General features: G+C 70.5%; 114 protein-coding genes, 2 tRNA genes and 2 pseudogenes (1 of these 118 only partly in view). 64 read left to right on the forward strand and 54 right to left on the reverse strand.

The genetic code is table 11. The annotated features are described in order from the left end of the window. Window positions 1-43: 43 nt before the first annotated feature. The 10 genes from dnaA (at window position 44) to LCN96_RS00050 (ending at window position 13,154) form a co-directional block, all read left to right on the forward strand. A complete protein-coding gene (dnaA, locus tag LCN96_RS00005; RefSeq protein ID WP_225270520.1) occupies window positions 44-1,627 on the forward strand; it encodes a chromosomal replication initiator protein DnaA in 1,584 nt (527 codons plus the stop codon). Window positions 1,628-2,169: 542 nt separating this feature from the next. Further along, complete coding sequence (gene dnaN / locus LCN96_RS00010) at window positions 2,170-3,309, forward strand: DNA polymerase III subunit beta (protein WP_225276277.1); 1,140 nt, start codon at window positions 2,170-2,172, stop codon at window positions 3,307-3,309. A 43-nt stretch (window positions 3,310-3,352) separates the two neighbouring features. Then, entirely contained in the window at window positions 3,353-4,297 is a 945-nt protein-coding gene (gene gnd / locus LCN96_RS00015; RefSeq protein WP_225270521.1) for a phosphogluconate dehydrogenase (NAD(+)-dependent, decarboxylating), read from the forward strand. A gap of 102 nt (window positions 4,298-4,399) precedes the next feature. Beyond that, the gene (gene recF / locus LCN96_RS00020) at window positions 4,400-5,644 is read left to right on the forward strand and encodes a DNA replication/repair protein RecF (protein WP_225270522.1); all 1,245 of its coding nucleotides are present in this window, start codon (window positions 4,400-4,402) and stop codon (window positions 5,642-5,644) included. Between the two features lie 211 nt (window positions 5,645-5,855). Then, window positions 5,856-6,320 carry a DUF721 domain-containing protein gene (locus tag LCN96_RS00025; RefSeq protein ID WP_225270523.1) on the forward strand — a complete coding sequence of 155 codons (465 nt, stop codon included), beginning with the start codon at window positions 5,856-5,858 and terminating at the stop codon, window positions 6,318-6,320. 363 nt (window positions 6,321-6,683) lie between these two features. Continuing rightward, complete coding sequence (gene gyrB / locus LCN96_RS00030; RefSeq protein ID WP_397351942.1) at window positions 6,684-8,606, forward strand: DNA topoisomerase (ATP-hydrolyzing) subunit B; 1,923 nt, start codon at window positions 6,684-6,686, stop codon at window positions 8,604-8,606. 15 nt (window positions 8,607-8,621) lie between these two features. Further along, on the forward strand, window positions 8,622-11,120 hold the full coding sequence (gyrA, locus tag LCN96_RS00035) for a DNA gyrase subunit A (RefSeq protein ID WP_225270525.1): 2,499 nt from the start codon (window positions 8,622-8,624) through the stop codon (window positions 11,118-11,120). 3 nt (window positions 11,121-11,123) lie between these two features. Next, window positions 11,124-11,864 carry a DUF3566 domain-containing protein gene (locus tag LCN96_RS00040; protein WP_225270526.1) on the forward strand — a complete coding sequence of 247 codons (741 nt, stop codon included), beginning with the start codon at window positions 11,124-11,126 and terminating at the stop codon, window positions 11,862-11,864. Between the two features lie 130 nt (window positions 11,865-11,994). Further along, a tRNA-Ile gene (locus LCN96_RS00045) sits at window positions 11,995-12,068 on the forward strand. Between the two features lie 138 nt (window positions 12,069-12,206). Continuing rightward, on the forward strand, window positions 12,207-13,154 hold the full coding sequence (locus LCN96_RS00050) for a hypothetical protein (protein ID WP_225270527.1): 948 nt from the start codon (window positions 12,207-12,209) through the stop codon (window positions 13,152-13,154). Window positions 13,155-13,200: 46 nt separating this feature from the next. On the opposite strand, the gene LCN96_RS00055 is transcribed toward LCN96_RS00050, so the two are convergent. The 11 genes and pseudogenes from LCN96_RS00055 to LCN96_RS00105 all read right to left on the reverse strand — a co-directional run bounded on the left by LCN96_RS00055 (window position 13,201) and on the right by LCN96_RS00105 (window position 21,506). After that, window positions 13,201-14,343: a tyrosine-type recombinase/integrase gene (locus LCN96_RS00055; protein WP_225270528.1), complete on the reverse strand. Its 1,143-nt coding sequence runs from the start codon at window positions 14,341-14,343 to the stop codon at window positions 13,201-13,203. Then, window positions 14,343-14,564, reverse strand: coding sequence for a helix-turn-helix domain-containing protein (locus LCN96_RS00060; RefSeq protein WP_225270529.1), 222 nt, complete (start codon window positions 14,562-14,564; stop codon window positions 14,343-14,345). Before LCN96_RS00060 ends, LCN96_RS00055 begins: the two co-directional genes overlap by 1 nt. Next, window positions 14,561-15,693: pseudogene (locus tag LCN96_RS56400) on the reverse strand (AAA family ATPase). Before LCN96_RS56400 ends, LCN96_RS00060 begins: the two are co-directional and overlap by 4 nt. Beyond that, window positions 15,690-16,586: a bifunctional DNA primase/polymerase gene (locus tag LCN96_RS00070; protein WP_225270530.1), complete on the reverse strand. Its 897-nt coding sequence runs from the start codon at window positions 16,584-16,586 to the stop codon at window positions 15,690-15,692. Before LCN96_RS00070 ends, LCN96_RS56400 begins: the two are co-directional and overlap by 4 nt. Before the next feature lie 11 nt (window positions 16,587-16,597). Further along, window positions 16,598-16,849: a hypothetical protein gene (locus LCN96_RS00075; protein ID WP_225270531.1), complete on the reverse strand. Its 252-nt coding sequence runs from the start codon at window positions 16,847-16,849 to the stop codon at window positions 16,598-16,600. Window positions 16,850-16,991: 142 nt separating this feature from the next. After that, complete coding sequence (locus LCN96_RS00080) at window positions 16,992-19,181, reverse strand: cell division protein FtsK (protein ID WP_225270532.1); 2,190 nt, start codon at window positions 19,179-19,181, stop codon at window positions 16,992-16,994. Window positions 19,182-19,398: 217 nt separating this feature from the next. Then, a complete protein-coding gene (locus LCN96_RS00085) occupies window positions 19,399-20,397 on the reverse strand; it encodes a DUF2637 domain-containing protein (protein WP_225270533.1) in 999 nt (332 codons plus the stop codon). Between the two features lie 35 nt (window positions 20,398-20,432). After that, window positions 20,433-20,657 carry a hypothetical protein gene (locus LCN96_RS00090; protein ID WP_225270534.1) on the reverse strand — a complete coding sequence of 75 codons (225 nt, stop codon included), beginning with the start codon at window positions 20,655-20,657 and terminating at the stop codon, window positions 20,433-20,435. 2 nt (window positions 20,658-20,659) lie between these two features. Continuing rightward, window positions 20,660-20,824, reverse strand: coding sequence for a hypothetical protein (locus LCN96_RS00095; protein WP_225270535.1), 165 nt, complete (start codon window positions 20,822-20,824; stop codon window positions 20,660-20,662). A 176-nt stretch (window positions 20,825-21,000) separates the two neighbouring features. Continuing rightward, window positions 21,001-21,318, reverse strand: coding sequence for a WhiB family transcriptional regulator (locus tag LCN96_RS00100; protein ID WP_225270536.1), 318 nt, complete (start codon window positions 21,316-21,318; stop codon window positions 21,001-21,003). Then, complete coding sequence (locus LCN96_RS00105; RefSeq protein WP_225270537.1) at window positions 21,315-21,506, reverse strand: hypothetical protein; 192 nt, start codon at window positions 21,504-21,506, stop codon at window positions 21,315-21,317. Before LCN96_RS00105 ends, LCN96_RS00100 begins: the two co-directional genes overlap by 4 nt. 200 nt (window positions 21,507-21,706) lie before the next feature. On the opposite strand from LCN96_RS00105, the gene LCN96_RS00110 reads away from it, so the two are divergent. Both LCN96_RS00110 and LCN96_RS00115 read left to right on the forward strand, forming a co-directional pair. Then, window positions 21,707-22,519, forward strand: a complete 813-nt coding sequence (locus LCN96_RS00110) for a GntR family transcriptional regulator (RefSeq protein WP_225270538.1) — start codon at window positions 21,707-21,709, stop codon at window positions 22,517-22,519. After that, window positions 22,512-23,075, forward strand: a complete 564-nt coding sequence (locus LCN96_RS00115) for a GNAT family N-acetyltransferase (protein ID WP_225270539.1) — start codon at window positions 22,512-22,514, stop codon at window positions 23,073-23,075. Before LCN96_RS00110 ends, LCN96_RS00115 begins: the two co-directional genes overlap by 8 nt. 16 nt (window positions 23,076-23,091) lie before the next feature. Here LCN96_RS00115 and LCN96_RS00120 read toward each other — a convergent pair whose 3' ends face one another. Then, window positions 23,092-23,319, reverse strand: a complete 228-nt coding sequence (locus LCN96_RS00120) for a hypothetical protein (protein WP_225270540.1) — start codon at window positions 23,317-23,319, stop codon at window positions 23,092-23,094. A 91-nt stretch (window positions 23,320-23,410) separates the two neighbouring features. After that, window positions 23,411-23,662, reverse strand: a complete 252-nt coding sequence (locus LCN96_RS00125; RefSeq protein WP_225270541.1) for a hypothetical protein — start codon at window positions 23,660-23,662, stop codon at window positions 23,411-23,413. 101 nt (window positions 23,663-23,763) lie between these two features. On the opposite strand from LCN96_RS00125, the gene LCN96_RS00130 reads away from it, so the two are divergent. Together LCN96_RS00130 and LCN96_RS00140 are read left to right on the forward strand one after the other, a co-directional pair. Continuing rightward, window positions 23,764-24,993, forward strand: coding sequence for a helix-turn-helix domain-containing protein (locus LCN96_RS00130; protein ID WP_225270542.1), 1,230 nt, complete (start codon window positions 23,764-23,766; stop codon window positions 24,991-24,993). A gap of 1,271 nt (window positions 24,994-26,264) precedes the next feature. Beyond that, a complete protein-coding gene (locus LCN96_RS00140; protein WP_225270544.1) occupies window positions 26,265-27,119 on the forward strand; it encodes a hypothetical protein in 855 nt (284 codons plus the stop codon). A 434-nt stretch (window positions 27,120-27,553) separates the two neighbouring features. Here the strand turns inward: LCN96_RS00140 and LCN96_RS00145 are convergent, their stop codons facing one another. Continuing rightward, on the reverse strand, window positions 27,554-28,105 hold the full coding sequence (locus tag LCN96_RS00145) for an RICIN domain-containing protein (protein ID WP_225270545.1): 552 nt from the start codon (window positions 28,103-28,105) through the stop codon (window positions 27,554-27,556). 285 nt (window positions 28,106-28,390) lie between these two features. On the opposite strand from LCN96_RS00145, the gene LCN96_RS00150 reads away from it, so the two are divergent. The 3 genes from LCN96_RS00150 (at window position 28,391) to LCN96_RS00160 (ending at window position 29,712) form a co-directional block, all read left to right on the forward strand. Beyond that, window positions 28,391-28,570 carry a hypothetical protein gene (locus LCN96_RS00150; protein ID WP_225270546.1) on the forward strand — a complete coding sequence of 60 codons (180 nt, stop codon included), beginning with the start codon at window positions 28,391-28,393 and terminating at the stop codon, window positions 28,568-28,570. A gap of 61 nt (window positions 28,571-28,631) precedes the next feature. Then, a complete protein-coding gene (locus LCN96_RS00155; RefSeq protein WP_225270547.1) occupies window positions 28,632-28,997 on the forward strand; it encodes a DUF2809 domain-containing protein in 366 nt (121 codons plus the stop codon). A gap of 553 nt (window positions 28,998-29,550) precedes the next feature. Continuing rightward, window positions 29,551-29,712 (forward strand): hypothetical protein, encoded by a 162-nt coding sequence (locus LCN96_RS00160; protein WP_225270548.1) that lies wholly within the window; start codon window positions 29,551-29,553, stop codon window positions 29,710-29,712. A 39-nt stretch (window positions 29,713-29,751) separates the two neighbouring features. On the opposite strand, the gene LCN96_RS00165 is transcribed toward LCN96_RS00160, so the two are convergent. The 4 genes from LCN96_RS00165 to LCN96_RS00180 form a co-directional block, all read right to left on the reverse strand. Then, complete coding sequence (locus LCN96_RS00165) at window positions 29,752-30,741, reverse strand: pyridoxal-phosphate dependent enzyme (RefSeq protein ID WP_225270549.1); 990 nt, start codon at window positions 30,739-30,741, stop codon at window positions 29,752-29,754. Beyond that, entirely contained in the window at window positions 30,738-31,448 is a 711-nt protein-coding gene (locus LCN96_RS00170) for a helix-turn-helix transcriptional regulator (RefSeq protein ID WP_225270550.1), read from the reverse strand. The genes LCN96_RS00165 and LCN96_RS00170 overlap by 4 nt, the downstream gene beginning before the upstream one ends. Before the next feature lie 319 nt (window positions 31,449-31,767). Beyond that, window positions 31,768-32,616 carry a hypothetical protein gene (locus tag LCN96_RS00175; RefSeq protein WP_225270551.1) on the reverse strand — a complete coding sequence of 283 codons (849 nt, stop codon included), beginning with the start codon at window positions 32,614-32,616 and terminating at the stop codon, window positions 31,768-31,770. Next, a complete protein-coding gene (locus tag LCN96_RS00180; RefSeq protein ID WP_225270552.1) occupies window positions 32,613-33,125 on the reverse strand; it encodes an RNA polymerase sigma factor in 513 nt (170 codons plus the stop codon). Before LCN96_RS00180 ends, LCN96_RS00175 begins: the two co-directional genes overlap by 4 nt. A gap of 111 nt (window positions 33,126-33,236) precedes the next feature. On the opposite strand from LCN96_RS00180, the gene LCN96_RS00185 reads away from it, so the two are divergent. After that, on the forward strand, window positions 33,237-33,452 hold the full coding sequence (locus tag LCN96_RS00185; RefSeq protein ID WP_225270553.1) for a hypothetical protein: 216 nt from the start codon (window positions 33,237-33,239) through the stop codon (window positions 33,450-33,452). 100 nt (window positions 33,453-33,552) lie between these two features. Here LCN96_RS00185 and LCN96_RS00190 read toward each other — a convergent pair whose 3' ends face one another. Further along, a complete protein-coding gene (locus LCN96_RS00190) occupies window positions 33,553-34,509 on the reverse strand; it encodes an alpha/beta fold hydrolase (protein ID WP_225270554.1) in 957 nt (318 codons plus the stop codon). A gap of 210 nt (window positions 34,510-34,719) precedes the next feature. Here LCN96_RS00190 and LCN96_RS00195 point away from each other — a divergent pair, with 210 nt between their 5' ends. Continuing rightward, window positions 34,720-35,184 carry an SAM-dependent methyltransferase gene (locus tag LCN96_RS00195; protein ID WP_225270555.1) on the forward strand — a complete coding sequence of 155 codons (465 nt, stop codon included), beginning with the start codon at window positions 34,720-34,722 and terminating at the stop codon, window positions 35,182-35,184. Between the two features lie 37 nt (window positions 35,185-35,221). Here LCN96_RS00195 and LCN96_RS00200 read toward each other — a convergent pair whose 3' ends face one another. Further along, complete coding sequence (locus LCN96_RS00200) at window positions 35,222-35,974, reverse strand: SDR family NAD(P)-dependent oxidoreductase (RefSeq protein WP_225270556.1); 753 nt, start codon at window positions 35,972-35,974, stop codon at window positions 35,222-35,224. A 54-nt stretch (window positions 35,975-36,028) separates the two neighbouring features. On the opposite strand from LCN96_RS00200, the gene LCN96_RS00205 reads away from it, so the two are divergent. Continuing rightward, on the forward strand, window positions 36,029-36,385 hold the full coding sequence (locus LCN96_RS00205; RefSeq protein WP_225270557.1) for an ArsR/SmtB family transcription factor: 357 nt from the start codon (window positions 36,029-36,031) through the stop codon (window positions 36,383-36,385). Window positions 36,386-36,405: 20 nt separating this feature from the next. Here LCN96_RS00205 and LCN96_RS00210 read toward each other — a convergent pair whose 3' ends face one another. Continuing rightward, entirely contained in the window at window positions 36,406-37,161 is a 756-nt protein-coding gene (locus LCN96_RS00210) for a class I SAM-dependent methyltransferase (RefSeq protein WP_225270558.1), read from the reverse strand. A gap of 8 nt (window positions 37,162-37,169) precedes the next feature. Further along, window positions 37,170-37,772, reverse strand: coding sequence for a TetR/AcrR family transcriptional regulator (locus LCN96_RS00215; protein WP_225270559.1), 603 nt, complete (start codon window positions 37,770-37,772; stop codon window positions 37,170-37,172). An 82-nt stretch (window positions 37,773-37,854) separates the two neighbouring features. Between LCN96_RS00215 and LCN96_RS00220 the strand changes: the two genes are divergently transcribed. Next, entirely contained in the window at window positions 37,855-39,012 is a 1,158-nt protein-coding gene (locus LCN96_RS00220; protein ID WP_225270560.1) for a DUF418 domain-containing protein, read from the forward strand. A gap of 264 nt (window positions 39,013-39,276) precedes the next feature. Here LCN96_RS00220 and LCN96_RS00225 read toward each other — a convergent pair whose 3' ends face one another. Further along, window positions 39,277-39,726 carry a GbsR/MarR family transcriptional regulator gene (locus tag LCN96_RS00225; RefSeq protein ID WP_225270561.1) on the reverse strand — a complete coding sequence of 150 codons (450 nt, stop codon included), beginning with the start codon at window positions 39,724-39,726 and terminating at the stop codon, window positions 39,277-39,279. A gap of 16 nt (window positions 39,727-39,742) precedes the next feature. Then, complete coding sequence (locus tag LCN96_RS00230) at window positions 39,743-40,372, reverse strand: FMN-binding negative transcriptional regulator (protein ID WP_225270562.1); 630 nt, start codon at window positions 40,370-40,372, stop codon at window positions 39,743-39,745. 26 nt (window positions 40,373-40,398) lie between these two features. Here LCN96_RS00230 and LCN96_RS00235 point away from each other — a divergent pair, with 26 nt between their 5' ends. Next, a complete protein-coding gene (locus LCN96_RS00235) occupies window positions 40,399-41,736 on the forward strand; it encodes an aminotransferase class I/II-fold pyridoxal phosphate-dependent enzyme (protein WP_225270563.1) in 1,338 nt (445 codons plus the stop codon). Window positions 41,737-41,763: 27 nt separating this feature from the next. Here LCN96_RS00235 and LCN96_RS00240 read toward each other — a convergent pair whose 3' ends face one another. The 4 genes from LCN96_RS00240 to LCN96_RS00255 all read right to left on the reverse strand — a co-directional run bounded on the left by LCN96_RS00240 (window position 41,764) and on the right by LCN96_RS00255 (window position 45,702). Then, complete coding sequence (locus tag LCN96_RS00240) at window positions 41,764-42,903, reverse strand: Dyp-type peroxidase (RefSeq protein WP_225270564.1); 1,140 nt, start codon at window positions 42,901-42,903, stop codon at window positions 41,764-41,766. Beyond that, window positions 42,900-43,445, reverse strand: coding sequence for a copper chaperone PCu(A)C (locus tag LCN96_RS00245; RefSeq protein ID WP_225270565.1), 546 nt, complete (start codon window positions 43,443-43,445; stop codon window positions 42,900-42,902). The genes LCN96_RS00240 and LCN96_RS00245 overlap by 4 nt, the downstream gene beginning before the upstream one ends. A gap of 96 nt (window positions 43,446-43,541) precedes the next feature. After that, complete coding sequence (locus LCN96_RS00250) at window positions 43,542-44,078, reverse strand: MFS transporter (protein WP_225270566.1); 537 nt, start codon at window positions 44,076-44,078, stop codon at window positions 43,542-43,544. A gap of 139 nt (window positions 44,079-44,217) precedes the next feature. Next, window positions 44,218-45,702, reverse strand: a complete 1,485-nt coding sequence (locus tag LCN96_RS00255; RefSeq protein WP_225270567.1) for an MFS transporter — start codon at window positions 45,700-45,702, stop codon at window positions 44,218-44,220. A 131-nt stretch (window positions 45,703-45,833) separates the two neighbouring features. On the opposite strand from LCN96_RS00255, the gene LCN96_RS00260 reads away from it, so the two are divergent. Then, the gene (locus LCN96_RS00260) at window positions 45,834-46,565 is read left to right on the forward strand and encodes a hypothetical protein (protein ID WP_225270568.1); all 732 of its coding nucleotides are present in this window, start codon (window positions 45,834-45,836) and stop codon (window positions 46,563-46,565) included. On the opposite strand, the gene LCN96_RS00265 is transcribed toward LCN96_RS00260, so the two are convergent. Genes LCN96_RS00265 through LCN96_RS00275 form a run of 3 tightly spaced genes read right to left on the reverse strand, consistent with a single transcriptional unit; the run spans window position 46,562 to window position 52,587 of the window. After that, window positions 46,562-49,141 (reverse strand): LuxR C-terminal-related transcriptional regulator, encoded by a 2,580-nt coding sequence (locus LCN96_RS00265; RefSeq protein ID WP_225270569.1) that lies wholly within the window; start codon window positions 49,139-49,141, stop codon window positions 46,562-46,564. The two genes, LCN96_RS00260 and LCN96_RS00265, sit on opposite strands and share 4 nt — an antisense overlap. A 51-nt stretch (window positions 49,142-49,192) precedes the next feature. Then, on the reverse strand, window positions 49,193-49,354 hold the full coding sequence (locus LCN96_RS00270) for a hypothetical protein (RefSeq protein WP_225270570.1): 162 nt from the start codon (window positions 49,352-49,354) through the stop codon (window positions 49,193-49,195). A 35-nt stretch (window positions 49,355-49,389) separates the two neighbouring features. Then, window positions 49,390-52,587: a BTAD domain-containing putative transcriptional regulator gene (locus tag LCN96_RS00275; RefSeq protein ID WP_225270571.1), complete on the reverse strand. Its 3,198-nt coding sequence runs from the start codon at window positions 52,585-52,587 to the stop codon at window positions 49,390-49,392. A gap of 109 nt (window positions 52,588-52,696) precedes the next feature. Between LCN96_RS00275 and LCN96_RS00280 the strand changes: the two genes are divergently transcribed. Further along, window positions 52,697-53,218 (forward strand): universal stress protein, encoded by a 522-nt coding sequence (locus LCN96_RS00280; RefSeq protein WP_225270572.1) that lies wholly within the window; start codon window positions 52,697-52,699, stop codon window positions 53,216-53,218. Here the strand turns inward: LCN96_RS00280 and pdxR are convergent. Further along, window positions 53,171-54,562 (reverse strand): MocR-like pyridoxine biosynthesis transcription factor PdxR, encoded by a 1,392-nt coding sequence (gene pdxR / locus LCN96_RS00285; protein WP_225270573.1) that lies wholly within the window; start codon window positions 54,560-54,562, stop codon window positions 53,171-53,173. The genes LCN96_RS00280 and pdxR overlap by 48 nt on opposite strands. A gap of 67 nt (window positions 54,563-54,629) precedes the next feature. Between pdxR and LCN96_RS00290 the strand changes: the two genes are divergently transcribed. Continuing rightward, on the forward strand, window positions 54,630-55,079 hold the full coding sequence (locus LCN96_RS00290; protein WP_225270574.1) for a carboxymuconolactone decarboxylase family protein: 450 nt from the start codon (window positions 54,630-54,632) through the stop codon (window positions 55,077-55,079). A gap of 26 nt (window positions 55,080-55,105) precedes the next feature. Then, a pseudogene (locus tag LCN96_RS00295) lies at window positions 55,106-56,125 on the forward strand (MFS transporter); the annotation flags it as partial. 126 nt (window positions 56,126-56,251) lie between these two features. Here LCN96_RS00295 and LCN96_RS00300 read toward each other — a convergent pair. Then, complete coding sequence (locus LCN96_RS00300; RefSeq protein WP_225270575.1) at window positions 56,252-58,447, reverse strand: heavy metal translocating P-type ATPase; 2,196 nt, start codon at window positions 58,445-58,447, stop codon at window positions 56,252-56,254. A 55-nt stretch (window positions 58,448-58,502) separates the two neighbouring features. After that, a complete protein-coding gene (locus LCN96_RS00305) occupies window positions 58,503-59,426 on the reverse strand; it encodes a hypothetical protein (RefSeq protein ID WP_225270576.1) in 924 nt (307 codons plus the stop codon). A gap of 582 nt (window positions 59,427-60,008) precedes the next feature. Here LCN96_RS00305 and LCN96_RS00310 point away from each other — a divergent pair. From LCN96_RS00310 to LCN96_RS00320, 3 genes are all read left to right on the forward strand, one after another. Then, complete coding sequence (locus LCN96_RS00310; protein ID WP_020542320.1) at window positions 60,009-60,128, forward strand: DLW-39 family protein; 120 nt, start codon at window positions 60,009-60,011, stop codon at window positions 60,126-60,128. A gap of 15 nt (window positions 60,129-60,143) precedes the next feature. After that, window positions 60,144-60,872, forward strand: a complete 729-nt coding sequence (locus tag LCN96_RS00315) for an HAD-IA family hydrolase (protein ID WP_225270577.1) — start codon at window positions 60,144-60,146, stop codon at window positions 60,870-60,872. A gap of 15 nt (window positions 60,873-60,887) precedes the next feature. Then, window positions 60,888-60,960: transfer RNA gene (locus LCN96_RS00320), tRNA-Ala, on the forward strand. Window positions 60,961-61,046: 86 nt separating this feature from the next. Here the strand turns inward: LCN96_RS00320 and LCN96_RS00325 are convergent. Both LCN96_RS00325 and LCN96_RS00330 read right to left on the reverse strand, forming a co-directional pair. Continuing rightward, window positions 61,047-61,457, reverse strand: coding sequence for an Imm10 family immunity protein (locus LCN96_RS00325; protein WP_225270578.1), 411 nt, complete (start codon window positions 61,455-61,457; stop codon window positions 61,047-61,049). A gap of 184 nt (window positions 61,458-61,641) precedes the next feature. After that, window positions 61,642-63,006 (reverse strand): site-specific integrase, encoded by a 1,365-nt coding sequence (locus LCN96_RS00330; protein WP_225270579.1) that lies wholly within the window; start codon window positions 63,004-63,006, stop codon window positions 61,642-61,644. A 306-nt stretch (window positions 63,007-63,312) separates the two neighbouring features. Here LCN96_RS00330 and LCN96_RS00335 point away from each other — a divergent pair, with 306 nt between their 5' ends. Next, on the forward strand, window positions 63,313-64,818 hold the full coding sequence (locus LCN96_RS00335) for an ATP-binding protein (protein ID WP_225270580.1): 1,506 nt from the start codon (window positions 63,313-63,315) through the stop codon (window positions 64,816-64,818). Window positions 64,819-65,218: 400 nt separating this feature from the next. On the opposite strand, the gene LCN96_RS00340 is transcribed toward LCN96_RS00335, so the two are convergent. The 3 genes from LCN96_RS00340 to LCN96_RS00350 form a co-directional block, all read right to left on the reverse strand. Continuing rightward, window positions 65,219-65,533: an immunity 53 family protein gene (locus LCN96_RS00340; RefSeq protein WP_225270581.1), complete on the reverse strand. Its 315-nt coding sequence runs from the start codon at window positions 65,531-65,533 to the stop codon at window positions 65,219-65,221. A 184-nt stretch (window positions 65,534-65,717) separates the two neighbouring features. Then, the gene (locus LCN96_RS00345) at window positions 65,718-66,071 is read right to left on the reverse strand and encodes a hypothetical protein (protein ID WP_225270582.1); all 354 of its coding nucleotides are present in this window, start codon (window positions 66,069-66,071) and stop codon (window positions 65,718-65,720) included. 295 nt (window positions 66,072-66,366) lie between these two features. After that, window positions 66,367-67,245 carry an aminoglycoside phosphotransferase family protein gene (locus LCN96_RS00350; RefSeq protein ID WP_225276278.1) on the reverse strand — a complete coding sequence of 293 codons (879 nt, stop codon included), beginning with the start codon at window positions 67,243-67,245 and terminating at the stop codon, window positions 66,367-66,369. A 222-nt stretch (window positions 67,246-67,467) separates the two neighbouring features. On the opposite strand from LCN96_RS00350, the gene LCN96_RS00355 reads away from it, so the two are divergent. The 4 genes from LCN96_RS00355 to LCN96_RS00370 all read left to right on the forward strand — a co-directional run bounded on the left by LCN96_RS00355 (window position 67,468) and on the right by LCN96_RS00370 (window position 71,399). Further along, window positions 67,468-68,886 (forward strand): M20/M25/M40 family metallo-hydrolase, encoded by a 1,419-nt coding sequence (locus LCN96_RS00355; protein WP_225270583.1) that lies wholly within the window; start codon window positions 67,468-67,470, stop codon window positions 68,884-68,886. A gap of 372 nt (window positions 68,887-69,258) precedes the next feature. Beyond that, a complete protein-coding gene (locus tag LCN96_RS00360; RefSeq protein ID WP_225270584.1) occupies window positions 69,259-69,750 on the forward strand; it encodes an inositol polyphosphate kinase family protein in 492 nt (163 codons plus the stop codon). 281 nt (window positions 69,751-70,031) lie between these two features. Beyond that, window positions 70,032-70,610: a dihydrofolate reductase family protein gene (locus LCN96_RS00365; RefSeq protein ID WP_225270585.1), complete on the forward strand. Its 579-nt coding sequence runs from the start codon at window positions 70,032-70,034 to the stop codon at window positions 70,608-70,610. 252 nt (window positions 70,611-70,862) lie between these two features. Further along, window positions 70,863-71,399: a DUF1062 domain-containing protein gene (locus LCN96_RS00370; RefSeq protein ID WP_225270586.1), complete on the forward strand. Its 537-nt coding sequence runs from the start codon at window positions 70,863-70,865 to the stop codon at window positions 71,397-71,399. Window positions 71,400-72,108: 709 nt separating this feature from the next. Here LCN96_RS00370 and LCN96_RS00375 read toward each other — a convergent pair. Together LCN96_RS00375 and LCN96_RS00380 are read right to left on the reverse strand one after the other, a co-directional pair. Further along, window positions 72,109-72,849 (reverse strand): isocitrate lyase/PEP mutase family protein, encoded by a 741-nt coding sequence (locus LCN96_RS00375; protein ID WP_225270587.1) that lies wholly within the window; start codon window positions 72,847-72,849, stop codon window positions 72,109-72,111. A 96-nt stretch (window positions 72,850-72,945) separates the two neighbouring features. Continuing rightward, the gene (locus LCN96_RS00380; RefSeq protein ID WP_225270588.1) at window positions 72,946-73,299 is read right to left on the reverse strand and encodes a hypothetical protein; all 354 of its coding nucleotides are present in this window, start codon (window positions 73,297-73,299) and stop codon (window positions 72,946-72,948) included. A gap of 343 nt (window positions 73,300-73,642) precedes the next feature. On the opposite strand from LCN96_RS00380, the gene LCN96_RS00385 reads away from it, so the two are divergent. From LCN96_RS00385 to LCN96_RS00415, 7 genes are all read left to right on the forward strand, one after another. Then, complete coding sequence (locus tag LCN96_RS00385) at window positions 73,643-74,062, forward strand: hypothetical protein (RefSeq protein WP_225270589.1); 420 nt, start codon at window positions 73,643-73,645, stop codon at window positions 74,060-74,062. A gap of 78 nt (window positions 74,063-74,140) precedes the next feature. Then, window positions 74,141-74,980: a hypothetical protein gene (locus tag LCN96_RS00390; protein ID WP_225270590.1), complete on the forward strand. Its 840-nt coding sequence runs from the start codon at window positions 74,141-74,143 to the stop codon at window positions 74,978-74,980. 23 nt (window positions 74,981-75,003) lie between these two features. Beyond that, window positions 75,004-75,516 (forward strand): hypothetical protein, encoded by a 513-nt coding sequence (locus LCN96_RS00395; protein WP_225270591.1) that lies wholly within the window; start codon window positions 75,004-75,006, stop codon window positions 75,514-75,516. A gap of 7 nt (window positions 75,517-75,523) precedes the next feature. Next, complete coding sequence (locus LCN96_RS00400; RefSeq protein ID WP_225270592.1) at window positions 75,524-76,225, forward strand: vWA domain-containing protein; 702 nt, start codon at window positions 75,524-75,526, stop codon at window positions 76,223-76,225. Next, entirely contained in the window at window positions 76,222-77,397 is a 1,176-nt protein-coding gene (locus LCN96_RS00405) for a protein phosphatase 2C domain-containing protein (RefSeq protein ID WP_225270593.1), read from the forward strand. The genes LCN96_RS00400 and LCN96_RS00405 overlap by 4 nt, the downstream gene beginning before the upstream one ends. Before the next feature lie 18 nt (window positions 77,398-77,415). Further along, entirely contained in the window at window positions 77,416-78,453 is a 1,038-nt protein-coding gene (locus LCN96_RS00410) for a protein kinase family protein (RefSeq protein ID WP_225270594.1), read from the forward strand. Continuing rightward, window positions 78,454-79,644, forward strand: a complete 1,191-nt coding sequence (locus LCN96_RS00415) for an FHA domain-containing serine/threonine-protein kinase (protein WP_225270595.1) — start codon at window positions 78,454-78,456, stop codon at window positions 79,642-79,644. On the opposite strand, the gene LCN96_RS00420 is transcribed toward LCN96_RS00415, so the two are convergent. Beyond that, the gene (locus LCN96_RS00420; RefSeq protein ID WP_225270596.1) at window positions 79,634-81,115 is read right to left on the reverse strand and encodes a type 1 periplasmic-binding domain-containing protein; all 1,482 of its coding nucleotides are present in this window, start codon (window positions 81,113-81,115) and stop codon (window positions 79,634-79,636) included. The two genes, LCN96_RS00415 and LCN96_RS00420, sit on opposite strands and share 11 nt — an antisense overlap. Window positions 81,116-81,394: 279 nt before the next feature. On the opposite strand from LCN96_RS00420, the gene LCN96_RS00425 reads away from it, so the two are divergent. After that, window positions 81,395-82,048, forward strand: a complete 654-nt coding sequence (locus tag LCN96_RS00425) for a hypothetical protein (protein ID WP_225270597.1) — start codon at window positions 81,395-81,397, stop codon at window positions 82,046-82,048. A gap of 39 nt (window positions 82,049-82,087) precedes the next feature. Continuing rightward, window positions 82,088-82,567: a GNAT family N-acetyltransferase gene (locus LCN96_RS00430; RefSeq protein ID WP_225270598.1), complete on the forward strand. Its 480-nt coding sequence runs from the start codon at window positions 82,088-82,090 to the stop codon at window positions 82,565-82,567. On the opposite strand, the gene sigJ is transcribed toward LCN96_RS00430, so the two are convergent. Then, on the reverse strand, window positions 82,530-83,429 hold the full coding sequence (gene sigJ / locus LCN96_RS00435) for an RNA polymerase sigma factor SigJ (protein WP_225270599.1): 900 nt from the start codon (window positions 83,427-83,429) through the stop codon (window positions 82,530-82,532). The two genes, LCN96_RS00430 and sigJ, sit on opposite strands and share 38 nt — an antisense overlap. Window positions 83,430-83,571: 142 nt before the next feature. On the opposite strand from sigJ, the gene wrbA reads away from it, so the two are divergent. Both wrbA and LCN96_RS00445 read left to right on the forward strand, forming a co-directional pair. Next, window positions 83,572-84,180 (forward strand): NAD(P)H:quinone oxidoreductase, encoded by a 609-nt coding sequence (gene wrbA / locus LCN96_RS00440; protein WP_225270600.1) that lies wholly within the window; start codon window positions 83,572-83,574, stop codon window positions 84,178-84,180. A gap of 80 nt (window positions 84,181-84,260) precedes the next feature. Further along, the gene (locus LCN96_RS00445; RefSeq protein ID WP_225270601.1) at window positions 84,261-85,220 is read left to right on the forward strand and encodes a TAXI family TRAP transporter solute-binding subunit; all 960 of its coding nucleotides are present in this window, start codon (window positions 84,261-84,263) and stop codon (window positions 85,218-85,220) included. 171 nt (window positions 85,221-85,391) lie between these two features. Here LCN96_RS00445 and LCN96_RS00450 read toward each other — a convergent pair whose 3' ends face one another. Both LCN96_RS00450 and LCN96_RS00455 read right to left on the reverse strand, forming a co-directional pair. After that, window positions 85,392-86,801, reverse strand: a complete 1,410-nt coding sequence (locus tag LCN96_RS00450; protein WP_225270602.1) for a sensor histidine kinase — start codon at window positions 86,799-86,801, stop codon at window positions 85,392-85,394. A gap of 6 nt (window positions 86,802-86,807) precedes the next feature. Continuing rightward, window positions 86,808-87,491 carry a response regulator transcription factor gene (locus LCN96_RS00455; protein WP_225270603.1) on the reverse strand — a complete coding sequence of 228 codons (684 nt, stop codon included), beginning with the start codon at window positions 87,489-87,491 and terminating at the stop codon, window positions 86,808-86,810. Between the two features lie 171 nt (window positions 87,492-87,662). On the opposite strand from LCN96_RS00455, the gene LCN96_RS00460 reads away from it, so the two are divergent. The 4 genes from LCN96_RS00460 to LCN96_RS00475 all read left to right on the forward strand — a co-directional run bounded on the left by LCN96_RS00460 (window position 87,663) and on the right by LCN96_RS00475 (window position 91,848). Beyond that, window positions 87,663-88,694, forward strand: a complete 1,032-nt coding sequence (locus tag LCN96_RS00460) for a tripartite tricarboxylate transporter substrate-binding protein (RefSeq protein ID WP_225270604.1) — start codon at window positions 87,663-87,665, stop codon at window positions 88,692-88,694. 1 nt (window position 88,695) lies between these two features. Further along, window positions 88,696-89,157: a tripartite tricarboxylate transporter TctB family protein gene (locus LCN96_RS00465; protein ID WP_225270605.1), complete on the forward strand. Its 462-nt coding sequence runs from the start codon at window positions 88,696-88,698 to the stop codon at window positions 89,155-89,157. A gap of 23 nt (window positions 89,158-89,180) precedes the next feature. After that, a complete protein-coding gene (locus LCN96_RS00470) occupies window positions 89,181-90,686 on the forward strand; it encodes a tripartite tricarboxylate transporter permease (RefSeq protein ID WP_225270606.1) in 1,506 nt (501 codons plus the stop codon). A gap of 61 nt (window positions 90,687-90,747) precedes the next feature. Then, window positions 90,748-91,848, forward strand: a complete 1,101-nt coding sequence (locus LCN96_RS00475) for a cytochrome P450 family protein (RefSeq protein WP_225270607.1) — start codon at window positions 90,748-90,750, stop codon at window positions 91,846-91,848. On the opposite strand, the gene LCN96_RS00480 is transcribed toward LCN96_RS00475, so the two are convergent. From LCN96_RS00480 to LCN96_RS00490, 3 genes are read right to left on the reverse strand one after another with little or no spacing between them, the layout of a single operon-like run. Further along, complete coding sequence (locus LCN96_RS00480) at window positions 91,845-91,994, reverse strand: hypothetical protein (protein ID WP_225276298.1); 150 nt, start codon at window positions 91,992-91,994, stop codon at window positions 91,845-91,847. The two genes, LCN96_RS00475 and LCN96_RS00480, sit on opposite strands and share 4 nt — an antisense overlap. Further along, window positions 91,961-93,181, reverse strand: a complete 1,221-nt coding sequence (locus LCN96_RS00485) for an AAA family ATPase (RefSeq protein WP_225270608.1) — start codon at window positions 93,179-93,181, stop codon at window positions 91,961-91,963. Before LCN96_RS00485 ends, LCN96_RS00480 begins: the two co-directional genes overlap by 34 nt. Next, window positions 93,151-93,585, reverse strand: a complete 435-nt coding sequence (locus tag LCN96_RS00490) for a Fur family transcriptional regulator (protein WP_225270609.1) — start codon at window positions 93,583-93,585, stop codon at window positions 93,151-93,153. The genes LCN96_RS00485 and LCN96_RS00490 overlap by 31 nt, the downstream gene beginning before the upstream one ends. Before the next feature lie 151 nt (window positions 93,586-93,736). Between LCN96_RS00490 and LCN96_RS00495 the strand changes: the two genes are divergently transcribed. Continuing rightward, window positions 93,737-94,762, forward strand: a complete 1,026-nt coding sequence (locus LCN96_RS00495; RefSeq protein WP_225270610.1) for a protein kinase family protein — start codon at window positions 93,737-93,739, stop codon at window positions 94,760-94,762. 4 nt (window positions 94,763-94,766) lie between these two features. On the opposite strand, the gene LCN96_RS00500 is transcribed toward LCN96_RS00495, so the two are convergent. Together LCN96_RS00500 and LCN96_RS00505 are read right to left on the reverse strand one after the other, a co-directional pair. Next, window positions 94,767-95,099 carry a branched-chain amino acid transporter permease gene (locus LCN96_RS00500; RefSeq protein ID WP_225270611.1) on the reverse strand — a complete coding sequence of 111 codons (333 nt, stop codon included), beginning with the start codon at window positions 95,097-95,099 and terminating at the stop codon, window positions 94,767-94,769. Window positions 95,100-95,105: 6 nt separating this feature from the next. Next, window positions 95,106-95,849: an AzlC family ABC transporter permease gene (locus LCN96_RS00505; protein ID WP_225270612.1), complete on the reverse strand. Its 744-nt coding sequence runs from the start codon at window positions 95,847-95,849 to the stop codon at window positions 95,106-95,108. 63 nt (window positions 95,850-95,912) lie between these two features. On the opposite strand from LCN96_RS00505, the gene LCN96_RS00510 reads away from it, so the two are divergent. From LCN96_RS00510 to LCN96_RS00530, 5 genes are all read left to right on the forward strand, one after another. Then, a complete protein-coding gene (locus LCN96_RS00510; RefSeq protein ID WP_225270613.1) occupies window positions 95,913-96,365 on the forward strand; it encodes an Lrp/AsnC family transcriptional regulator in 453 nt (150 codons plus the stop codon). 70 nt (window positions 96,366-96,435) lie between these two features. Then, window positions 96,436-96,645: a hypothetical protein gene (locus LCN96_RS00515; RefSeq protein ID WP_225270614.1), complete on the forward strand. Its 210-nt coding sequence runs from the start codon at window positions 96,436-96,438 to the stop codon at window positions 96,643-96,645. Window positions 96,646-96,648: 3 nt separating this feature from the next. After that, window positions 96,649-97,887, forward strand: coding sequence for a cytochrome ubiquinol oxidase subunit I (locus tag LCN96_RS00520; RefSeq protein WP_225270615.1), 1,239 nt, complete (start codon window positions 96,649-96,651; stop codon window positions 97,885-97,887). Continuing rightward, complete coding sequence (locus LCN96_RS00525) at window positions 97,887-98,825, forward strand: cytochrome d ubiquinol oxidase subunit II (RefSeq protein WP_225270616.1); 939 nt, start codon at window positions 97,887-97,889, stop codon at window positions 98,823-98,825. Before LCN96_RS00520 ends, LCN96_RS00525 begins: the two co-directional genes overlap by 1 nt. 69 nt (window positions 98,826-98,894) lie before the next feature. Further along, window positions 98,895-99,350 (forward strand): DUF5946 family protein, encoded by a 456-nt coding sequence (locus LCN96_RS00530; protein ID WP_225270617.1) that lies wholly within the window; start codon window positions 98,895-98,897, stop codon window positions 99,348-99,350. Here the strand turns inward: LCN96_RS00530 and LCN96_RS00535 are convergent. Further along, a complete protein-coding gene (locus LCN96_RS00535; protein WP_225270618.1) occupies window positions 99,310-99,918 on the reverse strand; it encodes a TetR/AcrR family transcriptional regulator in 609 nt (202 codons plus the stop codon). The two genes, LCN96_RS00530 and LCN96_RS00535, sit on opposite strands and share 41 nt — an antisense overlap. Window positions 99,919-100,007: 89 nt before the next feature. Here LCN96_RS00535 and LCN96_RS00540 point away from each other — a divergent pair, with 89 nt between their 5' ends. The 3 genes from LCN96_RS00540 (at window position 100,008) to LCN96_RS00550 (ending at window position 101,684) form a co-directional block, all read left to right on the forward strand. Beyond that, on the forward strand, window positions 100,008-100,379 hold the full coding sequence (locus LCN96_RS00540; RefSeq protein WP_225270619.1) for an NAD(P)-dependent oxidoreductase: 372 nt from the start codon (window positions 100,008-100,010) through the stop codon (window positions 100,377-100,379). A 2-nt stretch (window positions 100,380-100,381) separates the two neighbouring features. Next, window positions 100,382-101,170, forward strand: a complete 789-nt coding sequence (locus LCN96_RS00545) for an SGNH/GDSL hydrolase family protein (protein ID WP_225270620.1) — start codon at window positions 100,382-100,384, stop codon at window positions 101,168-101,170. Window positions 101,171-101,237: 67 nt separating this feature from the next. Beyond that, window positions 101,238-101,684, forward strand: coding sequence for a protein-tyrosine phosphatase family protein (locus tag LCN96_RS00550; RefSeq protein WP_225270621.1), 447 nt, complete (start codon window positions 101,238-101,240; stop codon window positions 101,682-101,684). A 154-nt stretch (window positions 101,685-101,838) separates the two neighbouring features. Here the strand turns inward: LCN96_RS00550 and LCN96_RS00555 are convergent, their stop codons facing one another. After that, on the reverse strand, window positions 101,839-103,167 hold the full coding sequence (locus tag LCN96_RS00555; RefSeq protein WP_225270622.1) for a hypothetical protein: 1,329 nt from the start codon (window positions 103,165-103,167) through the stop codon (window positions 101,839-101,841). Between the two features lie 148 nt (window positions 103,168-103,315). Between LCN96_RS00555 and LCN96_RS00560 the strand changes: the two genes are divergently transcribed. From LCN96_RS00560 to LCN96_RS00580, 5 genes are all read left to right on the forward strand, one after another. Next, window positions 103,316-105,118, forward strand: coding sequence for a flavin-containing monooxygenase (locus tag LCN96_RS00560; RefSeq protein WP_225270623.1), 1,803 nt, complete (start codon window positions 103,316-103,318; stop codon window positions 105,116-105,118). Between the two features lie 12 nt (window positions 105,119-105,130). After that, window positions 105,131-105,574: a hypothetical protein gene (locus LCN96_RS00565; protein ID WP_225270624.1), complete on the forward strand. Its 444-nt coding sequence runs from the start codon at window positions 105,131-105,133 to the stop codon at window positions 105,572-105,574. 76 nt (window positions 105,575-105,650) lie between these two features. Further along, window positions 105,651-106,121, forward strand: a complete 471-nt coding sequence (locus LCN96_RS00570) for a hypothetical protein (protein ID WP_225270625.1) — start codon at window positions 105,651-105,653, stop codon at window positions 106,119-106,121. A 69-nt stretch (window positions 106,122-106,190) separates the two neighbouring features. Continuing rightward, window positions 106,191-107,354, forward strand: a complete 1,164-nt coding sequence (locus tag LCN96_RS00575) for a sensor histidine kinase (RefSeq protein WP_225270626.1) — start codon at window positions 106,191-106,193, stop codon at window positions 107,352-107,354. A 60-nt stretch (window positions 107,355-107,414) separates the two neighbouring features. Continuing rightward, on the forward strand, window positions 107,415-108,056 hold the full coding sequence (locus LCN96_RS00580; RefSeq protein ID WP_225270627.1) for a response regulator transcription factor: 642 nt from the start codon (window positions 107,415-107,417) through the stop codon (window positions 108,054-108,056). On the opposite strand, the gene LCN96_RS00585 is transcribed toward LCN96_RS00580, so the two are convergent. Then, window positions 108,057-108,488 carry a VOC family protein gene (locus LCN96_RS00585; RefSeq protein ID WP_225270628.1) on the reverse strand — a complete coding sequence of 144 codons (432 nt, stop codon included), beginning with the start codon at window positions 108,486-108,488 and terminating at the stop codon, window positions 108,057-108,059. A 44-nt stretch (window positions 108,489-108,532) separates the two neighbouring features. On the opposite strand from LCN96_RS00585, the gene LCN96_RS00590 reads away from it, so the two are divergent. After that, window positions 108,533-109,327: an MBL fold metallo-hydrolase gene (locus LCN96_RS00590; RefSeq protein ID WP_225270629.1), complete on the forward strand. Its 795-nt coding sequence runs from the start codon at window positions 108,533-108,535 to the stop codon at window positions 109,325-109,327. A gap of 19 nt (window positions 109,328-109,346) precedes the next feature. Here LCN96_RS00590 and LCN96_RS00595 read toward each other — a convergent pair whose 3' ends face one another. Beyond that, a protein-coding gene (locus LCN96_RS00595; RefSeq protein ID WP_225270630.1) for a sensor histidine kinase crosses the window boundary here: on the reverse strand, window positions 109,347-110,088 show its 3' portion. It continues 596 nt past the right edge of the window; 742 of the gene's 1,338 nt are visible here — the last part of the coding sequence; its start codon lies off the right edge, out of view — the gene reads right to left on this strand; it ends in the stop codon at window positions 109,347-109,349.

The following is a 110,088-nucleotide window of genomic DNA, read 5'->3' on the forward strand; positions in this document are numbered from 1 at the left end:
ACGATCGCGGGGGGCCGCGAGAGGAAGGAGGGGGAGCCGCACCATGAACGGTGTCGACCTCGGCACGGTATGGGCGAGTGCCCTGGGCAACTTCCTCAACGAGAACGTGCCCATCCAGCAGCGCACCTGGCTGTCGATGGTGCGGCCGATCGCCCTGGCCAACGACACGATCGTGCTCGGCGTCCCCAACGACTTCCTCAAGGACCTCATCGAGAGCAACAAGCTGCGCCCGCTCGTGACGCACGCGCTCTCGCAGGAGCTCGGGCGGACCATGCGGGTGGCCGTGATGATCGACACGGCGGCGCCGGAGCAGCGCGCCGGCGAGCCTCATCAACAGCCTGTGACTCAAAGTTATCCCCAGGGTGTGGAGAGTCAGCTGCGTTATGCACAGCCCGTGCAACCGCAGCCCAACCAGGCTTCGGAGCCTCCGCAGTTCTATTCTCCACAGCCGGAGCAGCCCCAGATATCCACCGAATATCCACAGCAGGGCTTCTCTTTTGAACAGGCCCAGCCGTACACACCGCCTGTGGAGAAGTCGCCGGAGCCGGCCCCGAACCGGTGGGAAGCGAAGAGCAACAAGCCCAGCGAACCGGCCAGACTTAATCAGAAGTACACATTCGAGACATTCGTCATCGGTGCCAGCAACCGGTTCGCCCATGCGGCGGCCGTGGCGGTGGCCGAATCCCCCGCGAAGGCGTACAACCCGCTGTTCATCTATGGCGACTCGGGGCTGGGGAAGACGCACCTGCTGCACGCGATCGGGCATTACGCCCAGAGCCTGTACGACGGGGCGCGGGTGAGATACGTGAGCTCCGAGGAGTTCACCAACGACTTCATCAACAGCATCCGCGACCACAAGGCCGACGGCTTCCGCGGCCGCTACCGGGCGATCGACATCCTGCTCGTGGACGACATCCAGTTCCTGGAGGGCAAGGAGCAGACGCAGGAGGAGTTCTTCCACACCTTCAACACCCTGCACAACGCCAACAAGCAGATCGTCATCTCCAGCGACCGGGCGCCCAAGCAGCTCATCACGCTGGAGGACCGGCTGCGCAACCGGTTCGAGTGGGGCCTGATCACCGACGTCCAGCCGCCCGAGCTGGAGACCCGGATCGCCATCCTCAGGAAGAAGGCCATCCAGGAGGGCCTGGCCGCGCCGCCCGAGGTGCTCGAGTACATCGCCAGCCGCATCTCCACCAACATCCGGGAGCTGGAGGGCGCGCTGATCAGGGTCACCGCGTTCGCCAGCCTCAACCGGCAGGGCGTGGACCTGCAGCTGGCCGAGGTGGTGCTGAAGGACCTGATCACCTCGGAGTCCGACACCGAGATCACCATCGCGGCCATCATGAGCGAGACCGCGCAGTACTTCGGCATCAGCATCGACGACCTGTGCGGCACCTCGCGCAGCCGGGCGCTCGTCAACGCCCGGCAGATCGCCATGTATCTGGCCCGCGAGCTGACCGAGCTGTCGCTGCCGAAGATCGGGCAGCAGTTCGGCGGCCGTGACCACACCACCGTGATGCACGCCGAGCGGAAGATCCGCTCGCTCATCGCGGAGCGCAGGTCGATGTACAACCAGGTCAACGAGCTAACAATGCGGATCAAGCAGACACAGCGTGGATCTTGAGTTTGTACACAGCCTGTGGAAAACGCTGTGGACCAGCGGAAACACAGAAATTCACCCGCCGTTCGCCCGACAATGCTGGGAAAAATCCGTCCACATGGGTTGGGGACAAGGCTGGGGACATCCTGTGGGGAACTTGGGGACTACCAGTGGACAGCGTGTGGACAGACTGTGAACAACGGATCTGGGGCTCCAAAAGGGCCCCTTCTACCCGGTGGATAACCTGTGGAAACCTCGTGGATAACCCCGGTCTTCCCGTGGATGACGGGACCATGATCTGGGGACGGCCTGTGGGCAGAGAATCTCCATCCCCAGGCGGCGAAGTTCTCCCCAGGCGTCGCCCACAGTACAAGTGGATGAAAATATGGCGGCTGACCAGCCAAGACTCTGGTTGTCCACAGTTTCCACAGCCCCTAGTGTGATGACTTCCTATCTCTCTAACTAAGAAACTCAAAGACCCATAGAGGGGTTCTCCCGGAGCGCGAGTCCGGGAGGGTGGATCCTTGAGATCCTTGAATCAACGACGACCCAGGAGGCTGATGACCGTGATGTTCCGAATCGAGCGAGACGTCCTCGCTGAGGCGGTGGCATGGACGGCACGCAGCCTCCCGGCACGCCCGTCGGTGCCCGTTCTCGCGGGCATGCGCCTGGAGGTCACCGAGCAGCAGCAGCTCAAGCTCTCCGGCTTCGACTACGAGGTCTCCGCCGAGGTGACGCTGGAGCTGCACACCGGTGAGGCCGGGGTCGTGCTGGTCTCCGGCAAGCTGCTCGCCGAGATCACCCGTGCGCTTCCCGCACAGCCTGTGGACTTCGTGGTGGAAGGCGCCAAGGCGGTCGTCACGTGCGGCAGCGCGCGGTTCACCCTGCTGACCATGCCTGTGGAGGACTACCCGACCCTCCCGGCCATGCCGCCCGCCGCCGGCCGCGTCGGCAGCGACGTGTTCGCCTCCGCCGTCAGCCAGGTCGCCGTCGCCGCGGGCCGCGACGACACGCTGCCGATGCTCACGGGCGTACGGATGGAGATCGAGGGCGACACGGTCACCCTGGCCGCGACCGACCGCTACCGGCTGGCCGTGCGCGAGCTGAAGTGGCAGCCGGGGCAGCCCGACTTCGCCGCGATCGCGATGATCCCCGGCAAGACGCTCGCCGACACCGCCAAGGCGCTCGGCGCGACGGGCGCCGAGGTGGAGATCGCGCTCAGCTCCGCCGGCGGCACCGGCGAGGGCATGATCGGCTTCTCAAGCGCGGGGCGGCGCACGACGACGCGGCTGCTCGACCCGGAGTTCCCCAAGTACCGCTCGCTGCTGCCCACCGAGTTCTCCGCCCGGGCCGACCTGTCCACAGGTCCGTTCGTCGAGGCGGTCAAGCGCGTGGCCCTGGTCGCCGAGCGCAACACGCCGGTGCGGCTGGCGTTCAAGAGCGGCGAGGTCGTGCTGGAGGCCGGCAGCGGCGACGAGGCGCAGGCCGTCGAGGCACTGCCTGTGGACTACGAGGGCGAGGAGATGAACATCGCCTTCAACCACCAGTTTCTGCTGGAAGGGCTGGGTGCCATCGACTCCGACGTGGCCAGGCTCCAGATGACCACGTCCACGAAGCCCGCTATCCTCACCGGTGGCAAGCCTGTGGAGGACGGTGCCGTAACGGACTACCGCTACCTGATCATGCCCATCCGACTGTCAGGCTGAACCTGTCATCGGAGATGATGGAAGTCTGACAAGGGGGTACATCATGCAGATCGGCATGGTCGGACTGGGCAAGATGGGCGGCAACATGGCCGAACGGCTGCGCCGCGGCGGTCATGAGGTCGTCGGTTACGACCGCGACCCGGCGATCAGCGACGTCGCCAGCCTGAAGGAGCTGGCCGAACGCCTGCAGGCGCCGCGCGCCGTCTGGGTCATGGTGCCCGCCGGCAAGCCCACGCAGACCACCGTCGACGACCTGGGCGAGCTGCTCGACGAGGGCGACATCGTCATCGACGGCGGCAACTCCCACTACGTGGACGACCAGAAGCACGCCGCCGAGCTGGCGGAGAAGGGCATCGGCTTCGTCGACTGCGGCGTCAGCGGCGGCGTGTGGGGCCTGCAGAACGGCTACGCGCTGATGTGCGGCGGCGAGAAGTCCCACGTGGACCGGCTCATGCCCATCTTCGAGACGCTCAAGCCCGAGGGCGAGGACGGCTTCGTGCACGCGGGCGACGTCGGCGCCGGGCACTTCGCGAAGATGGTCCACAACGGCATCGAGTACGGCATGATGCAGGCCTTCGCCGAGGGCTGGGAGCTGCTGGAGGCCTCCGACGTCGTCAAGGACGTCAAGGGCTCCTTCAGCAGCTGGCGCACCGGCACCGTGATCCGCTCCTGGCTGCTCGACCTGCTGGTGCGGGCGCTGGACGACGACGAGCACCTCGAGCAGCTCCGCGGTTACGCACAGGACTCCGGCGAGGGCCGGTGGACCGTGCAGGCGGCCGTGGACCACGCAGTGCCGCTGCCGGTCATCACGGCCGCGCTGTACGCCAGGTTCGCCTCGCGCCAGGACGACTCCCCCGCGATGAAGGTCGTGGCGGCGCTGCGCAACCAGTTCGGCGGCCACGCGATCACCTCGGCCGAGGGCAGCACCGGCAAGGGGGCCGACTCCCCCGGCGCCGACGTGACGCCGCCGCGCGAGGCCGATCGCTGATCGGCGAGGGCCGATTCCCGGGGTCATCCACAACACCAAGGGTTTTCCACAGAACGTATGCCGGTGACCCCGGTGACCCGTGAGGCGCACTAACCTCGTGGGGTGCATGTCGCCCACCTCTCGCTGACCGACTTCCGGTCCTACCCGTCGGTGGAGCTCGGCCTGGAGCCGGGCGTCACGGCGTTCGTGGGGCCCAACGGCCAGGGCAAGACCAACCTGGTCGAGGCCCTGGGCTATGTCGCGACGCACTCCAGCCACCGGGTGGCCAGCGACGCGCCGCTGGTGCGCCAGGGCGCCACCCGGGCGATCGTGCGCTGCGCCATCCAGCGGGATGATCGGCGGGCGCTGATCGAGCTGGAGATCAACCCGGGGCGGGCCAACCGCGCCAGGCTCAACCGCTCCCCCGTCTCACGGGCCCGTGACGTCGTCGGCCTGCTGCGCACGGTGCTGTTCGCGCCCGAGGACCTCGCGCTGTCCAAGGGCGACCCGTCCGAGCGCCGCCGCTTCCTCGACGACCTGCTGGTGTCCAGGACACCCCGGTTCGCGGGGGTGCGTGCCGACTACGACCGGGTGCTGAAGCAGCGCGGAGCCCTGCTGCGTACGGCCGCGCAGGCCCGCAGAGGCAGCAGGAGCCCGCGGCGGCAGGAGAGGGACAGCGGGTTCGCCGCGGCCGGCGCGGGCGACGTGCTGAGCACTCTGGAGGTCTGGGACGCCCATCTGGCCCGGCACGGGGCGGAGTTGTTGCGCGGGCGCCTGGAGCTCATCGAGGCGCTGCGCCCGCTGGTGGCCGGATCCTACGCCGCGCTGGCGCCGTCGAGCGCTCCGGCGACGCTCGCCTACCGCAGCACGTTGTCCACAGGCGGGGATCCAGGCGAGGGGGGTCAGGAGGGCGAAGCCCCCGGTGAGCGGGGATCTTTCGATACACAGACGTTATCCACAGACTTGGGGAAAACCCTTGAAGAACGTCTGCGGGAGCGGCTAATAGAGGTCCGCTCGTCGGAGCTCGAACGAGGGGTCACGCTCGTCGGGCCGCACCGCGACGACCTGGTTCTCGGGCTGGGCGAGCTGCCTGCCCGGGGTTACGCCAGCCACGGCGAGTCCTGGTCGTTCGCGCTGGCGCTGCGGCTGGCGGCCTACGACCTGCTGCGGGCCGACGGGGGCGATCCCGTGCTGATCCTCGACGACGTGTTCGCCGAGCTCGACAGCCAGCGCAGGCGGCGGCTCGCGGAGATGGTGGCGCCCGCCGAGCAGGTGCTGATCACCGCGGCGGTCGCGGACGACGTGCCGCAGGAGCTGGTGGGAGGCAGGTTCGACGTCGCGGAGGGGAGTGTGACGCGTGTCCGCTGACGACGTACCGCCGAGGAGCGGAAGTTATCCACAGGGTGGGGCTTCCGGTGGACGAACGCGGCCCGGCGCGGCCGGTGGGCGCGCGGCGGGCGACGGTCGTCCACAGGCGGGGACGACCGGTGCACAACCGGCCGGACCTGGCGGGCCCGCGGGGGGCGGCGGGCCTTTCGCCGCGGCCGGCGGTGAGAACGCGACCGCCAGAGGCGTGGCCATGGCGAGGGAGAAGCTCGCCCAGGCCAAGGCCGACGCCGCCAAACGCGGCCAGCTCCCCCGCCGCGAGCCCAGGCGCAGGGCGGCCGGCGGCCCGCGCAGGGAGAACGGAGATCCCCAGCTTTTCGGACGCGCGATCGCCGACCTGCTGGCCGATCGCGGCTGGGAGCGCCCGGCGAAGGTGGGCGCGGTGTTCGGCCGCTGGGTCGAGATCGTGGGCCCTGACCTGGCCGCCCACACCAAGCCAGAGTCGTTCGACGACGGCGAGGTGCTGATCGCGGCCGACTCGACGGCGTGGGCGACGCAGGTCCGGCTGCTCGCCCGCACCCTCGTACGCAGGCTCAACGAGGAGCTCGGCGACGGCACCGTGACAAAGGTCAAGGTCAGAGGCCCGCAGACGGCGCCGCGTCCATCAGGAGGATTGCGGGTGACCGGAAGGCGGGGTCCTCGTGACACCTACGGCTAGAGGCTTCGCACAGTAACGGTCCACAGCAGCTCCGGTTGGGCGCTCGGGGCGATCAGACAGCCGCAGACGCGATAAGCCCCCTTTCCGGAGGGGGGATGCTTGCCCGGGGGCCAAACGAGCTAGCGGGCATCACAGGCGCGTTCATTGCCACCTTGGCCCTCCGGAAGCGGTAGAATGAAAAAGGATTCCGGACACGTCCGCTTGCGTGTCACCCCGGCAGCAAGCCGACTCTCCTGGGTGACCGCGCATCGGGGCACTCACGACGGTGACGGGCACGGCAGGGGCAGCTTCGTTCGATAGTCGCCTCCCCCGCCGCGTGTCCGCGGCAGGAGGATTTCGCAGTTGTCCTACGACGCTAGCTCAATCACCGTACTCGAAGGGCTTGAGGCGGTTCGCAAGCGCCCGGGTATGTATATCGGTTCCACCGGCGAGCGTGGTCTGCACCATCTCGTGCAAGAGATCGTCGACAACGCGGTGGACGAGGCACTGGCCGGTTACGCCGACACCATCAACGTCACGCTGCTCGCCGACAACGGCGTGCGCGTGGTCGACAACGGGCGCGGCATCCCCACCGGCATCCACCCGGTGGAGAAGCGCTCGGCCGTCGAGGTCGTGCTCACCACGCTGCACGCGGGCGGCAAGTTCGACAGCCAGTCCTACGCGGTCTCGGGCGGTCTGCACGGCGTCGGCTCGGCCGTCGTCAACGCGCTGTCCACCGCCATGGAGGTGGAGGTCAAGCAGAACGGCCACTACTGGCGCCAGCGCTATGAGATGTCCAAGCCCACGGCTCCCCTGGCCAAGGGCGAGGAGACCGACGAGACCGGCACGACGGTCACGTTCTGGGCCGACCCCGACGTCTTCGAGACCACCACGTGGAACTACGAGACGCTCTCGCGGCGCTTCCAGGAGATGGCCTTCCTCAACAAGGGCCTGACGATCACGCTGACCGACGAGCGTCCCGACCACATCAACGGCGAGCCGCACACCGTCACCTACCACTACGAGGGCGGCCTGTCCGACTTCGTGCAGCACCTCAACGCCAAGAAGGAGCCGGCGCACGCGTCGATCATCTCCTTCGAGGAGGAGAGCGACGGGCTGGCGGTCGACATCGCCATGCAGTGGAACAACTCCTACTCGGAGTCCGTCTACAGCTTCGCCAACGTCATCAACACCGCCGAGGGCGGCACCCACGAGGAGGGCTTCCGCGCGGCGCTGACGTCCATCGTCAACCGCTACGCGCGCGAGCAGAAGTTCCTCAAGGAGGGCAAGGACGACAACCTCAGCGGCGAGGACGTCCGTGAGGGCCTGACCGCGATCATCTCGGTCAAGCTGTCGGACCCGCAGTTCGAGGGGCAGACGAAGACCAAGCTCGGCAACACCGAGGCGAAGTCGTTCGTGCAGAAGGCCTGCAACGACCACCTGCGTGACTGGTTCGAGCGCAACCCCGGCGAGGCCAAGGACATCATCAACAAGTCCCTGCAGGCCTCGCGCGCCCGCATCGCCGCACGTCAGGCGCGCGACCTGACCAGGCGCAAGTCGCTGCTGGAGGCGGGCAGCGGGCTGCCGGGCAAGCTGGCCGACTGCCAGTGGAACGACCCGGAGAAGTGTGAGCTGTTCATCGTCGAGGGTGACTCGGCGGGCGGCTCGGCCAAGGGCGGGCGCGACTCGCGGTTCCAGGCGATCCTGCCCATCCGCGGCAAGATCCTCAACGTCGAGAAGGCGCGGATCGACAAGGTCCTGAAGAACAACGAGGTCCAGGCGCTGATCACGGCTCTGGGCACCGGCGTGCACGACGAGTTCGACATCAGCAAGCTGCGCTACCACAAGGTCATCCTGATGGCCGACGCCGACGTCGACGGCCAGCACATCAACACGCTGCTGCTGACGCTGCTGTTCAGGTTCATGCGGCCGCTGATCGAGGCCGGTCACGTCTACCTGTCCTGCCCGCCGCTGTACAAGATCAAGTGGGACCGCAAGGGCGAGGACGCCTCCTACGCCTACTCCGACAGCGAACGCGACGCGGTGATCGCCGCGGGCATCGCGAGCGGCAAGCCGGACCCGCGCCCACGCGACAACGTCCAGCGCTTCAAGGGTCTGGGCGAGATGAACGCCGGCCAGCTCTGGGAGACCACGATGAACCCGGCGACCAGGCTGCTGCGCCTGGTGACCCTTGACGACGCGGCGCAGGCCGACGACCTGTTCAGCGTGCTGATGGGGGAAGACGTGGAGGCGCGGCGCGACTTCATCATCCGCAACGCGCGCGACGTTCGCTTCCTCGACGTTTAAGAAGGACCAACACCTGTGACGGACGTGAACACCACTCCCCCGGCTGACCGCATCGAGCCTGTGGACATCCAGTCCGAGATGCAGCGCAGTTACATGGACTACGCGATGTCCGTCATCGTGTCCAGGGCGCTGCCGGACGTGCGCGACGGCCTCAAGCCGGTGCACCGGCGCGTGCTGTACGCGATGTACGACGGCGGGTACCGTCCCGACCGCGGCTACTTCAAGTGCGCCCGCGTCGTCGGTGACGTGATGGGCACCTACCACCCCCACGGCGACACCTCGATCTACGACGCGCTGGTCCGCCTGGCGCAGAACTGGTCGCTGCGCTACCCGCTGGTCGACGGGCAGGGCAACTTCGGCTCGCCGGGCAACGACCCGGCGGCGGCGATGCGTTACACCGAGTGCAAGCTCGCGCCCATCGCCATGGAGATGCTGCGCGACATCGACAAGGAGACCGTCGACTTCCGGCCGAACTACGACGGCAAGTCGCAGGAGCCCGACGTCCTGCCGGCGCGCTTCCCGCAGCTGCTGGTCAACGGTTCTGGCGGCATCGCCGTCGGCATGGCCACCAACATCCCGCCGCACAACCTGCGCGAGGTCGCGGCGGCGGTCAAGTGGGCGCTGGAGAACCCGGAGGCCGGCGACGAGGAGCTGCTCGAAGCCTCGATCAAGCTGGTCAAGGGCCCTGACTTCCCCACCAAGGCGCTGATCGTCGGCCGCCGGGGCATCGAGGACGCCTACCGCACCGGCCGCGGCTCGATCACCATGCGGGCCGTGGTCGAGGTCGAGGAGGACAAGGGGCGGCAGGCCCTGGTCGTCACCGAGCTGCCGTACCAGGTCAACCCCGACAACCTGGCGCTGAAGATCGCCGAGCTGGTCCGTGAGGGCAAGCTCACGGGCATCGCCGACGTACGTGACGAGAGCTCCTCGCGGGTGGGGCAGCGCCTGGTCATCGTGCTCAAGCGCGACGCGGTCGCCAAGGTCGTGCTGAACAACCTGTACAAGCACACCCAGCTCCAGGACACCTTCGGCGCCAACATGCTGGCGCTGGTGGACGGCGTGCCGCGCACGCTGCGGCTCGACCAGTTCATCCGGCACTACGTGGCCCACCAGATCGAGGTCATCGTCCGCCGGACGCGCTACCTGCTGCGCAAGGCCGAGGAGCGCGCCCACATCCTGCGCGGGCTGCTGAAGGCCCTGGAGCGGCTCGACGAGGTCATCGCGCTGATCCGCGCCTCGGAGTCCGCCTCCGCCGCCCAGCAGGGCCTCATGGGGCTGCTGGAGATCGACGAGGTGCAGGCGCAGGCCATCCTCGACATGCAGCTGCGCAAGCTGGCCGCCCTGGAGCGGCAGGCCATCCAGGACGAGTTCGACTCCCTGATGACGCAGATCGCCGAGTACAACTCGATCCTGGCCAGCGAGAGCCGGCAGCGCGAGATCATCAACGAGGAGCTCGCCGAGATCGTCAACCGCTACGGCGACGAGCGGCAGACCGAGATCATCGCCTACGACGGCGACATGTCGATCGAGGACCTCATCGCCGAGGAAGAGATCGTCGTCACCATCACCCGGGGCGGCTACGCCAAGCGCACCCGTACCGACCTGTACCGGGCGCAGAAGCGCGGCGGCAAGGGCGTCCGCGGTGCTCAGCTGCGCCAGGACGACATCGTCGACCACTTCTTCGTCACCACGACGCACCACTGGCTGCTGTTCTTCACGAACAAGGGGCGGGTGTACCGCGTCAAGGCGTACGAGCTGCCCGACGCGGGTCGCGACGCCCGGGGCATGCATCTTGCGAACCTTCTTGCCATGCAGCCCGACGAAACAGTCATGGAGGTTCTCGACCTACGCGACTACAACGTCGCACCCTATCTCGTTCTGGCCACCCGTAGCGGGCTCGTCAAGAAGACCCGCCTGTCCGAGTACGACTCCCCCAGGTCCGGAGGTTTGATCGCGATCAACCTCCGGGAGGACGACGAGGTCATCGGAGCCCGCCTGGTCTCCGAGGAAGACGACCTGCTGCTCGTCTCGAAGGGCGCGCAGTCGATCCGCTTCACCGCCTCTGACGAGGCACTACGTCCCATGGGACGGGCGACGAGCGGTGTCATCGGCATGAGGTTCCTCGAAGGTGACGAACTTCTCGCCATGAATCGGATCGCAGACGGCCAAGATGTGCTTATCGCCACGAAGGCTGGGTACGCAAAACGGACGCCAGTGGAGCAGTATCCAGTTCAAGGACGTGGCGGTAGAGGCGTGCTGACTGCGAAGATCGTATCTTCCCGTGGCAAGCTGGTCGGAGCCGTCATGGTCAACCCAGAGGACGAGGTTTTCGCGATCACGTCCGCCGGCGGGGTGATCCGGACGAGTGCCGGCGAGATCAAGCAGTCCGGCCGCCAGACCATGGGAGTTCGATTGATGAATCTCGCTGAAGGCGACAGCGTGGTGGCCCTCGCCCGGAACGCCGAGTCGATGGAGACTTCGGTGGAGAGTGATGAAGACGGGGGAGGAGAGTAGTTCATGAGCGCCCAGGGTGGTCCAGCCAGGACCAAGGCGGCTTCGGGTAACGGACAGCAGCCGAAGAAGCCCGCAGAGACCGAGATGTTCGACGCGGTCGAAGACGGCCAGGACACCTCGCCCGCGCAGGGCAGGTCCATGCCGTCCAAGGAGGACAACAAGCCTTCGCCGCAGCCGGGCCCGCCCGGCCCTCCGGGCCCCCACGGCCCATCCGGGCCGCAGGGCCCGCCTGTCCCGCCGCAGGGAGCGCAGCAGCAGTCGGAGGGCAACGAGACGGTACGCCTGCGCCCGTCGCTGGCCAGCGAGGCCCCGCCGGCCCTTGAGCTGCCCAAGAAGAAGGGCTCCGGCTCGTCCGGAAGCCGCCTGCCCCGCAAGGCCCACCTGGTCCTGCGTCGCGTCGAGCCGTGGTCGGCCATGAAGTTCAGCTTCGTGGTCTCCCTGGTCTGCTTCGTGGTGCTGTTCGTGGCCGTGGCCGTCCTGTACGGCGTGCTGTCGGCCCTGGGTGTCTTCGACTCGATCGTCGACCTGGTCAACCAGCTCGGCCAGGGCGAGCAGGGGCAGAGCTCCATCCCGATCGACATCGCCTCCTGGTTCGAGCCCGTGCGGATCCTCGGCTACACGGCGCTGATCGGGGCGGTGAACGTCGTACTGATCACGGCTCTGTCCACGTTGGGGGCGGTCATCTACAACATCGCCTCCGACCTGGTGGGGGGCGTCGAGGTGACCTTCAGCGAGGCTGAGTAAGCGGTGTTGCTCGCGCCGGCCGGTGGGTACGGGCGGCGCGAGCAGCCTGCTGGAGGCGGTAAGCTTTTCCTCGTTCCGAACAACCGGTTCGCCTCTGTGAAGCGGATGCGATAACGTTCGGGGTGCGAGCGGGGCTATAGCTCAGTCGGTTAGAGCGCTTCCCTGATAAGGAAGAGGTCCCAGGTTCAAGTCCTGGTAGCCCCACCCAGTCTGACCAGCACAAGGGTTGCTCTTCGATCTTCGGAGAGCAACCTTTTCTGTGTTTGAGTGTCTATCTGCGTGACTAGCGTTCCGGATCATGTAGGGCACCCACCCTCTTGCGGTGCCGGTTCAGGAGTTTCCATGGCAGAGATCAATTGGCACGCCGTCAACAACGGCTTAGAGTTCCTTACGAGCGCAGTAAGCCTCCTCAACGATGGGGAGGTGAAGTACGCCGCCGTTCACCTGAGCGCTAGCATCGAGATCTTGCTCAAGGTCAGGCTCGCGCGAGAGCACTGGGCGTTGGTCGTGGCAGACCCTAGGGAAGCCCAGCGCACGACGTATGACACCGGAGACTTCAAGAGCGCGACGATCGATCAGGTGGTGGAGCGCCTGGTGAAGATCGCAAACGTGGCCATCTCAGACGAAGATCGTAAACGGATCAGGAGTCTTAACAGGACCCGTAATCAGATCGCTCATTTCGCCCTGGTGGGAGACAACCCTCTGGCGACGCAGGCAACAGTGGCACGAGCTATGGAGATGCTCCTCCGCTTCATCGAGAAGGAGCTTGCTCCGGGTGCGCCCGATAGAGAGCGCAAGCTCATCGACGCTACCTTCAGCGAGGTGATGGAGCAGATCCGCGAGATCGACGTGCTGGTCAAGGAGCGAATGAACTCCCTGAAGCCGACGATCGATCAGGCTGAGGTGCCCGTAGTCGCCTGTCCTGATTGCCAGAAGGACTCATACGTCTGTGATGGTGGCCCTGGACGATGTCTGTTCTGCTCCTACCAGTTCGCTGGCGATGTGGTAGCTGAGGACTACGCATCGAACATCTTGCACGCGAGCAAGTACCTTGCTGCCAAGATGCGTAGTGAGTGGCCTGTGAGCAGCTGCCATGAGTGCGGAGCTGATGCCCTTGTCCGAGGGGTTCTCGCAATGGCGAAGGTGCAGGCCGAAGTGTGTTGCTTCAGTTGCGGCTACTTCGGCAACTACTCCGACCTGGACACCTGTACGAATTGTGGTGAGGTCATGGGGAGAAGCGAGATGACCGTCTGTGGTAGCTGTTTTGAGTACTTCGCCTCCAAGGACTAAGAGCCTGTCCCTCGTCGCATACGAGGGACAGGGTCAAGCCCGAGACTCACGTCTTGAAGATTGTGTCCATCACGACCGCCCCTCCTTGTAGTACCGGCCGAATCTGCTTGCGGTAGACCAGCTCTGTGACGGCCGTACTGCTGTGACCTACCAAGCGAGAAATCTCTTCCAACGGCGTCCCGTTGTCGGAAAGCAGAGAGACGAAGCTGTGCCTCAGCTCTCGCGGGGTCCACTCCGAGGGGTCCAAGCTTGTGTACTTGATTACACGCCGGAACGCTCGCCGTACGTTGGCCGCGTCCAGTTCGGTTCCGGCGGTGGAGGCGAACACCAAGCCATGCTCTGACCAGGCGTCGCCTTGCTCCTTCTGCTGAGCTGCCCGTTGTTCGATCAGCGCGTCTACGCACCGCTTAGGGAGGGCGAGGGTGCGCCGTGACTTGCGGGTCTTGGTGTCTCCCCCGCTTCGCACGGAGCGCCACACGGCGACGTACGGCGGTATCGGCGGGGTGCCGTCGAGATTGCCCTCCAGGTCCACGTGATCCCAGCGCAGTGCGCGGAGTTCCTCGGTGCGTGCGCCGGTGAGCAGGGAGACCACGATGTAGGCGTACAGGTTCTTGCCCTCGGCGGCCTTCAGCACCTCTTCTGCCTGGGCCATTGTGAGCGCCTTGGACGGGCGTCCTTCCTTGCCCTGGGGCACTCGACACAGCTCGACCACGTTCCGCCGGACCTTGTCGCGCGCCATGGCACGCTTGATGATCCGATTCAGACAGGAATGGAGCCGCGCCACGGTACTCGTGCTGTGTGTCTTGGCCTTGCTGGCCAACCACTTGTCCACATCCTGTGCATTGAGGTCGCGGAGCTTCCGCTTGCCCAGCGCGGGGATGATGTGCGTCTTGACCAGGATGGTGTTCGTCGCGACGGTGCTTGGGTCCAACCCGCTGAGCCCGTAGGCCAGCCAGTCGGTCGCTGCTTGAGCGACGGTCGACTCCCCTGGCGCGATGGTCAGCCCGTCTTCATAGTCCCTGAGCACCTCCTTGAGCTTGTTCTTGGCTTCGGTCTTGGTCTTGCCGCTGCCTCGTTTCACGATGCGCTTGCCGCTGGGGTCATAGCCGAGGCTGGCGGTGGCGATCCAGCGTTGGCGCTTGTCGTCCCAGTGGAGGCCGCCGTCTCCTCTGCTGCGTCGCTTGGTCATCAGGCTGCTTCCTCTGCTTCCTTCTCCAGGAGGGCGATGTAGGCGCGAATGGCGCTGGCGGTGATGAGGCGGGCGCGGCCTTGCTTGACGGAGCGCAGGCGGCCGGTGCGGATCTGGTCGTAGATGACGGTTCGGCTCATGCGGAGGAGGCGCATGGCGTCGGTGACGCGGTAGAGCTGGGTGTCGGTGAGCCGAACGCTGTCCGGCGTTGAGGTGGTCACTGGTGGGTCTCCTCATCGGTGGGGACAGCGGGGACAGGCAGCAGGGCCGGTTGTCCCTCATGGACGTGGGCGTTGGTGCTGGTGGTGATGTGGGCTGGGACGGTAGGGACGCTGGGGACGCCTGCCGGGGACTCTGCCCCGGGGAGGCGGTAGTGGCCGGTGGCGTTGACGCAGAGCTGGCCGTCAGCGTTCATGCGCTGGCAGGTCTTGCGGACGTTCTCGTGGGACAGGCCGGTGGCGTCCGCGATGGCCTTGGGTGTGCTGTTGGGGTTGGCGCGGACGTGGCGGGCGATGGCCGCTCTGGTATCGGAGAGGGCGTGGTCTTCGGGTGGGCCGTCCAGGAGGTGCCAGAGGCCAGCGGCGGGTTGGAAGGCCATGGCGTATTCGGCTTCTTCGACGTCGCGGCCGGTGACGTGCAGGACGCCGTCAGCGGTGCCTCTGGCGCGTTTGAGGACGAGGGTGGCGTCTGCGGCTCCGGCCAGGCCGTTGGTGCCGGAGACTTCGCTCAGGAAGTCTTCTGAGGCCATCTTGCGGACGTGGTGGATCAGGACGACGGCGACGCCGTAGGTGTCGGCCAGGCGCTTGGCGCGGCTCATAGCGGCGTAGTCGGCGTCGTAGGCGGACAGGCCGGGTGGTGTGGTGCCTCGGATCTTGGCGAAGACGTCGATGACGACGAGGCGGGCGTTGGTGTTGCGGTCGAGCCAGCGGGCGATGGCCTCTTCCCCGCCTGCGGGCAGGTCGGGCAGGTGGTGGCGAGCGTGAGGTCGCGTGGGGCGGGCTGGCCGCTGAGGATCTTGCCCATGCGGTTCTGCAGGCGGCGGGCGGTGTCTTCCAGGGCGAGGTAGAGGACGGGGCCGGGTTCGAGTTCGATGGCTTCCAGCGCCTTGGCACCGCTGGCCACGGCGATGCCGAGGCCGAGGCTGAGCCAGGACTTGCCGACCTTGGGCGGGCCTGCCAGGAGGCTGAGTCCTTCGGCGATGATGCCGGGGACGGCCCAGCGGGGCTCCGGGAAGGTCATGGCCATCAGTTCGTCGGCGGTCCAGGAGGTACGGAACGGCACGGGCTGGCCTGGCGCTTGGACGGCATCACCGTTGACCAGGCGAAGGTGGGTGCTGCGGTCGTTGGTCATGCGGCCACCGTTCGGGGCCGGCGGGCTCCGGCGCGCAGGCCGGAGGCGATGGTGCGCTGGGCCTCGCGGTAGGGCTGGCCGATCTGCGTGGCTGCCTCCGTGAGCCACGTAGTGACGGCGGCGGCGTGCAACTCGCCTCCGGCGACGAGCTGGCCGAGCGCGACGGACGCGAGGTAGAGCGCGTTGTTGTGGCCGTGGGGTGGTGAGCTGGCCACCCGTTGCAGCTCACCGAGGACGGCGGCGCGGATGTACGCGCCGTGGCGGTCGGATACGAGGGGCACGGTGATGGGCTTCTGTGGTGGCAGTGGGGCCGGGCGTAGTCGCTCCACTAGCCAGACCGGGAGTGGTGTTGGTGGGATGGGGTGCAGGACCTTGTAGGTGCCGCTGCCGTGTTCGTCGGTGACGTGGCTGCCGGGGCCGACGACGTAGCCGCCGTTCGCGCGGGTGTCGATCAGCCAGCCGAGGCCGCCGTTGCCACCTTGGGTGTTCGTCAGGGTGACTCCATTGGGTGCGGTGAAGTACAGGTGCAGGCCGCCGCGTCGGGTGCGGACCTGGAAGGTCTCCAGCGGGAGTGGTTGTCCGGCCTGGTCACAGAGGGCGGCGAGGACGTCTGCGCCGTCTCGGATGCCGGGGCGGTTCCACTGCGGTGGTGGTTGCTCATCGGGCTTGGGCTGGTCCAGGTCGATGACGACGAGGTTGGACGGGCCGGTGGCGATGCCGAGGTTGTATGGACGCTGCCAGATGCGGCGGATGGTGGCCGGGTCGGTGGTGGTGCGGTGTTGCCAGTTGGTGAAGCCGCGGGGCGGAGTCTTGCCGTTCGGCGCGAGCGGGAAGACGTGCCAGCCTCGGGCGGCGGCTGCGAGGGCGTAGCGGGTCAGGTTCGTGATCGGCATGGGTGCTCCAGTCAGCGGGTGGCGTCGCGGTGCAGGGCGCGGAAGTGGTTCCAGAGGTGGCGGCCGATTCGCAGGCGGAGACCGGTGGCGCGGCAGCGGCGGCACTCGTGAGTGCCGCGTCCGATGCGGTTGGGCTTGCGGCCCTTGCCGTGGCAGGAGCGGCAGCGGCGGAAGGGCCTGATGTAGCACTCGGCGGCGTAACGGACGGTGATGAACAGGGTGGTGAAGATCACTGCGATAGCGATGAACAGGGCAGGGTCCATGGGTGGCCTCCTGGGCCGTTTTCGGGTGTCCTCAAGGGAGGGCGCTAGCGTGCTAACGCCCTGGCCAGGGCTTATTTCTGGTGCTAGCGGGGGTGCTAGCGATAGCAGGGTCAGCTGCTAGCGCTAGCACCCTCCGGCGGGGTTACTCGGTGCCGGTTCGGCGGTTACGTCCCGCTATGGCGTCGGTGAGGTCGTCCAGGCGGATGCCGCGCCGGGTGACGGCCTTGCCGTCGATGCGGCGGCCGATGCTCTGGACGGCTACGCCGTGCGGTTTGAGTGCGGTGGTGAGCTGTTCGGAGGCCCAGCCGGTGTAGAAGTCGGGGCGAAGTTCGGCCAGGCGGGTGCACAGGGTTTCGTTCCAGGCGGCCGTCTCGCCTGCGGGCCAGATTTGGGCGAGGTCGGTGAGCAGGTCGAAGGTGGGCGCGTCGGTGCGGGTCTGGGTGCCTTCCTCGGGCAGGGTGCCGGCCAAGCCGCGTAGCTGCATGGCGCGGGTCACCACGTGCTTGGCGGCGTCGGTGTCCACCATGAAGGAGCGGCGGGCGGCTGGCTTGCCGAGGCCGGACAGGATGCCCCAACCGGCCTCTTTGACGGGCTCGAAGATGGTGGCGCGGTAGCCGTTCTTGTACATCGAGGTGCCGAGGATCATGTCGTTGGCGACCTGGTCGGCGACGCTCATGCAGTAGCGGGTGTTGACGTTGCGGGTGATGCCGGTCGGCAGGCTGTCCTTGTCGGGGATCTGGGTGCCGATCAGCAGGATCACGCCCAGGGCGCGGCCCAGCTTGATGACCTTCTCCAGGATCTCTCCGGCTTCCTTGCCGTACTTGGGGTGCAGGAACAGCTCTTGGATTTCGTCGATGGCGACGATCAGCGGGTGCAGGCCGGAGTCCTTGAGCGAGGCGAGTTCCGGGGTGACCTTGTTCTCCGGGGCCTTGCCGAGCTGGGCGAAGTGGGCGATGCGCTTGGAGCGGTGTTCGCACTCCTTGTAGAGCCAGCGGATCATCCCGGCGCAGCGGGCGATGGTCTCGTCGTCGAAACCGTTGCCGTACTCGGTGCAGACCGGCTCCAGGACCTTGAAGTCTCCGACGCCCTTGAGTTCGTAGATGCGCAGCTCGGAGCGCGGGTCCAGCGAAGCGGCGAGTACGGCCAGGCGCAGGGCGAAGGTCTTGCCGGAGCCTGGCTGGCCGCCGACCAGCCAGTTGCGGAACATCAGGGCGGCGTTGATGGTGTCCATGCGGGGCGTGGTGGCGAACGGGAAGGGCTTGAAGACGTCCACCTTGCCGTCCTTGAGCAGGGGCCAGGCGGGTTGCTTCATCTGGGAGGCGGGTTCGTAGCCGACCCACAGGGCGAGGCGGCCGGGGTGGCCGTCGCCGGGTTCGGGCCAGACCTGGTCGAGCGGGAGGCGCATGCCGGAGGCCAGCCGGCCACGGCGGGCGACCACGTCGGCGGCCTCCACGCCGAAGGGCAAGTCGATGATGGCCAGGTGGCCGGGGCCGTCGCGGTGGATGTCCTGCGGGAAGCTGATGGCGTGCTGGTCCTTGCTGACGGCCTGGTTGATGCCGGAGATGCCGCAGGACAGCAGCGCGCGGCGGACCAGCTCGGCGGTGAGCTTGCGGTAGCGCGGTCCTTCCGAGACGCGGTCGGTGATGGGCTTGTCCGTGGGCCTACCGGCGCGGGCCAGCAGCGGCACCACCACGGCGATGGCCAGCAGGCGGCCCCACGTCGGGATGTCGGCGAGTAGGAAGACGAGGAGGCCGATCAGGGCCGTCACCGCGAGGGCGGCCAGGACCGACCAGCGCCAGCGGGATTGGCGCTGGCGCTGCTTGTCCAGCTTCAGCCAGGTCTCCGGGTCGTTGCGGTCGGCGGCGTACTGGCGCAGTGCCCAGTTGCCCTCCTCGGCCGTCGCCCAGTGCAGGAGCTTGCCCGTGGCGCGGAAGAAGCCGACCGGGGCGTAGAGGGTGGCCTTGGCGGCGTACTTGGGTGAGCGGACCGCGTGGTAGCCGAGCACGTACCCGGCGTCCTTGGCGGCCCAGATCAGCATGGAGCGTGTACCGTTCCAAGACTTCAAGGTCGCGGGGACGATCGGAGCGCGACGTCTGTCAGTGCTGGAGTGGTAGGGCACGTCGTCGTCCGGCGGGTCGACCGGCGGCCCGAGGACCGTGCCCTCGATCGCGATCGTCTCGCGGTCGAAGAACTCGTCCTCGTCGCGGTCGTCCGCGCGGCGGGCGCGGCGACGAGCCGCGTCCAGCGGGACGACCTCGCCACCGGTCTCGGGTGCGGTCGGACCGTCGTTCTCGTCGGGGTGGTCTTCGTGGTCGTGCGGGTGATGAGTCATGATGTGTGCACCTCGTGTGCGTAGCTGCGAGCGGGGTTGCGGGGCGCGGCCGGAGTCTTGGCGGATGAGGCCGCGTCCCGTACTGGCTTGTTCAGGGACGATGTGCGGTCGGACCGCGTGTCGTCCCTGCGGGCGGTTGTGGTGATGTCGGCGGTCGGCCCGTGCGGTCCGACCGGTGAGGGATCGCCGGTCGAAGGGCGGGCGAAGGTAAGAGCCATCAAGCCGCCTCCTGCTCCGTGTTCTCGGCGGTCGGACCGGTCTCGGTCCGCAGGCGGGCGAGCAGCGCTCCCGCGCGGTCGGTGGAGATGGACTGGCCGGTCTGGCGGATGGCGTAGCGGAGCCGGTCCCGCGTCAGCGTGACGCCTCGGGCGTCGTGGTCGGCGGCGACCTGCCAGCCCAGCGGCATGAGGTCGTCCACCTCGGACGGGGCGATGGCAGGACGGGTGGTCTTGCGCGACTTACGGGGTGACGGCTTGCGGGCGGGTGCGGCGGTCAGGGCAGGACGCTGGGGAGCCGGAGGCGGCACGAGTCGTACCGGTTCGGTCCGGGCCGGCGCGAGTTCGCCGAGCTTGTACAGGGCGCGCTCGCGTCGGCTGGCCCTGAACTGCCACAGGCGGCCGTACCGGTCCTGAAGGTCGGTCTTGGCCAGGATCCGCTCACGCTCGCGGTTCAGAGCTTCGGGGTACGAGCGCACCTCCCAGAGCACCATGCGCCGCCACAGGGCGAACGTCGGGACCGGGGACAGCAGCCAGCGCGAGATGCGGATGCTGTCGAGGCGGCGGGACGGGTGGGCCAGGTTGGCGCGCTTGCGGACGGCGTGGGTGCCGATCTCGACGGCCACCACCCACAGGCCGGGCAGGATCGCATGGGAGACGACGGCGAACCAGTTCGGCCCGCCGGGTGCGGTGGCGTAGGCGGCGACGTTCAGGTAGACGGTGACGGCGGTGAGCGTCCAGGGGATGAATCGCAGCCAGCGCACCCGCATGTTGAGGCGGGCCAGGACGATGTCCAGGGCGGAGAACACGCCGATGCCGAGGTCTACCCCGAGGGGCAGCAGGAAGGCGAGCGGTCCGAACGTGGGCTTGGCCGCGTCCATGACGGTGGCGAAGGAGATGACGAACCCGATCAGCCCCAGCACGCCGACAGCGGCGGCGGTGACCGAGATCAGGGTCTGCTCTCCTTCCGACAGCGGGCGCGGGCCGGGCTGGTCGTTCATGGTGATGGCTCCGTTCGGTGAAGTGGCGGGACTGTTCATCGGCCCCACCGCCGTCCCCAGCAGCGCGGGCAGCCAGGCTTGCTGCACCAGTTCCGAGGGGAGGCGGCCCAGCCTCGGGCGACGACTTCGAGAGAGCCGCCCTGGCGGACGGTGGCGCGGGAGACCTGCCAGAGCCGGTAACGCTCCTGGCCCATGCGCACCAGCTCGATGCAGAGGCCGCCGACGAGGAAGACGAGGATGTAGGAGAGGACTGTGATCATGGCTAGCTCCACTTGCGGTTCTTGAACTGCTGGGCGGACTGCTTGTGACGCTTGATCGCCTCCGGGTCAGAGAAGCGATCCAGGTGCGGGTTGGCCTTGCGGGCGTTCTCCTGGAGCTGCGCCCACTGCCAGTCGGTGATGGTGTTCGGAGGCTGGTCGTGAGACATGGGCTGATCTCCGTTCAGTGGCCGGAGCGGACGAGCATGCGGCAGACGCGGCAACCGGGCTGGCAGCGAGCGCCATGGATGACGCAGCGCTGGGCCGGACGGCCACCGCCGCAGCGGCAGCCGAACGGGCTGCGGGTCCGCTTGCCGCACTCGCAGCACTGGAAGCGGGCGGCCATCTACGCCACCTCGTTCGCGCGGCGGTCGGGAAGGAAGATGAGGAGCGGGCGTACGTCTCGCAGTTCTTCTGCGGTGTAGCCCGCCCAGACGCCCTCCTCCGGGTCGAGCGCCATGGCGTAGGACAGGCAGGCGGCGCGGGCCGGGCAGCGCGTCTGGCAGATGGCTTTGGCCGTCGCCTCCCGGGTCCAGCGCTCTTCGTCGGTCTCGATGTCGGGACCGGTGAAGAGGACGGCCATGGTGGAGTCGCACGCCGGTTCGGCGTTGATGAGGTCGTCCAGGAGATCGGAGACCTCGTCGTTCTCGTACTCGTTGTTCACAGGTCCACCCCCAGCGCGCGGAGGGCCTGGACGAGAACGAGGCGGATGCAGGTGGGGCAGATCGGCGGCGACGGCGGCTCGACGTCCGGCGCGGACTCCTCCACGCCATCGCACATGAGACAGAACCACTGGACGGGCTCGGCGAGATCGTCAGGGACGATCCGCATGGTCTTGGACCCGTAGGTCATGATGAGTACACCTCTCTTGAAGGGGCGCCGGGGTGCGGGACTGGTTTGGCGACTAGGGACCGCATCCCGGCTTCTTCGTTGTTTGGCCTGGTCAGCTGGGCTGATCATGCCCTGGTGCGTCTTATTTAAACAAGGCGAACAAGCGTCGTCAACGACTGCTGGCATACTTGTTTGAACAAGGCGAACGAGAGGGGCTCAACATGCCCAGCCAGAGGCGGCGGGACACGCTCCGCGGGGACGTGTCGGCACGGATCGCCGAGGACCTACGACAGGCCATCCTGAGCGGCGAGTACGCCGAGGGGGACCGGCTTCCGAGCACGTCTGAACTCATGGAGCAGGAGCAGGTGTCGTCGCTGAGCGTGCGACACGCCTACCAGGCGCTGATCGGTGAGGGCCTGGTCGTGGCCGTGCCGAAGAAGGGCTTCTACGTCCGCGAGTCGCTGCGCATGACCTGGCACATGACGAAATGGCAGGACCCGAAGCGCCTGGAGAACGTCAAGACCGACGGCTGGACGGCGGATGTCGAGGCGGCTGGCTTCTCCCATCGGCAGACCATCAGCGTGAGCATCCTGCCGGGCAGCCACATGGTGGCTGGAACACCGATCGCGGAGCGGCTGGGCATCCCGGAGAGTGAGCGGGTCGTGGTGCGTAGCCGGGTCCGCTACATCGGGCCGGGGCCGGATCAGCCGGCCAACGAGCCGGAGTCGCTGGCGGACTCCTACTACGCGTACAACCTCGTCAAGGACACCGGGATCATGGAGCCGGACAGCGTCAACACGGCTCAGGTCCTGGCCGAGCTCGGGTGTCCGATGCGCGACCACATCGACGAGCTGACCCCGCGGATCGCCTCTCGTCAGGAGACGGACCGGTTGCAACTGGCGGGGGTCATGGCGGTGCTCGAAGTCGTCCGTACGACGCTGACCACGTCAGGCAAGCCCGTGCTAGTGCTGCACCAGATCAGGCCGGGTAACGGGTCGAAGTACATCTACCAGGTGGAGTGCAGAGATGACTGACCGTCCCGTCCTGGCGGCCCGTCTCGCCGTCGAGAGCGATACCGAGCGTGTCGTCGAGCTGCGTGCCGAGTCCGAACGCTGGTTGGCCGAGCGTGGCATCCAGCAGTGGACGGCGAAGTGGGACGAGATCGGCCGGGAGAAGATCCGCCGCAACATCGCCAACCGCGAGACCTGGGTGTTCGAGGCCGGCGGCGAGGTGGTCGCCACGGTGACGCTCAACACCCGGCCGGATCTGGACTTCTGGGATCCGGACACTGACGGGCCTGCCCTGTACCTGTACAAGCTGCTCGTCGCTCGGGACCAGGCGGGCCGGGGGCTGGGCGGTGACATCGTGGACTGGTCGGTGGATCAGGCCGCGCGGCAGGGATTCCCGTGGCTGCGCCTGGATGTGTGGCGTACCAACCACGGGCTTCAGCGCTACTACCTGGAGCACGGATTCGAGCACGTGCGCACGGTCGTGGTGGACGGGCGCGACTCAGGGGCCTGCTTTCAACGGCGAGCCGCGCCCGTCTCCGTGCCGAACATCGTCGAAGAGGGCGTACGCGACGTTCTGTGACGTGAAGGGGTGGACTTCATGACCTGCGTTCCTTGTGCTCGTGGGCAGTCACCAGGGCGATCCACACCTGGCGAGCCTCCGGGTAGCGGCCCCGGCCGGTCTCCTCGTAGCCGACGCCCTCGACGTGACGCAGGACGAAGAACCTCCTGGCCTCACAGCACCACTCGTACTCCCCGCAGCACGAGGTCTCCGTCACCCGGACGCGGCGGGCGCTGGTTGGGACGTGCGGTTCCCAGACGTACATGGCGGCTTGCTTCCGGTTCACACAGCTCAGGGGCGGCGCCTGACAGCGCCGCCCAACGCGATGACTGATCTGACATACGGATCCGCCGGCCTCACTCGGCGGCGGCGATGGCCTTCTCCCTGTGCAGCCGCAGCAGGGTCACGCCGTAGATATAGGAGGGGTCTGATGCGTAACGGTCCAGGCGCACGAACTGCACCGCGCCCGTGGCGCCGGGCGCTAACGACTCCAGTGCCTGCCGCAGGCGCACGGAGGCCCGCTCCAGTTCGCCGGTGATGCCGCACGAGCCTCGGCCGTCGTCGTCAGAAGCCGTCCACGAGTAGAAACCCTCGGTGTCGAAGTGCACGACTACATCAGAGCCACGCGCGGTACCACGCCTGTAGAGGACACTGAGAGGCGACCCCTGATGTCCGCCCCCGTGTCCGCCCGTCCCCGGAGGAGCACAGGATGACCGACATCCCAGAGGTTCCCGTCTGGGCCACCCGCCTGCTCGCCGCGCGCACCGCCAAGGGCTGGTCCCAGCGCGACCTGGCCCGCGAACTGATCAGGGTCTCCGACGAGCCGCTGACCGAGGTGCCGAACCTCATCCGCCGCATCCGGGGCCACGAGACCGGCGAGCACCGCCCGGACGCCTTCTACACCCGGCTCTACTGCAAGGCGTTCGGCCTGACGGAAGACCAGCTGTTCGGCACCGTCATCAAGCCGGTCCCCACCCTCGCCCTGCCCACGCTGGCCCCGGACGCCGACCTGTACGAGCGCATAACCCGCGCGATCGAGCATCCGTCCCGCGTCGATATGGCGACCGTGCAATGGCTGGAACACTGCCTGGCTGAACACCGCCGCGTCGAGGACACCATCGGTAGCAAGCCTCTCCTGCCGCTGATCCACGCCCAGCTCTCGACTGTGGCCGACCTTGCGCGAGGCGCCCGTGGCCCGCTGGCCGACCGGGCCGTTGCCGTTCTGGCTCAGTACGCCCAGTTCATCGCCTGGATGTGCCAGGACTCCCGCCAGCACGCCGCCGCCCTGGCCTGGTACGACCGCTCCCACGCCTGGGCCCTTGAAGCCGGAGACGCATGCCTGGCCTCCACCACCCTGAACATGCGCGCCCACCAAGCCTGGAGCCTCGGCGACGCTCCCCGCTGCGTCCGCCTGGCCGAAGCCTCCCGCTGGCACGACGGCCGCAGCAGCTACGGCGTGCAGGGCATGGCCGTCCAGATGGCCGGCCGGGGTCACGCACAACTGGGCGAGGCCAATCTGGCGCGCATCCGGCTCGCCGAAGCCGAAGACCTCATCCGAACCGCCGCCGAACAGCCCGAGGAGGAACCGCCCTGGATGTACTTCTACGACGAGGGCTGGTTCCTCATGCAACGCGGTATGGCTGAGCTGGAGCTTGGCGACGGTCGCCGCGCCGCCGACTACCTCGAACGCGGCCTGTCTTCCTTGCCTGCCCACTATCGCCGTGATCGTGCCTGGTATGGAGCCTGCCTTGCCCGGGCACAGGCCACGCAGGGAGACGCCGAAGCCGCCACCGCCACAGCTCTGAAGATTGCTCCGGACGCTACAGCGCTCAACGCCTACGCTGTAATCGAACTCCGCCGCACCGCCTACGACCTGAACTCTGTGGGCGCTCCCGGCTCTCAAGCAATCAGAGACTTTCTGACTGACTCGAAGCCATAGTTAGTGTCCCTGCTGTCCCCGCTGTCCCTCATCCCCTTCAGGGGTGCGACGATCCTCACAGCCGAAGGGACAGCATGGGGGACAGTAATGTCGGTACGAACCGTGGGCTGTGCCCCCCAGTGTTTCAGCGTCCCTACGGCTACCGAAGGTCTATACCGAGGCCACGGGCGAAGCCGCGATCGAGAAGCTGCTGACCATCGTCCCGATCTCGCCCGGGCTGGCTCCTCACCTAGCAGCCCGCCTCTGGATCATCATTAGCGCGCCCATGCGCTGTCGACTCGTGAGTTGCGTCGACGCGGTAAGCGGCGGTTCTGTAAGCCTGCCGGCATCCCCTCATGGTTGACGCGGACATCGACGTTTCTCTTTTCTGGAACGATAGCGGTATTCTTACACCGACCAGATGGACTAGGTTGCATATCGTTACGTCACAAAAGGGGCGAATCGGTATGATTCCGGCATATCATCATGATGACTGCTCGCATCGATTGTGGCAATGGATAAAATACGGGAATGCTTCGACGAGTTCATTGACAGAATATCTCTAGGTGAAGCTGAGCGAAGATCGGCCCTCGCGAGAGCCGATATTCTAATGGAATATGTCTCTCGCTGTAGCGGGATATCGAAGTGCATTATGACGGGCTCAATGGCTCGCACAACTGCTATAAAACGATACTCCGATGTTGATGTGATTGTCATTCTCGATCTCCCGTCGGCACAGCGGCCCACGGTAGACTATGCTCTAGACTTGCTAATTCGGCTGTTAAGAACTGCGGGTTACGAGGCGAAGATTTCGGGTGCCGCCGTATCGGTTTCCTTCGTCAATGGTTATGGCATTGACTTCATGCCCGCCTTTGATCGTAAGGGTGCAGATGGAGGTCTATGCGACTTCGACATTCCAAGGAATGATCGGAAAGGATGGCTGCGGTATAGCCCAGATGATCAGACTCGACGCACCTCTTCGGCTGTAAAAATTTGCGGTCCCGACTTCAAAAAGCTGGTTCGTGCAGTCAAGTGGTGGGCGCGCATACACGGACATCAAGTTGCGTCATACGAGCTCGAACTTATTGCTTGCGAGACGTTTGTGAAAGAGCTCCCCGAACTGCCGCAGGCTATAGCCAGGTTCTTTCAAAGCGCAACGTTGCGCCTTGGGGCGCAAGTGAGCATTAAGGCTCCTGGCCTCAAGGATGCAAGTAGCGTGGCAAGGCGAGCTTGTGAACTGCAGGAGATCGGAGACATAGTGGGATCCGCATCTCTATGGAGGAGGATTTTTGGTGAGCAGTTCCCCATTGTCGTCTGCCGAGATCATCTCCATAGCTAATGCAGAGCTGACAAAGGCATCTAAGGGTTATAGTTTAAGTCGTCATCTGCAACTGGCTACTTTTGTGCTGGGTGTAGGATCCATCCTGATACCCAACACCTATACATATATACCAGCCTTGCTAGCTTTGATCACCCAGATGTCTTCCTGGATCTATCGCCATAAAGCTGGTCAACTCCATGGGGTGGGCGACGAGGGAAGAATGCGTGGCCTTCTCCTCGACGCATTGGGTCCAACTTCAGAGAAACTTGATCTGAGTAACTGGCTCAGTCGAGTGAGCGAGAAGAGCCGTGAGAAGGCTAAGTCGTCTGTGGATCCAGATTATTTCGCCAGTGGCACAAAAGTGGGAGCGCAACGACTCTGTGAGCATATGCAGGAGAATGCCTTCTGGGGCAAGTGTCTGTATAAGGTTACGGCTGCGCGATACACAAGAATAACGCTCTGGATCGCAGCTATTGGCGTTCTGTCTGTTCTCGTCGCAATCCCACTCACTTCCAGTCAGAACCTAGTCCTTGCACGCATCTTGGTGGCTGTACTAGCATCCGGGGCTGCCGTGACTCAGGTGAGCGAAATACTCTCCTGGAGGTCAGCGGAGACCAAAATCGAGATTTTGGATCGTCGTCTGGAAAAGCTCGCTACCTGCAGTGAGGATGAACTGAAGACGAGACGACTAGATGCTCTTCTTGCGGTATATGGCGATTACTGTGTGGCAACCGCTACTGCACCGCCGATTCCAGACTTCCTATATCGGCGAGAGCGTGCCCGCCTGAACGATCTATGGAAGCAGCGGATCCTGCAGTCTCCCTAAAGGCTGGCCGATGCGGAGGCGACGTCATGGCGGCTCGGCTGCTTGAGGGCCTGCGTGACAATCAGCAAGGACGATCACGGACGTCGGCGGACGTCGGTGACCTCTTCTGCCCAGCTCAACACGGTGCCCCCGGTGATCGGTACCTGTGTTCGAGTTGCCTGATAAGGAAGAGGTCCCAGGTTCAAGTCCTGGTAGCCCCACAGATTAGCAACAGCTCAGAGGCTGGATCCCGAGATCGTGGATTCGGCCTCTTGTTTGTTTGGCCGTCATTTGACCGTGAGCGCTTGCCTCGCGACCGGGCCGGGCCGTGTTCACGTCAGTTCGGCGTTCGTAAGGATGAGGGCGGTGCCGTTGGCATGGTCGGCGAGCAGCCCGTCGGCCCCTCAGCCGCCTCACCGCCCGTTCGGTGCGGGAGAGGCTCGGAGGGCGCCTGATCAGCCGATCCCCCAGAAGTGATCCCGCCAGCTGCCGCAGGGCCACTGGATCACGGGAGCGTTGTCCGCCCAGTCACCGCCCATGACGGCGAGGCATTGGCCGCTGTGCTTGTTGATGACCCAGTACTTGCCATCGGCATGCCGAACGAAGCGCCAGTGATGATCCTCGTACGTGCCGCAAGGCCACTGGATGAGCTGGATGCCACGTTCCATCGAACCGCCGGGCACAGCCAGACACTGGTTCGTGCCGTAGTTCCTGATCCGATAGAAGCTGGAGCTGAGGGGCTCGGGTTCCAGGACCCAGTAATGGTCCCACCAGGTTCCGCAGGTGAACTGCGTTATCTTCGCGCCTTGGGCCGTGGAGCCGCTGGGGATGTTCATGCATTTGTTGCTCCAGGCGTTGACGAACTTGAGTGTCACTCCATTCGGCGGGTCAGCAGCCCGCGAGGCCTTTCCCGCCGCATTTCCCGCCGCCGTTCCGGCGCTCGCCGGAGTCGCGACCACGGCCATCAACGCGAGGCCGGCCAGCAGCGTCGCAGCGATCTTCTTCATCGTCCTCCTCCTTGCGGACCTGCGAGTCCGAAGGCCATGCGCATGTCGGATCTCCATGGGATTCATGCTCACAGACCACCCTTACGCCGTACTGTCGCCGTCCTTTCGCCGAGGTGAGACGGCATGCTTGTGCACGGTCAGGGATTTCTCCAGATGGGCGGCCGGCATGATCCAGGCTGGCGGCCTTGAGATTTCCCGGCGGACGGTCATGCATTGCCGGGTGGATGAGGCGGCCATCCTGGCCGACGCCTACGGATGTGAGACGTCGACCGTTCCCGGCTCGTCGTGGTGTTCGCGCTGCGGACCCGGCGGGCGTGGTTTCTGATGAAGCAGAGAGCCGAGGAGCGGGGTGGTGGCTGGGCGAGGATATGGGATGAGGGCTTCGGCGATGAGATCAAGTGGTGCGAGCCTGGCTGGATCGGCCATGGCGCGGTCATCGAGGACGCAATCAGCATGCCGCCATGAGGGACGAGCTCTATGATCAGGTTCGTCCTGATCGTTGAGATTCGGAGAAGATGTCAATCTCATGCGCCGCGCCATGGTCCTTCTGGCTGGCGTCGCCCTCGCCGTCGGCGCGTTCGTCCTCTTCTACCGGGGCCCGGGACAACCGTTCATCCGCGGTTACGTGAGCGACGTCGGCGCCACCATGCTGGTCTACGCGTTCTTGGGGCTGCTGTGGCGCACCACCGCCGCACGCCGCTCCCTGGCTACGGCCGCGATCGCCGCCGCCGTCGAGTTCTACCAGATAGTCGGTATGACCCCGCCGGGGATCGGCGGTGTCCTGGTCGGTGCGTTCCCCGACCCATGGGACCTGGTCGCCTATGCCATCGGTGTGGTCGCAGCCCTGGCCTGGGAACGCCTCTTGGTCCGATCCGGTGATCAGACCGGCTGACTCTCTGACACCACCCCCATCGGCACGACGGCGGTACGGATGCTCCCATGGCGGCGAGGTCACCGGGTTCGTCCTGCGCGGCGGCCAGCGTCGCAAAGCAGGACCGCCGTATCGCAGGACGAGCGGCGCATCGCATCGCATCGCATCGCGTCTCTCTCGATCGCGGTCAGTCATTGTCGTGTTTCAGGAGCTCCGGTAGTAACGGCAAGAGCAAGAGATCACGTGGCCATCGAGCAGGATTTCTGATGTCCGCCTATCGGGAGCCTTCTGGCCATCCACCTGGATTCACCTGGTCCGTCGACCTGGAGTTCTAGATGGCCGCTTACGATGCTCCTGGCCTCACGGCGGCCCCGAGGGGTACCGGCCGTCGGCGTCGGCGTGGGCATGGAGTGAGGACGCGCTGGTCCAGGCGGCCCGCTGGCCGCGTGACCATCACGAGGCCGTGGCCGGCTACGTGCCCTCCCCACGGCGCGTTGGCGGCTCGGGGCACCTGGACCCCGGGAACAGTCGGCTGTGGCTGTTACTGGAGGCGTGCGGGTGGCGCGGGCGGCCTGTGGAGATCGTCCGGGAGGCGCGGGAGCGGCTGCGGGTGCGTGCGGCGGAGATACGCAGGTATGGGCGCGACCCGGACGAGCTCTACGTCAAGCTCTACGAGCGCGGTTTCGCGGGACGGCTGGATCAGGTGATCCGGGAGCTGGCGGATTCTTCCTTGTGAGGTGACGCCGCTGCCGCTGGTCCCCGACGGGCTGGGGGCTCAGGCGGGCTGGACCTGGGGCGCGTCCGCGCACAGCTCGGCGAAGCGGCGGGCGTCGACGTTGCCGCCGGAGATGATGAGGCCGATTCGGGCAGGTACGGGCTCCAGCCGCCCCGACAGCAGGGCGGCCAGCGGGGTGGCGCCGCTGGGCTCGACGACGATCTTCAGGCGTTCGAACGCGAAACGCATGGCGGCGCGGATGTCGTCGTCCGAGACGAGGGCGACGTCGTTCACCAGGTGCTTGTTGATGGAGAACGTCAGCTCGCCGGGGATGTCGGCGGCCTGGCCGTCGGCGATGGTGCGGGGGACGGGGATGGATACCCGCTCCCCCGCCGCCAGCGAGCGTTTGGTGTCGTCGCCCGCCTCCGGCTCGACGCCGATCACCTGGATGCCGGGCAGCAGGCCCTTGGCTGCCGTGGCGCTGCCGGCGATCAGTCCGCCGCCGCCGATCGGGACCAGGAGCGCGTCCAGGTCGCCGGTCTCCTCGATGAGTTCCAGGGCGGCGGTGCCCTGGCCGGCGATGACGTGCGGGTGCTCGTACGGCGGGATGAGCGCCAGGCCGCGGTCGGCGGCCAGGGCCTCGCCGATGGCGACCCGGTCGCCGGTGTAGCGGTCGTAGGTGACGATCTCGGCGCCGTAGCCGGCGGTGGCCTCCATCTTGGAACGCGGGGTGTCCTCGGGCATGAGGATGACCGCGGTGCTGCCGAGCTCGCGGGCGGCCAGGGCCACGGCCTGGGCGTGGTTGCCGGAGGAGTAGGCGGCGATGCTCCGGGCGAGTTGCTCGGGGGTGAGGCGGGAGACGGCGTTGTAGGCGCCGCGGAACTTGAAGGCGCCGATGCGCTGGAAGTTCTCGCACTTGAGGAGGACCTCGGCGCCGGCCAGGGCGTCCAGGGTGCGCGAGCGCAGGACGGGCGTGCGGTGGGCGACGCCCTTGATGCGGGTGGCGGCGTCGCGGACGTCGTCGAGGGTGACCGGAAGGGCGTTCGTCATGCTTGCTGCTCCTGGGAGGTGTCGCGGGCCTGGGAAGTATCGCGGGCCTGGGAGATGTTGCGGGCCTGGGAGGTGTCGCGGGCCTGGGAGAGGTACTGGTAGGCGGAGGCGCGGGAGATGCCGAGCCGGGCGGCCACCTGGGGGACGGCGCGGCGTACGGCGAAGACGCCGCGTTCGTCCAGGGCCCTGAACAGGCTCAGGCGTTCCGCGCGGCTCAGGTCGGCCCAGGGTCTGCCCTGGTCGAGCTGATGGGCGTCGACGACGGCGGCAACGACGGAGTCGATGTCGTCGCCGAAGGTCGTGGTCGGCGCGCCGGTGGGGGCGGCCAGCCCGGCCAGCTGCCCGATCAGCGTGTGGGCCTGGGTGACGGCGGTGATGTCCAGGTTCACGCACAGGGCGCCGAACATGGTGCCGGTGCTGTCGCGCAGCACCATGGTCGAGGATTTGACGAGCTTGCCGTCCTTGGTGCGGGTGACGTAGTTGAGCTGGTCCTCGGCCTGGTCGCCGCGGGCGAGCAGGCCCATGCCGATCTCGCTCATCGAGCCGCCGACGCTGCGGCCGGTGACCGTGCCGGCGATGGCGACCACCGAGTTCTCCGGGCGGCGGAAGTCGTGCACCACCACCTCGCAGAATGAGCCCAGGGTCGCCACGATGCCGTCCACGACGGGGGTGAGTGCGGCGATGATCGCGTCCTGCTCACGCTTCATGAGCGGCCGGCTCACGTACGAGGGCCCCGACCGGACCGCCGACGCAGCTACGGGCGGGGCGGGGCTCGGTGAAGAAGGCCGCGTAAACGCGGTTGCGCCGGGACCGGAGGTCGGCGGGGTCCGTCAGGTAGGCCAGCACCTTGATCACCACACCGATCCTCCACGGTTCTCTGATCCATCTGGACATACTGTATATGGATTGGATGGACTGTCCAGGCGGCGCACTGGCCGGAGGAAGTCGAGCTGCAGCCAGTGGCCCGCGCCGTACAGCGACAAGGCCCGGCCGGCCGCCGGAGAGCCCACGCAGGCGTGACGGTGCTCAGCCGCCGTCGGCGCACCCGGCCTGGGCGTCGCGGTACCAGGAAGACACCTCCGCCTGTTCGGGACCGGCATAGATGACGACCTTGGTACGCCCCGACAGGAGCACCCCCGATGGCCACCACCCATCGGGCACATCGCGGCGGACCTCTCGCTTGGCTCCCACGCGGAAGGAGTCGATGTCCATCCCGCGCTTGGCCAGCTCGCCGCGCAGTTGCCCCACCGTCATGCGCAGGTAGGGCACGCAGTGCAGCACCTCCCCTGGGGCGCTGATCTCGCCGGTGGTGGCGTAGTTCTCACCGTCCCTGGCGGGTCTGCCCAGGATCACGCCGGCGGGCCCTGCCAGGTCGGCGGGGATCCGCAGCCTCACGGTGCAGGGGTCCTCGAAGGCCGGGCAGCCCGGGTCGGGGATCGGCTCGATCTGCGGTGTCGCCTCCTCGGCCGACGTGCCGTGACCGCCGACCACCTTGCCCACCAGGCTCGGTGACACCGGCTCCAGCTCCAGCGTGACCGGGAGGCCACGCGCGCGGAACTCCTCGGCGTACTGCTCGGGCGAGGCGTAGACGTCCTTCACGGTGACGATGTAGTCCTCGCCCGACCTGGCGAACTCCAGCGCCGCCGCCGGTCGTGGCCAGACCGCGACGCCGAGGGCGGCCACGGCGATGACGGTGCCCAGCGCCACGGTGAGCACCACCGGCTTCCAGGTCCGCCTGCGGGGCGCGGGTTGCGGCCCGGACGCGGCCATGATGCGCCGGGCGTGCGCCGCCAGCTCCGACGGGTCGGCGCGCACCCCGGCGGCCGGATCGTGTGCCCGGAGCAGGCTTCTGAGCTGCTTGACATCGTGGTTCATATGGCGCTCTCTCCGAGTTCCGGCCGGTGGTGAGGGTGGTCGGCGAGGGACTGTTCGAGCCGTTTGCGGGCGCGGTGCAGCCGCATCGCGGCCGCCGCTCTGGAGCAGCCGGCGACCTGGGCCGCTTCGCGCAGGTCGAGCCCTTCCCAGGCGACCAGCAGCACCAGCTCCCTGTCGCTCTCGCTCAGGTCGTTCAGTGCCGTCAGGGCGGCCTGCCGCGCGACGACCGCGACGGCGTGGTCGCCGATGTCGCCGGCGTCGTGGACCGCGAGCACCTCCTCGCGCCGCTGCTCCTTCTTGACGAGGTTGCGGATCAGGTTGCGGGCTGTGACGTACAGCCACGGCAGTGGGCGGTCGGGTGGTATGTCCCGGTGCTTCTGCCACGCGATCCTGAACGTCTCGTTGGCGATGTCCGGCGCGTCGGAGGGGCCGACGCGCCGCCACGCATATCGAAGGACCGACTCGTAGTGCTCCTGGAACAGGAGCGTGAAGTCTGCTTCTTCATCCACAGTCACACCCCCTATGTGTCGCCAGGACGTCCGACATCACCCGGGATGCGTACTGAAAAGCGGCTATCGTGGCCCCTCCTTGATCTCTGCCCTCACAGTGGGAGACGGTCCGTGACAGATCGCGATCTCTTCACCTACGCGTTGGTGGCCGGCACGATCGCCCTTGCCATCGCGATCCTCAGCACGATCTTCGGAGATGTGGCGAGAGCACCCGGCTTCGCGATCTCAAGCGCCCTGATAGGCATCGGATTCATGCTCGCTGCCGTCGCCCTTGCGATCTTCGAGCGGCGCGACAAGGGAAACTCTGGTCCAGGGCAGCGTGGATGACGCGGATGGTGACCTTGAGGCCGGTGCCTCCAGCGGTGCCGCCGTGGCGGCCTCCTTGCCGGTGCCGGCCATAGATCGAACCCGGCGCCGCCAGCGGTGCTCAGTCACCGAGGAAGGTGGCCAGCAGCGGGTTGACCTGTTCCGGGGCGTCCTCGTGGACGTTGTGCCCGGCGCCGGGAATGATCCGCACCACGGCGCCGGGGATGCGCCTGCCGTACTCCGAGGCGTAGGAGGCGGGCAGCCACTGATCGGCCTGTCCCCAGATCACCAGGGTGCGGGCGCGCAGGCGGGCGAGCCCGGCGTCCGTGGCCGTGTAGTCCTGGCTGCGGACGAGCCGGACGAACGCCTCCCGCTTGTCCGGGCGGGACATCCAGTGCCAGGTCTCGTCCACGACCTCGGGGGTGACCCGGTCCTGGTGGGCGAAGGCGGTGCGCAGGCTCCGTTCGAAGTCGGCGCGGCCCATCAGCTTGACCGCCAGCTCCCCCACGACGGGGATGGAGAACAGCGCCGTCTGCGAGGCGAGCGGCTTGTCCAGGCCAGGGGAGTCGAGCAGGACGAGCCGGTCGACGCGGGCCGGGTGGTGCTCGGCGTAGTACAGCGACCAGGCGCCTCCCCAGGAGTGCCCGACCAAGCGGACGGCCGGCAGTTTCGCCGCGTCCAGGAAGGTTCCGAGCGCCCGTGCCATGCCGGGGATGTCGTAGGCGAACTCCCCCTTCACGGTGGTGTATCCCTGGCCGGGCAGGTCGACGGCGTAGACGGTGTGCTCGCGGGACAGCGCCGCGATGGTGTGTCGGTAGGAGTACAGCCACTGCGCCCCGCCCGCCACCAGCACCACCGGTGACCCGCTGCCTGTCCTGCTGTAGTGGAAGCGCGCCAGGGGGGTGTCGAGATAGCTGCTCTCGTACGCCGAGCGGTAGCCGTCCACGGCCGCCGGTCGCCAGCCGTACGCGCCGAACAGCGTCACGGCCACCAGCACGGCGAGCACGGCGGCGACCCGGCGCGGCCAGCGCCTTCCGTGGCGTGGGGTCGGGGGAGCCGGCTGTCCGAGGTGTTCCATGGTGTCCTCTGGGTGGTGGGAGGGGCGGGCGTCCCCAGGAGGACGGGCAGGGGACGGCCGGTGTGACGGGCGCGAGAGTGATCTCCTTCACACGCTCCCCGTCACAGTGCTGTGCTCCGGCCTCCCGAAGTTCAGTCGGCTGACCGATCGTGCCGGGGCGATCGGGGCCTTACGGTCGTGATCGGCCGGACAGTACATGGAGGAGATGTCGTGCAGAGCATCACTGTGGAGCCCGTAGGTGTCGTCGTCGGTGGCCGTGCCGAGGCGTTCGACGACGACTGGAACGCCGAGCAGGCGGTGATCCGCATCGACGGCACCCGGTTCGGGCCGGACACGCTCGCCGGGCTGGACGCGTTCTCGCATCTGGAGGTGGTGTTCCGGTTCCATCTCGTGGATCCGTCCGCGATCTCCACCTCGGCTCGTCACCCGCGTGGCAACCCCGACTGGCCGCGGGTCGGCATCTTCGCCCAGCGGGGTAAGAACCGCCCGAACCTGCTGGGGGTCTCCCGCTGCCGGTTGCTCGCCGTCGATGGGCTGGATCTTCATGTACGCGGCCTGGACGCCGTCGACGGCAGCCCGGTCCTCGACGTCAAGCCGTACATGGCCGAGTTCGGCCCGCAGGGCGAGACGGTGCAGCCGGAGTGGGCGACCGAGCTGATGCGCGCCTACTACTGATCCGCACCGGCCGCCGGGGCTGATGGAGATGCGTCGTTCAGCCGAGCTCCAGGCCGCCGTCGATGGTGAGGACCTGGCCGGTGAGCCAGGTGGCGGCGGGGTCGGCGAGGCGCACGATCCAGGTGGCCACCTCCTCGGGGGTGCCGCGGCGGCCGAGGGGGATGCGGGCGGTCTCGTCCTGCTTCAACCGGTCGATGACGTCGTCGGGGAGGCCGGCGGCGGTCAGGGCCTCGCTCTCGGTGGGGCCGGGGGCCAGGGCGTTGACGCGGACGCCGTCGGCGGCCAGCTCCAGGGCCCAGCTACGGGTCAGCTGTTCGAGGGCGGCCTTGGAGGCGGCGTAGTGGGCGGCGCCGGGCAGCGGGCGGTGGCCGAAGGTGCTGGAGATGTTGACGATCGTGCCGCGGCCGGCGCGCAGGTACGGGAGCGCCGCCTTGGCCAGCAGGCTGGGCGCGACCACGTTGAGTGCCAGGAGGTCGGTGACGCGCTGGGCGTCGGTCTCGGCCAGCGGCATGACGGCGGTGGCGCCGGCGTTGTTGACCAGGACGTCCACGCGGCCCCAGCGGCCGGCCGCCGCGTCGACGACGTCCTGCGGAGCGCCGGCGCGGGTGATGTCGGCCGGCAGGACGGCGATGCCGGGGTGCTGGGCGGCCGTCCGGTGCAGGGCCTCGGCGCGGCGGCCCACCGCGAGCACGTGGGCTCCGGCGCTGGCGAAGGCGAGGGCGGTGGCGCAGCCGATCCCTGATCCTGCGCCGGTCACGATGACGACCTGGTCCTGTAGTGAGGCGGTCACGGGACGATCCTTCGTTCGATGTTCGTGAAACATCGAACAAGCTACCATGGAGCCATGAGACGGGCACATCACCCCGAAGTGGGCGAGATCACGCTGACCGAGGTGATGGCCGCCCTCAGTGACCCGATCCGGGTCGGCGTGGTGCGGGTGCTGGCCGACGGGCGCGAGCGCGGCTGGGGTGATCTGCGGGCGCCGGTGGCCAAGTCCACGCTCAGCCATCATCTGCGGGTGCTGCGTGACGCCGGGCTGACCCGTACGCGGCAGGAGGGCACCCGCTGCTTCGTGACCCTGCGGCGGGAGGAGCTGCAGGGGCGCTATCCGGGGCTGATGGAGGCGGTGCTGGCCGCGGCCGAGGACGAGGACGTCGGCCACCAGGTGAGCGCGAAGGACGACGCGGCACCGGCTGTCTGAGCCGACCGCCCGGGGTGATGTTATGCCGGGGCTCGCCTGACCAGGGTGAGGTCGGTGACGAAGGTCATCTCGACCCCGTCGCCCAGCACCGAGGCCAGCTCCGCCAGCAACGGCTCCCGCCGCTCCGCGGGCAGGATCCGGTAGGCGGGGATGGTGCGGACCAGGTCGAGGTAGCGGGTGGCGTCGTACCACTCCGTCCACGAGTAAGAGCGCTCGTCGAGGTCGGTGAAGCGCGGGTCGCCGGAGAGCAGGTGCTGGACCTCCTCGTTCCTGACCGGTGTGTCCTGGTGCGAGCTGTAGCTGCTCACGCCGTGGCGGTGGTCCACCTCGGCGAGGGTGGCCCGCAGGCCGGGGTCGGTGACGAGGTAGTGGTTCCAGAAGAGCGCCAGCGCGCCGGAGGGGGCCAGTGCCGCGTGCGCCAGGTCCCAGCGGCGCTCGGGGTCCACCCAGTGCCACGCCTGGGCCGAGTACAGCAGGGCGAAGGGCCGATCAGGGGTGTAGTCCTCGAAGATCCCGATCTCCACCCGGACGCCGGGGCACTTGGCCGCCAGGGCCGCCGCCATCCTCGCGTCGGGCTCGACGCAGGTCAGGTCGATCCCGCGAGCGGCGAAGGCGGCCGTGGCCTTGCCCGTCCCCGCCCCCACCTCCAGCACCGGGCCGTCGGGGGCGTACTCCAGGACCTCGGTCACGAGCCGGTCGGGATAGCCGGGCCTGGCCGCCTCGTACAACTCGACCGCCTGGCCGAACACGACACTCCGCTCACGGTCCACAGCCATGGCGCGATTCAATCACGGCCGGGACGCAGGCCGATCGCGGGCAGGATCGCCTGGTCCACGATCGCCGCCAGGTACTCGTCGGAAGGCGGTGCGCCGGCGTCGAGCAGGTGCTTGGTGACCAGGGCCTCGCCGAGGTCGGCCACGACCGGGGTGAGCAGGTCGGCGGGGAAGTGGCCGCGGTCGGCGTAGTACTGCAGCACGGTGCGGGTGAACGTGCCGCCGCGGTGCGAGAAGACGCGCTCGAACAGGGCCTCCGACATCAGCGCGGCGCTCTTGGGGTCGGTGAGGATGGCCGAGACGGCCCGGCCCGCCGGGCTGAAGGCCCACTCCACCATGAGCCGCAGGGCGCGCACGAGGTCGCCGCGCAGGTCGGTGGCGCCGGGCGTGGGCTCCTCGACCGGGTGCTGGTGGTAGAGCGCGTCGAGCAGCACCTCGATCGGGTCCGACCAGCGGCGGTACAGCGTGCTGCGGGGGGTGGCCGCGCGCTTGGCGATGCCGTCCATGGTCAGCCGCCCCGCGCCGACCTCCACCACCTCTTCCAGCGCCGCGTCGTGGATGGCCTTGATCAGCTCTTCGCCTCGCCGGCGTGTCCGGATGGTGCGCTCGTCCATGTCCGCCCCTTGTTTAGCTACGCCAGTGTATTTTACCGTGGAGATTAGCTACAGTCGTGTATCTAGATTCGAGGGGACAGCCATGTCCATCGCTCCACCGGCTCCCGTGCGGGAAGCCACCCCCATCGCGCGGCGCGCGCTCGCTCCCGATCTCGCGCGGGGGCTGATGCTGCTGCTCATCGCGCTGGCGCACGCGCACATGTACCTGTCGGGTCACGAGGCGGGCTTCCGCGGATACGCGCTCGACGGCGGCCCGCTCGACCGGCTGGTCGCCGGGGTGCAGATCCTGCTGGTGGACGGGCGCGCGCTGCCCATGTTCGCCGCCCTGTTCGGCTACGGCCTGGTCCAGCTCGCCAACCGCCAGCTCGCCACGGGCCGGAGCTGGCCGCAGGTGCGCTCGGTGCTGCGCCGGCGGAGCCTGTGGCTGCTGGCCTTCGGGTTCTGCCACGCGCTGCTGCTGTTCTTCGGGGACATCCTCGGGGCGTACGGGCTGATCGGGCTCGTGCTCGTCGGGTTCATCCGGAAGGAGGACCGGGCGGTGCTGCGGGCGGCCGTCGTCGGGCTCGTGTTGCACGTGGTGGTGCTGTACGGGTTCGGGCTGCTCACGATCTCGGCGCCCAAGGGCGACACGCCGGCGGCGATGGCCGATCCGGTCGAGGCGCTGATGATGCGGCTGATCGGCTGGTCCGGGATGACGCCCACCTACTTCGCCGCCAGCGTGGTGCCCGCGTTCCTGTTCGGGATCTGGGCGGCGCGGCGCCGGGTGCTGGAGGAGCCTGCCGCGCACCGGCCGCTGCTCGTGCGCGTCGCCACCGTGGGCACCGCGCTGGCCGTGCTGGGAGGGGTGCCGCTGACGTTGATCGACACCCAGGTGTGGGCCACGTCCGACCTGGTGGCGGTGTCGGCGTACGCGCTGCACAGCGTGACCGGCATCGCGGGCGGGCTGGCGTACGCGGCGATCATCGGGCTCGCCGCCGCGCGGATGTCGTCAGGGCCCGTCGTCAGGGCGCTCGCCGCGACCGGCCAGTGGTCGCTGACCTGCTACCTCCTCCAGTCGGTGATCTTCGTGTCGGTGTTCGCGCCGTACGCGGGAGGGCTCGGCACCCGCGTCGGCGACGCGGCGGCCTCCGGCATCGCCGTCGTGGCGTGGCTGGTCACCGTGGTGCTGGCGGCGTTGCTCGCGCCCCGCAGGGGACCGGCCGAGACCGTGCTGCGCCGCCTCACCTACGGGCGTCGGTGACGAGTTCATCCACAGGCTGTGGGCTGGGGCTCGCAGCCTGTTGACCAGGGTTGCGCCGTTACCTCGCGGCGGCTGCCGAGGGTGTGGTATGGAACCTCGGGGAAGTCGTCCCAGTGTGCCGCTGACCAGGTGAAACGTCCACCGGTGGAGCCGGGGGCGGGCACGTCCGGCGCGGGTGCCGTCACTACCATGAGCGGCCCTCGCGCGGGTGTGGATCGCCACAGGGTTATCCACAGACTGGGGGAGTTGTCCACAGGTTGTGCATCAGCCTTGGTCGAGCACCTCGGTCAGCGCCGCGATGGAGGATCTGGCCGACCGGATGCGCGCCGCCCGCGTCTCGTCGGCCCAGCCCAGCCGCAGGCCCTCGGCCGCCAGCTCGTCGAACGCGGTGAACGCGGCGAGCTGCTGCCGGATGACCTTCGACCAGGCGTCGTGCTCGATCTCGTAGTACACGTTCCGCTCGCCCGGCCTGCGGAACCGGCGCACGAGCTTGACCGACGTCAGGAGCTGTAGGTTCGCCGTCAGCGACGCGCGGCTGGCGCCGATCGCCCCGGCGAGGTCGGCGGCGGTCTGCGCCGGCGGGTGGCAGGCCATGAGCCAGCCCAGGATGCGGCCGCTGATCGGGGCCAGCCCCCACTCCCCTGAGACCAGCGCCGCCACCCGCTCGACCCAGTCGAGCACCTGCTCGCGGGCGGGTTCGTCCTGGTCGGTCATGCCTCCATCGTAGAGTTCACCGTCCGGCGGGCCCGGCTCGTCTGCGCTGCTCGGCCAGGGCGCCGCCGTCGCGCGGCAGGTCGCGCTCGGCCAGCCCGCGCGCGACGCGCTCGCGCAGCTCCGCCGTCTGGTGGTCGTCGTACTTGAACTTGGCCCGCACCTCCCGCACCCGCAGCCGCAGCCCCCGGATCGCCGACAACCTCTTGTGGTACGGCCCCGCGTCGGCGGCCACCTCGCCGTGGTCGCCGCCCGGCTGGTGGTGGGCGAGCTGACGGCGCAGGATCTCGGCCTTGCCCGCCCGGTCGTCCACGATCTGGGCCGCGCAGACGAGCTGGACGGCGGCGTAGTAGCTGGTCGGCACGCCGGTCTCGGGGGAGTCGGAGCGCCAGGAGGTCGGGATGTAGGCGTAGTCGTCGTGCACGCTCACCACCGCCACGGGGTTGGCCTCCAGCGCCTCCCAGATCGGGTTGGGCCTGGCCAGGTGGAGCAGCACCTCCGCGTCCCCGTCGTAGAGAAAGTGCGTCGGCACCACCACGGGCGCCGCGCCGTCCACGCCGTTGACCACGAGCTGGCCGAAGTCGCGGGTGTGCAGCCAGCTCCGCCACTCCTCGTCGTCCCTGGCGGCGTCCCATGGATGGATGAGCACACGGACCACCTTTGTATTAGTACATAATGTGTATTGTGCTAGGAAAATACCCGATAACGGGTGACACGGCCAGTGAGATAGCGGCGAGTGTCGAGGTCGCCGTGTCAGAAGGGCGGCTGTCACCGGGGGAGACGCTCCCGCCGGTCCGCGAGGTGGCGCAGCGCGCGGGCGTCAGCCCGGGGACTGCGGCGGCGGCGTACCGGCTGTTGCGCGAGCGCGGCGTCATCGAGACCGCGGGGCGGCGGGGCACCAGGGTCAGGCCGCGTCCGGCCAGCACGTTCCGCGAGGAGATCCGGATCGAGGTGCCGCCGGGCGTGCGTGACCTGGCCACCGGCAACCCCGACCCCCGCCTGCTGCCGCCGCTGCACGACGCGCTGGCCGCCGCCGCCAGGGCGCACGCGGAACGGCCCGCCATGTACGGCACCGGCGACGACGAGGAGCTGCTGGCCCTGGCCGGGCAGCGGTTGCGGGCCGACGGCGTGCCGCCAGGGCCGCTGGCGATCACGTCGGGCACCCTGGACGCGGTCGAGCGCGTCCTCATCGCCCACCTGCGCCCCGGCGACGCGATCGCCGTCGAGGACCCGGGCTGGACGGCCCTGCTCGACCTGGTCGCCGTGCTGGGCCTGCGCCCGGTGCCGATGCGGCTCGACGACGAGGGCCCGCTGGCCGAGGAGCTGGGGCGGGCGCTGCACGACGGCGCGCGGGCCGTGGTGATCACCGCCCGCGCCCAGAACCCGACCGGAGCCGCCGTCTCCGCGGCCCGCGCCGCCGAGCTGCGGGAGCTGCTGGCGCGGCATCCCGAGGTGCTGCTGATCGAGGACGACCACGGCTCCGGGTTCGTGGAGCTGCCCCTGCACCCGCTGGCCGGCGCCACGACGCGGTGGATCCTGGTCCGCTCCACGGCCAAGTCGCTCGGCCCCGACCTGCGCCTGGCGCCGCTCACCGGTGATCCCGTCACGCTCGGCCGCCTGCGTGGGCGGCAGCGGCTGGCCGCCGGCTGGGTGAGCCACCTGCTGCAGCACGCCGTCGCCCACCTGTGGCGGACCGGCGCGGTGGACGCGGGCGCGGTCGCGGCGTCGTACGCGCGGCGCAGGGACGGCCTGGTGGCGGCGCTGGCCGTACGCGGGGTGCCCGCGTACGGCCGCAGCGGCCTGAACGTGTGGGTGCCCGTCGCCGACGAGTCCACCGCCATCACCCGCCTGCTGTCGCGCGGCTGGGCCTGCGCGCCCGGCGCCCGCAACCGCCTCGGCTCGCCGCCCGCGCTGCGCCTGACCGTCTCCGCCCTGGACCCGCCGGAGATCGAGCCGCTCGCCGCCGACGTGGCCGCCGCGCTGCGCCCGTCCCCGAGCGGCCGGTACGGCTAGGGGCCGGCCACCCGGGCACCGGAGGGATCAGCCCAGCAGGGCCTCCCCGATCCACCCGCCGGGCGCGCACCCCGGCGGGACGGCGAACACGGCCGACCCGATAGCGGTGACCCACTCGTTGAGCAGGTCCCCTTCGGCCAGCATGCGCTGCACGGGCACGAACTGCGCGGCCACGTCCGCCTGGTAGGAGACGAACAGCAGCCCCGAGTCCGACTCGCCCTCGGCTGTCAGCCCTTCGTCGTAGTTGTACGGCCGCCGCAGCAGCCGCAGCGCCGGATCGGCCACGTGGGCCCGCCTGATGTGGGCGAACTCGGAGATCACCGGGAACCCGAGCCGGTTCTCGGCGGCGTAGTCGGCCGCGTCGGTCTCGGCCGCCCCGGTGAGCGGCGCCCCGTTGCCCAGCCGCCGCCCGATCGTGAACTCCCTGGCCACCCGATCGGCGGCGTCCCACGTCTCCAGCCGCATGCGGATCCTGCGCAGCACCATGGTGGTGCCGCCGCGCAGCGGGCCCGCGCCGATCCACACGGCCCGGTCGAGGTCGGTGGCGTTGACCGTGCCCTCGATCTGGCCCATCAGGTTGCGCCGGTTGGTGCTGCGGAAGCCACGCTGCGTCCACCGTACGCGGGCGAAGGACCGCGCGTCCTTCACGATCATGCGTACGGCGTGCGCGACCGTCACGGTGTCGTCCGCGCACACCTGGACGAGCAGGTCACCCCCGCTCCACCGCTGCTCCAGCCGGTCCGTCGAGAACGCGGGCAGCGTCTCCACCGGCGCGTCCACCCCGGCCGCCGCGAACAGCCCGGGCCCGAACCCGAACGTGATCGTCAGCCTGGCCGGGCTCGCCGCCAGCTCGGGCTCGGTGTCGGCGAGCGCGGGCCGCCCCTGGGTGAGGCGGGCCGCGTCGTCGGTGAGCAGCTGCAGCAGCCGGACGATCGCCTCCTTGCGGGTGCCCTTGCGCAGGTCGAAGCCGAGGAACACGGCGTGCGCCTGCGGTGCGGTGGCCACCCCCGCCTGGTGGGCGCCGTGGAACGGCTCGACGGCCGGCCCGGTCGTCAGGGTGATCGCTTCCCGTTCCGTCTCGCCGCGCGACAGGGCTCCGGACGCGGTCGCGAGGGCGCCGGCCGCCGTGGCGGCGCCCCCCGCGAACAGCCCGCGGCGGCTGATCACTTGTGCCCCGGCTGGTAGTCCTCCTCGCCGCCGGCGAAGTCCTTGCCGATGGCGGTGAACTCCAGCGGCTCGCCGCCCTCGACCTGCAGCGTGAACGGGATCCTGGCGCCCGGCAGCACCTCCTCGGTGACGCCCATCAGCATGATGTGGTCGCCGCCGGGCTGGAGCCGGTGGGTGCCCCGGGCGGGCACGACGAAGCCGCCCTGCTTGGGCCGCATGACCATCTTGCCGCCGTCCTCGACCACCTCGTGCAGCTCGATGGTGGGGGACAGCGGGGAGGTGCCCGACGTGATCGTCACCGGCGCGTCGGTGTTGTTGACCAGCGTGCCGAAGGCGGCGGTCATCCCCTTCTCGGTGGTCTTCACCCAGGGGTCGGTGATGGTGAGCGCGGTGGCGGGCGACTGGGCGGGCGACTGGGCGGATGACGGCGCGGCGGCCGCGCTCGCGCTGGTCGTCGGCGCGGGCTCGGGGGATGCGGTGCCGCCGCAGGCGGTCAGCGCCACGACGGCGGACGCGAGCACGAGGGCATGACGAACGTACATGGTGGGTTGCCTTTCTCCGCCCGGCATGCCGAAGCAGCCCCTGCCGGGCGGCGGGGTCGTCTGAAGAGGGGAACCGGCTCGCCCGACCAGGGAAGATCAGGCGGTGGCGGCCCGTGGCGGGCCCCTCCTGCTGACGACGTGCCGCAGCACGGCCGAGCGCAGCACGGGCGGCTCGGTCGTGCCCAGGGAGGTGGAGAAAGGAGTGGTGGCGAGCAGCGGCAGCCGGATGACCAGCAGCCGCACGGCCAGGCGGCGCAGCAGCGCCCACAGCGCGGCCTCGCCCCGCGCCAGCCACAGCGCGGTCATCCCGACGGCCCAGCCGTGGGCGACGAGCATGCCGAGATCCGGCACCAGGCCCGAGTGGAGGTGACCGGCCAGCGCATGCGGGGAGGCGGCGTGGGACAGCGAGAACAGCAGGTGCAGAATCACCTGTAACCCGGCGAGCAGCGGCAGGATCGCCGCGAACGACCGCTCGCGGCCCGACAGCGGGTACGCCGCCGCGAACGACAGCCCCAGCGCCGCCACCATGGCCGGCACCGGCACGGACCCGCCGCCGAGCACGTGCGCCGTCACACCCAGCCCGAGGCACACCACGGCGAACACCGCGGTGCGGGCGAGACGGAACGGCGCCATGCGTCAAGCATTCCACGCCACCCCGTCGGTCGGCACACCCGATCGTGCTTCACCCGCGCCCGATCCGTGGTCCTTGTGCACGGTCGGCCGCGCCCGATCTGTGCTTCAGGTGGACGGTCAGCCGCGCTTGGTCCGTGCTTCACGTGAAACGGCCCCGAGCCGGTCGTCGCTCACGCTGCGCACCCCGAGCCGGCGCGCGGGTCGCCGAGCAGGCCAGCACGCCCAGCGACGCCACGATCAACACTGCGAGCCCGGCCCGCGCCGCCGGGTCCCACCCGCCGTCCAGCGCCGCCAGGAACACCGCTCCGGTGACCGTCCCGCCGAGCACTCCCCCGGCCTCCTGTACGGTCCCCAGCACCCCGGCCGCGGCGGCCGAGCGCTCAGGACGTACGCAGGACAGGACGGAGGAGAGCAGCGGCGACATCAGCAGCCCCATCCCGGCCCCCGTCACCAGCAACGCCGCCCCCACCGCCCACGGCCCCGCCCCCACCGCGTGGTACACCAGCGCCAGCCCCACCACCAGCACCGGCGCCCCGAACCGCCCCGGCCGCAGCGAGGCCGCGAAGAAGCCCGCGTTCAGCGCCGTGCACACGGCCGCGGCGGCCAGCGGAGCGAGCCCGAGCCCGTCCTGGAGGTACAGGGCGAGCACGAACGACAACCCCGCCGACGTGCCGAACAGCAGCCCCGCCGCCACCAGCCCCCGGACGAACCCCTTCTCCCCGAACACCGCCAGATCCAGCAGCGGCACCCGCCCCTCGGCGGCCAGCCGGCGCTGCCGCCGCACGAACGCGCCCAGCAGCACCGGCGCGACGGCCAGGCACGCCCACGCCCACCCCGGCCACCCCTGCTCCCGCCCCTCGGCCAACGGCAGCACCAAGGCGACCAGCCCGGCCGTGACGAGCGCCGCGCCACCGAGGTCGAGGTCACGGGGGCGCCGGGCCGCCAAAGTGCGGGGGCCCGGAGTCGGTGCGGCGCCGGACGATGGTGTCCGCATGGCGCCGGAACGCGGTGCGACGCTGGGCGGCGGTGCTTGCGTGCCGCCGGACGGCGGGGCCGGTGGGGTGCGGGGGAGGAGGCGGGGGGTCAGGGCCAGAGCGGTCAGGCATATGGGGACGTTGACCAGGAAGCAGGCCCGCCACCCCAATCCCATCACATCGACGGCCACCACCACCCCACCGACCACCTGCCCGCTCAACCCCGCCAGCCCCACGGCACTCCCGTACCACCCGAAGGCCCTGACCCGATCACCTCCCTGGTACAGCCCCCCGAGCAGGGCCAGGACCTGCGGCGCGAGCAGCGCGGCCGCGACCCCCTGCCCCACCCGGCACGCCACGAGCATCCCCGCGTCCCCCGCCAGCCCGCACCCCGCCGACGCCAGCGCGAACACCGCCAGCCCCACGGCGAAGACCAGCCGGTGCCCGTACAGGTCACCGAGCCGCCCGGAGACGATGAGCCCCGCCGCGTACGCCAGCCCGTACCCGGCGACCACGAGCTGCACGGCGGCGTGCCCCGCGCCCAGGTCGGCGCGGATGGAGGGCACGGCGAGATTGGCGACGTAGAAGTCGAGCGTGGTCACGAACACCGCGACCAGCAACACGGGCAGCGCGGCCCAACGCGTGGACATGTGACTCCAGGGGAGGAAGAGGACGGGGCGGTGGAAGAACACCGCCGCCCGCCGGTCGGTTGACCTCACCCTGGCGCCGGCCCGTTTCGATTCCCTGCGGATCCGCTACGGACCACCCCATAATCAACGCAATGCCGAAATTTCAGGACCCGTCGGAATTTGCGGCGGCCATCGCCCCGGTCATCGGCGCCGCGCACGTCACCGTGCACGCCTCGGCCGCCAGAGCCGTCGCCGCGCTCGCCGAGACGTCCGGCGTGACCCCGGGCCTGCTCTCCGACCTGCGCTTCACGCTTCCCCTCCGCCCCCTGACCCGCGACCACCTGGCCGTCATCGACCGGTACGGCGACGCGGCCGCCCGCGAGCGCGACCTCCAGGAGCACCTGCTCCAGCGCACCCTCGCCGAGGACGGCGACGGGACACTGCGGCCGACGGACAAGGGCCTGGAGTTCGTCCACCGGCTGTACGAGGTGCACGCCGCCACGGCCGCGCGCGTCTGGGCGGCGCACGACCTGCCCGGCCTGGCGGCGCTCGTGGCCCGGGTGCTCGACGCGGCCGAGCGCGTGCCGGGCGGGGCGCTGGAGCTGGTGGCGCCGCCGTACGAGCCGGAGGGCGCGGAACGGCGCGGCCAGGCGGGGCTGCTGCTGTTCAACCGGCTCGCCGTCCTGCGCTACCACCGCGCCGACGCGCACGCGGCGGCCTGGCAGGCGGCGGGCCTGACGGCGGCCGGGATCGTCGGCCTGCCGGACGGCCCGCTGCGCGCCGCGATCGAGGCGGAGACGAACCTGCGGGCCGCCGCGCCCTACCGGACGCTGACCGTCCGGGAGCGCGAGACCCTCTACGACGGGCTGCTCAAGCTGGTTTAGAGCGCCTCCAGCAGGCGGCCGACCTGCGTACGGTCGTTCACGCCCAGCTTGTCGTAGGCCGCCTGCAGATGGTTGGCCGCCGTCCGCCTGGACAACGTCAGCCGGTCGGCGATCTCCCTGTTCGTCAGCCCGGACGCGGCGAGCTGCAGGATCTCCCGCTGCCGTGGCGTCAGCTCCGGCGTGACCAGCTCGACCAGCGCCGGCGTCGAGACGCCTGTGCAGAGCTTGGCCAGCGCGCCCGCCCTGGCCCGCGCGCTCCTGGCCAGCCGGCCCCGGCCCGCCTCCTGGAGGGCGGCGGCCTCGTGCGCGGTGGCCTCGGCCGCGTACAGCACCATGCCGAGCCGCTCGTACTCGGCCACCACCGCCCGTAAGCCCGCCGGGTCGCCCAGCGCCAGCTCGTGCCTGGCCAGCACGCGCACCAGCGGCCCCTCCAGCTCCGTCGCCAGCGCGCCCAGCTCGGGGGCGCGCCCGCCGAGCCGCACCAGGTCGTGCAGCGCGAACATCAGGTTGCCGCCCAGCTCGTGCCGCCGCGCGTGCGCCGCCGCCACCCGGCACAGCTGCGTGGCCTCGTCCAGGTCGCCGCCCGCCGCCGCCACCCACACCGCCGCGTGCAGCACGTGCTGGCGGGTGAAGGCCCAGCGGGCGGTCAGCTTCTCGGCCTCGGCCAGCGTCTCCCTGGCCTCGTCCAGCCGGCCGAGCAGTGCCAGGGCGTGCGCCAGCTCCGCCGCCAGCCGCCCCAGGTACGGCTCCCCGGCGGGCACCCTGGCCATGTCCTCCCTGCACCAGCGGACCGCCTCCTCGGCGTCGCCGCGCAGCCGGGCCGCCATCGCCCGGTAGGCGCCGTACCCGGTCACCGACATCTCGGCGGTGGGCAGCCGCATGGCGTGCTCGGCCGTGCGCGCCGCCTCCGCCAGCCTCCCGGAGAACGTCCGCGCCGCGCACTGCGCTTCCAGGAACGTGGGCAGCGCGTGCGGTGCGAGGTCCCGCCACTCGTCGACGGTGGCCATCGTCCGCTCCGCCACGGCCAGCGCGCGTTCCGTGCGGCCCGCGTACGCGTCCACCCACGCCTCCAGGCACGCCGCGTGCGCCGCGCCGCGCAGGCTGCCGGGCGTGCACGCCCTGGCCAGGGCCAGCGAGCGCGTCGCGCCGCTCAGCCGGCCGGCGAAGCAGTCGGTGACGGCGCGGTAGATGTGCGCCTCCTGCCGCCACACCGGGTCGGTGAGCGTCGCGACGGCCGTGTCGAGCACGTGGCACGCCTCGGCGTCCGCGCCCGCCCAGGCCAGGTTCACGCCGAGGCTGCAGGCGTGCTGGGCGCGCTCGCTCTCGGTCACGGCGTCGCGCGCCGCCCGCCGCAGCGCGGTCACCGCGGAGCCGGCGTCGCCGAGCACCATGAGCACCTCGCCGAGCACCGAGACCGCCGCCACGCCCGCTCCCGCGTCGATCGCGGCCCTGGCCAGCCGCGCGGCCAGCCGGGGGTCATGCCTGCCCCAGGCCAGCTTGGCGGCCGAGGTCAGCATGCCGGGGTCGGTGACCGAGCCGCTGTCCAGCCGCCACACGGCGGCCCGCAGCTCGTCCTCGCGCCGCCGCAGGCCCGTGGCCTCCAGCGCCTCGGCCAGCATGCGCAGCCGCCGCCTGGCCCGCATCGTGCCGCAGTCGCCGCGGACCACCTCGCCGTAGAGCGGATGGCCCAGGCCCAGCTGGTCGCGCCGGCCGTCGCCCACGGTCACGATCAGGCCGCGCGACTCGACACGTTCGACCGCGCCCGCCGAGGTCAGCTCGACCAGCAGCGCCGCCCCCAGCGGCTCGCCGAACGCCACCAGCTCCAGCACCTCGCGCTCGTCCTCGTCGAGGTGGCCGATCCGGTCGCCGACCAGCTCGCGCAGCCGGGTCGTCATGGACAGCTCGCCGTGCCAGCGCCACACCCCGTCCCGCTCGGCCAGGCAGCCCGAGTCGCGTCCCGCCAGCACGACCTCGCGCAGGTAGAGCACGTTCCCCTCGCTCACCCCGGCAAGATGCTGTACGGTCTGCGCCGCGACCTTCCCGCCGAGCGCCCCCGCGAGCACCTCGCCCACCTCGGCCACCGTCAGCGGCGGCAGCTCGATGCGCGGCAGCAGCTCGTCCTTCCACAGGGCGACCACCGGATCCGGCTGCGCCTCCCCCGACCTGACCGTCACCAGCAGCCGCGCCTCCCCCTTGGCGGCCAGGTAGTGCACCAGCGCCGCCGACGCCGGGTCCAGCCGGTGCGCGTCGTCCACGCTCACCAGCAGCCGGCCGGGCCCGGCCCGCTCGCTCAGGTGGCGCGCGGCCCAGCGCAGCAAATTCTCGCCGCTGCGCGGCGGACCCGTCAGGACGTGCGCGAACGCCCCGAACGGGATCATCGACGCCGTCTCTGTGCCCAGCGCGCGCACGACCGCGTACCCCGGCAGCCCGTCCAGCGCGTGCGCCGCCAGCCTGCTCTTCCCGACCCCGGCCGCGCCGGCGATCATCATGCCCGCTCCGGACCGCAGCGCCTCGCGCACGGCCGCCAGCGGCCCCCCTCGCCCGACGAACGGCCAACCGCTCCCCTGCTCGCTCATCGTGCCTCCCCTCTCGTGCACCCATCGTCGCCGCGGGGGTTCGCGGGAGGTTCAGGCCGGATCGCGCTTCAGCCCGGCGGCGGACATCAGCAGCTCGATCACCGCTTCCGAGCCGCTGAACGGCACCGGCTCGCCTCCCACCTCTTCGAGCAGCCCGCGCAGCTGGCCGCCGGCCTGCTCGGGCTCGACGAGCCGGACGATCACCGTTCTCATCTGTGCACGATCTCCCCGGGCGGTTCAGGTACGGTTCAGGTCGGATACGGCGCCGGCTCCACCTCCAGCTCGCGCATCAGCTCGGCGTAGAGCCGGTAGCGCCTGCGGGCGTCGCCCCGGCGGCCCGCCAGGTCGAGCACCCGCACCAGGCCGAGGTGCGCGCGCTCGTCGTAGCGGTCGCGCTCCAGCAGCCGCAGCCAGTAGCGGGCGGCCTCGTCGTAGCGGTGCTCGGCGGCCCGCGCCAGCGCCAGCCTGGCCGCCGCCTGCACGTAGGCCAGCCTGAGCTGCTCGCGCAGGCCCACCGCCCAGTCCGCGTACGGGTCCTCCTCGCAGAACTCCCCGCCGTACGCGCTCTCGGCCGCCGCCCACCGCGCCAGCGCCTCGGCCTGCCTGCCCGCCTGGTCCAGCCGGGCGGCCTGGGCCGTCAGCTCCAGGAAGTCCTCGACGTCCACCTTGAGGTGGGCCAGCTCCAGCCGCAACGCGCCCTCGTCCGACACCACGAACTCGTCGGCGGGCCAGGTGTGCTCCGGGTCCAGCACGGCCCGCAGCGTGGAGACCATGACGTTCAGCCGCCGCAGCCCGACCGCCTCGTCCTCCTGCTCCGGCCAGAGGATCTCCACCAGCCGCTCCCTGCCGATCGCGCCGCCCCTGCGGCTGACCAGGATCTTCAGCAGGTCGCGGGCCTTGCGCGACTGCCACGCCGTCCGCGGGACGGGCACCGAGCCGCGCAGCACCCGGAACGTCCCCATCGTCTCGACCGTCAGCTTCGCCCCCGGCGGCGGACCGGCGCGGGCCACCAGGGCGTCGATCCTGTCGTCGAGCGCCCGGCAGCCGATCGCGTGCATGCGCCCGCGCACCGCGGCGGCCACCTCGCCGCCGGTCACCGGGTCGGCCAGGGCCGCCCTGACCAGCTCGGCCCTGGCCCGGCCGATGGGGTCGCCGACCGCCGCCCACCTGCGTACCGCCTCGTCGGCGAGCTTGGCGTCGCCGTCCAGCTCGGCGCGCAGCTCCGCGACGGCGGCCAGCGCGGCGTGGTCCCTGCGGCCGGCCGCCGCCGGCTCGGCCTCGTCGAGCAGGGCCCTGGCGCGCTCGTGCCGCCCCGTGGCCAGCGCCACCTGAGCGGCGGCGACCCTGGCGGACACCCCGGAGATGCCCGCCGCGTGCTCCAGCGCCCTGGCCGCGATCCGCGCGGCCTCCTCGGGGTCGTCGGCGGCCAGCAGCACGGCGAGCCCGTTGAGCGCCTGCGACAGCGCCTGCACCTCGCCCGACGGCTCGGAGTGCGCGATGACCTGCCGGTAGAGCGCGACCGCCGCCGTACGGTCGCCCCGCAGGGCGTGCACGGCGGCCAGCCGGTTCAGCCCGGCGCCGGTCAGGCGCGAGCCCATCGCCTCCCACCTGGCCGCCGCGTCCGCCGCCTCGGCCGCGGCCTCCTCCAGGCGGCCCAGGCCGATCAGGGCCTTGGCGCGGTTGGAGACGTTCAGCGCGGCGAAGGGGGCGAACGCCACCAGGTCCGACAGCCGGCCGGCGATCTCCGTCTCCGCCAGCGCCTCGGCGTACGCGGCCTCGTCCAGGTGACGCGAGGCCCGGTTGGCGTGGATGCGGATGAGCTGCACCAGGTCGCCGGCCCGCTCGGCGTAGGACAGCGCGCGCAGGTAGTAGGCGTCGTTGGCGCGGCGGTCGCCGTCGAGCGCGGCCAGCATGGCCAGCACCGTGTTCGCCATGGCCAGGGCGCTCGCGTCACCCAGGCCCATGGCCTGCTCCAGGGCCCGGTCCGCCAGCTCGGCGCAGGCCGCGCGGTCGCCCTTCAGCCAGTGCACCGAGGCCATGGAGGCGGCGCACATGGCGGCGTCGGCGGGCGGCAGGCCGTGCGCGTGGCCCCGCTCGTACATGGGCAGGGCCAGGTCGAAGTCGCCGCGCATGTGGTCGATGAAGGCCAGGCGCCTGGCCACAGCCGCGTCGAACCCCGGCCCCGCGGCGGCCTCGGCGAGCAACTCGCGGGCGCGGGTCCAGTGGCCCCGGTGCTGCTCGGCGATGCCGGCCAGCTTGAGCATCGGCGGCGCCCGCCTGGCGGCCTCGGGCAACAGCTCCAGCGCGGCCAGCACGTCGCCGCGCTCTGCCAGCAGCGGGCCGTGCGCGTCGAGCAGCGTGGCGGCCAGGCCGGCGTGCCCGGTCGCGACGGCGGCGCGCAGGGCCAGCTCGGGGCGGTCGTGCTCGACGTACCAGCGGGCGGCCACGGCCGCCACGTCATGGGCCTCGTGCCGGTCCAGCGGCAGGTTCCTGGCCAGCACCTCGCCGGCCGTCGAGGTCAGCCGGTGACCGCCGGGCTCCGGCTCCAGGAACAGGCCGCGGCCGGCCAGCGCGTCCAGCGTGTCGGGCGGCGCGCCCAGCGTGGCGGCCAGGCCGGAGGTGAGCACCGGCAGCACGGTGGCGGCGCGCAGCAGCTCGCGCATGGCCGCCGGCAGGTCCTTGAACGCGGCCAGCGTCAGGCGCTCCAGCGTGGCCGAGTTCGCCGCCAGGCCGGACACGGTGCCGCGCCAGGTGGCCGGGTCCTCGCGGGCCAGCGCGTCGAGCGCCGCCTGCACGGCCGCGGGCCAGCCGCCGCACGTACGGTGCAGCTCGGCGGCGATGTCCGCGCCCGCCTCGCCCAGCAGCGCGCGGGCCCAGGCGGCGGTCTCGGCGGGCGTCAGCGCCAGGTCGGTGGCGTCGAGGTCGAGCACCTCGTGGTCCTGCCGCAGCCGGGCGGTGGGGAACGGCAGCGGCGCCCGCGAGGCGGTGACCAGGTGCAGGTGCCGGGGCGCGGCACGGACCAGCGTCTCCACGTACCGGACGGGACCGGGCGCGCCCGCGATGGCCTCGATGCCGTCGAAGATCAGCACCAGCCCGCGCCGCAACCGGGTGGCCAGCGCCTCGGTCAGCGCGCCCGCCAGCGCCGCCGCCTTGGACAGCTCGTCGGCGTCGGGGCCGAGCGGCGCCGCGGCGGCGGTCACCAGGTCGGCGGGCAGGTCGGGCACCTTCCGCGACAGCGCCGCGGCCACCGCGCCCGCCAGCGTGGGCAGGTCGCGGTCGGCGGGCCCGAGCAGGTGCAGCACCGCGCCCACGGCCTGGCCCCAACCGGCCAGCGCGGTGGACTTGCCGTAACCCGTGGTGGCCACCAGACAGGTGAGCCTGTGTGTCAGCGCCCCGTCGAGCCGCCGGTCGAGGGCGGGACGAGAGCGCACCCACCCGCGTTCCACCTCCGCATGGTATGCCCGCATCCGGAGCGGGACTCCAGAGTTCGCAAAGTGCCACCTCCCGGTAACCAGCTCGGTGGCGCACTATGGTCGTACTTCGACAGGAGGCACCGTGGAACAGGATCTGCCCGGCGGTGCGCGGCTGATCGTGGGGGTGGACGAATCCCCGGCCGCGCGCTGGGCGCTGGCCTGGGCCATCGGGGCGGCCAGGCTGCACCGGATGGCTCTGGTGGCCGTGCACGTCAGTCGCGCGCCCGTGCACCCGTTTCCCGAGGCGCTGCCCGTGCAGCACGCCGTCAGGGCGGGCGAGGAGGCGCGCTGCACCGAGGTGATCACGAGCGTGTTCGAGGACGTCGCGGGCGGGGTGCCCGAGGACGTGCGCACGTTCGTGGTGGGCCGGGTCGGCGATCCCGGCTACCACCTCGTGGACCTGGCCCGCGAGGGTGACCTGCTCGTGCTCGGGCGGGGGCGCCGCGGCCTGCTCAGCCGCATCTTCCTGCCCTCGACCAGCATGTACTGCGCGCGGCACGCCCGCACGACCGTGGTGATCGTGCAGCAGCCGTCGCCGCCCGACGACCCCGAGCTGTCAGGGGAGCAGCGGGGCCGCCGGTTCTGGAGCCGCCGACATCCGTGATCTGAGCAGGCGCAGCCCCTCGGGGATGGCGTCCCTGCCGATCGCGCCGTAGCCGAGCACCAGGCCGCGCTGGGCCGGGCTCCGGTCGCAGTACGCCTCCAGTGACTCCACCGCGAGGCCGGGCGCGGGGCGTACGGACGCGCCCAGCGCGCACAGGTGCAGGCCCGCTGTGGACGGCACCAGGCGCACGCGCTCGTCGGCGGCCAGGGCCTCGGAGATCAGCGCGTGCCTGGCGGCGTACTCGCGGGTGGCCTTTCTGATGTGCCTGGCCAGCAGGCCCTCGTCGATGAAGCGGGCCAGCGCCGCCTGCGTCGGCACCTCGCCGTGCCAGTCGGACAGGTACCTGGCCGCCTCCAGCGACGGCCGGAGCGAGGCGGGGGGCACCAGGAAGCCCAGCCTCAGCATCGGCAGCAGGGTCTTCGAGAACGAGCCCACGTAGATCACCCGGCCTGCCCTGTCAAGGCTCTGCAGCGGCTCCAGCGGCCGCTCGCCGAAGCGGAACTCGCTGTCGTAGTCGTCCTCGATCACCACCGCCCTGCGGCGCTCGGCCCAGGCCAGCAGCGCGGCGCGGCGTGCCAGCGACATCGGCGTGCCCAGCGGGAACTGGTGTGACGGCGTCACGTACACGATCCTGGCCGCTTGCGGGATGGCCCGGACCTCGATGCCCTCGGCGTCCACCGGCACGCCCGCGACCCGGGCGCCGAGCGAGCGGAACAGCAGGCGAGCCGGGGGATAGCCCGGCTCCTCGACGGCCACGACGGTGCCCGGCTCGATCAGGGCGCGGCCGATGAGGTCGAGCGCCTGCTGGGCGCCGTTGGTGATCAGCACGTCGCCCGGGTCCGCGTGCACGGAGCGGCTCAGGCCGATGTGGCGGGAGATGGCCTCGCGCAGGGGCTCGTACCCGGCGGGGTCGCCGTAGCCCGCGACGCTCGCCCGCAGTTCGCGGGCCACCAGGCGGCGCCAGGTCTCCATGGGGAACAGGCGGGCGTCGGGGATGCCGACGCGGAAGTCGTACCGGGCGGGGGCCATCCGCTGCGGCGGGGCCAGGTCGCGCCAGACCGGGCGCGGGCGCACCACCCCCTTCGGCGCGGCCCGCCTCCTGACCTGCTCCCCTGACACGAACGTCCCCGCGCCCGCCCGCCCCACCAGGAACCCGTCGGCGACCAGGCGGTCGTAGGCCAGGGCGACCGTGTTCCTGGACAGATCGAGGCGGCGGGCCAGCTCCCTGGTCGGGGGGAGGCGCTGGCCCTCCGTGAGGCGGCCGTCGAGGATCGCGTCGAGGAGCTGCCGGTAGACCTGTGCGGCCAGGTCACGACGCCCGTCGAGGCTGATGTGCACGTCCATCTTGGCCCAATCAACTTGCCGGAAATTGGAGCTTATCTCGGGACAAATCTCGATTGAAGATGGGTGCATGAACGAACGAATGTCTCTCGGCGCGCTCGCGGGCCCCGCGTACCAGGCCATGGCGGGCCTGGACGGGTTCGTGGCGCGCAGCACGCTGCCCAAGCCGCTGCTGGAGCTGATCCGGCTGCGGGCCAGCCAGATCAACGGCTGTGTGTACTGCGTGGACATGCACAGCTCGGACGCCAAGGCGGCGGGGGAGAGCGACACCCGCCTGCACGCCGTCGCCGTCTGGCGCGAGGCGCCCTTCTTCGACGAGCGGGAGCGCGCCGCGGTGGCCTTCACCGAGGCCGCCACGCGGCTGTCCACCCATGACGTCACGGACGAGATCTGGGAGGCGGCCGCCGGGTGCTTCACCGAGGAGGAGCTGGCGGCACTGGTGGTGGCCGTGGCCACGATCAACGCCTGGAACCGGATGGGCGTCGCCACCCGCATGACCCCGGAATCCCACAAGGCCTGAAATTTCACCATGGAGGTGTGCGAGTCATGAAATATCGGCGGATCCTGGCACATGCGCAGCTGGTCAGCTCCATCGGGGACGGCGTCTACCTCGTCACCTCCGCGTTCTACTTCGCCGGCATCGTCGGGCTGTCGGCCACCGAGATCGGCCTCGGCCTCACGCTGGGCTGGGCCGTCGGCTCGGTGGCCGGCGTGCCGCTCGGCCACCTCGCCGACCGGCGCGGGCCGCGCGGCGTCGCGGTGCTGCTCGCCGTCGCCACCGCCGTGGCGGTCAGCGGGTTCCTGTTCGCGCGCTCGTTCGCGGCCTTCGCCCTGGTGGCCTGCCTGTACGGCACCGCGCAGACCGGGCTGTCGGCCGCCCGCCAGGCCCTGCTCGCCGCCCTGGTCCCGCCCGCCGAGCGGACCCGCGTCCGGGCCGTGCTCCAGGCCACGCTGAACGCCGGGCTGGCCACCGGCGCCGCTCTGGGCGGGCTCGCGCTGTACCTCGGCACGCGGGAGGGGTACCTGGCGGTGTTCATGCTCGACGCGCTGACCTTCCTGAGCGCCGCCGCCCTGCTGCTCCGGCTGCCTGCCGTACGCCCCGCGCCGGCTCCTGCCGGGCCCAGGCTGGCCGTGCTCCGGGACCGCCCCTACGCGCTCGTCACGCTGATCAACGCGGTGCTGTTGTTCTACATGCCGCTGCTGAGCGTGGTCGTGCCGCTGTGGGTGGCCGGGCGGACCGACGCGCCCACCTGGGTGGTCTCCGTCCTGCTGCTGGTCAACACCGGTGGAGTGGTGCTCTTCCAGGTAAGGGTGGCCAGGCGGGTGAAAGGGCTGCGGGACGCCACCGTGTCGGTGCGGCAGGCCGGGCTGCTGATGCTGCTGGCCTGCGCGGTGTTCGCGCTCAGCTCGTACGGGTGGGTGTTCCTGCTGGTGGCGGCGGCCTTGCTGGTGGCAGGGGAGATGCTGCTGGCCTCGGGGTCCTGGGAGATCGGGTTCTCTCTCGCGCCCGACGACCGTCAGGGGCAGTATCAGGCCTTCTTCGGCACCGGGGTCGCGGTGGCCAGGATGCTCGGGCCGGTGCTGCTCACCACGCTCGTGCTCGGCGGGGGCACGATCGGCTGGCTCGTGGTGGGCGCCCTGTTCGTGGCCGCCGGCGCCGCGATGGCCCCGGCCGTCAGGTGGGCCCGGGTTTCACGTGAAGCGCCGCAGGCGCAGGCTGTTGCTGACCACGAACACGCTGGAGAACGCCATCGCCGCGCCCGCGATCATCGGGTTCAGCAGGCCGAGCGCGGCCAGCGGCAGCGCGGCCACGTTGTAGGCGAAGGCCCAGAACAGGTTGCCCTTGATGGTCGATAGCGTGCGCCGCGACAACCGGATCGCGTCCGGCGCCACCCGCAGATCCCCCCGCACCAGCGTCAGGTCGGCGGCCTCGATGGCGGCGTCGGTGCCGGTGCCCATGGCCAGCCCCAGGTCCGCCTGGGCCAGCGCGGCGGCGTCGTTGACGCCGTCGCCCACCATCGCCACCACCTTGCCCTCGGCCTGCAGCTTCTTGACGACGTCCACCTTGTCGGCGGGCAGCACCTCGGCGATCACCTCGTCGATGCCGACCTCGGCGGCGACAGCTCTGGCCACGGCCTCGTTGTCGCCGGTCAGCAGCACCGGGGTGAGGCCGAGCGCGCGGAGCTGGGCGACGGCCTCCTCGCTGGTCGGCTTCACCACGTCGGACACCACCAGCACGGCACGGGCCTTGCCGTCCCAGCCGACCGCGACCGCGGTGCGACCTTCGGCCTGCGCCTCGTGCAGGGCCCGCTCCAGGTCGGCGGGCAGGTGCTGGGACCGTTCCGCCAGCAGCCGGGGGCGGCCGACCAGCACCGCGTGCCCGTCCACGACGCCCTGCACGCCCAGGCCCTCGACGTTCACGAAGTCCGTCACGGTGGCCCCCGAGCGGGCGATCGCGCGGGCGATCGGGTGCTCGGAGGCGTGCTCCAGCGCGCCGGCCAGGCGCAGCACCTCCTCCTCGCTCTCCCCCTCGGCCACGTGCACGGCGGTCAGGGTCATCCTGCCCTCGGTGACCGTGCCGGTCTTGTCCAGCACCACCGTGTCGATCCGGCGGGTGGACTCCAGGGCTTCCGGCCCCTTGATCAGGATGCCGAGCTGGGCACCCCTGCCGGTGCCGACCAGCAGCGCGGTCGGGGTGGCCAGACCGAGCGCGCACGGACAGGCGATGATCAGCACCGCCACCGCCGCGGTGAACGCCGCCCCGGCCCCTTCACCGCTGCCCAGCCAGAAGCCGAGCGTGCCGACGGCCAGCGCGATCACCACCGGCACGAAGACGCCGGAGATCCGGTCGGCGAGGCGCTGCACCCGCGCCTTGCCGGTCTGCGCCGCCTCCACCAGCTTGGCCATCTGGGCGAGCTGGGTGTCGGCGCCGACCCGGGTGGCCCGCACGACCAGCCGGCCGCCCGCGTTCACCGTCGCGCCCGTCACGGGGTCGCCCGGGCGCACCTCGACCGGCACCGACTCGCCGGTCAGCATCGAGGCGTCCACCGCCGAGGTGCCCTCCTCGACGACCCCGTCGGTGGCGATCTTCTCGCCGGGCCGGACCACGAACCGGTCCCCGCTCCTGAGCCGCTCGACCGGGACGCGCCGGCCGCCGGTCAGCTCCACGTCCTTGACGCCCAGCTCCATCAGCGCCCGCAGCGCCGCCCCCGCCCGCCGCTTGGAGCGGGCCTCGAAGTAGCGCCCGGCCAGGATGAACGCGGTCACCGCCGCGGCCGTCTCCAGGTAGATGTTGCCGGAGCCGTCGCTGCGCTCGATGGTGAACGTGAACGGGTGCGTCATGCCGGGCGTGCCCGCCGTACCGAAGAACAGCGCCCACACCGACCAGCCCAGCGCCGCCAGCGTGCCGACCGAGATCAGGGTGTCCATGGTGGCGGCGCCGTGGCGCAGGTTCGTCCAGGCGGCCTTGTGGAAGGGCCAGCCCGCGTACCCCACCACCGGCGCGGCCAGCGTCAGCGACAGCCACTGCCAGTACGTGAACTGCAACGGCGGGATCATCGCCATCGCCACCACCGGCACCGACAACACCACCGCCGTGATCAACCGCTGCCGCAGCGACCGGACCTCGTCCGCCGGCTCGGCCTCCTGGGGCGGCGCCGGGAGCTCGGCGGTGTAGCCGGCCTTCTCGACCTCGGCGATCAGCTGCTGTGGCTCGATGTTCTGGGGAAAGGTGACCTTCGCCTTCTCTGTCGCGTAGTTGACCGTCGCCGTCACGCCGTCCAGCTTGTTCAGCTTGCGCTCGATGCGGTTCGCGCAGGATGCGCACGTCATGCCGCCGATCGTGAGCTCGACGGCTCTGTCCTCGGTGGCTCCGCTCAGGGAAGACATCACCTCTCCTTTCTTGTGCTCTCTCTTTCGCTTTCAGTGCGTGTGGTCGTGGGTTTCAGTGCGTGTGGTCGTGGGTCGCGGAGGGGGTGTGCCCGTCCGACAGGGTGGCCGTGGCGGTGAAACTCACCGTCCGTACCTTGCCCTCGTGCTTGAAGTCGAGGAACAGACGATAGTCGCCCCGGCTGGGCGCCTCCGCGTAGAACGTGATCTCCGGCCCGGCCTGATCGCTCTCCTCCGGGTGTACGTGCAGGTAGGCCAGGTCGCCGGCGCGCAGGGCCACCAGATGACCGTACGCCCCAAGGTAGGGCTCCAGGTCCTCGATGGGCTCTCCGTCCTTGCTGACCGTCAGCGTGAGCTCGCTCGACCGGCCCGGGATCAGGTCGCCCGCCAGGTTGACCGTGTAGTCGTCCACGGCCGCCGTACGGCTGAGGTGGGGCAGCGGCTCGGGGCGGTAGTCGCCGGCGGCCTGGAGGTCCGCGCCGAGCGTGAGCTTCTCCCCGCCCGTGGGGACGAAGTCGGCGAACGCCCGGTACGCGCCCGCCTTCGGCACCGTCAGGTTGACCGACCAGGTGCCGTCGGGGGTCATCTCGGGGTGGAGGTGCTGGAAGGTGGTCAGGTCGCGGGAGGCGACGATGAGGTGGAGCTTCTTGTCGTGCTCTACCTGGTAGGCGGTGACTGGTTTGCCGTCGGGGCCGATGATCGTGAACTTGAAGTCGGCCGGGACTCCGGTGGTGATCGAGGTGATCGGGTTGAGCGTGTAGCCGTTCTCCGAGATTTGGAGGCCGCCGGGGGTGTCGTCCTGCACCTGCTCGGTGGCGTGCTCTCCGTGTGCCGTGATCGAGGTGGGCGCCATGGCGGCGTGCTCCTCGGGCGCCGACTGCGTGCCGATCGGCCCGACCACCTTGCCCACGCCCAGGGCGCCGCCGAAGACCACGGCCAGGCCTAGGGCGTACGAGCCGAGTTTGGTGGCGGTGTTCATGATTGATCCGCTGCGGTGGCGATCTTGGTGGGGCCCGTGGCCGGGTCCACCTCGACGTTCCGGGCGCGCGTCGTCTGCGTCAAGCTTAACACCGTACCCCTCTAGGGTATTGGAGCGGAGTCCTGTGAGATTCGGGTCACGTTTCTCTTGTGGATACGGATGGCGGTCGGTGTGCGGCGCATCGTTCTTTCACCATGTCGGCCACGTCACTCCAGCCAGCGAGCTTTCCCATCACCGACCTCCTGCACCTGTCGCTTCTCCTGCAACTCCTGCTCCCCAGGCACCTCTTCGCCCCTCCAGCGCTTCTTGTGCCGACGCCCCAGCGACACCACGTGATCCGAAGGCACCTTCGACACCGCTTTCACTTCCTGTCGCACTCGGACAGGAGCAGCAGCCCGGCCCAGCCCCGCGCATCCAGCCTGGATATTTGGCATGATCGAGCTGTTGTCCCAGATGGGCCGCACATTCAGCCCATCTGGTCAGAGCACAACACAGGGACCGCAGCCATACCTTGCTAGGCTGCTTGTCAACCGTTGGGTCTCACCCCGGCAGGTGAGGCCGTCGAAGAAGTGGGGTCACACCGTGAAGAAGCTGCTCGTTCTGGCGCTGATCGCCCTCGGGGGGTTGCTGATCTGGCGTAAGGTGCAGGCCGACCGCGCAGAGCTCGATCTCTGGACCGAGGCGACCGGTAGCGAGAACTAACCGACCGGCGAGGCGATGAGTGACGTCGTCCCCATCAAGCTGGCGTGCCTGGACCTGGCAGGCACCACAGTCGGTGACATCGCCATGGTCGAGCGCGCCTTCGCCGAGGCGATCGCGACCCAGGGCATAGTGCCCGGGACCGGAGCGTACGCGCGTGCCATGGTTCACGTGCACCGGTCCCGGGGCTGCCCCAAGATCGATGTCTTCCGTGGGATCTTCCCCGGCAACGAGGCCCAGGCCCAGGCGGCGAACCTGACGTTCGAGCGCTCCTACGAAGGAGCTCTCCAGCGGGCAGGTCTCGTCCCCATGCCCGGGGTTCTGGAGGTCCTCGACAAGCTCCGCGGCACCGGCATCAAGCTGGCCCTGATCACCGGCTTCAGCCGCACCACCCTGAGCCGCGTCCTGAGTGTCCTGGGCTGGCACGACAAGATCGACCTGGCCATCTCCCCCGAAGACGCCGGCGGCCGCGGCCGCCCCTGGCCCGACATGGTCCTCCACGCCGTACTCCGGCTGGGAGTCCCCGACGTACGCCAGGTAGCCGTCATCGGCGACTCGGAAAGCGACATGCTCTGCGGCAAGCGAGCGGGCGCCTCGATCGTGGCCGGCGTCATGACGGGCGTCCACAGCAGAGAACGCCTCCTGAAGGGCGGCGCCACCCACATCCTCGACTCGATCTCCGACTTCCCGAATTTGATCCTGAGCGACGACCTTGGTACGACGCAGGTAGCTTCCTCCGCCCGGTAAGCTATCTTCGTCGAAGGGGCCTTAGCTCAGTTGGCAGAGCGCCTGCTTTGCAAGCAGGAAGTCAGGAGTTCGAATCTCCTAGGCTCCACTGCACTTCGAAGGCCACTTCCTGCGATCGGGAAGTGGCCTTTTCGATCTTGTACAGCTGCAAAGTACAGCTACAGCGGCAACCTTCTACAGCTCCAGAACCCTAGGGCGGGCGTCAGCACGACCGTAGGCAAGGATGTGTCGCAGCCCTTGCCGAAGCTGTCCGATGGACTGCTCGTCCACATCGAGAACGGCCTCAATCTCGGGCTCGGTCAGACCGAGCGCTTCCAAGGCGTCGACGTCGAAGACAACACGCAGAACGTTGCCCCGCAGAGTGAGTTCCTGGACGGCTCCATAGGCGGTGCCCTGGTCGGCGGTAACAACGCAGTAGGTGTCCCAGCCCAGGGCGATGTCCTGCTCGTCAGGCTCATAGGTGCAGCATTGGAAGGTGAGCATCATGCCATCACCGGCTTCGGTTTCGCTCACACCGGCGGACATGCATTCATCCTCAGGGTGTTCGTAAGCTCCGGCGACCTGAGCGGTGAACTTGATCGTCATGGTGGGAGGGTAGCCGCACGACAGGGCCGAGCCGGACCGTCGTTGTCCACCCCGGCCACACGAGTCAGAGCGACTCAGCCCTTCAGCGGCCCGAGGACCTCAGAAGCGCGAAATCCCGTCCGGCCATGTGAGTCGGACGGGACCCGGTCAACGTGCGTCCAGCCGTCTGAAGGGGCGCAAACAATCAGGAGCCGAGGTGCTGTCCCAAGCGCTTCAGTGCCTTTCGCGTCTCCTCTGACGAGACTTCGCTGTAAATGTTCATGGTCACCGCGATCTGCGAGTGACGGAGGATCTGCATGGCGACGCGCGGATGGACGTCGAGGGCGACGAGCAAGGACGCGCAGGTCTTGCGGGTCGCATGGACATGAACTTTTCGTACTCCGGCTTTGGCGCAGGCGTTCGCGAAGCTGCGCCGGAAGTTGAACGGTTCGATCGGCCGGCCACTGGCGGTGGTGAAGACGAGGCCGGTGTCGTGCCAGTCCTTGCCAGCTGCTTCCCTGGCGGTGTTGCGCACTCGTTGACGGGCACGGAGGGCCGTCGTGACGACCTCTGGGAACGGCAGTGTGGCGTCGGACGCGTCAGTCTTCGTCTGGCGGTGCAGCAGCTTTCCACCGACGCGCTGGAGCTGCCAGCCGATTGTCATCTCGGCCTGGTCGAGATCGACGTCTTCCCAGCGCAGCCCGAGCGTTTCGCCCAGGCGCAGCCCGAGGACGAGCACCAAAACGTAGGCCGGGTACATCGGGTCCTCGTTCATACGCGCTGACTCCAGGAAGGCCCGCGCCTCCTCGACGGACCAGGGCTTGACCTTGCGCTTGCGAGGCACCGACATCTTGACGTTGGCGGCGACGTTGCGCGTCAGCGTCTCTTCACGCACCGCGTTACTCAGCGCGGCCCGCAGCGTCATATAGGCGTCGTGAACGGTCCACTCCGAGGGCAGCGACCGGCAGCACTTGCCGACGGCGCAGCAATGCCGACGCCGCTTCGGGTTGATGTGACTCTCGGGTCGAGCGGCGTCCTTGCCCTGGTCGCAGCAGAGGCAGGAACGGCGCAGCTTGTTCAGCCAAGCTTGGACGTCCCGAACGGTCAGCTTGTCGAGCCGCTTGGAGCCGAGCGCTGGCGTGATGTAGAGCCGGGAGAACATCTCGTAGTTCGCCACCGTCTTGGGCGCGAGGTTGGGTTCCACGACGTTCGTGAGCCAGTACGCCAGGTAGTCCGAGAGCTTCGGCGACTTGGTGACCACCGGCCCCTTGCGAGCCAGCTCGTGAAGCTTGAGCCACTTCTCGTGGGTCTCCTCGCGGGTCTTGCCGTATGCCCACTTGCGGGTCTTCTTGCCTTCCGGCGTGGTGACCCAGACGTATCCGGCCCAGCCGTTCTTGTACGGGAAGATCGAGCCCTCGTTGTTGGCTCGGGTGCGGCGGTTCTTACGCGGGCGCTCGGGCTCCTCCGGGGAGGCGAGCGCGGTCTTGGACGGGACTACCACCTCAACCGGTTGGATACCGGCAAGAAGATCCGCAACCACGTCCGCCGGCTCGAAGCTCTCGGGACTCACCGTCATCTTGACCTAAGCCGCTGACCTATACCGATCACACTAACCCCGACTAGCCGTCCTGCGTCGGGGTCCGCTGTTGCGCGCTGGCTCAGGTGGCTATTTTCCGGTCAGAGCGCCGGGAATGCGATGACTGTGCTCAGCGCGACAGTGCCGGCCGGAAGCAGCGAACCTTTCAGGCTCCTTGGCCATCGCCCTGGTCGCAGCGTGATTGCGATGTCGATGTTCGGGCCGGTGACATGGAGTTTGACGGTTTTCGTCGAAGTAAGCTTAGACAGAATCCGTCGTGGTCGGCGCGTGGGAGGTCGGATGAGGAAGAGCCCGCTCAGCAAGCCGGACGACGTGGTCGACCGGGGCCGGGAGTGGAGTCTGCTGGCGGACTTTCTCACCGATCCGGATCCCGCGATGCGGCTCGGCATCGTGTCGGGGCGTCGACGGCACGGGAAGTCCTACCTTTTGCAGGCGCTGTCCGAGCAGGTCGGCGGCTTGTACGTGACGGCGGTCCGGGAGGAGGGACGGCTGCCGGCGATCCGACGGTTCAGCGATGCGGTCGCCACCCATGCTGGTCTGCGTCCGGGGAGTCTGCGTCTGACCGACTGGCGTGATGTTCTATCCAACGCGCTTGATGTGACGGCTCGTTCGCCGCATCCGCTTCTGGTGATCGATGAGTTGCCGTATCTGCTTCAGCACTCGCCTGAGATCCCGGGGCTGCTTCAGCAGGTCTACGACGAGCGCCAACGCGGTGCACGGCCGGACGCCGGCCCCGGGCCGCGGCTGATCCTGTGCGGTTCCGCGATGAGCGTTATGCACGAACTGCTCTCGGGTACCAAGCCGCTGCGCGGCCGTGCCGTGGTCGATCTGCGCCTAGGAGCCTTCGACTACCGAGACAGCCGGGCTTTCTGGCAGATCGAGGACCTGTTGACCGCACTGAAGGTCCACGCGGTTCTCGGCGGGGCTCCCGGGTACCGGCCGGTGGCGGCCCGGCCGCACCCGGACGACGGCTTCGACATCTGGCTCACCCGCACCCTGCTTGACCCGGGCCGGGCAGTTTACTCGCGGACCGAGACCGAGTACCTGCTGCGTGAGGACCCGCGGATCACGCAGCACACCCTGTACTACGACATCCTCACCGCGATCGCCCAGGGTGCCACCACTCCCAGCAAGATCGGCGCGGCCCTCGAACGCCCGCGCAACGCCGTCGCCCACCCGCTGGGCGTCCTGGAGTCCACCGGCTACGTCCGGCGCGAGCAGGACGTCCTGCGCGTCCGGCACCCGGTCATCACGCTCGCTGACCCGGTCATCCGCTTCAACCAGCTGATCACCATGCCGCAGGCCACCGCAGTTGAGCAGGGATTCGCCGAGCAGGTGTGGCAGCAGGCCTCCCCGACCTTCAACTCCAAGATCCTCGGCCCGCACTTCGAAGATCTCGCCCGTGACTTCACCCGCCGCTACGCCCACACTCTGCTTCCCGGTGGGCTTCTGGGTCCGGTCGGCACCACCGAGGTCGCCGACCCCGCAGCCCGTACCAAGCACGAGATCGATGTCATTGCCCTGGCTGCAGGCGAGCGCCCACAGGCCCCACGGGCGAGGATCGCGCTCCTGGGTGAGGCTAAGGCAACCGTCGCCCGCCGGGGGACCGGCGACCTGGAGCGCCTGGAGCGAATCCGCAGCCTGCTCACCGATCAGGGGTACGACACCACGGGTACCACACTGGCCCTGTACTCCCTGCACGGCTTCTACCCCGACCTGACCGAGCAGGCCGCCCGCCGCGACGACCTCCTTCTGGTCGACCTGCCTACCCTCTACGGGAGCTGATGGGGGTCACCAAGGGCCGTCCGGGGGGCTCTATGTACAGCAGCAGGTACAGCAACATCGGCTTACGTGATCACATGCCATGACCCGTACCTGCCGCCTGGCCAGGACGAATGCCTCTCCACGGGGTGATCGGCTCCCATTTGCAAGCAGGAAGTGAGGAGTTCGAATCTCCTAGGCTCCACCAGCAACAACGCACCCCCACCTAAGATCACTTAGTGGGGGGTGCGTGACTTACTGAGTGACTACGCCTCGTCTTGCGCTGGGTAAATGCCGTCCATGGCCTCCGCCCCCTCCAGCAGCACGGGCTGAAGCTGGAATCGGTAGACCGTCTCCGTCACCACGGTGTCCCCGTGACCCTGGCCCGCTTCCCCTCCGGGCGGGTCGACGGCAGACGGGCAGATCAGGCAGGCGGAGGTGTGCTGGAGGTGCCGGCGAACGCGTGGAAGGCGTCGAGCATCTCGCCGAGGTTCAAGGGACCGCATGCGCCGTGAAACTGGGCACCGTCGCTCCACACATGAACCCAGCCATCGTCAGAGCGATCTACTTCCATCCGGTCCTTGGAAACTCCCTCCAGTGAAGTACCTACGAGGTCGATCTCCAGCCTCCAGCCAGGGTTGTCGAGAGTGTCGATAGTGACTCCGTAGCCATGTTCCCAGTCACCGTCACATTGGGAGGCGTACCAAGTCTGGAGGTAGCTGAGGGCATCAGAGATCACGTCGAGAGTCTGCCACCCGTGCCGTTGGCGTGCCATTAAGGGGTGGTCAACAGGGGTTACTCTCGGTCACTGGCGGACCGCCTGCCGGCCAGGTCGAGGTGGTCGCCCATGGTGACCCGCCCCGGCGGCAATGGCCTGCTCCCTGCGCAGACCCAGCAGCGTCGCGCGCCGATCCAGCGAACTGTCAGGTGGCGGCGGGTGGTGCTGGCTGCGACGGTGTGCAGGGGGCCGGGAGTGTGGGGGCGAACCACGTTCTTGCCGAAGGAAGCAGGAGCAGAGTCACGATGAGCGCCGCCCAGGGTGCGCTGAGAACCCACGTCAGGGTGTCTTCGAAGAGGAAGTGGATGAAGTCGAGCACAGGGATGGAGAGCTGGACGGCGATGGCGGCGTGACGGACCCGCGGGCGGCGGGTGTGCATCTGGTTCGCCAACCAACCGGTGGCGAGTGGTGGGAGGTAGAAGGGGGCGTAGAGCAGGTCGTCAAGAATGTCGTCGGAGCCGAGGGCCGGCCCCAGGATGAGCAGGACGATGCTGAGCATGGCGAGTGTCGCCTGGAGCCAGATCAGGTTCCGGGCGATCTTTACAGACAGGGGCATGATGGGGGGTGCCTTCAGTTATCGGGAGTACGGTGGAGCTTGCCGTGGGCGGCTCCGCCGTACCAATGGTTCCATTGCTTCTGGGTCGCGAGCCTCCACAGCTTCGGTCACACCGCCTTACCCACAGGAGCACATCGGCGCGGCTGGATGGCTGTGCTGATGACCGTTGATGGATCGTCCCGTGCCACAGGGCCGGCTGAGTGACTGCTCTTCGATCACGTGCAGCGCACGGCTTCGTCTATCCGATGAGTGCCTCGGTGATCTGACGGGTGGTCTGCGCGGCGACCCTCGGCTCAACGGCCGCATAGGTGGTGTAGGCGTTCAGCCCGGTGGCAAGGGCCCAGCCGCGCCCCCTGGTCCAGGTGGCGTCGTCCACCTCGAGTGCGGCGCGGAAGATGGCCCGGCTGCCGGCCGACATCAAGGTGAAGGCGATGATCAGGTCGCAGGCCGGATCACCCACGCCGAGCCCGCCGAAGTCGATGACCGCGCTGAGGCGGCCGTCCACGGTCAGCAGGTTGCCGGTGTGGAAGTCGCCGTGGAACCAGACCGGAGGGCGATCCCAGCCCGGGGCGCTCAGGGCCGCGTTCCACAGCTCGGTCATGGCAGTGGTGTCGAAGACGTCGCCGACCTCTGCGATGGCGGCCCGCGTCGCGCGATCCCGATCCGACAACGGCCGGCCGGCGAGATCTTCGCGGGTGGCCTGCTCGGAGCCGAACTGCTGCAGGGCGGACAGGAACTCCGCCAGTCGCACCGCGGCCGCCGACGAGTCGGCCAGTGCCTCGACGGTCGCCACCTCGCCCTCCAGCCACCGGGACACCGCCCACCGCCACGGATAGCCGAAGTCGGGCTCGCCGACCCCTACCGGCACCGGGATGGCCAGGGGCAGTCGTGGGGCGAGCCGGGGCAGCCACTCGAGTTCCTTCTCGGCCTGTCCGATGGCGCCGGCGTGGCGGGGCAGCCGGACGGACAGCCGCTCGCCCAGCCGGTAGATCACATGGTCCGAGCCGGCCGGATCGAGCAGCTCCAGAGGCAACGCGGACCACTGTGGGAACTGCGTATCGACCAGCCTCCTGACCAGGGCGGCGTTGATCGTGGGGCGGGTGTCCGTGGTTCTCACGGTTGCCAAGAGCAGCTCCTGCGATCGGCCCGCGTCGTGTGGCGGGCGGCTGGACCATCACAGTGCACTGTGGCCTGCCTGTCGACCGGATTTTCCCGGCCGAGCTGGCTGGCCGCCAGGAACCGGGGGCTCGGGGTCGTGGAGGCTGGCAACCGGCTTCCGGCGGGGCCGGGGCGCGCTCGCCGCACATGAGAGGTGCGGCGATTGCGCCAGTATTACCGCATGGACCATCAGAAACTTCGCGAATCGATCAGTGAGGCCTGGGCGACGGACGTGCTGCCCAGTCTCTCCGGGTTGATCGAGATTCCCGCCGTGTCCGCCGCCTACGACGCCGCCTGGGAGGAGCACGGTCACCTGCGGGCCGCCGTCGAGCACGTGCGGGGCTGGGTGGCGTCGCGGGGCCTGCCCGGCGCGCGGTGCGACGTCGTTCAGCTGGACGGCCGCGCCCCGCTCCTGTTCGTGGACGTGCCCGCGACGCCGGGCGCGGCGGCGACCGGGACCGTGCTGCTGTACGGGCACCTCGACAAGCAGCCGCCGCTCGGTGACTGGTCGGCGGGCCTGGGCCCGTGGCAACCGGTGATCCGCGACGGCCGGCTCTACGGCCGTGGTGCCGCCGACGACGGGTACTCGGGTTACGCCGCCACGACCGCACTGGAGGCCGTACGCGGGGCAGGCGGCGAACACGCCCGCGCGGTCCTGCTGCTGGAGACCGGTGAGGAGTCCGGCAGCCCGGACCTGCCCGCCTACCTGGAGCAGCTCGCCGACCGGCTCGGCGAGGTGTCGCTGGTGGTCTGCCTGGACGGGGGCGGCGGAGACTACGAGCGGCTGTGGCTGACCTCCAGCCTGCGCGGCGCGGTGCAGGCGACCGTCACGGTGCGCGTCCTTGAGACGGGCGTCCACTCGGGGCTCGGAAGTGGCATCGTGCCGAGCTCGTTCCGGGTCATGCGTCAGTTGCTCGATCGGGTGGAGGACGCGGAGACCGGCGAGGTGAAGCTGGCCGAGATGGTGGTGCCCATCCCGGAGGAACGGCGCGCGGAGGCGGCGCGGCTGGTCGCGCTCCACCCGGAGGTCGCCGTGCCGCAGCTCCCGCTGCTGCCGGGAATGAGGCGAGCCTCCGACGATGACGTCGAGGTCGTCCTCAACAACACCTGGCGGCCGACGCTGTCCGTGACCGGCGCCGGCGGGCTCCCGGACCCCGCGGTGGCGGGTGCCGTGCTGCGGGCCTGGACCTCCTTCCGGCTGAGCTTCCGCCTGCCTCCCTCGGCCGACGCCGAGGCGGCGCGGGTCGCGCTGGAGAGGGTCCTCACGACCGACGTGCCGTACGGGGCGCAGGTCGAGGTCGGCGACTTCATGGTTCTGAACGGCTGGCACGCGCCGGCGCCGGACGCGTGGCTGGCCTCGGCGTTGCAGGAGGTCGGTGAGCAGGTGTTCGGGAAGCCGTGTCAGAGCCTGGGCATCGGTGGCGGGATTCCGTTCATGGAGATGCTCGGCAGGCGGTATCCGGAGGCGCAGTTCGTCGTCACGGGTGCGCTGGGTGCCGACTCCAACGCGCACGTACCGGATGAATGGCTGCATCTCCCGTTCGCCGTACAGGTGACCGAAGCGGTTGCGCGGCTCCTCGACGCGCACGCACGGGGCTGATCACTCAGGACGCCTGAGCGACCGCATCCGTCCTTCCCGCTTCCTCACGGGCAGGTCGACGGTGATGCGGTGATCACTAAGGGGAGATGTACGTCCGCACGCGGATGTGTCCGGCGATGTTGTCGCAGCAGCTGTCGAACCCGCTGTGGCGGGGGCATTCGACCTCTTGTGAACCAGGGCAGAAGTAGATGTCCGGGCAGCCGCAGTCGGAGAAACGCGGCAGGGGATCGGGCGGGGTCAGAGCGGTCACCTGCTCAGAATGCAGGTTCGGGACGGCCGCCGCGGGCTTCGGCCGCGCCTGCGTCGGCACAGCCCGGTCGGTCAGGTCACGTGTACCGAAGATGTTCTGCGCGTATTCCGCCCTACGGCACTGTGGCAGGCGACTACTCAGTTGCGGCGACACCGGAGATGGGAAGGCTCATGCGCAGAGGACAACGGCTCGCGTGGTTCATGGCGTCGGCGATGCTCGCTTCCGGAATGGTGGCCGGAGGCGGCGGGATGCCGGCCGCCGGCGCCGACACGGTCAAGCCGTACCTCTACTGGTCGCAGACCAGGGGGCAATGTGGTGGTGTGTGGACGAACTACCTCGGGACGCGGACCTTCGACCCGAATGCGCACAGCGTCAAGCGGCTGAAGAAGACCGAGACGACGTCGAGCAGCATGACGAAGATCTACAACCAGAACGGTGTGCGTACGGCCAAGGTGTACGACGTGTGCACGAACGGATACATCATCCGCAAGTTCAACCCGAGCGTTTATAAGCACCGGTCCATCAAGGTGAGCTACGTCTGTTACGCCGGTCGTTGCCGGGTCACCAGCACCCTCTACGGCAAATGGCTGAACGGGACCGGCAAGCCGATGTAGCGAATCATTCCGCCCTCTCGCCGTCGCGTGTCTGCGGACGGTGCGGGGGCGGCTGGCGTTCGCGTGGGCCGTCAGCATGCGGGGCTCGGTCACGGGCTTTGCGGCGTCGCGCCGGTATGAGCGCGATGGGAGCCTTCAGGAGGTCCGCGCTGCTACGTGAGGGAGATCCAGCTCGACGGGATTCCTTAGTGTGTCACGCGAGTCGAGGGCGATGAGTTTCGCGGTGGGTGCCGGTCTGTATCGCCGTACAGGCGAGCAACCGTACGCGAGGAGAGACCATCATGACCGTCACCTACACCTTCGACGTCTTCTCCAGCCTCGACGGCTTCGGTGCCGCCGGCGGTGACTGGACCGGCTACTGGGGCAAGCAGGGCCCCGAACTGCTCGATCGCCGGCTCGCGCTCTACAGCGAGGAGCAGCGGATGGTGTTCGGGGCCACCACGTACCGGGCGTTCGCACGGATGGTGGCCGAGAGCGCCGAGGGGTCCGACGTGCGCGACCCCTGGGTCACGCGGATGCGGAACCTGCCGACGACGGTGGTGTCGAGCACTCTGCGGGAGACGCTGGGCTGGCCGGACGCGACCGTGGTGAGTGGTGACGCGGTTGAGGTCGTCGCCCGGCTCAAGGAGGAGTCCAAGGTGCCGTTGCGGTCGCACGGGAGTCTGGCGATGAATCGGGCGTTGATGGCCGCCGGGCTGGTGGACCTGGTGCAGGTGACGCTGTTCCCCGTGATCACCGGCCGGAGCGGGCTGGACCCGGTCTTCCGCGGGGCGGCCGACTTCGACCTCGAGCTGGTCGAGAGCCGGACGCTGGACGGCGACATCCAGGAGCTCATCTACCGGCCCGCCCTGCACGTCTGAGCCGGCCGCACGTACGTCCTCTCTCGGGCTGTCCAGGTCGCGTCCGGTGCGGCGCGAAAACCTGTGGATCAGGTGGACGGCGGGTTCCTAGAGTGGGCTCTCACGCCTACGTGAGGACTTCGCGCGCATGACGCCGCCTGCTCTCTAGACCTGACATTTCTCTGCGCATCGATCGCCGACGACGCCGTCGGCGCTGTTTTCCGTGCTCTTCGTCAGGTCTTCCGAGAGATCATGTCTTCACATCCTCATATCGTGCTGCCCTGGGTGGTGCGGCGTGTCCGCCTGCCTCTGCTCGCCCTCCGGTGCGTGGGCTGCTCCTCCGGCCGTGCCACCGCCGGCGGCGGCAGGTTCCGCGTCAACGCCAATGGCAAGCTGCTCGACGTCTGGCTCCTGGTCAACTGCGTGTTGTGCGACCGGACCAGCAAGCTCACCGTCCATGACCGTGTCCCGGTCCGTTCCATGCCCGCCGGCTTGCTGGCCGGTTATTCGGCCGACTCGCCGTCGCTCGTCGCGGACACCCTGCTCGATCCGTTGTTCGCGCGGCGCAACCGGTTCGCGCTCGATTGGGACGGGTGCTGGGAGCTGCACGCGCCTCCCGTTCCCGAGGGGCCGTGGCCGCTCAGGGTCGCCGTCACCTTCGACGATCCTGTGCCGGTACGTCCTGAACAGCTCATCGCCCACGGGTTGGGCATGAGCCGCAGGGAGATCGCTCAGCGGGTCAAGATCGATGTCCCGCTGAACCGTAGGACGAAACTGGACTTCTCGTTCGTCCTGGTGTGGTCGCGGTGACGCCATCCGCTGACATCACCGCGGCCTTCTGAGCCAAGGCTCCTGGCCGGCCCCGATCGCCGGCCAGGAGCCCCGCGGCTCCTCATCCCGCTCGACGTGCGGAAAGCCGCGGAGCCATCGGGGGACAGGCCGCAGGCAGCCGGCACACCGGTCACGAGCGGCATCGGTGTCCCGGTGTTCGAGCACTCGTGTCTCGGTGGCCTCGCGCAGCCGCGCTCTTGAGCTGTCGATCGTGTGCCGCCGCTGCGGACGTGCTGCCTGCGCGCGCCGCTGGACGGCCGGGGCATGGCGCACCCGCTTCCTCGGCTGCGCGACGAACCGCTCCTTCTGAACGGCCGGCGAAGGCTCCGGTGCCGTCGCCATCGGAGTCCGTGTCGAGGCGGCCGAGGACGGAGCGGCAGGCCGCGCAGCCGCGTCAACGGGACGGCCTGGTGGCACGACACGGCCGGCGGAGTAGCCGAGGCCTGCACTCGTCCCCAGGGCCACGGCCAGCGCCAGCGCGATGCCGAGCGGCCGGCGGGCTCGCCTCGGGGCGGACGGTGTACTGCGGATGAACGCGGACGGTGGACAATCACACATCTTCGCCCCCGAGTATCCAGCTCCTGCATGAAGCGGCCACGGTGTGCTGTTGCTGCGTCTCTTACCGGGAAAACCTCAGGTCAACCCTTGTTTGGGCAGCTCCATACCGAAGCACGACCGGCCAAGGGCGTCAGGTGCCGTAAGGGTCCTGGGCCGAGAGGATGCGGTTGCTCATGGCCTTGAGGGCGTCCAGGGCCGCCAGGTACGTCATGGGTCCGAACGAGACCCGGGCCACGCCGAGGGCGGCCAGCCTGCTGAGGTTCATGCCGGGCAGGCAGGTGACGTTCACCGGCCCGGGGATGGCCTGGACCAGCTCCCCGATCACGTCCTCCGAGGGGGCCAGCATGGGGAAGACGCAGTCGGCGCCCGCCTCCAGGTAGCGCCGGGCGCGTTCGGCGACCTCCTCCACCGACGGGGAGCCGACCAGGAACAGGTCGACCCGGGCGTTGATCACCAGGTCCCGGCTCGCCGCGCGGAGCGCCGCGATGCGGGCGGCCTGGGTGTCCACGTCGAGCAGGCTGCCCGCGCGGTGATCGAGCTCCTCGATGTTGAAGCCGGCCGCGCCGATGGCGGTGAGCCGCTCCACCAGCTCCGCGGGTGGCAGGCCGTAGCCGGCCTCCGCGTCCACGGTCACCGGTACGTCCACCGCACGGATGATCTTGGCCGCGATGTCCAGCATCTCATCGACGGGCGCGCCCTCGTGGTCGTCGTAGCCCAGCATGGCGGCGATGGACGCGCTGGCCGTCGCCAGGGCGGGGTAGCCCGCCTCGGCCACGATGGTGGCGGAGCCCACGTCCCACACGTTCGGCAGGATCAGGGGGTCGCCGGGCTGGTGCAGGGCGCGGAGCAGGTCGGTACGGGTGCTCGTCATCGGTGGCTCCTCGTCGGTCGTGTCACACGAACATGACGGGAGGGCGCTCCGCTCTGTGACAGGGCCGGGACGTGAGCGCCGCCACAGTGGCCGCGGCTAGTGACTGTCGCTCCAGCGGTACCACGGGCCTTGAAGGTGCTCGAAGGACGAGGCCACCGACGGGTTGGAGTCATCGACCGGCTCGCGTTCGGGGCTCCAGACGTAACCGTACGGATCCACGCTCGGCCCGTTCTCGCCCACCTGGAAGTAGACGCGGTCGTTCTCCCGGTACACGGCCTGGAACTCGGCCTCCCCGATCTCGCGCGGCCGGTCCAGCGAGCCGTCCTCCGGCCCCATGGCCTGGGCGACCCGCTCCATCTCGGGTAAGGAACGCAGGACGCGTTCGTGCCGGCCGTACCCGCAGGAGGTCAGCGATGCCAGGACGACGCAGGCTGCCAGCAGCACTCTCACGTTGAGATCATCCCTGATCGCTCGCACGTGCGGGTGCTTTCGGCTGGGCTTATGACCAGCATCCCGACAAGGCGGTCTATCTGGAGGTGTAGCGCGACAACCTCGCCGCGATCGCCTTCTACCGGCGTCTCGGCGGTCAACCCACGAGGGAGTTCGTGGAACGCTTCCTTGCGGGGGTTCGCACCGCCTGTCGCCGAGTTCACCTGGAGTCCTGACGTCGTCCGGGCCTTGCCGGCGACCGGTCCCATCTCCTGAGCAGGCCCGGCCGCCGCAGCCGAGGTACATACCTCCGGCATACCGCCGCCTCCGACAATGGTGACCCTCACCAACGGGGAGGACAACCATGAAGATCCTGCGTAACGCGGCCTTCGTCGCGGCCCTGGGCCTGGCCGCGTCCATGACGGTGGCGCCCGCCATGGCGTCGGCCGACCAGTACCTCATCGCCCGGTGCGCGAACGGCGGCTACGGCATCGAGGTCAAGGTCCGCTACCTGACGACCGGCACCCAGCACGTGTTCAACCAGGTCTCCTGGCGCATCACCGGCAGCGTCGGCGGCCAGAACACGATTCGCTTCGGCTTCGTGCAGGATGCGAATCCGGATCAGGTGTTCAAGGTCATCAACTACACGGGTGGCAGGACGGGCACCCGGAACATCTCGGTGAGCAGGCCGAAGGCGCACCAGGTGTTCGTGAAGCTGGGCGCCCGGTTCGACACGAGTGCCTCCTCCGATCCGGGCTGCACGTCCCAGACCCGTGGCATCTAGGGTGCCGCCCGCGTAAGCGGCTGTCGGTGCCGTAGGGAATCATGCGGACCAGACCCCCTACGACGCGGAGGAACTCCGTTGGCCCGCCTGCTCCGCCACCTCGACGACGAGCTCTACGTGCAGGGCGGGCTCTGCATCGAGGGCGCCGTCGGCTATCCGGACCTCCGCGACGAGGAGTCGGAGGACGACTACTACCCCGCCGCCATCCGCCTGGAGGCCTGGGACAGCGAGCCGCCCGCCCCGGGCCCGGAGTGGAGGGCGGTCGGCCGGCCGTCCTGCACGGCCGAGACCGGCGTGATCCGCATGGGCGTGACGGACGACTCGGGCCGCGACTTCCTGATCGGCCCGCCCTTCTTCGAGTACGGGGTCATCGCGTACGTCGGCGAGCCGGACGCCGGCCGGTGGCTGATCCGGTTCTGGCCGATCCGTGATGTGTTCGACCCGCTCGTGCACCTGAAGCCGAGAGCGCCGCTGCCGGAGCCGCGCCGGGTGCCGGTGCCCGTCACGACGGCCGGGCAGTGGGCGGCCATGCGGCGCGGGGCGACGACTCCCTTGGGGTGGGAGGCCGTGCTGCCGGGGTTCTTCTCCGACGGCACGGATCCGATCGCCGGCGCGCTGAACCCCGATCACGCGTCCACCTTCCGCATCCCCGACGACGAGGTCGATCTGCGGGGCAGGAGCGCGGGCGGCACCTACCGGATGTGGCGCTGGGAGTGGGAGACCGCCGACGGCCGCCCGCATGACGGCAACCTGCTGACCGGCAGGGTCGTGCACCTGCGCGACCACCACGGCCACCGACTCCTCGCCTCGGGCATCGTGACGATGCTCGGCGTGGAAGGGCGGCACTACCTCGTCCGCGACGCCGAGCCGCACGAGGCCGCGCGGGTGCTCTGCGCTGAGGAGACCTGGCCCGGCTGACCGCATCCGGAGATCATGGGGGCATGGCGCTTCTCCGGTTATGGGCGATCAGCCTGCTCGGTGGTGCCGCGCTGGTGCCGTTCCTGTGGCTGCAACGCGGTGCCGATTTCGAGCACGCCAGGCTCGCGGCACTGATGGCGCTGGTCCTGGGCCAGGTACTGACGGTCCCGCTCGGGCTGGTGGTGGGGCTCGGGCTGGCCGTCGCGGGGCGGTGGGCGCGTACTCCGGGCCATGTCCTGGGCGCGGTCACGACCGTGTTCGGGGTGGTCGTCATCGCGCTGGCCCGATCCACGGACCGCTGGATCGAGGGGCGTCCCTCCGGCATCGGGGATCCGGACGGCGAGTACGCCATGGTGATGTTCGCCCTGCTGTCCGGAGTGGTAACGGTCCTGGTCGGACTCGCCATCGTCGCGATCCGATGGGCCCGTTACGACGAGGCAACCGTTCCGGCGCGCCGGCCCCGCAGCCGCGGCAGGGCGAGGAAACCGGCGTTCCACCCGGAACCTTGCCAAGACCAACAAACCCCATCAGGATGAAAAGCCGATGAGATCGGCCAGCGGGCGCCCCCGCGCCTTCCCCTTCTACATCGTCTGCGACGTTTCGCACTCGATGCACACCGCCCGCGACGACGGACGGCCCACCCCCTTCGAGATCCTGTCCAACTGCGTGGGTGAGCTGCTGTTCGAGCTGGAGGCGGGCGATCCGGGCGTCAGCGAGGCCGCGCACGTCGCCGTCGTGTCCTTCTCCGACAAGGTCGAGCTGGTGCTCCCGCTGACCAGGCCGTGCGACGCGATCAGGGTCCCGGCGTTACGGCCGGGCAGGCAGACGGACTACCTGGGGGTCTTCAGCGAACTGGTGAAGATCCTGCAGAAGGATCATCGGAAGCTGTCCAGGCAGTTCGACGTGCGGGCGCCGGTGGTCTTCTTCATCACGGACGGCGAGCCGTACGTCGGCAAGGCCCATCAGGACGTCGAGGTCTGGGGGCCCGCGCGCGACCGGCTGGCGGGCCTGCAGCCCGCGCCGTACATCGTGGCGCTCGGGTTCGGGACGGTGCGGGAGGAGACGCTGCGGCGGGTCGCCTCCACGCTCAGGGGCGAGGTGCTGGCGTTCGCGGGCGAGGTCGCGACGGGGGCGGCCACCGTGCTGCACGGCATCGCGCAGGCGGTCTCCGACAGCATCAGCGCCTCGGTCAACAGGAACACGGCCGTGCTGCGCGGGCCTGACGGCATGCGGCAGTTGAGATGATCACGGCGGGGCTGGCGGGGCTGCTCCTGGCCATCGGCATGGGGCCGGTGGAGGTGCGGTCCGATGAGGCGCCGAAGCCGACGGTGACGGTAGGGGTACAGGTGCGGGCCGGTCCGGCGCCGGCGCAGGAGCCGACGGTAGCGGTGCAGGTGCGGGCCGGTCCGGCGCCGGAGCCGACCGTGACCGTGACTGTGACGCCCGGTGCGCGGCAGGGCGGCGGGTCAGGGGTGGGCTGGCCGTGGTGGGTCCTGTCCGGTATCGCCGGTGGCGGCGCCGTCCTGCTCGGGCAGTACGTCCTCGGCCGCAGGACCCGCACCGCGCCCGCCGACAGGACGCCCCCGCTGGGCCCGCCGCCCCAACCGCTGCCCGTCCTGCTCGCGGGCGGCGCCGACTCGCGCGCGCCCGGCGTGGCGCTCGACGGCGGCATGCTCGCGCAGACCACGGTACGCGCGGTGAGCCTGCGCGGCCGGCGCCACTGTTATCGCGGCGAGCCCTTGCAGGACGCCTACGCGGTACGGCTGAGCGCGGACGGACGCTGGGTGATCGCGGCCGTGGCCGACGGGCTGGGCAGCACGTTGCACGCCGAGCACGCCGCCGCCGTGGCCGTGCGCGCCGCCACGAACCTCTCCCTGACCCCCGGCCTCGGGTGGCACGCGGCCTTCGCCTCCATCGCGGGTGAGGTCATGCGCGCCACCGCCGGGCTCGGCGGCCGGCGCACCGGCAGGCACGGCACCGGCGCCGCGGACCCGCCGGCCACGACGCTGACGATCGGGGTCGTCCCGGCGGACGGCAGGCGCGGGGTCGCCGCCTGTGCCGCCATCGGCGACTCGCCCGCGTTGCGGCTGCATGACGGGAGGTGGACCGAGATCTTCCCGCCTGTGGGGCAGCGGCCGGGAAACGTCACGTCCGCCCTGCCCGATGATCTCGGTGAGCTGCGTGAGCGGCAGATCGATTGGGGGCCGGGTGATGTGCTCGTCCTGTGCAGCGACGGGTTCGGGACGGCCATGGGCGGCGGCGCCAGCGTGCTCGCCCAGCGGCTCGTCAGCTCGTGGCGCACCCCGCCCGAGCTGCGCAGCTTCCTGCGCGACGTGCACTTCCAGCTGTCGACCTACGACGACGACCGGACCGTGCTGGCGTTGTGGGCGGGCCGCCACGACACGGCCGTCCTGTGACAGGCGTGCGACGGCGCCATGAACCCCCCAGCCGTGGTCGAGGAAGCGGATCTGACGTTCGCCGAGGACGCCGACGGCTACCAGCTGCGCCCCGGCGGCCAGGCCCGCAGCTTGACGCCGTGCCAGGTCGGCGGCGTGCCGGGCCGGTTCCTGTTCAAGCGGTACGACGAGGAGACGCTGGCGGGGCTGGACGAGGAGGCGCTGCTCGCCCTGGTGCACTGGCGGCGCGAGCTCTCCCGGCAGGACCGCGCGGCGCTCGACCGGCGCTGCGCGTGGCCGGTGGCGGCGGTCCGGCGGGACCGGGTGATCGGCATCCTGATCAGGCCCGCCCCTGACCGGATGTTCGTCGAGCTGCGCGACCGGCGGGTGCCCCGGCACCTGGACGAGCTGACCCGGTCACCCGAGCGGGTGAGCGCGCTGCGCGAGCACTACGGCACCCGCTACTACGAGCCGCCCTACAAGCTGGCCGTGCTCGGGCAGCTGCTCTCGACCGTGCAGTGGCTGCACGAGCAGGGCTACGTGGTGGGCGACCTGCAACTGCGCAACGCCGTCTTCACCGTCGACCCGGCGCCCGAGGTGTACCTGCTGGACTGCGACTCCTGCCTGCCGGCCGGCAGGCGCGGCGCCCTGCCGGAGGCCGACCCCGAGCAGTGGAAGCTGCCCAGGCAGGGGGCGTTCACCCCGGAGTCGGACTACTACAAGTTCGCCTGGGCCGTCGTCCGGTGCCTTCAGGAGAGCGCGGAGACCTGGTCGCTCGACGAGACCGCGCTGGCCAGGGTGTTGCCGGCGCGGCATCGCCGCCTGATCGGCCAGTGCGTGGACGGCGCGCCCGAGTCGGTGGACACCGAGCGCTGGCGGGCGGCCGGCGAGTCGTGGCGCTGGCTCGTCACGCCCGGCCGCATCTACGTCGAGACCGACTCCAACCTGCGCGAGGCGTGGCGGCGCGGGAGGTCCGCGGTCGGGGACGGCTCGCGGGCCCGGCACGGGGGGATCGTGGTGCTGATCGTCGTCCTGGTGGCGGTCGCCGTCGTCGCCCTGGTCACGTGGGGAGTCTGAATGAACACCGGCGAGCCGCGGCGCATCGGGCCCTACGAGGTGCTCGGCCGCCTGGGGGTCGGCGGTCAGGGCACGGTCTACCTCGCCCAGGGGGAGGCGGGGCGGGTCGCGATCAAGGTGATCCACGCGCAGGGGGCGGCCGATCCGAGGGCGCGCAGGCGCTTCGCGGACGAGGTGGCGATCGCGTCGCGGGTGCCCAGGGCGTACACGGCGATGATCATCGATGCGGCCATCGACCGCGACCAGCCGTACATCGTCAGCGAGTACGTGGAAGGCCCGTCCCTGCAGGAGCTCGTCGAGAGGCACGGGCCGCTGCCGGGGGCCGCGCTCGAACGCCTGGCCACCTACACGGCCACGGCGCTGGCGGCGATCCACGGCGCCGGGGTCGTGCACCGCGATCTCAAGCCCGCCAACGTCATCATCGGCCCCGACGGGCCGCGCGTGGTGGACTTCGGCATCGCCCGGGCCCTGGAGGCGACCACCGCGCTGACCACGCCCGTGGGCACCCCCGCCTATCTCGCGCCGGAGCAGGTGGAGGGGGCGGACGCCGACGTGGGGCCGCCCGTGGACGTGCACGCGTGGGCGGCCACCGTGTACTTCGCCGCCACCGGCAGGGCGCTGTTCGCGGGCAGCAACGTGGCCTTCATCATCAACCGCGTGCTGAACGAGGTCCCCGACGTGCGCGTGATGCCCGAGCCGCTGCGCACGCTCGTCGCCGACTGCCTGCGCAAGGACCCGGCGCGCCGGCCCACCGCGATGGAGCTGCTCGGCCGCCTCGTGGGGTACCGGTCGGGCAACGCGCAGGCGACGTTACCGCGTACCGTGATCCTGCCGGCCACGCTCGGCACGCTGAAGGAGACCACCACGCTGGGCAGCGGCCCCGCGGCCGACATCGTGATCGCGGGAGCGGGCATCGCCCCGGCGCACGCCACCGTCCGCAAGGTGAGCGCCGGCTACCGGCTGCACGACCACAGCGGCGGCCTGGGGACGTTCATCGACGGCCGGCCCGTGCTCTACGCGACCCTGCGGCCCGGCGACCGGTTCAGGATCGGTACGGCGGTGCTCCGCCTGACCGAGGCGGGGGAGCTGGAGCGGGTACGGCTCGGCGCGTTGTACGCCGCGCGCTGGTGGCTGCTGCTCCTGCTGGCCGCGGTGCTGGCGGTGGCGGTGATCGTCGCCGTCACGGGATAGTCACGGGCGTGGGCACGGTGACGTTCACCCGCTCCCCGGTCCTGGAGTCGAGGGTGAAGGCGCCGCTGGCGCCGCGGATGGCGTTCGTGCCGGTGAACAGGTAGAGCTGGCCGCGCACGGCCGCCGCCGAGGGCAGGCTGAGCTGGGACGGGTCCACGCCGATGGCGGCCTTCTGCACCGCGGTGGCGGCGGCGGTGACCGCGTCGTAGGCCAGGATCGCCAGCCCGCTGCCCAGATGCTCCGCCGGGAACGTCACCCCGTGGTGCGGGGCCACGAACTCGTCACGGAAGTCGCGGTAGAGCTGGCGGTGCGGGTTGTCCTCGTGGTCGAGCCGGTTCGGGTCGGCGAGCGGCACGAACATCACCTTGATCGGCGCCTCGGGGTCGTGCAGCGAGGGGTCGTTCGGGTCCTGGTCCTGGGCGTCGTCGCCGGTGACGACGGTGATGGGGGTGGACCGGCAGGGGCGGCTGCGCAGCAGTTTGAGGAACGTGGGCATGAACGCCTGGCGGCCCGCGTAGAAGATCATGTCGGTCTTCGTGCCGCAGATCGTGTCGCTGATCGTGCGCAGGAGCGAGGGGCCGCCGCGCGGGTCGAAGGGGAAGCTGAGGCCGGACCTGTCCACGTACGGCTTGAGCCCGAGCTTGGGGTCGAGGAAGGCGTCCTTGAGCGAGCGGGCGTACAGGTCCTTGGTGCCCTGCGGGGTCACGTCCGCCCACATCAGCGCCGCGTTCCCGCCCACCTTCCGCTTCTTGAACTCCTCGGAGATGGCGGCGAGCTGGCCCGACGTGCTGACCGCGGTACGGGTGAGCCCGGGGATGGGCCCGGCCCCGTCGATCTCGCCGGTGGTGTTGAACCCGGCGGCGGTGATGAAGTCGGCGACCATCGGGATGCCGGGGTCCTTGGCCAGGGCGCGCGCCGCGTCGATGCTCTCCTGCTGGCTGGGGCCCATGCCGGTGACCGCGACGATCTGCCCGGGGCTGCCGGTCGCGCCGGTCGCGGCGTTCCTGCGCACCGCCTGCACCGTCGTCCGCCACTGCGAACCGTCGTGGCCGGTGTTGGCGAGCAGGAGCCGGATCTTGGGGAACGTCTCAGAACGGTTGGCGCGGTACTGCCCGATGAACGCCCCTTCGAGCTGGTGCAGCGCCCGCTCGCCGACCAGCCCGCGCGGGCCCGCGCCCATCGGCGCCATGAGCGCGATCGTGCTGTAGTCCTTGCCCTGCATGACCTGCCGGTTCTCCGCCGCGATGGCCTCCAGGATCCGCTGGTACTGCTCGCCCAGCACCATCGTGCCCTCGGCCGGGTCCATCAGCCCGACGCACTCGCCCTCCACGTCGACGACGTCCGCGCTGCGCGTCTCACAACCGCCGAACGGCCACCAGCCCTGCGTGTAGTTCACCAGCACGACGGTGGAGATCAGTACGGCGACCACCACGACGATCACTACCAGGCGCCGCTGGAAGAGCGCTCCCACCTGCCGTAACAGAATCCACGCGCGCGTCGCGAGCGAAGGCGCCGGTGCCGGTTCGTCATGCATCTGGACTCCAGCCGTCACTCATCCCATGACCGTGCGGACGCGCTCTTCCTCGACCATCGGTCGCACGCTTTCCAACCCCTGGGGCGGCGTTCTCCTTGACTCAACGTCATTAAAACGTGTTCAACACCGGCCGGACAACAGTCATGCTCATGGCGCCCGGCGCCTCATTTTGGTGCGCATGGGGCAGAACGTGACGCACTACAGCACAATCGAGGCATGGAGCTCCCTCGGCAGCCCGGCCCCCGGGACTACCCCGGTGTGGTCGCCACCCTGGTCGCGATCCTGGCGGTCCTGCTGCCGGGCGGCCTGTCCTACAGCATCTACCGGTACGTGAGCCCGCCCGCCCCTGTCACCCCGGTGGCCCTGCCCGACCCCACCCCCAGCAAGAAGCCCCGCCAGAAGCCGCTGATCACGGACGGTGAGTTCGGCGACTGGAACTTCCGCATGGGCAGCGTCGCCTTCAAGGCCAAGCGGGTGAGCGGCTGGACCTACGACACCTGCGCCCCGGTCGACCGGCAGGGCGTGCTGGCCGGCAACGGCTGCGCGCAGGCGGTCCAGCTCGCCTACTCGGCCTACAGCGGGCATCTCACGGCGGTCCAGGTCATCATGGCCTTCCCCACCGAGCAGGCCGCCAAGGCCACGGCCAAGCGCCTGACCGGCTCCTCCCGCGCCGTGCAGTGGCGCCGGGACAAGCTGCTCGGCGAGTACGTCTACGGCAGGACGCGGTCGAGCGCGACCGGACGGTACGTCGTCTTCACGGCGGTCACCGCCGACAAGACGGCCCAGGCCAAGGCCGCCCGCTTCCACCAGTACCTGCACACGGACCACGTGAACTACTTCGTCTTCCGCGACGCGACGGTCTCGGGGTGAGCCTCTTCAGGCACCCGGACGGCCGGTAGCATCGCGATCGTGGCGGATTGGGAGTTTCGTCCGGCTTCGGTGGCGGACGTGGACGCGGTGGCGGAGCTGCGTGCGGTGGTGATGAGGGCCGATCTCGAACGGCTCGGACGGTACGACGAGCACCGCGTACGGCAGCGCCTGCGCGACGGTTTCCACCCGGCCCACACCTGGACGATCGAGGTGGACGGCGCCTTCGCCGGTTGCGTCGCGCTGCGGCCGGCGCCGGGCGCGTACTGGCTGGAGCACTTCTACCTGGACCCCCGGGTGCAGGGCAGGGGGATCGGGACCGCCGTGCTGGGGCGGCTGCTGGAGCGGTGCGACCAGGAGGGGGCCGAGGTGCGGCTGCAGGTGCTGCGGGGCAGCCCGGCCAGGCGGCTGTACGAGCGGCACGGTTTCACGCGCGAGAGCGAGGACGAGGTGGACGTCTTCATGGTGCGTGCGCCGGCGACGGTCAGCCCGCCGTCCACGGGCGCAGCTTCTCGGGGTTGAGCACCGCCCAGATGTGCTTGATGCGGCCGTCGGCGACGTCGAAGGCGAGCACCGACACGGTCGCGCCGTCGAGCTGAGCCACCAGGCCGGGCTGGCCGTTGACCGTGCGTTCCACGAGCTCCATGCCGGATCGTGCGTCCATCCGGTCGGCGAAGAAGCGCGCGATCGGCTCGGCGCCCCGGACCGGGTGGAGGACGGCGGTGACGAGGCCGCCGCCGTCGCCTGTCGCGGTGGCCTCCGGGTCGAGGATGGCGATGAGGGCGTTGATGTCCTTGCCCTCCCACGCCTGCTTGAAGGCCCTGACGACGCCGGCCTGCTGGGCGGCCGGAGCCGTGGGGACGCGGGAGTCGCGGATGCGGCGGCGGGCCGAGGTGGCGAGCTGGCGGCAGGCCGCCGGGGTGCGGCCGACGATCTCGGCGACCTCGGCGAAGGGGTAGCGGAAGACGTCGTGCAGGATGAACGCCACGCGCTCGGCCGGGGTCATCGACTCCAGCACGACGAGGAAGGCCATGTTGACCGACTCGTCGAGGGTCACCCGGTCGGCCGGGTCGCCGCTCGCCGGCTCCGTACGCTCGGGCAGCGGCTCGGGGATCCACTCGCCCACGTACCGCTCGCGCCGGGCCCGCGCGGAGCCGAGCAGGTCGAGGCAGATGCGGCCGGCGACCTTCGTCAGCCAGGCGGCGGGCGACTGGATGGCGTCCTGCTGGCGCCTGGACATGGCGTACCAGCGGGCGTAGGTCTCCTGGACGACGTCCTCGGCGTCGGCGAGTGAGCCGAGCAGCCGGTAGGCGAGGTTGGTCAGGTGGCGCCGCTCGCTCATGATCGCGCTCAGGCTGGGGTCGTGTGCTGATGGCGTGGTCATGATGTCGCCGGCTCCCTCGCTCGTTCCGCCCTCACCCGGTCAGACGAGACACCGGGGTGAAGTGTGAGGTCCGCCCGCCACCTCACATCTGGCGCGGTCGCGTCGTCGTACCGGCGAACCGAACACCGAGAAGGGACCGATCATGGAACCCGTCAACGTCGCGATCATCTACTACAGTGCCACGGGCACCGTGCACGCCCTGGCGCGGGCCGCCGCCGAGGGCGCGGAGAAGGCCGGGGCGGACGTGCGGCTGCGCAAGGTCGCCGAGCCGGCGCCGCCGGAGGTGATCGCCTCCAGGCCGGAGTGGGCGCAGCACGTCAGCGACACCGCCGACGTCCCCGAGGCCGTGCTGGACGATCTGGCCTGGGCCGACGCCGTGCTGTTCGGCACGCCCACCCGCTTCGGGAACCCGGCCAGCCCGCTCAGGGTGTTCATGGAGAGCACCGGCAGCCTGTGGTTCCAGGGCAAGCTGGCGGACAAGGTGTACTCGGCCTTCACCGCGTCCAACACCGCCCACGGCGGGCAGGAGTCCACGATCCTGGCGCTGGCGAACACGTTCTACCACTGGGGCGGGATCATCGTGCCGCCCGGTTACACGGATCCCGTCCAGTTCCAGTCGGGCAACCCGTACGGGACCTCCCACGTGGCCGGTGACGGCCCGCCCGGGGAGATCGCCCTGCAGGCGGCCCGGCACCAGGCCCGCCGCGTCGTCGACACCGCCGCCTCGTTCAAGGCCGGCCGCGCCGCCTGATCGTCAGGGGTGCTGCGCCGGGCCTGAGTTGTTCGCCCGGTTCCGGGCGACGGTCCCCAGGACGTCCGTATCATCTCGGCATGGTGCCGAAGCTCAGCCGCCGGGCGGTGCTCCTGGCCGCCGGTGGGCTGCTCGCCGGCTGTTCGCGGCAGCCCGAGGTGGACCGGGTCCAGTTGCGGCTGGCCACCGGGCCGGCGGGGGCGGTGTACCGGCGCATCGGCGGCTCGCTGGCCGAGCACATCTCCGCGCGGGTGCCCGGCGCCACGGTGACGACCGTGCCCAGCGGGGCGTCCACCGACAACATCCGGATGTTGCGTGCCGGTGAGGTGCATCTCGGGCTGACGAGCCTGGACGCGCTGATCACCACGGACGGCCGTGCCCCCGACGGGCTCTCGGCGGTCTGCCGGCTGTACGACAGCCACCTGCATCTCGTGGTGCCGGCCGGATCGGCGATCGACGGCTTCGGCGACCTGAAGGGCAAGCGGGTCTCGCTGGGCGCGCGCGACTCGGGCACCGAGTTCACCTCGCTGCGGATCCTGGAGCTCGGCCTGGTCGAGATCGAGGGCCGCTACCTCAGCCAGGCCGAGTCGGCGGCGGCCCTGCGTGACGGCGGGATCGACGCGATGTTCTCCCTGACCGGCGTGCCGACACCGGCCATCACCGAGCTGGCGCAGCGGCACCCGGTCCGGCTGATCCCGCTGGACGAGCAGGCCGACGCGCTCTTCACGGCGTTCCCCGGCCCCTACGCCCCCGCCATGATCCCGGCGACCGCGTACGCCGGGGTGCCCGCCACCCGTACGGTCGCCGTGCCCAACGTGCTGCTCGCCCGCAACGACCTGCCCGACGACCTGGTGCACGCCATCACCGACACGATCTTCACGCATGCCGGCACGATCACCTCCGGCAGCCGCGACGACACCGAGGCCGTCCCCGACGCCGTGCCCGAGGCGTGGCAGATCAACGTGCGTACGGGGATCGCCACCTCGTCGATCCCGCTGCATCCCGGCGCGGCGGCCTGGTTCCAGGACCGCAAACGCTGATCCCGGCGGTCTGGTTCCGGGGCCGTGAGCCCCGGTCCCGGCGGTCTGGTTCCGGGGCCGTGAGCGCCGGTCCCGGCGGTCTGGTTCCGGGGCCGCGAGCGCCGGTCCCGCCGGCCTGGTTCCGGGGCCGCGAGCGCCGGTCCCGCCGGCCTGGTTCCGGGGCCGTGAGCGTCACTCCCCGCCCTCCTGCGGCGCGACCGGCAACGTGATCACCGCGGCGAACCCGCGCCCCGAGCCGTCCGGCCGCGGCAGCCCCTCCTCCAGCCGCAGCTCACCCCCGGCCGTCCCCGCCAGGTCGGCGCAGATGGCCAGCCCCAGCCCGGTCCCCGGCACGTTCTGGTGCCGCGGCGACCGCCAGAACCGCCGCAACGCCTGCTCCCGCTCGGCCTCGTCGAGCCCCTGCCCGTCGTCCCGGACGGAGATCACCACCACCTCGCCGGCGGCGCTCCGGGCGCTCACCTCCACCACCTGCGCCGCCGACAGCCGCAGGGCGTTGCTGACCAGCTCGTCCAGGATGCTCCCCAGCCCGCCCGTGGGCTCCAGCAGCCGCAACCCGGCCGGCACGTCCACCGCCAGCCGCTGGCCCGCCGTGGCCGTCAGCGCCCGCCACCGGTCCACCCGCGTGGCCAGCACCGCGTCCAGCTCCACCGGCGAGGCCGTCCGGATGCTCTCCATCCGGGCGCTGGCCTGCAACGAGTTCAGCAGCCGCTGCATGGCCTTCAGCTCGTCCACGGCCACCTCGTACACCGGATGCCCGCCCTGCGCCAGATGCGGCTCCAGCGTCTCCACGGCGAGCCGGAGGCTGGTCAGCGGGTTGCGCAGCTGGTGCGAGGCGTCGGAGACGAAGGCCCGCTGCCGCTGCACGGCGTTCTCCACCGCGTCCATCATCGTGTTGAAGGACCCGGCGAGCCGCCGCAGCTCGACCGGCCCGGCCTCGGCGTCCGCCCGGATCGTCAGGTCGCCCTGCGAGATGCGGGAGCTGGCCGCGTCCAGCTCGCGTACGGGCCGCAGCACCCACGCCGACACCGGCCAGGCGACGGCGATCAGCGCGATCAGCGGCAGCAGCCCGAGGGCGGCGAGCTGGGCCCACAGCACCAGGACGCGGGAGCGGGTCCTCGACAGGTCGGAGATCGTCACGACGGCGCCGACGACCTCGCTGTCCCGGCCGACGGGCTCGGCGACGACGAGGGCGGAGCCGTCCCAGGGCGCCCACTCGCCCGACGGTTCCGAGCGGGTCCCGGCCAGCGCCGCGGTGACGATGCGGGGCAGCGCGGGCTCGGCGGCGGCCGCCTCCTGGTAGGCGCGGGCCGGGCCGAGCAGCACCGTGCCGGACGTGTCGATCACGGCGGCGGGGATGCCGTACAGCTCGTGGTAGCGGGTCAGCTCCTGCTGCAGCGCCTCGGTCCGGCCGGTGGACAGCGCGGTCTCGGCCAGCGAGGCGAAGCGGCCGACGTCGCCCAGCCGGTCCACGTACGTCTCCTGCATCTCCCGCTCGGCCAGGGTGACGCTGTGCGGCACGCCGAGGGCCGTGACGAGCAGCACCGCGAGCGGCACCAGGACGACGAGCAGGCGGCGGCGCACGGCGCGTCAGCCGATCAGCTCCGGCTGGCCGGCCTGGATGCGATAGCCGACCCCGTGGACCGTGCGGATGGGCACGGACGGGCCGAGCTTGTTGCGCAGCGCCGCGATGTGCGTGTCGAGGGTGCGGCTAGAGGACTCCCAGGTGGCGCCCCAGATCTGGTCGAGGATGACGTCGCGGCTGACGACGTTCGGGGCGCGGCGGGCCAGCAGCAGGAGCAGCTCGAACTCCTTGCGCGTGAGCGTGACGGGCGCGCCCTCGACGGTGACCTCGCGGGTGCCGGCGGCGATCCGCATCGGGCCGAGCACGAGCGGCTCGTCGGGGTGGCTCAGGGCGCGGGCCACGCGGGTGCGCCGCAGCACGGCGTCGATCCTGGCCAGCAGCTCCGGGATGCCGAACGGTTTGACGATGTAGTCGTCGGCGCCGGCGCGTAAGCCGCGGACGCGCTCGTGCTCCTCCGAGCGCGCGGTCACGGCGATGACGGCGGTCTCCGGCCGGTCGCGCAGCTTGCGGATCACGTCGAGGCCGTCGCCGTCGGGCAGGCCCAGATCGACCAGCACCACATCGGACGGGGCGGCGCGCACGGCCTCCGCGGCGGTGGCGATGCGGTGAACCTCGAAGCCCGCCTGGACCAGGACGGTCACCAGACCCCGCGCCACGCGGTCGTCATCCTCGATGATGGTGATCCGCATACCGGCGGATTGTACGGCGCGGATCGCCGCTTGTGTTAGCCCTTCACTTCTTGGGATTCTTCTGACATCCAGCGCATTCCTTGGGATTTCTCTGACACCATCCGCGTCCCTCCCGGCCGAGACTGAGGCCGCGCACTCACCACGGGCATGCGCTGACGAGGAGGTCGCCAGATGACAACGACCAGCAGGTATCGGGCCGCCGCCCGGATGATCGCCGCGATCGGCGCCGTTTCGCTCGTCGCAGCCTGCTCCGGCAACGGTGGCGGCACCGCCACCGGAGGCGCCACGGGCGGCGCCGCCTATCCGGAGAAGAACATCACGTTCGTGGTGCCGTTCAGCGCGGGCGGCCCGACCGACACCGTCACCCGCATGATCGCCGAGCCGATGGCCGCCAAGCTCGGCGGCAAGATCGTCGTCCAGAACGTCGAGGGCGCGGGCGGCACGGTCGGCGCCGGTGAGGTCGCGCGGGCCGATCCCGACGGCCACACCGTGCTCATGCACCACATCGGCATGTCCACCGCGCCCGCCCTCTACCAGGACCTCGGCTACAAGCCGCTGGAGGACTTCCTGACGATCGGGCTCGTCACCGAGGTGCCGATGACCGTCGTCGCCCGCAAGGACTTCGAGCCCAAGACGCTTCAGGAGCTCGTCACCCACGTCAAGGCGAACGCGGGCAAGGTCACGCTGGCCAACGCCGGCATCGGCGCCGCCTCCCACCTGTGCGGCCTGCTGTTCCAGACCGCGGCCGGCGTCAAGCTGCAGGAGGTCCCGTACGAGGGCACCGGGCCCGCGCTGACCGACCTCGTCGGTGGCCAGGTCGACTTCATGTGCGACCAGACCACCAACACCAGCGGCCAGATCACCGCGGGCGAGGTCAAGGCGTACGCGGTCACCACGCCCGAGCGGGTCAAGAGCCTGCCCGACCTGCCCACCACGACCGAGGCCGGGCTGCCCCAGCTCAAGGTCAGCGTCTGGCACGGCCTGTACGTGCCCAAGGGCACGCCGCAGGACGTCGTCCAGAAGCTGACCGAGGCGCTGAAGGCGGCGCTGGCCGACCAGAAGGTCATCGACCAGATGGCCAAGCTGGGCACCGCGCCCGTCCCGGCCGAGGACGCCACCCCCGAGGCGCACCGGGCCAAGCTCCAGGAGGAGATCACCACCTGGGGCAAGGTGATCGCCGACGCCGGGGTCAAGGCCTCCTGAGGTGAAGCACCGCCGATCCTTCTCCGACGTCCTCGCCGGAGCCGTCTTCGTGGTGATCGGTGGCGCGTTCGCGGCGGGGTCGCTCAGCTACCAGCTGGGCACCCCCCTGCGGATGGGCCCCGGCGCCTTCCCCCTGCTGGTGGGCGCGATCGTGGCCGCCCTCGGCCTGGCGATCGTGGTCAAGGGGCTCGTCGCCGGCGAGGTGGCGGCGTTCGGGCCGGTCCCGTGGCGGGCGATCGCCGTCATCGTGCTCGCCGTGCTGTTCTTCGGGTTCACCGTACGCGGCCTCGGGTTCGTCCCGGCGTCGGCGGTGACGGCCCTGCTCACGACACTGGCCAGCTCGCGCGTCCGCCCGCTCATGGCCGTGGCCGTGACGGCGGGGCTCACCGTGGCCGCCACGCTCATCTTCGTCGTCGCACTTCAGCTGCGGATCCCGCTGGTGGGCCCGTGGCTGGGGTTCTGACGCGGCTTCCGGATTGAGAGGGCATGGAACTTCTCGACAACCTGGCGCTGGGCTTCTCGACCGCCCTCCTCGTCCAGAACGTCCTCTACTGCTTCGTGGGAGTGCTGCTCGGCACGGCGGTCGGCGTGCTGCCCGGCATCGGGCCGACGGCGACGGTGGCGATGCTGCTGCCGATCACGTTCAGCTTCGAGCCCGTGACGGCGCTGATCATGCTGGCCGGCATCTACTACGGCGCCCAGTACGGCGGCTCGACGACCGCCATCCTGATCAACCTGCCCGGCGAGTCGTCGGCGGCGGTCACCGCGCTGGACGGCCACGAGATGGCCCGCCAGGGCCGGGCCGGCGCCGCGCTCGCCACCGCCGCGATCGGCTCCTTCGTCGCCGGGACGATCGCCACCGTCGTGCTGGCCGTCGCCGCTCCGCCGCTGGCCAGGGTCGCGCTGCAGTTCGGCGCGGCCGACTACTTCTCGCTGGTGCTGCTCGGCCTGATCGTGTCGATCACGCTGGCCCGCGGCTCGGCGCTCAAGGCGCTGGCCATGATCGCGCTCGGCGTCCTGTTCGGCACGGTCGGCCAGGACATCTACACCGGCACGCCCAGGTTCGTCTTCGAGCAGCGCGAGCTGTACGGCGGCATCGACTTCGTGTCGGTCGCCGTCGGCATGTTCGGCCTGGCCGAGATCCTGCGCAACCTGGAGAACGAGCAGACCCGCACGATGATCGTCAGCCGGGTCAGGAACCTCTGGCCGACCCCCGAGGACCGGCGCAGGATCGTCGGCCCCATCCTGCGCGGCACCGGCCTCGGCGCCGCGCTGGGCGTGCTGCCCGGTGGCGGCCACGTGCTGGCCTCGTTCACCTCCTACGCCGTCGAGAAGCGGATCTCCAAGCGGCGGCAGGAGTTCGGGCACGGCGCGATCGAGGGCGTCGCCGGCCCCGAGTCCGCGAACAACGCCGCCGCCCAGACCTCCTTCATCCCGCTGCTCACCCTGGGCCTGCCCGCCCACCCGGTGATGGCCCTGATGGTCGGCGCGTTCATCGTGCACGGCATCACGCCGGGCCCGAACGTGCTGGCCGACGAGCCCGAGCTGTTCTGGGGCCTGATCGCCTCGATGTGGATCGGCAACGTGCTGCTCGTGCTGCTGAACCTGCCGCTGATCGGCATCTGGGTGCGCATGCTGCACATCCCGTACCAGGTGCTGTTCCCGATGATCGTCCTGTTCGCGGCGATCGGCACGTACTCGTTGTCGTTCAACGCCTTCGACGTCTACGCGATCGTCTTCTTCGGCCTGCTCGGCTACGTGCTGATCAAGTGCGGCTGCGAGCCGGCGCCGCTGCTGCTCGGGTTCGTGCTCGGCCCGCTGCTGGAGGAGAACCTGCGGCGGGCGCTCATCATCTCCCGTGGCGACGCGACCGTCTTCGTGACCAGGCCCATCTCCATGACCCTGCTGATCCTGACCGCGGCGGCGCTGGTGGTGGCGATCCTCCCGGCGATCCGCAGGCGCCGCGAGGTGGTGTTCGCGGAGGACGAGTAGACCGGCGTGCGACTTCCAGGATCCGCACCCGGCCTACCGGCACGCCCGCGAGACGGGCCCGGTGCGGCCCGCGATCGCGCACCGGCGGCTCAGGGTCTGGCTGGTCACCAGGTACGCCGAGGCCAGGGAGCTGCTCAACGATCCCAGTCTGGCCAAGGACAGCGCCAGGGCGGTCGAGCTGTTCCCGCCGGGGACCGCGGGGCCGTACGCCTCGTCGCTGGCGGCCCACATGCTCAACTCCGACCCGCCCGACCACACGCGCCTGCGCAGGCTGGTCAACAAGGAGTTCACCGCCAGGACGGTGTCGCGGCTGCGGCCGCGCATCGAGCAGATCACCGACGGCCTGCTCGACGGCCTGGCCGGGGCGGGCGAGAGCGACCTGCTGGAGTCGTTCGCCTTCCCCCTGCCGATCGCCGTCATCTGCGAGCTGCTCGGCATCCCGGCCTCGGACCACGACGAGTTCAGGACGTGGACGGCGCCCTTCGTGGCGGCCTCGTCGGCCGAGGAGATGGGCGCGGCCCACGCGTGGATGCTGGACTACCTGACCCGCCTCGTCGCCGCCAAGCGGGCCGAACCGGGCGAGGACCTGCTGTCGCAGCTCGTGCACGGCTGCGACGAGGGTGACCGGCTGTCGCACGACGAGGTGGTGTCCATGGCCTTCCTGCTCCTGGTGGCGGGCCACGAGACCACGGTCAACCTGATCGCCAACAGCGTGCTCGCCCTGATCGCCGACCCGGACCAGCAGGCCGCGCTGCGGGCCGACCCCGCCCTGCTGCCGGGCGCGGTCGAGGAGTTCCTGCGCTTCGACGGCCCGATCAACATCGCGACCCTGCGCTTCACCACCGAGCCGGTCCGCGTCGGGGACGTCGAGATCCCCGCGAACGAGTTCGTCTTCATCTCCCTGCTGGCCGCCAACCGCGACCCGGACCGCTTCCCCGACCCCGACCGGCTCGACCTCACCCGGCAGGACGGCGGCCACCTGGCCTTCGGCCACGGCATCCACTACTGCGTGGGGGCGCCGCTGGCCAGGCTGGAGGCGCAGATCGCCATCGGGCGGCTGCTCGACCGGTTCACCACCATCGAGCCGGCCTCGCCCACCCTGCGGTGGCGCGCCAGCACCCTCATCCGGGGGCTGGAGACCCTGCCCGTCCGGCTCCGCTAACCGCCCAGCCCGGCCGGCTCCGCGTCGCCGGGCCTGAGCCCCTGCGCGGAGCGAAGTACGGCACGTACGCGCTCCCCGCCCCCCTCGCACTCCCGCAACAGCGTCAGCTCGCTCAGCTCGGGCGCCCCGCCGGCGACCCCAGCCATCCGACCCGTTCGAGGACGGCCTCGGTCACCTGCTCGGCCGTGCGCCCGTCGGTCGGCACCCGCAGGTCACCGAGCGCCGCCTGCTCCAGCGCGGCAGCCGCCGCCACCGCCTCGTCCGCGACCTGGAGCAGGTACGCGCGGGGCCGCCCGAGCAGCGGGTCGCCCGGCTGGGCCCAGGCGCCGCCCTGCCCCCGGCGGACGATCCGGCGCGTGAGCTCCTCCCGGCCCGCGTGCAGGCGGCACAGCGTGAGCCGGGCGCCGGGCAGCGCGTCGGCGTACGGCTCGACCGCCGCACTGTCCTGGGCGGGGCCGGTCACGACCAGGGCCTGCGCCCCGGCCGCCCGGTAGGTGGACCACAGCGCCGCCAGGTTGCGGGCCTTGACCCGGTGGTCGCCGGGAGCGGGGCCGTGGAAGCCGAGCTGGTCGAGATCGACGTAGGCCGCCGCGAGCCCGGCACGCAGGAGCCTGAGGTAGAGCGAGAAACCCACCGTGGACTTGCCGACGCCGGTGGCCCCGCACAACCACAGCACCGGATCGCCGCGGAATTCCGCCGCCACCGTTTCAGAAGGAGCCGACAGGATCGCGTCGGGAGAAGCCGACGGGTCCAGCTCGGGAGAAGCCGGCGGGTCCAGTTCGGGAGAATCCGACGGGCCCGGGTCGGGCCAGGCGCCCGTGCGCTCCTCGACGAGCCGCACCACCTCCGGCACCGACAACCCGCCCGTGTCCACGCACAGGTCGGCGAAGTCGGCGGCGTCGAGCGCGTCGGCCTCGCGCAGCGCCTGCTCGACCTGCCCGGCGCCGCCGTCCCGGCCGAGGAGGCGCCGCCGCAGCTCGTCCCGCCCGGCTCGCAGCCGGCACACGGTCACCGCGGCGCGCGGGACCTGATCGGCGGGCACCCCGTGGACGGGGTCCACGACGCCGGAGACGATGAGCCGCCGGGCGCCCGCCGCCTGGAAGGCCGCCGCGACCGAGGCGAGGTTGCGGGCCTTCATGCGGTGCCGCCCGGGGTCCGCCGCCGGCTCGGGATAGCAGATGCCGAGCTGGTCGATGTCGACGTAGGCGGCCGGGATCCCGGCCAGGACGGCCCGGGTGTACAGCTCCCAGGCGACCGTGGTCTTCCCGACCCCTGGCGGGCCGCACAGCCACAGCGCGGGAATCACGAGCTGCGGGTGGCGCAAGCGGGGCACCGGCCCCAGTAGATGACCTCGGCCTCGTCGATGGTGAAGCCGTGGTCGTCGGCGGCGTCCAGGCAGGGGGCGTGACCGACCGCGCAGTCCACGTCGGCGACCGTGCCGCACGACCGGCACACGATGTGGTGGTGGTTGTCGCCCACGCGCCCTTCGTACCGGGTCGGGCTGCCCGCCGGTTCGATCCGGCGCACCAGCCCCGCCGCGGTCAGCGCGTGCAGGGCCTCGTACACGGCCTGGAGGGAGACGTGGCCCACGCGGTCGCGCACCCCGGCGGCGAGCGCCTCCACGTCGAGGTGGTCACCGTGCCTGACGGTCTCGAGCAACGCCACGCGGGCGGCGGTCACCCGCAGCCCTGCGCCGCGCAACTCCTCGGCGGTCGTCGGAGTCCTGGGTGCGGTCATGGCGCCACAACCTACCGCCGTAAACACGAGCCGTACAAGATAACGAACAGTCCCAGTTCGCTGCCGTGCCAGGGTCTTCGGGCGGCTCGGCGGGATCGTGCGAGAGTGGGCTGACGTTTCCGCCCGCCTGCCGACGAGGAGCCGACCGCCCATGCCGCACCCCGACCGGGCCCGTCTGTCCGCGCACGGCGCCGTGTCCACGAGCCTGGCCGTGCTGAGCGACCGGGAGCTGGCCGCGCTGGTCGCGGGGGCCGAGCCGCGTGGGGCCGGCATCGGCGGGCGGTCGGCGGAGCTGGAGGTGGCCGGCGTGCGCGTGTTCGTCAAGCGGGTGCCGCTCACCGACCTGGAGTGCCGCCCCGAGCACGTGCGCTCGACGGCCAACCTCTTCGGCCTGCCGACCTTCTACCAGTACGGGGTCGGCTCGGCCGGGTTCGGGGCCTGGCGGGAGCTGGCGGCCCACGTCATGACGAGCGACTGGGTGCTGACCGGCGCCCATGCCGGGTTCCCCCTCCTGCACCACTGGCGGGTGCTCCCGGACGCCGCCCCGGAGGGGTTCGCCGACGAGTTCGGCGGCATCGACGGGGCCGTGGCGCACTGGGAGGGCTCCGCCGCCGTGCGTCGGCGGCTGGAGGCCGTCGCCACCGCCTCGCGCAGCCTCGTCCTGTTCATGGAGCACCTGCCGTGGACGCTGGCCGCCTGGTTGTCGCGGCATCGGGCGAGTGAGCCGTATCCGTGGCTCGAACAGGCGCTCGCCCGCGGCACCAGTTTCCTGAGCGCGCAGGGGTTCGTGCACTTCGACGCCCACTTCATGAACCTGCTCACCGACGGCCGCGAGATCTACTTCGCCGACCTGGGACTGGCGCTGAGCAAGCGGTTCACGTTGTCCGGGGAGGAGTCCCTGTTCCTGGCCGAGCACCTCTCCTACGACCGGCACTACACCACCAGTCATCTCCTGCGCCACCACCTGCCCGGGGCCGGCCGGGGGCCGGAGGAGCACCTCGCGTTCCTGCGGGACTGGACGGCGGGCGGCGCCCGGCGCGATCGCCTTCCCGTGGCCGTCGCCGAGCTGATCGACCGGCACGCGGCGACCGCCCTCGTCTTCGGCGAGTTCTTCGAGCGGCTCGTCGGCGAGAGCAAGCGGACGCCCTACCCCCGCGCGGCGCTCGACGGGCGATGACGGGTCAGCCGGTGTGCCAGAACGTCGACAGCAGCACGTGCAGGGCGGTCGCGCCCAGCACGCTGACCACCGCGTTGCGGGTCTTCAGGTGCAGCCCGATCGCCGCCGCCAGGGCCAGGACGGTGGGCACCATCGCGGTCCAGGGGGTGGGGCGCAGGTCGCGCAGGGTGTAGAGGGCCAGGATCAGCATGATGCCGGTGGGCATCTGCACAGCAAGGAACTGCAGGACGGACGAGCGGCGCAGCGGGCCCAGCACGGCGAAGGGCAGGGCGCGCAGGCCCCAGGTGATCGCGGTGCTGACGGCGACGACGGCGGCCAGGTAGAGCGGGGTGGGCAACGAGTTCTACCTTTCGAGGCCGGCGGACGCTGATGCCGGCACGGGGGCCGGAAGCTGCCGCGTGGCGGGTTTCGAGGGCTGACGCCGGTGGCGCAGGGCGTACCGGATGAGCAGGCCCGCCGTGAACAGGCCCATCGCGACCGGCAGGAGCCGGCCGGGGGTCAGCAGCGCGGCGGCGGCGAAGCTCGCCGCGGCCAGCAGCGGCGTCGGCAGGTCGCGCCGGTCGCGCCAGGCGTCGATCGTCAGCACCACGAACAGGGCGGTCAGCGCGAACTCCAGCCCGTGCAGCGTGACGGGCACCAGCGCCCCGGCCAGCGCCCCCGCGGTGGCGCCGCCGACCCAGTAGGCCTGGCACAGTGCCTGCATCCACAGGATGCGCGCGCCGCTCCAGCCCCGGGCGCGACCGCCGGCGGTCAGCGCGTACGCCTCGTCGGTGAGCGCGAAGGTGGCGTAGACGCGGCCGAGCGGCCGGACCTGCCGCAGCGGGAAGGACAGCGCGTAGAAGACGTGCCGCATGTTCACCAGCAGCGCCGTCACCGCGATCTGCCCCAGCGGCGTCACGGTGGCGACCAGCCCGAGCAGCAGGAACTCCAGCGACCCCGCGTAGATCACCGCGGTGAACGCCGTCGCCCACCACCAGTCCAGCCCGGCGTGCGCCACCAGCACGCCCAAGCTGACCCCGAGGGGGAACAGGCTCAGCCCCACCGAGGCGGTGTCGGCCGCAGCCGCCGTGAAATCCCGCGTTCGCATGAGAAGTAATTTTAGTGCGTATGTCGCATAATATGGTTTCTTGAGTTAGGAGAAATCGGGCAGATGAGCAATCTTATTGTTCTGGATGAAGTGGATCGGGAAATATTGTTCCAACTGGCCCAGGATGGCCGGATGTCGAACGTGGAGCTGGCCCGCCGGGTGGGCCTGACGCCGCCGCCCTGCCTGCGCCGGGTCAAGCGCCTGGAGGAGGCCGGGGTGATCGCCGGGTACCGGGCGCAGATCTCGCCCGAGGCGCTGGGCCGCTCGCTGGAGGTCGTGGTGTCGGTGGAGATCGCGGTCAACGACCTGCAGACCGTGGAGGAGTTCGAGTCGCGGGTGGCGGCGCTGGAGGAGGTGCTGGAGTTCCGGCGGATGTTCGGGCGGCCCGACTACTACATGCGGGTGGCGGTCGCCGACCAGTTCGCCTACGAGAAGTTCCTCAGCCAGCAGATCCTGCCGCTGCCCGCCGTCTCCCGCGTCGACTCCCATCTGACGATGAAGCGCATCAAGGATTAGCGGCACCGTTCTCGAACGTGTAGGCTGCCTACGTGTAGCGTGCCTACACCGGAAGAAGGGGTGTGCCAGGATGGGTGCGGAACAGGTCAGCGGATCCACCGGCCGCACGGTGCGGCTCGTCATCCTCGTCATCGCCGGGATCGTCGTCGCGAACGTGCTGGTCAGCCTGCTGATGGCCCGCGACACCGGCCTCGGCGTGGACGAGCTCATCGCGTTCGGGGGCGGCGCGGCCCTGGGGCTGCTGGTCGAGTTCGCGGGGTTCCGGCGGTCCGGGCGCTGAGTCATGGACGCGCTCGACCTGGCCCGGCTGGAGTTCGGGATCACCACGAGCCTGCACTTCCTGTTCGTCGCACTGACGCTCGGCCTCGCGCCGCTGATCGCCTTCCTGCAGACGCTCTGGGTCGTCCGGGGCAACCCGCTGCACGAGCGGCTGACGAAGTTCTGGGGACAGATCTACATCGTCAACTACGGGCTGGGCATCGTCTCGGGCCTGTTGCTGGAGTTCCAGTTCGCCCTCAACTGGAGCGGGCTGACGCACTTCGCCGGTGAGCTCTTCGGCGCGCCGATGGCGATGGAGACGCTCTACGCCTTCTTCGTCGAGTCGACGTTCCTCGGGCTCTGGATCTTCGGCTGGGGCCGGCTGCCGAAGGTGGCGCACCTGCTGACCTTCTACGTGGTGGCGCTCGCGGCGATCGGCTCGGCGTACCTGATCGTGGTCGCGAACGGGTTCCTGCAGAACCCGGTGGGCTTCGAGCGGGCCGGTGACGCGCTGCGCCTGGTGGACGCCGGCGCGGTGTTCGCCAACCCCGCCGCGCTGCTCGCCGTGGGGCACATCCTGCCCGCCGCGCTCATGGTCGGCGGCTTCTTCATGGCCGGGGTGAGCGCCTGGCACTTCCGCCGGGGCACCGGCGAGATCGCCTTCTTCCGCCTGTCCATGCGGCTCGGCCTCACCGTCGGGTACGTCGCCACCTTCTTCACCATCGGCTTCGGCGACGCGTCCGTCCTGTGGGTGGTGCGCAACCAGCCGACCAAGCTGGCGGGTGGCGCCGAGGCCGTGGAGGCCGCGCGGCGCATGGCCGCCGAGCACGGCCCCGGCGACTATCTGGCGCCCGCGTGGGTGCCCATCGCGCTGACCGTGATGTTGTCGGTCGCCTACCTGTACGTGCTGTTCGCGCTGATCCCCATCGTGCTGCTCGGCCGGGGCCGCATCGAGCGGCGGCGGCTGCTGCTCGGGATCGGGGTCTGGACGATCCCGCTGCCGTTCCTGACCGTGATCCTCGGCTGGATGGTCCGCGAGGTCGGCCGGCAGCCCTGGGTGATCTACGACGTGCTGCCCACGAGCCAGGCCGTCTCGGACGTCGGCGCGGCCAGCGTGCTGGCCTCGCTGGTGATCTTCACGAGCCTGTACGTCACGCTGGTGGTCGTCGGCTACCTGCTCATCGCCAGGATCGCGCGGCGCGGGCCGGAGTCCCTCGTGCTCGGCGGCGTCCTGGCGGACCCGGAACCGGTCGGAGGGCGCTGATGGAGATCGTCTGGCTGCTCGTCGTCGGCCTGCTGCTGGCCGGCTGGTACGCGCTCGACGGGTTCGCCCTCGGCGCCGGCATGTTCCTGGCCGCGCTGCGCGGCGACGCCCGCTCGCGGCGCCACGTGGTCGCGGCCGTCGGGCCGTTCTTCCTGGCCAACGAGGTCTGGCTGATCGCCTTCGCCGGGGTGCTGGCGGTGACCTTCCCGGACGCCGAGGCCGCGTTGTTCACCGCGCTGTACCCGGTGATCGTCCTGATGGTGGCGGCGTGGCTGGTCCGCGACCTCGGGATGTGGTTCCGCGCGCGCAGGCCGGAGCCCGGATGGCAGCGGTGGTGGGAGACGACCCAGGCGGTCGCGAGCTTGGTCTTCGCGGCTGCGGCCGGACTCTTCCTGGGCAACGCCGTCCAGGAGCCGGGGGACGGGGTGCTCCGGATGCTGAACCCGTACGGGCTGCTCGGCGCGCTCACCACGGTCGCGCTCTTCGCCCTGCACGGCACGGCGTTCCTGGCGCTGCGCACGACGGGGGAGCTGCGCGAGCGGGCCAGGCGGGCGGGCGGGCGGCTGGCGCCCGCCGCGCTCGGGCTCCTGGTGCTGCTCGTCGCCACCGCCCCGCTCGCGTCCGCGACCGGCCTGGCGCCCCTCGCCCTCGTCCCCGGACTCGCCGGTCCGGCCGGCGTCACCGTGGCCTGGCGGGCCATGAGGAAGGGCCGGGACGGCACGGCCTTCGCCGGGACGGTGCTCGCCGCGGCCTGCCTGCCGCTGACCGCCGGGGCGCTGATGGCCGGGCGGCTGCTCGACGGGGTGGCGGGGGAGAGCACGATCGACCGGCTCACGATGGTGGCGCTGCCGATCCTGCCGTTCCTGCTCGCCGCGCAGGCGGTGCTGTGGTGGGTGCACCGGCACCGGCTGAACGACCGCTCGGTGACGTTCTTCTGAGCCGGAAACGGGGATGAACGCCGGGGCCCGCGCCTGATACCGTGCCTGCTCGCTCAGCGAGGAGACCCGATGTCCCAGTGCCCGGAATGCGGCGCTCCCGACGCGCCGAAGTCCTGCGCGGACCTGTTCCACGAGCTGCTGACGCTGGACTACTCGATGCGCCCGCCCTGGGCGCCGGTGCACGCCGTCACGGTGTCCTGCTACTACCTCCAGCACCCGTCCCGCGCCCCCGGCTCAGCCACCCCGGCACAGTGGGCGCTGCTGCACGTCTACCTGCGCGGCGGGCTGCCCGCCCTGCTGCCCACGGCCCGGCGCGCCCGCCGGCTCAACTCCCACCGCCACGGCGGCCACACCCCGGGCCCGGACGACTTCCCCGGCGCGCCGCCGTTCCCGGCCGGCGCCACGCCGCCGCCGGGGTACGCCACGACGATCGCCGACGTCGCCCTGGACGGCACCTTCCCGGCCGAGGGGCACGAGGAGCGCGTCAGGCGCTGGGCGGCGGACACGGTGGCGGCGTGGGGGTGAGGCTCTCCAGCAGCGTGCGGACGAACGAGGCCGCCGCCTCCTCGTCGTCCGGGAAGCCCGCCTGCGACATGTGCCCGAGGAAGGCGTACTGGAAGCAGGCCCCGAGCAGCAGCCCGGCGGCGGCCCGCACGTCGGCCCCGGCGCGCACCCGGCCCGCCTCCTGCTCGGCGCGCAGGTAGGCGGCCAGCGCCTCGTTCGCCTTGTGCGGCCCGGCCCCCTCCTGCAGCAGCTCCTCCTTGTGCGCCGTCAGGGTCGCCGGATCCGCGAACACCGAGGCGAACATGGGGAACCCGGCACGGTAGACGCCGATGGCCGCCCGCGCCACGGCGGTGAGCGCGGTGACCAGGTCGCCGCCTCCGCCGCGCAGCGCCTCGACGAGGGGGGCGAAGCTGGGGGATCTCTCGCGCATCACGGCCACCATCAGGTCGGCCTTGCTGGGGAAGTGCTTGTACAGGGCCGCCTCGGTGAACCCGGCGGCCCGCGCGATCTGGCGCGTGGTCACGTTGGCCAGGCCCTGCTCGGCCATGACCGTGGCCGCCGCGTCGAGGATCACGTCTCTGGTGCCCATGCTTCGCCCTCTCGCCTGTTGACATGGTTAGTAAACACTCACTAGCCTCCGCTCCAGGTTAGTAAGTGTTTACCAACCAAGGAGTCTAGATGAAGATCACCGTCTTCGGGGCTACGGGCGGCACCGGCCGGCACGTCGTGGAGCAGGCGCTCGACGCCGGGCACCACGTCACCGCAGTCGTCCGGGACCCCGCCGGCCTCCCCCGCTCGGACCACCCCCGCTCGGACCACCCCCGCTCGGACCACCCCCGCTCGGACCACCCCCGCCTCGACCCGGTCATCGCCGACGTCATGCGGCCCGCCGCCATCGAGGCGAGCGTGACGGGCAGGGACGCCGTGATCTCGGCGCTCGGCCCGCGCGGCAGGGGTGCCGGGCAGGTGTGCGCGGAGGGCGCGCGGTCGATCATCGCCGCCCTCGACGACCCGGCCACCGCCGGCCACACCATCTCCCTGGGGTACTGACCGTGAAGCGACCCATCGTCATCACCCTCGGCCTGCTGCTCGCCGCCGCGCTCTGCGCCGCCGGGACCGTCGCCTACCTCACCTTCCTGCGCCCGGCCACCAACCCGCCCGCCGACGCCTGCGCGGCGCAGGCCACCAGGCCCCGCGTCGTGGCGGCCGGGGCCAGCATGACGCAGGGCTCGCTCGGCGCCGACTGGGTGGGCGCGCTGCGCGCCGCGTTCCCCGGCTACGAGCTCGTCAACGCGGGCAGCAACGGCAACACCACCGCCGACCTGCTCGAACGCGTCGACACCGACATCGTGGCCTGCCGCCCCGCCGCGGTCACGCTCCTGATCGGCACCAACGACGTCCGCAACGGCGTGCCGCTGGACGACTACCGCGCCAACCTGCGCGCGATCGTCGACCGGGTGAAGTCCGGCACCGGCGCCCGCGTCGCCCTCATGTCCCTGCCCCCGCTCGGCGAGGACCTCGGCGCCCCGATCAACCGCACCCTCACCGGCTACAACGCCGCCGTCAAGGACCTCGCCGCCGAGACGGGATCCGACTACCTGCCCCTGCACGAGCGCATGGCGGACGTTCTGCGGCACGGCACCCGCTCCCCGTACGGCTTCAGCTTCCCCCTCGCCTTCACCGTCGCCGCCCAGCACTACCTGCTCCGGCGCTCCTGGGACGAGATCGCCGACGCGGGGGGCCGCGAGCTGCTCGTGGACCACGTCCACCTCACCGACCGGGGCGGCGCCATCGTCACCGAGCTGGCCGGCGGCTGGCTGACCGGCCTCCGGGGCACCTGATCGCGGCAGGATCAGCCGAAAGCGGAAGCCCGTTGCGGTCCGGTCCGTAATGGGTACGCTCGGCCGCATGACCGAGACCTGGGACCCTGCGGCCGCGGGCGTGCTGCGCCTGCCATCGGGCCGCCTCGTCCGCGGCAGGGGCCTGCGCCACCCGCTCCCCGCTGGCTCGCGGCCCGACTTCGCCCTCTACCTCCTCGGCAAGGAGCCGCCAGGGGTCGAGTGGGAGCACCGCTGGGTGCGCTGGCCCGACTTCTGGCTCCCGTCCGACCGCGAGGCCGCGGCGGGGGCGCTGCGCGAGGCGTGGGAGCGGGCGGTGACCGAGCGCGTGGAGGTGGCGTGCGGCGGCGGCAAGGGCCGCACCGGCACCGCGCTGGCCTGCCTGGCCGTGCTCGACGGTGTGCCCGCCGGCCGGGCGGTGGCCTACGTGCGCGAGCACTACGACCGGCACGCGGTGGAGACCCCGTGGCAGCGCCGGTTCGTCGCCCGCTTCGGCACCTCCACGGTCACCCCCTAGCCTCACTCCACGGTCCCCCAGCCTCACTCCGCGAGCAGCTCGACCAGGTCGTCACCCGTCGGCCCGGCCTCCGTCACAGCTTCCCATCACCTGTGAGCATCACCTGTGAGCGTCACCTTGCGGGGCACCTTGCGGGGCACCGTAACGCAGCGGATCAGGCCGCCCTGACCGCTTCCCGCTCCTGCGCCGGGGCCGCCCGATCCGTCCTGACCAGGGTCAGCCCGGCCGCCAGGCAGATCAGCGGGATGGCCGGGATCACGTACCGCACGTCGAAGGCCGCCAGGAACGGCGGCGAGGCGACCAGGGCGAGCGCGGCCAGGCCGGGCAGCAGCGCGTCCCACCGCCGCCTGACCAGCGCCGCCGCCAGGGTCGCGACCAGGGCCAGCGTGAGCAGCGGGAACGGCACGTAGCCGAAGCGCTGGTAGGCCCGCAGCCACCCGGCGTACGGCTCCACCACGCGGGTCGCCGCCGGGCCCGCCTCGTACGACTCGGCCACCGCGCGTACCGACTCGCTGATCGGCCGTTCGGCGGCGGGCAGCTTGTACGGCGTCTTCTCGTCCACGCCCGTGCGCTCCCAGCGCAGCAACTGCGTGAGGTCGGTCGCGACCGCCCCCAGGTACGCGCCCGGCTGGGCGAGGATGGCCTCCCGCGCGAACTCCCCGGCGAGCTGGTTGCGGTTGGCGGTGCCCGGCACCTTGAGCAGCGGCGAGAAGCTCTCCCACAGCCAGTGCGGCGGGTAGGGCCGCTGCTCGACCGGCATGCCGGGGCAGAGCACGGCCAGCCGCTCGGACGGCTTGATGATCTCGCAGTCGGCGAAGCTCATGGTCCTGGACCACAGGAAGTTCCCGTCGGCCTCGGTGAGGCCGAACTTGCCCTTCTCCACCTTCATCCAGGTCGCGTACGCGCCGAGCGGGATCGCCCCGGCCACCAGCAGCGCCACCAGGGGCCGCCAGCCGTACCGCCTGATCAGCAGGTAGGCGGCGGTCAGGAGCAGCAGTGGCAGGCCGACGGTCCTGGTGATGCCGGCCAGCCCGAGCAGCATCCCGCCCACGGCGGCGGTGGCCGGGGTGACCCGCCGGACGATCAGCGCGACGGCCGCCGTGACGAGCACGACGAAGACGGCGTCCGCCATGATCATGTGTTCGAGCAGGATCATGAACTCGTCGTAGAGCAGCGGCGTGACCAGCAGCGCCGCCCCCCAGCCGGGCAGGCCGCGGCGGCGCAGCAGCGCGTACAGGGCCACGGCGAGCGCCAGCACCAGCAGGTGCTGCAGGACCGTCACCAGCGTGAGGCTGTGCGCGGGCCGCAGCAGCGCCAGCAGCAGGGAGTAGCCGGAGGGGCGCGCGGTGCCAGGCGTCAGCTCCGCCTTCATGAAGGCGAAGGAGTCGCCGTAGAAGAGGATCGCGGGCGGGAAGCCCAGCACGGCGAGCACCCGCAGCCCGATCGCCGGCAACATGGCGATGACCAGTGCGCGATGGGCCAAGACAGATCCACTTCCTCGTGCGTCCGAGACCCCACCATAGTGGAACATCCCGCCCATGAAGCGAGCGTGGCCTCTTGTCGGCGCCATTACCGAATGACATTCTGAAATTCGGTTGTCACCCTGTCGTCGCCTCCCGCGGAGGACATCCATGACCATCGACAAGGCGGCCCTGCGGCGCAAGTACCGCGAGGAGCGCGACAAGCGGCTGCGCCCGGACGGCAACGACCAGTACCTCCGCCTCACCGGCCGCTTCGCCCACTACCTCGACGACCCGTACACCCCGGTCATGGAACGCGACCCGAAGACCGACCACGTGACGGTCGCGTTCGTCGGCGGCGGCTTCGCCGGGCTCGTCACCGGCGCCCGGCTGCGCGAGGCGGGCGTCGAGGACGTGCGCATCGTGGAGAAGGGCGGCGACTTCGGCGGCACCTGGTACTGGAACCGCTACCCGGGCGCGCAGTGCGACACGGCCTCCTTCGTCTACATGCCGCTGCTGGAGGAGACCGGGCACATGCCGACCGAGAAGTACGCGCACGCGCCCGAGATCCTGGAGCACTGCCGCCGCATCGGCAAGCACTACGGCCTGTACGACAACGCCCTCTTCCACACCGAGGTCACCGACCTGACCTGGGACGAGGCCCGCTCCCGCTGGCTGATCAGGACCAACCGCGGCGACGCGTTCACCGCCCAGTTCGTGGCCATGGGCATCGGCCCGCTGCACGTGCCCAAGCTGCCCGGCATCCCCGGCATCGACGACTTCCGCGGCCACGCCTTCCACACCAGCCGCTGGGACTACGCCTACACGGGCGGCGACCCCTCGGGCGCGCCCATGGAGCGGCTGACCGACAAGCGGGTGGCCGTCATCGGCACCGGCGCCACCGCCGTGCAGTGCGTGCCGCACCTGGCGCGGGCCTGCGGCGAGCTGTACGTCTTCCAGCGCACGCCGTCCTCCGTGGACGTGCGCGACAACCGGCCGACCGACCCCGAGTGGTTCGCCACGATCGCCACGCCCGGCTGGCAGCAGCGCTGGCTGGAGAACTTCACGGCCAACCAGACCGGCGCCCCCGCCGAGGAGGACCTGGTCATGGACGGCTGGACCGACCTCTCCCGCCGCTTCCGCTCCAAGATCGCGCATCTGCGGCCCGAGGAGCTCACGCAGGAGAACATGCTGGCCGCCTTCGAGGACTCCGACTTCGAGAAGATGGAGGAGATCCGCGCCCGCGTGGACGCCGTCGTCGCCGACCCCGAGACCGCGAGCAGCCTCAAGGCCTGGTACCGCCAGCTCTGCAAGCGCCCCTGCTTCCACGACGAGTACCTGCAGGCGTTCAACCGGCCCAACACCCACCTGGTGGACACCGGTGGCAAGGGCGTCGAGCGCATCACCGAGCGCGGCGTGGTGGTGGCCGGCCGGGAGTACGAGGTGGACTGCGTCATCTACGCCTCCGGCTTCGAGGTCGGCACCGACTACACCCGCCGCGCCGGCTACGACCTGACCGGGCGCGGCGGCGTCCGGCTGTCGGAGCACTGGGCCGACGGCATGCGCACGCTGCACGGCGTGCACGTGCACGGCTTCCCCAACGCCTTCCTCGTGCAGCCGACGCAGGGCGCCAACCTCATCTCCAACATCCCGCACAACCTGACGGAGGCGGGCAGGACGATCGCCGCCACCGTCAGGCACGCGCTCGACCACGGGTACGCCGAGGTGGAGGCCACCGAGCAGGCCGAGGACGGCTGGGTGGACCTCCTCCTGTCGGGCACCGGCCGGCTGCTCGGCTCCCAGGAGTGCACGCCGGGCTACTACAACAACGAGGGCCAGGACCCCGGCAGGAAGAGCTGGCTCGGCGTCGGCCACCCGCACGGGGCGATGGCGTACTTCACCTTCATCGACGGCTGGCGCCGCTCCGGCACGTTCGAGGGCCTCGACTTCCGGCGCGGAGGCCAAGATCGGTAGCCTTCGTCCACCATGAGCTACGACCTGTACTTCTACCGCCGCGACCCCGGCCGGTCCTGGGACGAGACGCTGACCGCGGCCCCCGCCGCCCTGCAGCCCGACATGAAAGCCTGGGACGGCGTCGTCACCGGCATCCGCGACCTGCTCGGCGAGGTGAACATCGTCGCCTACCCGCCGAACTGGGAGCTCGACCACGACGGCACCGGCATCTCCGTGAACCACTGGGAGGGCGGCTGGGAGATGAGCGTGCCGTACTGGACGCACGGCGAGGCGGCCAGGCAGGTCGTCGGCCTGCTGTACGAGGCGGCGTCCGTGGTGGAGCGCGAGTCCGGGTTCGAGTGCTTCGACCCGCAGCTCGGGCTGCCGAAGGCGCAGGTCGCGGACCTGGGCGCGGCGGTGCCCGTGTTCGACGCCGTGGCGGACCAGTTCGGGCGGCGGGGCACCGCGAACGCCTGACCGCGGCGTGCGACAAGCGTGTCCGGGAGGTAGGCGTTGCGTGGGCGCGTCGATCAGACGGGGTAGACCCTGCAATGTGACTCATGGAAGCCGGAAACCCCTGCGCGAAGGCGACGGCGGCCCTTATGTACGGTTCCAGGTCCGCTATTACGGACGGCTCGGCGTGCCCGTGGGCATCTTCGCCGCCTGTCACCACCTCCGCCGCGCCGGTCGCCTCGTGCCGGCGGACGACGAACTGTTCACCCAGGTGGACGACTGGTTCATCGCGCGGTTGCCGTACCCGCCCTTCTACGCGGACGGCAACACCATCCGCGCCGTCCCCTGGTTCAAGCCCGACGCGGCCTGGCTCATCGCCGCGCTGGCGCCGCTGGAGGATCTGCTGCGTCGCTACGACGTCCCGTACGACATCGTGCGCTCGCCCGATCCCGGAACGATCATCTACGAGGACGACTTCCAGATCGGGGTGCTGCCCTATGTCCGGCGGCCCGAGGAGACCCGGCCCCACGCGCCGGCGGTCTCCGGAGGCGCGAGCGGTCCCTACGCGTGAGCCGAGCCGGCGCGAAAGGTGGTCTCAGCACTACTGACCACCCTTGACCTCGGCCGATACGGTCACAAGGTGCTCAACAGGACCGCGCTCGAAGCCCTGACCCGGCGGCCCCTGCCGTTCCTGGCCTCCGCGTGGCCGTGGCGCGGCGCGGCCTACCTCGCGGCCAGCGCCGTCCCCGGCCTGGCCGCCGGGCTGGTCGTGGCGGCGGTCGCCGCGGGCACGCTCGTCAGCACGGCGCTGGGGGTCGTCGCGGGCCTGGCCGCCCTGGCCGTGGCCGCGGTGGTCGTCGCCCCCTTCGAGCGCCTGCGCCTGCGCCTGGTGGACGCCGTCCCGGTGCCGAGGGTGCGCAACCGGCGGGGGCGCGAGGCCGCGCTCGCGGTCATGACCCTGTTCGTGCTGTGGTGGATCGACCTGATCATGCTGTCGGTCACGATCGGCGGCCCGGTGGTCCTGGCCCTGACGCCGGTGCTCCAGGGCGAGCTGGCGCCGCTGGCCGGCGTGCTGTCCACCGTCGCCGGCGTCCTGCTGCTGCCCGTCGCCGCGTACACGATCACGGCCTGGGGCGGCGCGCGCGGGGCGATGGCCCGCGCGGTCCTGGCCCCGGCGCAGTCCGAGCTGAGCGAGGTGCTGCGGTCGCGGGCGCGGCTGGTGGACGCGTTCGAGATGGAACGCCGCAGGATCGAGCGGGACCTGCACGACGGCGCCCAGCAGCGGCTGGTCTCGCTGTCCATGTCGCTCGGCCTCGCCGGCCTGGACCTGCCCGAGGGCTCGGAGGCCGCCCGGCTGGTCCGGCAGGCGCACGACGAGGCCAAGCGGGCGCTGGCCGAGCTGCGCGAGCTGATCAGGGGCGTGCACTCGCAGGTGCTCACCGACCGGGGGCTGGCCGCCGCCGTACAGGACGTGGCGGGGCGCTCGCCCGTGCCCGTGGACGTGGACGTGGAGCTGCCCGGCCGCCTGCCAGCCCCGGTCGAGGTCACCGCCTACTACGTGGTCACCGAGGCTCTGGCGAACCTCGCCAAGCACAGCGGCGCCGCCAGGGGCTCCGTCACCGGCCGGGTGGAGCGCGGCACGCTCGTGGTCGAGGTGCGCGACGACGGCGCCGGCGGGGCCGACCCGGCGCGGGGGACGGGGCTGACGGGGCTGGCGGACCGGCTGGCCGTGGTGGAGGGGAGACTGTCCCTGTCAAGCCCGCCCGGTGGCCCGACCCGCCTGCGGGCGGAGATTCCGTGCTGAGAACGAGACTCCGTGCTGAGAACGAGACTCCGCGCTGAGAACGAGACGACAGGAGAGACCGTGCGCGTGGTGATCGCCGAGGACGCCGTCCTGCTCCGCGAGGGCCTCGCCGGGCTGCTCGAACGCTTCGGGCACACCGTCGTCGCCTCCGTCGGCGACGCGCCCGCCCTGGTCGAGGCGGTCACCGAGCACCGCCCCGAGGCGGTGGTGACGGACGTGCGCATGCCGCCCGGCTTCACCGACGAGGGCCTGCGCGCCGCGCTGGAGCTGCGTGCCGGGAATCCCGGGCTGGCGGTGCTGGTGCTCAGCCAGTACGTGGAGCAGACCTACGCGGCCGAGCTGCTGGAGTCCGGCGGCGGCGCGGGCGTCGGTTACCTGCTGAAGGACCGCATCGGCGACGTACGCGAGTTCGTCGACGCCCTCGACCGCGTGGCGGCAGGCGGCACGGTCGTGGACCCGGAGGTGGTGCGCCAGCTCCTGCGGCGGCGGCGCGACCCCCTGGCCAGGCTCACCCCGCGCGAGCAGGAGGTGCTCGGCCTGATCGCCGAGGGGCGCAGCAACGCCTCCATCGGCAAGGAGCTGCACGTCACCGAGGCGGCCGTGGCCAAGCACATCGCCAACATCTTCGCCAAGCTGGACCTGCCGCCCGCCGCCGACGGGCACCGCAGGGTGCTGGCCGTGCTGACGTACCTGAAGGGCTGATCAGGACACGCAGAACTCGTTGCCCTCGGGGTCGGCGAGCGTGACCCACCAGTTGGGCCCCTGGCGGCCTCTGTGCAGCTCCTTGGCGCCCTTGGCGGTCAGCCGGGCGACCTCCTGCTCGATGTTGCCGGCGCCGACGCGGATGTCGAGGTGCGCGCGGTTCTTGACCGACTTGGGCTCGGGCACCAGCTGGAACAGCACGCGCGGGGCCCGTTCGAGGCCGTCGGGGTGCCTGATGGCCGCGCCCGCCTTCCACACCAGCGCGCCGTTGTAGGTGGTCGTGTCGTCCTCGCGGGCGTGCCCCTTCTCGATCAACTCCTTGATGACCGCCTCGTCCTGCGCCTCGACCTGCCAGCCGAGCGCGTCGGCCCACCAGTCGGCAAGGGGGTGCGGGTCGTCCGAGTCGATGACGACCTGGAAGTCATATGCCATGCAACGATCCTAAAAGTAGCGTTCAAAAGTTAGAGTCGGGTGCCATGAACGAGCAGTGGCGGGAGGTAGGCGACCGGGTTTACGTCCGGCGTCATCGGTCGTACGACATGAACGTGGGCCTGGTCGTGGGTGACGGCCACTGCCTGGTGCTGGACACGCGCGCCTCACACCGGGAGGCCGCCGACCTGATCGAGGCCATCAGGGCGATCACCGCCTTCCCGTGGACGGTCGTCAACAGCCATTCCCACTTCGACCACTACTACGGCAACGCGCTCTTCCGCGGCGCCGAGATCTGGGGTCACGCCAGGTGCGCCGAGGAGATCGAGCGCGACGGCGAGGAGCAGCGCGCCCACCTGATCGAGCGGCGTCCCGAGCAGCGCGCGGAGCTGGAGGAGGTGGTCATCGTGCCGCCCGACCACACCTTCACGACCGCGGCCAGCCTGGACATCGGCGGGCGGATCGTGCACCTGCGGTACTTCGGGCTCGGGCACAGCAGCAACGACGTGGTGGCGCACGTGCCGGACGCGGGCGTGGTGTTCGCCGGTGACCTGGTGGAGGAGGGGGCGCCCCCGGCGTTCGGCGACTCCTACCCGCTCGACTGGCCGGCGACCGTGGCGGCGATGCTCAACGAGATGCCCGAGCCGGTGATCGTGCCGGGGCACGGCGCGGTGGTGGGCCGGGACTACGTGCTGGGGCAGTACGACGAGCTGGCCCTGGTGGCCGACCTGGCCAAGCGGGCGCACGTGGAGGGGCTGCGCGACGTGATCAAGTCGTTCCCGTACCCGGAGGACGTGTCCAGGCAGGCCATCGCCCGCGCCTTCATGCAACTCGACGCCTAGGCCGGGCGCGGACGCGGCCTCACCCGTCACGCAGCGGGAAACGCGCGACGAACCCTCCGTCGCCGTACACGAGTGACCCGCCGTGCAGCAGCGCGATGTCCCGCGCGATGGGCAGCCCCAGCCCGGCGCCGCCCGCGTCCCTGGCCCGCGCCTCGTCCAGCCGGGTGAACCGGCCGAACACCGCCTCCCGCTGGCCCGGCGGGATCCCCGGCCCGTCGTCCGACACCTTCAGCACCGCCTCACCGCCCTCGGCGGCCACGCGGACCCGTACGGTGGAGGCCGCGTGCCGGACGGCGTTGTCGGCCAGGTTCGTCACCAGGCGGTCGAGGTGCGCGCTCGACCCCTGCAGCACCACGTCGGGCTCGACGTCCAGCTCCACCCGCACCTCCGGCCGCCGCCTGGCCCGCAGCGCCGCCTCGGCCGCCACCTGGCCCAGGTCCAGCTCGGCCGCGCGCAGCGGCTCGCCCGCGTCCAGCTTGGCCAGCATGAGCAGGTCGGCGGCCAGCGACTGCAGCCGCTCGACGTCGGCCAGCGCCTCCTCGGTCAGCTCGCTGGGCTCGGCCAGCTCCAGCCTGGCGCGCAGCGTCGCGATGGGGCTGCGCAGCTCGTGCGCGGCGTCGGCGACGAACCGCTTGTGCCGCTCCACGGCCGTCTCCAGCCGGTCCAGCGTGCCGTTCACGGTGGTCGCCAGGGCGGCGATCTCGTCCTTGGAGCGCGGTACGGGCACCCGCTGGTTCAGGTCGCGGGCCGTGATGTCGGCG

The organism is Nonomuraea gerenzanensis (genome assembly GCF_020215645.1).
GTDB lineage: Bacteria > Actinomycetota > Actinomycetes > Streptosporangiales > Streptosporangiaceae > Nonomuraea > Nonomuraea gerenzanensis.

Coding starts and splice junctions, on each gene's coding strand:
- LCN96_RS00535 (WP_225270618.1), bottom strand. CDS start 99,918: ATGGGCACCAGAGACGTGATCCTCGACGCGGCGGCCACGGTCATGGCC.
- LCN96_RS00520 (WP_225270615.1), top strand. CDS start 96,649: ATGGACGCGCTCGACCTGGCCCGGCTGGAGTTCGGGATCACCACGAGC.
- LCN96_RS00120 (WP_225270540.1), bottom strand. CDS start 23,319: ATGTACGTCTGGGAACCGCACGTCCCAACCAGCGCCCGCCGCGTCCGG.
- LCN96_RS00205 (WP_225270557.1), top strand. CDS start 36,029: ATGAGACGGGCACATCACCCCGAAGTGGGCGAGATCACGCTGACCGAG.
- LCN96_RS00515 (WP_225270614.1), top strand. CDS start 96,436: ATGGGTGCGGAACAGGTCAGCGGATCCACCGGCCGCACGGTGCGGCTC.
- sigJ (WP_225270599.1), bottom strand. CDS start 83,429: ATGACCACGCCATCAGCACACGACCCCAGCCTGAGCGCGATCATGAGC.
- LCN96_RS00445 (WP_225270601.1), top strand. CDS start 84,261: ATGGTGCCGAAGCTCAGCCGCCGGGCGGTGCTCCTGGCCGCCGGTGGG.
- LCN96_RS00395 (WP_225270591.1), top strand. CDS start 75,004: ATGGCGCTTCTCCGGTTATGGGCGATCAGCCTGCTCGGTGGTGCCGCG.
- LCN96_RS00400 (WP_225270592.1), top strand. CDS start 75,524: ATGAGATCGGCCAGCGGGCGCCCCCGCGCCTTCCCCTTCTACATCGTC.
- pdxR (WP_225270573.1), bottom strand. CDS start 54,562: ATGGACGTGCACATCAGCCTCGACGGGCGTCGTGACCTGGCCGCACAG.
- LCN96_RS00335 (WP_225270580.1), top strand. CDS start 63,313: ATGAGGAAGAGCCCGCTCAGCAAGCCGGACGACGTGGTCGACCGGGGC.
- LCN96_RS00460 (WP_225270604.1), top strand. CDS start 87,663: ATGACAACGACCAGCAGGTATCGGGCCGCCGCCCGGATGATCGCCGCG.
- LCN96_RS00105 (WP_225270537.1), bottom strand. CDS start 21,506: ATGACCTACGGGTCCAAGACCATGCGGATCGTCCCTGACGATCTCGCC.
- LCN96_RS00385 (WP_225270589.1), top strand. CDS start 73,643: ATGAAGATCCTGCGTAACGCGGCCTTCGTCGCGGCCCTGGGCCTGGCC.
- LCN96_RS00415 (WP_225270595.1), top strand. CDS start 78,454: ATGAACACCGGCGAGCCGCGGCGCATCGGGCCCTACGAGGTGCTCGGC.
- LCN96_RS00250 (WP_225270566.1), bottom strand. CDS start 44,078: ATGGCGCCGTTCCGTCTCGCCCGCACCGCGGTGTTCGCCGTGGTGTGC.
- LCN96_RS00095 (WP_225270535.1), bottom strand. CDS start 20,824: ATGTCTCACGACCAGCCTCCGAACACCATCACCGACTGGCAGTGGGCG.
- LCN96_RS00525 (WP_225270616.1), top strand. CDS start 97,887: ATGGAGATCGTCTGGCTGCTCGTCGTCGGCCTGCTGCTGGCCGGCTGG.
- LCN96_RS00170 (WP_225270550.1), bottom strand. CDS start 31,448: ATGAAGCGTGAGCAGGACGCGATCATCGCCGCACTCACCCCCGTCGTG.
- LCN96_RS00315 (WP_225270577.1), top strand. CDS start 60,144: ATGAGTGACGTCGTCCCCATCAAGCTGGCGTGCCTGGACCTGGCAGGC.
- LCN96_RS00085 (WP_225270533.1), bottom strand. CDS start 20,397: ATGAACGACCAGCCCGGCCCGCGCCCGCTGTCGGAAGGAGAGCAGACC.
- LCN96_RS00510 (WP_225270613.1), top strand. CDS start 95,913: ATGAGCAATCTTATTGTTCTGGATGAAGTGGATCGGGAAATATTGTTC.
- LCN96_RS00565 (WP_225270624.1), top strand. CDS start 105,131: ATGAGCTACGACCTGTACTTCTACCGCCGCGACCCCGGCCGGTCCTGG.
- LCN96_RS00245 (WP_225270565.1), bottom strand. CDS start 43,445: ATGTACGTTCGTCATGCCCTCGTGCTCGCGTCCGCCGTCGTGGCGCTG.
- LCN96_RS00300 (WP_225270575.1), bottom strand. CDS start 58,447: ATGTCTTCCCTGAGCGGAGCCACCGAGGACAGAGCCGTCGAGCTCACG.
- LCN96_RS00480 (WP_225276298.1), bottom strand. CDS start 91,994: ATGGCTGGGGTCGCCGGCGGGGCGCCCGAGCTGAGCGAGCTGACGCTG.
- LCN96_RS00505 (WP_225270612.1), bottom strand. CDS start 95,849: ATGCGAACGCGGGATTTCACGGCGGCTGCGGCCGACACCGCCTCGGTG.
- wrbA (WP_225270600.1), top strand. CDS start 83,572: ATGGAACCCGTCAACGTCGCGATCATCTACTACAGTGCCACGGGCACC.
- LCN96_RS00560 (WP_225270623.1), top strand. CDS start 103,316: ATGACCATCGACAAGGCGGCCCTGCGGCGCAAGTACCGCGAGGAGCGC.
- LCN96_RS00495 (WP_225270610.1), top strand. CDS start 93,737: ATGCCGCACCCCGACCGGGCCCGTCTGTCCGCGCACGGCGCCGTGTCC.
- LCN96_RS00110 (WP_225270538.1), top strand. CDS start 21,707: ATGCCCAGCCAGAGGCGGCGGGACACGCTCCGCGGGGACGTGTCGGCA.
- LCN96_RS00405 (WP_225270593.1), top strand. CDS start 76,222: ATGATCACGGCGGGGCTGGCGGGGCTGCTCCTGGCCATCGGCATGGGG.
- LCN96_RS00190 (WP_225270554.1), bottom strand. CDS start 34,509: ATGGAACACCTCGGACAGCCGGCTCCCCCGACCCCACGCCACGGAAGG.
- LCN96_RS00305 (WP_225270576.1), bottom strand. CDS start 59,426: ATGAACACCGCCACCAAACTCGGCTCGTACGCCCTAGGCCTGGCCGTG.
- LCN96_RS00235 (WP_225270563.1), top strand. CDS start 40,399: ATGTGTATTGTGCTAGGAAAATACCCGATAACGGGTGACACGGCCAGT.
- LCN96_RS00375 (WP_225270587.1), bottom strand. CDS start 72,849: ATGACGAGCACCCGTACCGACCTGCTCCGCGCCCTGCACCAGCCCGGC.
- LCN96_RS00090 (WP_225270534.1), bottom strand. CDS start 20,657: ATGATCACAGTCCTCTCCTACATCCTCGTCTTCCTCGTCGGCGGCCTC.
- LCN96_RS00055 (WP_225270528.1), bottom strand. CDS start 14,343: ATGACCAAGCGACGCAGCAGAGGAGACGGCGGCCTCCACTGGGACGAC.
- LCN96_RS00075 (WP_225270531.1), bottom strand. CDS start 16,849: ATGGACCCTGCCCTGTTCATCGCTATCGCAGTGATCTTCACCACCCTG.
- LCN96_RS00260 (WP_225270568.1), top strand. CDS start 45,834: ATGCCGAAATTTCAGGACCCGTCGGAATTTGCGGCGGCCATCGCCCCG.
- LCN96_RS00345 (WP_225270582.1), bottom strand. CDS start 66,071: ATGCTCAGCATCGTCCTGCTCATCCTGGGGCCGGCCCTCGGCTCCGAC.
- LCN96_RS00155 (WP_225270547.1), top strand. CDS start 28,632: ATGCGCCGCGCCATGGTCCTTCTGGCTGGCGTCGCCCTCGCCGTCGGC.
- LCN96_RS00130 (WP_225270542.1), top strand. CDS start 23,764: ATGACCGACATCCCAGAGGTTCCCGTCTGGGCCACCCGCCTGCTCGCC.
- LCN96_RS00585 (WP_225270628.1), bottom strand. CDS start 108,488: ATGGCATATGACTTCCAGGTCGTCATCGACTCGGACGACCCGCACCCC.
- LCN96_RS00040 (WP_225270526.1), top strand. CDS start 11,124: ATGAGCGCCCAGGGTGGTCCAGCCAGGACCAAGGCGGCTTCGGGTAAC.
- LCN96_RS00490 (WP_225270609.1), bottom strand. CDS start 93,585: ATGACCGCACCCAGGACTCCGACGACCGCCGAGGAGTTGCGCGGCGCA.
- LCN96_RS00115 (WP_225270539.1), top strand. CDS start 22,512: ATGACTGACCGTCCCGTCCTGGCGGCCCGTCTCGCCGTCGAGAGCGAT.
- LCN96_RS00265 (WP_225270569.1), bottom strand. CDS start 49,141: ATGAGCGAGCAGGGGAGCGGTTGGCCGTTCGTCGGGCGAGGGGGGCCG.
- LCN96_RS00325 (WP_225270578.1), bottom strand. CDS start 61,457: ATGACGATCAAGTTCACCGCTCAGGTCGCCGGAGCTTACGAACACCCT.
- LCN96_RS00175 (WP_225270551.1), bottom strand. CDS start 32,616: ATGAACCACGATGTCAAGCAGCTCAGAAGCCTGCTCCGGGCACACGAT.
- LCN96_RS00540 (WP_225270619.1), top strand. CDS start 100,008: ATGAAGATCACCGTCTTCGGGGCTACGGGCGGCACCGGCCGGCACGTC.
- LCN96_RS00165 (WP_225270549.1), bottom strand. CDS start 30,741: ATGACGAACGCCCTTCCGGTCACCCTCGACGACGTCCGCGACGCCGCC.
- LCN96_RS00455 (WP_225270603.1), bottom strand. CDS start 87,491: ATGCGGATCACCATCATCGAGGATGACGACCGCGTGGCGCGGGGTCTG.
- LCN96_RS00255 (WP_225270567.1), bottom strand. CDS start 45,702: ATGTCCACGCGTTGGGCCGCGCTGCCCGTGTTGCTGGTCGCGGTGTTC.
- LCN96_RS00225 (WP_225270561.1), bottom strand. CDS start 39,726: ATGACCGACCAGGACGAACCCGCCCGCGAGCAGGTGCTCGACTGGGTC.
- LCN96_RS00210 (WP_225270558.1), bottom strand. CDS start 37,161: ATGGCTGTGGACCGTGAGCGGAGTGTCGTGTTCGGCCAGGCGGTCGAG.
- LCN96_RS00215 (WP_225270559.1), bottom strand. CDS start 37,772: ATGGACGAGCGCACCATCCGGACACGCCGGCGAGGCGAAGAGCTGATC.
- LCN96_RS00070 (WP_225270530.1), bottom strand. CDS start 16,586: ATGCCGATCACGAACCTGACCCGCTACGCCCTCGCAGCCGCCGCCCGA.
- LCN96_RS00550 (WP_225270621.1), top strand. CDS start 101,238: ATGACCGAGACCTGGGACCCTGCGGCCGCGGGCGTGCTGCGCCTGCCA.
- LCN96_RS00365 (WP_225270585.1), top strand. CDS start 70,032: ATGACCGTCACCTACACCTTCGACGTCTTCTCCAGCCTCGACGGCTTC.
- LCN96_RS00050 (WP_225270527.1), top strand. CDS start 12,207: ATGGCAGAGATCAATTGGCACGCCGTCAACAACGGCTTAGAGTTCCTT.
- LCN96_RS00025 (WP_225270523.1), top strand. CDS start 5,856: ATGGCGAGGGAGAAGCTCGCCCAGGCCAAGGCCGACGCCGCCAAACGC.
- LCN96_RS00590 (WP_225270629.1), top strand. CDS start 108,533: ATGAACGAGCAGTGGCGGGAGGTAGGCGACCGGGTTTACGTCCGGCGT.
- LCN96_RS00080 (WP_225270532.1), bottom strand. CDS start 19,181: ATGACTCATCACCCGCACGACCACGAAGACCACCCCGACGAGAACGAC.
- gnd (WP_225270521.1), top strand. CDS start 3,353: ATGCAGATCGGCATGGTCGGACTGGGCAAGATGGGCGGCAACATGGCC.
- LCN96_RS00145 (WP_225270545.1), bottom strand. CDS start 28,105: ATGAAGAAGATCGCTGCGACGCTGCTGGCCGGCCTCGCGTTGATGGCC.
- LCN96_RS00290 (WP_225270574.1), top strand. CDS start 54,630: ATGAACGAACGAATGTCTCTCGGCGCGCTCGCGGGCCCCGCGTACCAG.
- LCN96_RS00270 (WP_225270570.1), bottom strand. CDS start 49,354: ATGAGAACGGTGATCGTCCGGCTCGTCGAGCCCGAGCAGGCCGGCGGC.
- LCN96_RS00220 (WP_225270560.1), top strand. CDS start 37,855: ATGTCCATCGCTCCACCGGCTCCCGTGCGGGAAGCCACCCCCATCGCG.
- LCN96_RS00530 (WP_225270617.1), top strand. CDS start 98,895: ATGTCCCAGTGCCCGGAATGCGGCGCTCCCGACGCGCCGAAGTCCTGC.
- LCN96_RS00470 (WP_225270606.1), top strand. CDS start 89,181: ATGGAACTTCTCGACAACCTGGCGCTGGGCTTCTCGACCGCCCTCCTC.
- dnaA (WP_225270520.1), top strand. CDS start 44: ATGAACGGTGTCGACCTCGGCACGGTATGGGCGAGTGCCCTGGGCAAC.
- LCN96_RS00355 (WP_225270583.1), top strand. CDS start 67,468: ATGGACCATCAGAAACTTCGCGAATCGATCAGTGAGGCCTGGGCGACG.
- LCN96_RS00410 (WP_225270594.1), top strand. CDS start 77,416: ATGAACCCCCCAGCCGTGGTCGAGGAAGCGGATCTGACGTTCGCCGAG.
- LCN96_RS00425 (WP_225270597.1), top strand. CDS start 81,395: ATGGAGCTCCCTCGGCAGCCCGGCCCCCGGGACTACCCCGGTGTGGTC.